Origin of the sequence: Dactylosporangium sp. NPDC050588, from assembly GCF_040654975.1 — a bacterium.
Classification (GTDB): domain Bacteria; phylum Actinomycetota; class Actinomycetes; order Mycobacteriales; family Micromonosporaceae; genus Dactylosporangium; species Dactylosporangium maewongense.
Map to the genome: position 1 here is coordinate 55,688 of NZ_JBFAJA010000018.1, position 88,573 is coordinate 144,260.

The 88,573-nt window shown below is 72.8% G+C and carries 84 protein-coding genes, 1 pseudogene and 1 riboswitch (1 of these 86 only partly in view); of the genes and pseudogenes, 50 read left to right on the forward strand and 35 right to left on the reverse strand.

Annotated elements, in window-relative coordinates; all coding sequences use genetic code 11:
• From AB0I21_RS14730 to AB0I21_RS14750, 5 genes are all read right to left on the reverse strand, one after another.
• A protein-coding gene (locus tag AB0I21_RS14730) for a beta-ketoacyl synthase N-terminal-like domain-containing protein (RefSeq protein WP_344502798.1) crosses the window boundary here: on the reverse strand, positions 1-284 show its 5' portion. 229 nt of this gene lie to the left of the window's left edge; the window shows 284 of its 513 coding nt (coding positions 1-284); its start codon is at positions 282-284; its stop codon lies beyond the left edge, outside the window.
• A gap of 86 nt (positions 285-370) precedes the next feature.
• Positions 371-1,531, reverse strand: a complete 1,161-nt coding sequence (locus AB0I21_RS14735) for a beta-ketoacyl synthase N-terminal-like domain-containing protein (RefSeq protein ID WP_360561337.1) — start codon at positions 1,529-1,531, stop codon at positions 371-373.
• Between the two features lie 8 nt (positions 1,532-1,539).
• The gene (locus tag AB0I21_RS14740) at positions 1,540-1,743 is read right to left on the reverse strand and encodes a phosphopantetheine-binding protein (protein ID WP_360561472.1); all 204 of its coding nucleotides are present in this window, start codon (positions 1,741-1,743) and stop codon (positions 1,540-1,542) included.
• A gap of 38 nt (positions 1,744-1,781) precedes the next feature.
• Positions 1,782-2,060: an acyl carrier protein gene (locus AB0I21_RS14745; protein WP_344502394.1), complete on the reverse strand. Its 279-nt coding sequence runs from the start codon at positions 2,058-2,060 to the stop codon at positions 1,782-1,784.
• Positions 2,057-3,586, reverse strand: coding sequence for a fatty acid--CoA ligase family protein (locus AB0I21_RS14750; protein WP_360561339.1), 1,530 nt, complete (start codon positions 3,584-3,586; stop codon positions 2,057-2,059). Before AB0I21_RS14750 ends, AB0I21_RS14745 begins: the two co-directional genes overlap by 4 nt.
• Positions 3,587-4,289: 703 nt before the next feature.
• Between AB0I21_RS14750 and AB0I21_RS14755 the strand changes: the two genes are divergently transcribed.
• The 5 genes from AB0I21_RS14755 to AB0I21_RS14775 are packed head-to-tail and all read left to right on the forward strand — an operon-like array spanning position 4,290 to position 8,365.
• Positions 4,290-5,198 carry a methyltransferase domain-containing protein gene (locus AB0I21_RS14755; protein WP_360561341.1) on the forward strand — a complete coding sequence of 303 codons (909 nt, stop codon included), beginning with the start codon at positions 4,290-4,292 and terminating at the stop codon, positions 5,196-5,198.
• 5 nt (positions 5,199-5,203) lie between these two features.
• Positions 5,204-5,458: an acyl carrier protein gene (locus AB0I21_RS14760; RefSeq protein ID WP_360561343.1), complete on the forward strand. Its 255-nt coding sequence runs from the start codon at positions 5,204-5,206 to the stop codon at positions 5,456-5,458.
• Positions 5,455-6,651 (forward strand): glycosyltransferase, encoded by a 1,197-nt coding sequence (locus AB0I21_RS14765; RefSeq protein WP_360561345.1) that lies wholly within the window; start codon positions 5,455-5,457, stop codon positions 6,649-6,651. The genes AB0I21_RS14760 and AB0I21_RS14765 overlap by 4 nt, the downstream gene beginning before the upstream one ends.
• Positions 6,635-7,399 carry an ABC transporter permease gene (locus AB0I21_RS14770; protein WP_344502388.1) on the forward strand — a complete coding sequence of 255 codons (765 nt, stop codon included), beginning with the start codon at positions 6,635-6,637 and terminating at the stop codon, positions 7,397-7,399. The genes AB0I21_RS14765 and AB0I21_RS14770 overlap by 17 nt, the downstream gene beginning before the upstream one ends.
• Before the next feature lie 12 nt (positions 7,400-7,411).
• On the forward strand, positions 7,412-8,365 hold the full coding sequence (locus tag AB0I21_RS14775; RefSeq protein WP_360561347.1) for an ATP-binding cassette domain-containing protein: 954 nt from the start codon (positions 7,412-7,414) through the stop codon (positions 8,363-8,365).
• Positions 8,366-8,423: 58 nt separating this feature from the next.
• Here the strand turns inward: AB0I21_RS14775 and AB0I21_RS14780 are convergent, their stop codons facing one another.
• Positions 8,424-9,680 carry a condensation domain-containing protein gene (locus AB0I21_RS14780; protein ID WP_360561348.1) on the reverse strand — a complete coding sequence of 419 codons (1,257 nt, stop codon included), beginning with the start codon at positions 9,678-9,680 and terminating at the stop codon, positions 8,424-8,426.
• 902 nt (positions 9,681-10,582) lie between these two features.
• On the opposite strand from AB0I21_RS14780, the gene AB0I21_RS14785 reads away from it, so the two are divergent.
• The gene (locus AB0I21_RS14785) at positions 10,583-11,977 is read left to right on the forward strand and encodes a condensation domain-containing protein (protein ID WP_360561350.1); all 1,395 of its coding nucleotides are present in this window, start codon (positions 10,583-10,585) and stop codon (positions 11,975-11,977) included.
• 3 nt (positions 11,978-11,980) lie between these two features.
• Positions 11,981-13,306 (forward strand): condensation domain-containing protein, encoded by a 1,326-nt coding sequence (locus AB0I21_RS14790; RefSeq protein ID WP_360561351.1) that lies wholly within the window; start codon positions 11,981-11,983, stop codon positions 13,304-13,306.
• Here AB0I21_RS14790 and AB0I21_RS14795 read toward each other — a convergent pair.
• The 3 genes from AB0I21_RS14795 to AB0I21_RS14805 are packed head-to-tail and all read right to left on the reverse strand — an operon-like array spanning position 13,293 to position 17,362.
• Entirely contained in the window at positions 13,293-14,693 is a 1,401-nt protein-coding gene (locus AB0I21_RS14795) for an FAD-binding oxidoreductase (protein WP_360561352.1), read from the reverse strand. The genes AB0I21_RS14790 and AB0I21_RS14795 overlap by 14 nt on opposite strands.
• Positions 14,694-14,705: 12 nt before the next feature.
• Positions 14,706-15,797 (reverse strand): DNA topoisomerase IB, encoded by a 1,092-nt coding sequence (locus AB0I21_RS14800; protein ID WP_360561354.1) that lies wholly within the window; start codon positions 15,795-15,797, stop codon positions 14,706-14,708.
• Between the two features lie 20 nt (positions 15,798-15,817).
• A complete protein-coding gene (locus tag AB0I21_RS14805) occupies positions 15,818-17,362 on the reverse strand; it encodes a CYTH and CHAD domain-containing protein (RefSeq protein WP_360561356.1) in 1,545 nt (514 codons plus the stop codon).
• A gap of 418 nt (positions 17,363-17,780) precedes the next feature.
• Here AB0I21_RS14805 and AB0I21_RS14810 point away from each other — a divergent pair, with 418 nt between their 5' ends.
• Positions 17,781-19,997, forward strand: a complete 2,217-nt coding sequence (locus tag AB0I21_RS14810) for an alkaline phosphatase family protein (RefSeq protein ID WP_360561358.1) — start codon at positions 17,781-17,783, stop codon at positions 19,995-19,997.
• A 1,217-nt stretch (positions 19,998-21,214) separates the two neighbouring features.
• Here AB0I21_RS14810 and AB0I21_RS14815 read toward each other — a convergent pair.
• Positions 21,215-21,805, reverse strand: coding sequence for a VTT domain-containing protein (locus AB0I21_RS14815; RefSeq protein WP_360561360.1), 591 nt, complete (start codon positions 21,803-21,805; stop codon positions 21,215-21,217).
• Positions 21,802-22,548, reverse strand: coding sequence for an MBL fold metallo-hydrolase (locus AB0I21_RS14820; protein WP_360561361.1), 747 nt, complete (start codon positions 22,546-22,548; stop codon positions 21,802-21,804). The genes AB0I21_RS14815 and AB0I21_RS14820 overlap by 4 nt, the downstream gene beginning before the upstream one ends.
• Before the next feature lie 101 nt (positions 22,549-22,649).
• Between AB0I21_RS14820 and AB0I21_RS14825 the strand changes: the two genes are divergently transcribed.
• Positions 22,650-23,429 carry a methyltransferase domain-containing protein gene (locus AB0I21_RS14825; protein ID WP_360561363.1) on the forward strand — a complete coding sequence of 260 codons (780 nt, stop codon included), beginning with the start codon at positions 22,650-22,652 and terminating at the stop codon, positions 23,427-23,429.
• Here AB0I21_RS14825 and AB0I21_RS14830 read toward each other — a convergent pair.
• Complete coding sequence (locus tag AB0I21_RS14830) at positions 23,408-24,820, reverse strand: condensation domain-containing protein (RefSeq protein WP_360561365.1); 1,413 nt, start codon at positions 24,818-24,820, stop codon at positions 23,408-23,410. The two genes, AB0I21_RS14825 and AB0I21_RS14830, sit on opposite strands and share 22 nt — an antisense overlap.
• 28 nt (positions 24,821-24,848) lie before the next feature.
• The gene (locus AB0I21_RS14835; protein ID WP_360561367.1) at positions 24,849-27,128 is read right to left on the reverse strand and encodes an EAL domain-containing protein; all 2,280 of its coding nucleotides are present in this window, start codon (positions 27,126-27,128) and stop codon (positions 24,849-24,851) included.
• Positions 27,129-27,213: 85 nt separating this feature from the next.
• Here AB0I21_RS14835 and ileS point away from each other — a divergent pair, with 85 nt between their 5' ends.
• From ileS to AB0I21_RS14855, 4 genes are all read left to right on the forward strand, one after another.
• The gene (gene ileS, locus AB0I21_RS14840) at positions 27,214-30,348 is read left to right on the forward strand and encodes an isoleucine--tRNA ligase (protein ID WP_360561369.1); all 3,135 of its coding nucleotides are present in this window, start codon (positions 27,214-27,216) and stop codon (positions 30,346-30,348) included.
• Positions 30,349-30,536: 188 nt separating this feature from the next.
• On the forward strand, positions 30,537-30,773 hold the full coding sequence (locus tag AB0I21_RS14845) for a hypothetical protein (protein ID WP_344502370.1): 237 nt from the start codon (positions 30,537-30,539) through the stop codon (positions 30,771-30,773).
• Between the two features lie 11 nt (positions 30,774-30,784).
• Positions 30,785-31,924, forward strand: a complete 1,140-nt coding sequence (locus AB0I21_RS14850) for an SPFH domain-containing protein (RefSeq protein ID WP_360561371.1) — start codon at positions 30,785-30,787, stop codon at positions 31,922-31,924.
• A gap of 63 nt (positions 31,925-31,987) precedes the next feature.
• On the forward strand, positions 31,988-32,644 hold the full coding sequence (locus AB0I21_RS14855; RefSeq protein WP_360561373.1) for a response regulator transcription factor: 657 nt from the start codon (positions 31,988-31,990) through the stop codon (positions 32,642-32,644).
• Here the strand turns inward: AB0I21_RS14855 and AB0I21_RS14860 are convergent.
• Positions 32,631-32,987 carry a hypothetical protein gene (locus AB0I21_RS14860; RefSeq protein WP_360561374.1) on the reverse strand — a complete coding sequence of 119 codons (357 nt, stop codon included), beginning with the start codon at positions 32,985-32,987 and terminating at the stop codon, positions 32,631-32,633. The two genes, AB0I21_RS14855 and AB0I21_RS14860, sit on opposite strands and share 14 nt — an antisense overlap.
• On the opposite strand from AB0I21_RS14860, the pseudogene AB0I21_RS14865 reads away from it, so the two are divergent.
• Positions 32,878-33,459, forward strand: a pseudogene (locus tag AB0I21_RS14865) (HAMP domain-containing protein); the annotation flags it as partial. The gene AB0I21_RS14860 and the pseudogene AB0I21_RS14865 overlap by 110 nt on opposite strands.
• Here the strand turns inward: AB0I21_RS14865 and AB0I21_RS14870 are convergent.
• Positions 33,346-33,732 (reverse strand): hypothetical protein, encoded by a 387-nt coding sequence (locus AB0I21_RS14870; RefSeq protein WP_360561375.1) that lies wholly within the window; start codon positions 33,730-33,732, stop codon positions 33,346-33,348. The pseudogene AB0I21_RS14865 and the gene AB0I21_RS14870 sit on opposite strands and share 114 nt — an antisense overlap.
• Between AB0I21_RS14870 and AB0I21_RS14875 the strand changes: the two genes are divergently transcribed.
• The 5 genes from AB0I21_RS14875 to AB0I21_RS14895 are packed head-to-tail and all read left to right on the forward strand — an operon-like array spanning position 33,722 to position 36,280.
• Positions 33,722-33,985 carry an ATP-binding protein gene (locus AB0I21_RS14875; RefSeq protein ID WP_360561377.1) on the forward strand — a complete coding sequence of 88 codons (264 nt, stop codon included), beginning with the start codon at positions 33,722-33,724 and terminating at the stop codon, positions 33,983-33,985. The genes AB0I21_RS14870 and AB0I21_RS14875 overlap by 11 nt on opposite strands.
• A gap of 45 nt (positions 33,986-34,030) precedes the next feature.
• On the forward strand, positions 34,031-34,375 hold the full coding sequence (locus AB0I21_RS14880) for a hypothetical protein (RefSeq protein WP_360561379.1): 345 nt from the start codon (positions 34,031-34,033) through the stop codon (positions 34,373-34,375).
• Entirely contained in the window at positions 34,368-35,378 is a 1,011-nt protein-coding gene (locus AB0I21_RS14885) for a hypothetical protein (protein WP_360561381.1), read from the forward strand. Before AB0I21_RS14880 ends, AB0I21_RS14885 begins: the two co-directional genes overlap by 8 nt.
• A gap of 27 nt (positions 35,379-35,405) precedes the next feature.
• Complete coding sequence (locus AB0I21_RS14890) at positions 35,406-35,822, forward strand: MarR family transcriptional regulator (RefSeq protein WP_360561382.1); 417 nt, start codon at positions 35,406-35,408, stop codon at positions 35,820-35,822.
• Positions 35,823-35,830: 8 nt separating this feature from the next.
• On the forward strand, positions 35,831-36,280 hold the full coding sequence (locus AB0I21_RS14895; RefSeq protein ID WP_360561384.1) for a hypothetical protein: 450 nt from the start codon (positions 35,831-35,833) through the stop codon (positions 36,278-36,280).
• Between the two features lie 27 nt (positions 36,281-36,307).
• Here AB0I21_RS14895 and AB0I21_RS14900 read toward each other — a convergent pair whose 3' ends face one another.
• Positions 36,308-37,747, reverse strand: coding sequence for an MFS transporter (locus AB0I21_RS14900; RefSeq protein WP_360561386.1), 1,440 nt, complete (start codon positions 37,745-37,747; stop codon positions 36,308-36,310).
• Positions 37,748-37,832: 85 nt separating this feature from the next.
• Here AB0I21_RS14900 and AB0I21_RS14905 point away from each other — a divergent pair, with 85 nt between their 5' ends.
• Positions 37,833-38,780 (forward strand): Lrp/AsnC family transcriptional regulator, encoded by a 948-nt coding sequence (locus tag AB0I21_RS14905; RefSeq protein ID WP_360561388.1) that lies wholly within the window; start codon positions 37,833-37,835, stop codon positions 38,778-38,780.
• On the opposite strand, the gene AB0I21_RS14910 is transcribed toward AB0I21_RS14905, so the two are convergent.
• From AB0I21_RS14910 to AB0I21_RS14925, 4 genes are all read right to left on the reverse strand, one after another.
• Positions 38,777-41,155 carry an Hsp70 family protein gene (locus tag AB0I21_RS14910; protein ID WP_360561390.1) on the reverse strand — a complete coding sequence of 793 codons (2,379 nt, stop codon included), beginning with the start codon at positions 41,153-41,155 and terminating at the stop codon, positions 38,777-38,779. The genes AB0I21_RS14905 and AB0I21_RS14910 overlap by 4 nt on opposite strands.
• Positions 41,152-42,264, reverse strand: a complete 1,113-nt coding sequence (locus tag AB0I21_RS14915; protein WP_360561392.1) for a glycosyl hydrolase — start codon at positions 42,262-42,264, stop codon at positions 41,152-41,154. The genes AB0I21_RS14910 and AB0I21_RS14915 overlap by 4 nt, the downstream gene beginning before the upstream one ends.
• Complete coding sequence (locus AB0I21_RS14920) at positions 42,261-44,168, reverse strand: glycosyltransferase family 2 protein (protein ID WP_360561394.1); 1,908 nt, start codon at positions 44,166-44,168, stop codon at positions 42,261-42,263. The genes AB0I21_RS14915 and AB0I21_RS14920 overlap by 4 nt, the downstream gene beginning before the upstream one ends.
• 217 nt (positions 44,169-44,385) lie before the next feature.
• Positions 44,386-45,624, reverse strand: coding sequence for an MFS transporter (locus AB0I21_RS14925; RefSeq protein ID WP_360561396.1), 1,239 nt, complete (start codon positions 45,622-45,624; stop codon positions 44,386-44,388).
• Positions 45,625-45,658: 34 nt separating this feature from the next.
• On the opposite strand from AB0I21_RS14925, the gene AB0I21_RS14930 reads away from it, so the two are divergent.
• From AB0I21_RS14930 to AB0I21_RS14950, 5 genes are all read left to right on the forward strand, one after another.
• Positions 45,659-46,426, forward strand: coding sequence for an alpha/beta hydrolase family protein (locus AB0I21_RS14930; protein ID WP_360561397.1), 768 nt, complete (start codon positions 45,659-45,661; stop codon positions 46,424-46,426).
• 175 nt (positions 46,427-46,601) lie between these two features.
• Positions 46,602-47,585 carry an amino acid ABC transporter permease gene (locus tag AB0I21_RS14935; protein ID WP_360561399.1) on the forward strand — a complete coding sequence of 328 codons (984 nt, stop codon included), beginning with the start codon at positions 46,602-46,604 and terminating at the stop codon, positions 47,583-47,585.
• Entirely contained in the window at positions 47,586-48,365 is a 780-nt protein-coding gene (locus AB0I21_RS14940; protein ID WP_360561400.1) for an amino acid ABC transporter ATP-binding protein, read from the forward strand. It abuts the gene before it with no gap.
• Positions 48,366-48,389: 24 nt separating this feature from the next.
• On the forward strand, positions 48,390-49,403 hold the full coding sequence (locus tag AB0I21_RS14945; protein WP_360561401.1) for an ABC transporter substrate-binding protein: 1,014 nt from the start codon (positions 48,390-48,392) through the stop codon (positions 49,401-49,403).
• Between the two features lie 169 nt (positions 49,404-49,572).
• Positions 49,573-50,739, forward strand: a complete 1,167-nt coding sequence (locus tag AB0I21_RS14950) for an RICIN domain-containing protein (protein WP_360561403.1) — start codon at positions 49,573-49,575, stop codon at positions 50,737-50,739.
• A gap of 40 nt (positions 50,740-50,779) precedes the next feature.
• On the opposite strand, the gene AB0I21_RS14955 is transcribed toward AB0I21_RS14950, so the two are convergent.
• The 3 genes from AB0I21_RS14955 to AB0I21_RS14965 are packed head-to-tail and all read right to left on the reverse strand — an operon-like array spanning position 50,780 to position 53,068.
• Complete coding sequence (locus AB0I21_RS14955; RefSeq protein ID WP_360561405.1) at positions 50,780-51,265, reverse strand: hypothetical protein; 486 nt, start codon at positions 51,263-51,265, stop codon at positions 50,780-50,782.
• Positions 51,243-51,887, reverse strand: coding sequence for a sigma-70 family RNA polymerase sigma factor (locus AB0I21_RS14960; protein WP_360561407.1), 645 nt, complete (start codon positions 51,885-51,887; stop codon positions 51,243-51,245). The genes AB0I21_RS14955 and AB0I21_RS14960 overlap by 23 nt, the downstream gene beginning before the upstream one ends.
• Complete coding sequence (locus AB0I21_RS14965) at positions 51,884-53,068, reverse strand: S8/S53 family peptidase (protein WP_360561409.1); 1,185 nt, start codon at positions 53,066-53,068, stop codon at positions 51,884-51,886. The genes AB0I21_RS14960 and AB0I21_RS14965 overlap by 4 nt, the downstream gene beginning before the upstream one ends.
• 77 nt (positions 53,069-53,145) lie before the next feature.
• Between AB0I21_RS14965 and AB0I21_RS14970 the strand changes: the two genes are divergently transcribed.
• The 3 genes from AB0I21_RS14970 (at position 53,146) to AB0I21_RS14980 (ending at position 57,623) form a co-directional block, all read left to right on the forward strand.
• Positions 53,146-55,788 carry a CHAT domain-containing protein gene (locus AB0I21_RS14970; RefSeq protein ID WP_360561410.1) on the forward strand — a complete coding sequence of 881 codons (2,643 nt, stop codon included), beginning with the start codon at positions 53,146-53,148 and terminating at the stop codon, positions 55,786-55,788.
• A 501-nt stretch (positions 55,789-56,289) separates the two neighbouring features.
• The gene (locus AB0I21_RS14975; protein WP_360561412.1) at positions 56,290-56,667 is read left to right on the forward strand and encodes a nuclear transport factor 2 family protein; all 378 of its coding nucleotides are present in this window, start codon (positions 56,290-56,292) and stop codon (positions 56,665-56,667) included.
• A gap of 89 nt (positions 56,668-56,756) precedes the next feature.
• Positions 56,757-57,623, forward strand: a complete 867-nt coding sequence (locus AB0I21_RS14980) for a hypothetical protein (RefSeq protein WP_360561414.1) — start codon at positions 56,757-56,759, stop codon at positions 57,621-57,623.
• A gap of 10 nt (positions 57,624-57,633) precedes the next feature.
• Here the strand turns inward: AB0I21_RS14980 and AB0I21_RS14985 are convergent, their stop codons facing one another.
• The gene (locus AB0I21_RS14985) at positions 57,634-58,512 is read right to left on the reverse strand and encodes a helix-turn-helix domain-containing GNAT family N-acetyltransferase (RefSeq protein WP_360561415.1); all 879 of its coding nucleotides are present in this window, start codon (positions 58,510-58,512) and stop codon (positions 57,634-57,636) included.
• Positions 58,513-58,570: 58 nt separating this feature from the next.
• Between AB0I21_RS14985 and AB0I21_RS14990 the strand changes: the two genes are divergently transcribed.
• The 8 genes from AB0I21_RS14990 (at position 58,571) to AB0I21_RS15025 (ending at position 64,522) form a co-directional block, all read left to right on the forward strand.
• Entirely contained in the window at positions 58,571-59,143 is a 573-nt protein-coding gene (locus AB0I21_RS14990) for a hypothetical protein (RefSeq protein ID WP_360561417.1), read from the forward strand.
• On the forward strand, positions 59,136-59,543 hold the full coding sequence (locus AB0I21_RS14995) for a DUF2809 domain-containing protein (RefSeq protein ID WP_360561418.1): 408 nt from the start codon (positions 59,136-59,138) through the stop codon (positions 59,541-59,543). The genes AB0I21_RS14990 and AB0I21_RS14995 overlap by 8 nt, the downstream gene beginning before the upstream one ends.
• A gap of 66 nt (positions 59,544-59,609) precedes the next feature.
• On the forward strand, positions 59,610-62,420 hold the full coding sequence (locus AB0I21_RS15000) for a glycoside hydrolase family 9 protein (RefSeq protein ID WP_360561419.1): 2,811 nt from the start codon (positions 59,610-59,612) through the stop codon (positions 62,418-62,420).
• A 53-nt stretch (positions 62,421-62,473) separates the two neighbouring features.
• Positions 62,474-62,752, forward strand: coding sequence for a hypothetical protein (locus tag AB0I21_RS15005; RefSeq protein WP_344504059.1), 279 nt, complete (start codon positions 62,474-62,476; stop codon positions 62,750-62,752).
• The gene (locus AB0I21_RS15010) at positions 62,752-63,273 is read left to right on the forward strand and encodes an adenylyl-sulfate kinase (RefSeq protein ID WP_360561420.1); all 522 of its coding nucleotides are present in this window, start codon (positions 62,752-62,754) and stop codon (positions 63,271-63,273) included. Before AB0I21_RS15005 ends, AB0I21_RS15010 begins: the two co-directional genes overlap by 1 nt.
• A 31-nt stretch (positions 63,274-63,304) precedes the next feature.
• Positions 63,305-63,667, forward strand: coding sequence for a VOC family protein (locus tag AB0I21_RS15015; protein WP_360561422.1), 363 nt, complete (start codon positions 63,305-63,307; stop codon positions 63,665-63,667).
• A 185-nt stretch (positions 63,668-63,852) separates the two neighbouring features.
• Positions 63,853-64,167, forward strand: coding sequence for a hypothetical protein (locus AB0I21_RS15020; RefSeq protein WP_360561424.1), 315 nt, complete (start codon positions 63,853-63,855; stop codon positions 64,165-64,167).
• A 52-nt stretch (positions 64,168-64,219) separates the two neighbouring features.
• Complete coding sequence (locus AB0I21_RS15025) at positions 64,220-64,522, forward strand: hypothetical protein (protein ID WP_360561426.1); 303 nt, start codon at positions 64,220-64,222, stop codon at positions 64,520-64,522.
• Positions 64,523-64,582: 60 nt separating this feature from the next.
• Here AB0I21_RS15025 and AB0I21_RS15030 read toward each other — a convergent pair whose 3' ends face one another.
• Positions 64,583-65,209, reverse strand: a complete 627-nt coding sequence (locus tag AB0I21_RS15030; RefSeq protein ID WP_360561428.1) for an NAD(P)H-dependent oxidoreductase — start codon at positions 65,207-65,209, stop codon at positions 64,583-64,585.
• A gap of 94 nt (positions 65,210-65,303) precedes the next feature.
• On the opposite strand from AB0I21_RS15030, the gene AB0I21_RS15035 reads away from it, so the two are divergent.
• Together AB0I21_RS15035 and AB0I21_RS15040 are read left to right on the forward strand one after the other, a co-directional pair.
• Positions 65,304-65,726 carry a helix-turn-helix domain-containing protein gene (locus AB0I21_RS15035; protein WP_344504067.1) on the forward strand — a complete coding sequence of 141 codons (423 nt, stop codon included), beginning with the start codon at positions 65,304-65,306 and terminating at the stop codon, positions 65,724-65,726.
• 13 nt (positions 65,727-65,739) lie between these two features.
• Positions 65,740-66,663, forward strand: a complete 924-nt coding sequence (locus AB0I21_RS15040) for a hypothetical protein (protein ID WP_360561430.1) — start codon at positions 65,740-65,742, stop codon at positions 66,661-66,663.
• 69 nt (positions 66,664-66,732) lie between these two features.
• On the opposite strand, the gene AB0I21_RS15045 is transcribed toward AB0I21_RS15040, so the two are convergent.
• Positions 66,733-68,664, reverse strand: coding sequence for a S8 family serine peptidase (locus tag AB0I21_RS15045; RefSeq protein WP_360561432.1), 1,932 nt, complete (start codon positions 68,662-68,664; stop codon positions 66,733-66,735).
• Between the two features lie 341 nt (positions 68,665-69,005).
• Here AB0I21_RS15045 and AB0I21_RS15050 point away from each other — a divergent pair, with 341 nt between their 5' ends.
• Positions 69,006-69,344, forward strand: coding sequence for a hypothetical protein (locus AB0I21_RS15050; protein ID WP_344504439.1), 339 nt, complete (start codon positions 69,006-69,008; stop codon positions 69,342-69,344).
• Positions 69,341-69,847 (forward strand): roadblock/LC7 domain-containing protein, encoded by a 507-nt coding sequence (locus tag AB0I21_RS15055; RefSeq protein ID WP_360561434.1) that lies wholly within the window; start codon positions 69,341-69,343, stop codon positions 69,845-69,847. Before AB0I21_RS15050 ends, AB0I21_RS15055 begins: the two co-directional genes overlap by 4 nt.
• Before the next feature lie 49 nt (positions 69,848-69,896).
• On the opposite strand, the gene bluB is transcribed toward AB0I21_RS15055, so the two are convergent.
• The 3 genes from bluB to AB0I21_RS15070 all read right to left on the reverse strand — a co-directional run bounded on the left by bluB (position 69,897) and on the right by AB0I21_RS15070 (position 72,410).
• Positions 69,897-70,517, reverse strand: a complete 621-nt coding sequence (gene bluB / locus AB0I21_RS15060) for a 5,6-dimethylbenzimidazole synthase (RefSeq protein WP_360561435.1) — start codon at positions 70,515-70,517, stop codon at positions 69,897-69,899.
• Positions 70,518-70,554: 37 nt separating this feature from the next.
• Positions 70,555-70,759: riboswitch (cobalamin riboswitch) on the reverse strand.
• Positions 70,760-70,846: 87 nt separating this feature from the next.
• Positions 70,847-71,533 carry a metallophosphoesterase gene (locus AB0I21_RS15065; RefSeq protein WP_360561437.1) on the reverse strand — a complete coding sequence of 229 codons (687 nt, stop codon included), beginning with the start codon at positions 71,531-71,533 and terminating at the stop codon, positions 70,847-70,849.
• A 139-nt stretch (positions 71,534-71,672) separates the two neighbouring features.
• A complete protein-coding gene (locus AB0I21_RS15070; RefSeq protein WP_360561439.1) occupies positions 71,673-72,410 on the reverse strand; it encodes an MBL fold metallo-hydrolase in 738 nt (245 codons plus the stop codon).
• Between the two features lie 71 nt (positions 72,411-72,481).
• Between AB0I21_RS15070 and AB0I21_RS15075 the strand changes: the two genes are divergently transcribed.
• Positions 72,482-73,432: a helix-turn-helix domain-containing protein gene (locus tag AB0I21_RS15075; protein ID WP_360561441.1), complete on the forward strand. Its 951-nt coding sequence runs from the start codon at positions 72,482-72,484 to the stop codon at positions 73,430-73,432.
• 66 nt (positions 73,433-73,498) lie between these two features.
• Here the strand turns inward: AB0I21_RS15075 and AB0I21_RS15080 are convergent, their stop codons facing one another.
• Complete coding sequence (locus tag AB0I21_RS15080) at positions 73,499-74,191, reverse strand: HAD family hydrolase (RefSeq protein WP_360561443.1); 693 nt, start codon at positions 74,189-74,191, stop codon at positions 73,499-73,501.
• 39 nt (positions 74,192-74,230) lie between these two features.
• Positions 74,231-74,734, reverse strand: coding sequence for a hypothetical protein (locus AB0I21_RS15085; RefSeq protein WP_360561445.1), 504 nt, complete (start codon positions 74,732-74,734; stop codon positions 74,231-74,233).
• On the opposite strand from AB0I21_RS15085, the gene AB0I21_RS15090 reads away from it, so the two are divergent.
• Genes AB0I21_RS15090 through AB0I21_RS15100 form a run of 3 tightly spaced genes read left to right on the forward strand, consistent with a single transcriptional unit; the run spans position 74,727 to position 76,640 of the window.
• Positions 74,727-74,939 carry a hypothetical protein gene (locus AB0I21_RS15090; protein WP_360561446.1) on the forward strand — a complete coding sequence of 71 codons (213 nt, stop codon included), beginning with the start codon at positions 74,727-74,729 and terminating at the stop codon, positions 74,937-74,939. The genes AB0I21_RS15085 and AB0I21_RS15090 overlap by 8 nt on opposite strands.
• A 41-nt stretch (positions 74,940-74,980) precedes the next feature.
• On the forward strand, positions 74,981-75,667 hold the full coding sequence (locus tag AB0I21_RS15095; protein ID WP_360561448.1) for a dienelactone hydrolase family protein: 687 nt from the start codon (positions 74,981-74,983) through the stop codon (positions 75,665-75,667).
• 10 nt (positions 75,668-75,677) lie between these two features.
• On the forward strand, positions 75,678-76,640 hold the full coding sequence (locus AB0I21_RS15100) for a zinc-binding dehydrogenase (RefSeq protein WP_360561450.1): 963 nt from the start codon (positions 75,678-75,680) through the stop codon (positions 76,638-76,640).
• Between the two features lie 104 nt (positions 76,641-76,744).
• On the opposite strand, the gene AB0I21_RS15105 is transcribed toward AB0I21_RS15100, so the two are convergent.
• Complete coding sequence (locus AB0I21_RS15105; RefSeq protein WP_360561452.1) at positions 76,745-77,557, reverse strand: alpha/beta fold hydrolase; 813 nt, start codon at positions 77,555-77,557, stop codon at positions 76,745-76,747.
• 98 nt (positions 77,558-77,655) lie between these two features.
• Between AB0I21_RS15105 and AB0I21_RS15110 the strand changes: the two genes are divergently transcribed.
• The gene (locus AB0I21_RS15110; RefSeq protein WP_360561454.1) at positions 77,656-78,057 is read left to right on the forward strand and encodes a hypothetical protein; all 402 of its coding nucleotides are present in this window, start codon (positions 77,656-77,658) and stop codon (positions 78,055-78,057) included.
• Between the two features lie 371 nt (positions 78,058-78,428).
• Entirely contained in the window at positions 78,429-78,929 is a 501-nt protein-coding gene (locus AB0I21_RS15115; protein WP_360561456.1) for a hypothetical protein, read from the forward strand.
• A gap of 435 nt (positions 78,930-79,364) precedes the next feature.
• Here the strand turns inward: AB0I21_RS15115 and AB0I21_RS15120 are convergent, their stop codons facing one another.
• Positions 79,365-80,297, reverse strand: coding sequence for an NADP-dependent oxidoreductase (locus tag AB0I21_RS15120; RefSeq protein WP_360561458.1), 933 nt, complete (start codon positions 80,295-80,297; stop codon positions 79,365-79,367).
• Between the two features lie 104 nt (positions 80,298-80,401).
• Between AB0I21_RS15120 and AB0I21_RS15125 the strand changes: the two genes are divergently transcribed.
• On the forward strand, positions 80,402-81,367 hold the full coding sequence (locus tag AB0I21_RS15125) for a helix-turn-helix domain-containing protein (RefSeq protein WP_360561460.1): 966 nt from the start codon (positions 80,402-80,404) through the stop codon (positions 81,365-81,367).
• Here the strand turns inward: AB0I21_RS15125 and AB0I21_RS15130 are convergent.
• The gene (locus AB0I21_RS15130) at positions 81,331-82,680 is read right to left on the reverse strand and encodes a hypothetical protein (RefSeq protein ID WP_360561462.1); all 1,350 of its coding nucleotides are present in this window, start codon (positions 82,678-82,680) and stop codon (positions 81,331-81,333) included. The genes AB0I21_RS15125 and AB0I21_RS15130 overlap by 37 nt on opposite strands.
• Positions 82,681-82,682: 2 nt before the next feature.
• The gene (locus AB0I21_RS15135; protein ID WP_360561463.1) at positions 82,683-84,092 is read right to left on the reverse strand and encodes an ROK family transcriptional regulator; all 1,410 of its coding nucleotides are present in this window, start codon (positions 84,090-84,092) and stop codon (positions 82,683-82,685) included.
• A gap of 294 nt (positions 84,093-84,386) precedes the next feature.
• On the opposite strand from AB0I21_RS15135, the gene mmsA reads away from it, so the two are divergent.
• The 3 genes from mmsA to AB0I21_RS15150 are packed head-to-tail and all read left to right on the forward strand — an operon-like array spanning position 84,387 to position 88,418.
• Positions 84,387-85,955 carry a multiple monosaccharide ABC transporter ATP-binding protein gene (mmsA, locus tag AB0I21_RS15140; protein ID WP_360561465.1) on the forward strand — a complete coding sequence of 523 codons (1,569 nt, stop codon included), beginning with the start codon at positions 84,387-84,389 and terminating at the stop codon, positions 85,953-85,955.
• Complete coding sequence (gene mmsB, locus AB0I21_RS15145) at positions 85,952-87,250, forward strand: multiple monosaccharide ABC transporter permease (protein WP_360561467.1); 1,299 nt, start codon at positions 85,952-85,954, stop codon at positions 87,248-87,250. The genes mmsA and mmsB overlap by 4 nt, the downstream gene beginning before the upstream one ends.
• A gap of 55 nt (positions 87,251-87,305) precedes the next feature.
• A complete protein-coding gene (locus AB0I21_RS15150) occupies positions 87,306-88,418 on the forward strand; it encodes a sugar-binding protein (protein WP_360561469.1) in 1,113 nt (370 codons plus the stop codon).
• The last annotated feature ends 155 nt before the right edge of the window (positions 88,419-88,573 follow it).

Sequence of the window (88,573 nt, forward strand, 5' to 3'; positions counted from 1 at the left end):
GGCACCGACTGGAAGAAGAACAGCGGCCCGATCCGGCCGCCGGCGTCGACCGCGCCCGCGACGTGGGCCGCGCTGGCCGCGTCGCCGGTCGAGGTGACGAGCACGATCGCCGTCACCGCCGGTGGAGCGCTCTCCGCACGGCGCTGCAGGCAGCGGCCGGCGGTGGCGGCGACCAGCGGGTTGAACGACGAGTGGACGAACCCGGCGAGCTTCGGCAGCTCCTCGTCGCCCGGCTCCGGCCAGTCGGCGGCGGCGACGACGTCCAGCCCGGCGCGGGTGGCCAGGGCGGTCAGCGGCGGGATCTCCTCGACGAACAGCTCCGCCGTACCGAGCCCCTGCTCGTGCGCCGCCGGATCCAGGATCAGGTCGCTCATGCCGATCCCACCAGGAGCGCGGTGTTGGCGCCGCCGAACGCGGCGTTCAGCGACAGGGCGTAGGACGGGGTCGCTGCGGTGAACCCGTCGAGGACCAGGTTCAGCGGGCAGTGCTCGTCGGCGGCGAGGAATCCCGCGTTGACCGGCAGCCGGCCGGTGCGCAGCGCGTGCAGGGTGACGATCAGCTCGAGGACCCCGGAGGCCTCGAGGGCCTGGCCGTGCAGCGACTTCGTCGAGGAGACCGGCACGGTCGCGGCGTGCTCGCCGAGCGCGGTGCGCAGCGCCGTGGCCTCCGCGGCGTCGCTCTGCGCGGTGCCCGAGCCGTGCGCGTTGACGTAGCCGAGGTCGCCCGCGCCGATCCCGGCCCGCTGCAGCGCGGCGGTGATCGCACGGGCGAGCCCGTGGCCCTCCGGGTGCGGCTGGCATGGGTGGTACGCGTCGCCGGCCCGTCCCCAGCCGGCGAGGCGGGCGAGCGCCGGCACGCCACGCTCGCGGGCCGCCGTGGCGGACTCCACGACGACCGCGCCGGCACCGTCGCCGAGCAGCAGGCCCCGGCGCCCGTCGCTGAACGGGCGGACCTGTCCGTCAGTGGACAGTGCACGGCCCGCGTCGAAGAGGGAGAACTGATCGGCGTCCACGAGGTACCCACCGGCCACCACGATGCGGTCGAGCTCGCCGCGGGCGATCGCCGCCGCCGCGTCCGCGACCGCCGTGCTCGCCGCGACGCACGCCGAGGTGTACGCCCGGATCCCCGCTCCCAGCGGCAGGTCCCCGGCCAGCCCGGTGCCGCCGGCGAGCGCGGCGGTGAACGCGGTGCTGCTGTGCCGGCGGCGGTCTGCCTCGGCCACCCTGGCGAGGGCCGGATCGCCGTGCAGGGCGAGGAAGAGCGGTGCGCCCGCCCGCTCGGCCGTGCTGAGCTTGGCCTCGTCACAGGCCTCGTCGACGACGCGCACCAGCTCGTCGGCGAGGACGGGGGAGCCGGGCATGGCCGCGGCCACCCCGACCCGCCGTCCCGTCACGTCGAAGCGGTCGACCGGCTGGAACGCCGGCGTGCCGGCGTCCAGGCCGTCGGCCAGGGCGGTCATGCCCCGGCCGAACGCGCTGAGCACGGCCGCACCGGTCAGCACCACCTCACCCGGACCGCGCCGAACGGTCATGGTGGCGGTCATCGTGAACCCGTCTCGACCTTCAGTTCCTGGAGGACCTCGAGCGTCCCGCTCACCGTCGCCATGCGGGCGAGGGCGTCGTCGTCGAGGTCGAGCGGCACGCCGTAGTGCTGTTCGAGCTGGTGGACGAGCCAGGCGAGCTCCAGGGAGTCGATCCCCTCGGCGACGTCAGCGGGCGACCGGTCGCCGTACGTGGCGAGCATCGCCACGACGTCGTCGCGGGTTGGTGCAGCGGCCACGCTCAGCTGCCCGCCGTGGCAGCGGCGGACCGGCGCTCGGCGACGGCGGCGATGAACTCGCCGACGGTCATCCCGGCCAGCTTCTCCGCCTCGTCGTCGTCGAAGCGCACGCCGAAGCGGTCCTCGACGCGGACGGCGAGCTCGGCGAGCGATAGTGACTCGAGGTCGGCGCCGGCCGGGCCGAGCGCGGTGTCGTCGTCGATGTCCTCGACGCTGTAGTTCATCTCGGTCAACGAGTCCAGCAGGAACTGGCGGATCTCCTGGTCGGTCGTCTCGCTCATCGTGCGTGGTTCCCTTCCTTGACAGGTGCCGGCGCGACCGGGTCGGTCGCGCCATCGGTCACGTCTGTTCCCACCCGCTGCGCCGGGATGGCGCCCGCGGTCGCGCCCGGGGCGGTGGTCGCCGCCGGGGCCGAGGCGGCCAGCAGCGCGGCGCGGTCCCGGACGAGCTTGCCGGTGGCGGTCCGGGGCAGCTGCTCCACGACCTTCAGCACGCGCGGGCGCTTGAAGCCGGCGAGGCGCTCGGCGAGCCGGTCCTGGACCTGCGCCGCGGTGGCGCCGTCGCGCAGCATCACGTACGCCTCGATCGCCTTGTCGTGGGTCACGACGGCGCTGGCGACGCCGGGCAGCGCGGCAAGCGTGTGCTCGACCTCGGTCAGGTCGACCTTGAGGCCGCCGACGGAGACCTGCGAGTCGCGCCGGCCGTGGATGCGCAGCCTGCCGGTGGCCTCGTCGACGCTGCCGGCGTCCTTGGTGTGCAGCCAGCCGTCGGCCCAGCGGGCGGGGTCGACGAGGCCGAGGTACGGCGACGCGGGCAGCGACACGAGCAGCTCGCCGGCCTCTTCACGGACGGTGAGACCGGGTGCGGGGGTGAGGGAAGGGCGGTGCTCGCCGAACAGGTCGGTGGCGATGACCCCGACCTCGGTCATGCCGTACATGTTGCCGAGCCGGATGTCGTAGCGGTCGACGAAGCCGGCGTAGACCTCGGCACGGACCAGTTCCCCGCCGGTGGTCATGCCGGTCAGCTGGGGGAGCCTGGGCGGTGTCTGCACCGAGGAGAGCAGCTCGATGTGGAAGGGGACGCCGAGCAGGGTGGTGGGCTCGGGCCCGGCGGCGACGGCGGACAGGATGCCGTCGGCGGTCATCCGCGCCGGCACCACGAGCTGAGCGCCGGCGTGCAGGCCGTAGAGCAGGCCGCCGACCAGACCGAGCACGTGCACCATGGACGCGAGCGAGACGATCCGCTCGCCGGCCTGCGGCACCCCCGCGCCGATCTTCACATAGCGTTCGATCTCCTCGACGAGGTTCGCCGCGGTGCGGGCGATGACCTTCGACGGGCCGGTCGAGCCGGAGCTGAGCTGGATGAGCGCGTGCGTGGTGTCGGCGGGCCGCCCGGGGTAGGTGGCGACCCGCTCCTCGATCTCGACGAAGCCGCGCAGCGGCCCGCCGGTGACGTGCTTGGCGCTGACGACGACCTGCGGTGCCAGCCGCTGCAGGGCGTTGTCCGTCTCGTACGGGGTGAGCCGGTGGTCCAGCAGGGCGGCCCGGGCGCCGAGACGCCAGGCGGCGAGCAGGTTCGTGACGAACGCGAGTGACGGGGCGAGGGACAGCGCGACGGACCCGCCGGCGCCGAGGCCGGCGGCGGCGAGCACGGACTGCTTGGCGGCGACCAGCGCGCGCAGGTCCGCACGGGTGACGGGGGTGTCGAAGACCAGCGCGACCTGGTCGGCGGGGCCGGCCAGCAGCACCTCGTCGACCCACGACGGGTCGAGCGGGGCGGGCTGGGTTTCGAGCACGGCGTCGGTCACCGGCGAACCCCTTTCTCCGCGCGCGGCCGCGCCGCCGACCGGTCGGCCCACGTTGGCCGGCGATCAGCGTGTGCAGCCCCCGATTGAACACACTGGCGAGAGCCGGGAGCGGGCCTGCGGTCACCGGCACGAATCACGCCCGGACACAATGCGCAGGAAATAGTCACCCCGACTAGCCATAGACCTTACGCAATCAAAGCCGTTTTACAAGAGTGCACAACCCGACTGTGCCGCTGTTTGTCCGTTCTGCCACGCCTACGTCCGCTAAGAATCGTTTGCTTCGATACGTTCTCCATTCGGGCAGGTCATGGACGCGTTTTACGGAACTCCCAGGTCAATCTGGGTTCGGGGGACACCCGGCCGGTGCCAAAAAGGGCATTACGCGCAACTGGCAGCGCACCGGATACAACCGGTATCTAACCTGAGAACACTCTCCTCCCGCCCATTGCAGTGCGCTACGGTGCGTAAACGCCACGATTGACCCGCGTCCACGTCTGGTCGGGCCGATATACCGATTCCCCATGTATGGCGGCATGATGAGGCTCCTCCTGCGCGATCTCCGACAGGCCAGGCCACGGCCCGTCCCGGACGATGTAACGTGCATTGACAAGCGTCGGCGCGCCGCCCATACAATGGCCGGGCTCCGTGCGTGCCTATCCAGGAACGCCCCATAGCTGGTGATCCCATTCGGAGATTTGCGACTGTGAAAGCAAATGCCAGTTCCGCATACCCGTCCGCACCGGCCGGGCCCGGGCTGAACGCCGCCGTCGAGCGGTATTACGACACCACCTTGGACCTGTACGAGGACCTGTGGGGCCAGCACGTGCACCACGGCTTCTGGGACATCGGCGAGCGCCCCGGCAACGACGACGACCGGCACGCCGCGACCGACCGCCTGGTGCGGGAGCTGGTCGACTTCGCCGGCATCCCGGCCGGCGCCCGTGTCCTGGACGTCGGCTGCGGCATCGGCGGGCCGGCGATGCACCTGGCCGGGCCCCTGGGCTGCACCGTCGAGGGGGTCACCCTCAGCGCCGCGCAGGCCGCCCGCGCCAACGAGAAGGCCGCGGAGCTGGGCCTCGGCGAGCGTACGAACTTCCGCCAGTGCGACTTCATGGCCAACGACTATCCGGATGCGTCGTTCGACGTGGTCTGGGCCGTCGAGAGCCTCATGCACATCGCGGACCGGGAGGCGTTCTTCGCCGAGGTCCGGCGGGTGCTGAAGCCCGGCGGCATCGTCGCGATCGCCACCTGGTCGGTGCGCGACGGCGAGCTCACCGCCGAGGAGGCGCGGGTCGTCGACCAGATCCTGCGCCACCAGGTCATGCCCAGCTTCTCCTCCCTTGAGGAGCACGAGCGCCTCGCCGCCGCCGCCGGGTTCGCCGACATCGCGATCGTCGACTGGAGCGGTAACGTCGCCAACTCCTGGGAGCCCGGGTTCGCCCAGGTCAAGGAGCTCGACAACGGCCGGTCGATGATGCGTGACCTGGCCCGGGACCGGGGCGTCGACGTGCTCGGCTTCTTCTACGCCGGCCCGCTGATGCTCAAGGGCTTCGAGACCGGCGCGGTGACCTACGGCGCCGTGCGCGCCACGAAGCCGGCGGCAGAGGACTGATCGTCGTGGCCGCGTCCCACCGGGAGATCGTCGAGCTGCTGCGCCAGGTGACCGGCGAGGACGAGGACTGGGCGGCCGGCGTGACCCCGTCCACCCGCGTGGACACGGACCTGTTCATCGACAGCCTGGAGATCGTTGAGCTCGGTGCGCGGATGCGCGACGTGTACGGCGTGGACCTCCCCTCGTACATCGGCGGCCTCGACCTGCAACAGCTCATCGACCTCACCGTCGCGGACCTCGCGGAGCTGACTGCCGCATGAGCCGGTTCCTGTTCCTGAGCCTGCCGCTGACCGGCCACGTGAACCCGATGGTCGCGGTGGCGAAGGTGCTGCTCAGCCGGGGGCACGAGGTGCTGTGGGCGGGGTCGGAGTCGTTTCTGCGGCCCCTCGCCGGGCCCGACGCGGTGATCCACCCGATCCCGCTGCGGGCCCACCGCGGCCAGGCCGAACGCGGCCTCGACGCGACCCGCTCGCGGTGGGAGGGCTACATCCTGCCGCACACCAAGTACACCCGCAAAGGCGTCGAGGCGGCCGTCGAGGCGTTCCGCCCGGACCTGCTGGTCGTCGACCAGCACGCGATCGCCGGGCCGATCGTCGCGCACCGCTTCGGCCTGCCGTGGGCCACCGTCGCGTCCAGCGCGATGGAGCTGACCAGGCCGTTCGCCCGCGGGCTGCCGCAGGTCGAGGCGTGGATCCAGGAGCGGATGCGGGAGGCGTGGACCGTCGCCGGCCACGTCGGCGACCCGCCGTGGGACCTGCGGTTCTCCCCGGACCTGCTGATCAGCTTCCTCGGCGAGGACCTCCTCGACGACCCGTCGCAGCTGCCGCCGAACACCGTCACCGTCGGCCCGTCCCTCGCGGAGCGCGCGCCCGACCCGGACTTCCCGTTCGACTGGCTCGACCCGGACCGCCAGCACGTGCTGGTCACCATGGGCACGCTCAACATGGACCAGGCCGCGCACTTCTACCCGCGCATCCTGGCCGCGATCGAGCCGCTCGGCGAGCGGCTGCAGGCGGTCGTCGTGGCCCCGCAGGGCACCATCACCGGTGAGCCGGGCCATGTGCTGGTGCGCCGGCCCGTGCCGGTGCTGGACCTGCTGCCGCACCTGCACGCGGTGGTCAGTCACGGCGGCGCCAACACCGTCAACGAGTCCCTCGTGCACGGCGTGCCGCTGCTCGTCGCCCCCATCAAGGGCGACCAGGCGCTCATGGCCTCGGCGGTGGCGCGGGCCGGCGCCGGGCTGCGGGTCTCCATCGACCACGCCCGGCCCGAAGCGCTGCGCGCCGCGCTGCTCGACCTGCTCGACGACCCCCGGTACGCGGAGGCGGCGCGGGTGACCGGCAAGCGACTGCTCGCGGGCGGCGGCGCCGAGGCCGCCGCGACGGCTCTGATCCAGCTCCTCCCCTCCGGCACCACGTCTGAAAGCGAGCAAGGCTGTGAAACTCCTGCGTGACACCTGGTTGATCTTCCAGCGGCACATGCTGCTGATGCTCCGTTCGCCGTTGTGGGTCGTCCTCGGCGTGGCCCAGCCGGCGGTCTACCTGATCCTGTTCGCGCCGCTGCTCAAGCCGGCGCTCGCGTCGGTCGGCGCCAACTCGATGAGCGACGCGTACAAGATCTACGTGCCCGGCATGCTGATCGCCCTGGCCCTGGCCGGTGGGCTGTACGTCGGCTTCGGGCTGCTCGGCGACCTCGCCAACGGCGTCATCGAGCGGTCCCGGGTGACCACGGTCAGCCGGGTCGCGCTGCTGCTGGGCCGGTCGCTGCGCGACGTCGTCACCGTCATCGTCCAGTCGATGATCATCACGATCCTGTCGCTGCCGTTCGGCGTGTTCGTCAACATCGGCAGCCTGCTGCTCGGCTACGCGATCCTCGCCCTGTGCGCGCTGTCGTCGGCGTCGATCTCCTACGGCATCGCGATCCGCGTCGCCAACCCCAGCGTGCTCGGCCAGGTCGTCAACAACATCGCCCAGCCGCTGATGCTGCTGTCCGGCACCCTGCTGCCCCTCGCGCTCGCGCCGCTGTGGCTGCGCACGGTCGCCGACTTCAACCCGTTCAACTGGGCCGCCAAGGGGCTGCGGGCGCTGTTCATCGGGCACACCAGCGACCCGGCCATCTGGCAGAGCATCGCCATCACCGCCGGCCTCATGGTGATCGCCGTGATCTGGTCGGCCCGCACATTCTCGCGCTCGGTCCGGTAAGGGAGCACTCTCATGATCAAGATCAAAGGGTTGAAGAAGGTCTACAAGTCCGGCCGGGGCAAGAAGGCGACCAGCGTCGAGGCGGTCAAGGGCATCGACCTGGACGTCGCGCAGGGCGAGATCTTCGGCTTCCTCGGCCCGAACGGTGCCGGCAAGACCACCACGCTGCGGATGCTCGCGACCCTGATCTCCCCCGACGACGGCGAGGCGACGATCGCCGGGGCGAACCTGCGCGCCGAGCCCGAGGCCGTGCGGCGCGTCATCGGCTTCGTGGCCCAGGGCGGCGGCACCACCGACGACGTCAGCGGCCGCGAGGAGATCGTGCTCCAGGCCCGCATGTACGGCATCGGCAAGGCCGAGGCGGAGAAGCGCGCGGAGGCGGCCCTGGCCGCGTTCGAGCTCACCGAGTTCGCCGACCGCAAGTGCAAGACCTACTCCGGTGGCCAGCGCCGCCGCGTCGACATCGCGATGGGCATCATCCACCAGCCGCAGGTGCTGTTCCTGGACGAGCCCACGTCGGGCCTCGACCCGCAGAGCCGCGCGCACATGTGGGACGAGATCCGCCGGCTGCGGGCCGAGGGCATGACGGTCTTCATCACCACGCACTACCTCGACGAGGCCGACGCGCTGTGCGACCGCATCGCGATCATCGACCACGGCGAGATCGTCGCCGAGGGCACCCCCGCGGACCTGAAGCGCGAGATCTCCGGCGACGTCGTGACCGTGGTCGTCGGTGATGAGGCCGAGCGGGCCGGTGAGCTGCTCGGCAAGCAGCCGTTCGCCAACGGTGTCGAGGTCCGCGAGGACAACGAGCTGCGGCTCAACGTCGAGTCCGGCGACTCGGCGATCCCGCAGATCATGCGGACCCTGGAGGGTGCGGGCATCAAGCTCGAGACGATCGAGCTGCACCGGCCGACCCTCGACGACGTCTTCCTCACCAAGACCGGACGGTCGCTGCGCGACTGATCCGCCAGGGCATGAGCAGGGGGCGCGGCCTGTGCAGGCCGCGCCCCCTTCGCCGTTCTCAGAACCGGTCGCCGCCGAGCGTCTGCGCGAAGCAGTCCTGCATGGTGGTCATCACGGTGTTCACCGAGTCGCGGTCGAAGCCGGACCGGTTCACCCGGAACATCAGGTTGAGCGAGGTCAGGCCCCGCACGATGAGGTAGAAGCCGGGTCCGGTGGTGCGGCCGTGGTCGAAGAAGTCGATCTTCGGGGCGACGAGCTGGTCGTCGGACGGGAAGCCGGGCGGGGCGAGCATCGGGTTGTAGTAGAACCCGCGGTCCGCCGGCGGGTCGAGCTTGGCGTGCTCGTCGCGGATCTGCCAGATCGCGTCCGGTGAGCAGACGCCGTTCTTCAGCGCGTTGAACGCCTTCCAGTGCACCTTCGGCAGGATCTCGGTGAAAGGCTCGGCCGCGTCGAGGTCCAGCAGCAGCGGCGCCCACTGGTTGAGGCTGGTCACGACCCTGGCGTGCTGCTCGTCGAAGCGGTTGGCCGACATCGGGAAGAGCAGCACCTCCTGCTCGCCGGTCGCGGCCTGGATGCCGCGGTAGTACGCGGCGAGGATCAGGCTGGCGAGGGTGACCTCGAACTTCGCCATCGCCTCGTGCGCCTGCGGCATCGGGATGCCGGTCTGCAGCACCGCGCCGACGGGGTCGAGCTCGCCGGTCTCGTGCCGCCGGGGCGCCGCGGCGAGGGTGCGCCGCCAGTACCGCTCGGCGTTGCGCAGCCGGCCGCTGCCCTCGCCGGTCTGGTTGAGGGCCAGCTCAAGGGGGCCGGGCGCCGGCGGCAGGTCGGTGCCGCCGAGGATGGTCTCGAAGTCCTCGCGCAGCACGACCGAGGCGACGCCGTCGGCGGCCATGTGGTTGACCACGACCAGCACCTGCCGCGGCGCGTCGCCCTCCAGGAGGATCCACGCCCGCCAGGGCAGCTCGCAGAGCGCGTCGATGGCGCGGCGGATCTCCGCGGCGTCCTTCTCCTCGCGCTCGGCGACGTCGGCGGTGCCCTGCCTGACCTGCGCGAGGACCTCCTCGGCGGTGTGCGCGGCGATCCGCTGCCGGGGGAAGCCCTCGGGGTCGACGACGTAGGTGGTGCGCATCGAGGCGTGGCGCATGGCGACCGCGCCGAGCGCGGCCCAGACCTGCTCCTGCGTCCAGTCGCCCTCGGGCAGGTCCCAGACGAAGGACAGGTTGGCCTCCCACAGCCGGTCGGGTGGGAACCGCTCGATGTCGCGCCAGACGGACAGCTGCCCGACGGTTGCTGGGTACGTCTCGTCGCCGGACACGATGTGCCTCCAGATGGTGCTCGTTGCGGTGGTCGATCGCTTTCGTGGGGGTTTCGTGGGGGGAGCCCGCCCCGGTGGGGCGGCGCGGCGCCCATGCCCGTCGGGTGCCGTCCCGTCCTGACCGGCGCGGGCTCCCTTTCCTCATTCGGTGCTGTGGTGCTTGTTCATCTGATGCGGGGGGCTGGATCAGCCACCGGACACGACGCGGCTGGAGACGACCCGGCTGGAGACAACCCGGCTGGAGACGACGCGGCTGGAGACGACGCGGCTGGAGACAACGCGCATGAAGTTCACCTCCTCATATCGTTTGGCACATCACAGTGCGATATGGAATGGCAGAGCACACCACCTCCGTCGCCTTCACGACGAATCAGCGGAAGGGCCCTGCGGTCATTTTGAACGACCGAAGTCTATGACCGCCAGAAGCATCACCCCGACTGTGGATCGTGTCAACCGTTCACGTTACCGCTTTGGAAATTTTCAATGCGTTTCGTATCTCCCGGGCGCTTCCGCGAAAATCGGACATAACGATCGTTAAAATTCGGACCTTCAGGCATTGATTGGATGAGATCAATATTCGCCTCTTTCGTCAGGTAGAAGACAGCCGATAGGCTTCGAAGCAGTGCTTGCAGGGTGGGCCCGCGGGATCGTGCGGGTCCGAACAGGTCGGGATCCTGACAACGTGCAGATGGTCCCTTTCGAGCACTCTCCAGTGACCTGGCGAGGGAGGTGCGAAATGAAGGCTGCTCAGCTGCGTGGCAACAACGCCCAGCTCCGGAACGCTCGACTCTAATCCTGTTGTGGCGGCCGGTCGGCACGGCGCAGGCGTCGCCGGCCGGCCGCCACGCAGTCAGGGGCCGATGTGGCCTGCGCGTACATCGACGATCGCGAGGCGAGAGATCATGGCGGAGACTGCAACGGCGCAGCGGATTCCCGTGCACTTCGAGGGTGCGGGATCGGGTGTCGAGGAATTGACCTGGGGTCAATGGGCTGCATGGCGATCCATGGAGCTCGGCGGTGGCCGGGTCGACTGGGCCGGCGGCACGATGCCGTTGCTCGACGGCCAGACGATCGATCAGATCGTCATGGAGATCGCGTTCCTCATGAGCCGGCATCAATCCCTGCGCACCCGGTACCGCATCGGCGAGGACGGCCTGCCCCGGCAGGTGCTGGCGGACACCGGCGAGCTGTTCATGGAGATCGTCGACGCGGGGCAGGACGACCCGGCCGACGTCGCCGAGGCCCTCGACGCCGCGTACCGCGACGCGCCGTTCGACAACGCCGAGGACTGGCCGGTGCGCGTCGGGGTCGTGTGCCGCGACGGGACCCCGGCGTGGTTCGTCGCGCTGTACTCCCACATGGCGATCGACGCCTACGGCATCGAGGCCATCATCAACGACCTGCCGAACCTGGACCGGGCCACCGGCGAGCACCTCGTCCCGGTCGCCGGCGTCCAGCCCGCCGACCTGGCCCGCCAGCAGCGGGCGGGCTCGGCCCGTCGGCAGCACACCGCGTCGCTGCGGCACTGGGAGAAGCAGCTGCGCGAGATCGCTGCCCAGCGCTTCCCGGCGGTCGAGGACCCGCCGTCGCCGCGGTACTGGGAGGCCAGCTACTCCTCGCCCGCCGCCTACCTCGCGCTGGGCCGCATCGCCGAGCGGACCAAGGCGCACAGCAGCACGATCCTGCTCGCCGCGTACATCCTCATGCTGGCGCGGGTGTCGGGCGATCCGACCACCGTGGTGCGGATGCTGGTGAGCAACCGCTTCCGGCCCGGCTTCAAGGAGTCCGTCGCCGGCCTGGCGCAGAGCGCCCTGTGCGTCGTGGACACCGCCGATGTAAGTTTCGACGAACTCGTCGCCCGCGTCTGGAAGGCGCAGCTGACCGCCGGCATGCACGCCTACTACGACCCCCGCGACCTGTGGGACATGATCGCCCGGGTGGGGCAGGAGCGCGGCGAGGCCCTCGACCTGCAGTCCTACTTCAACGACCGGCGCCGGACCATGGCCGTCGCCGAGGTCCTGCCGCAGGCGAGCCCGCAAGAGATCAACGAGGCGCTGTCCAGAAGCCGACTGCGGTGGGGCTCGAACAACGACGATCCCGCGGCGACGGTGTTCTTCCTGATCAATCCCGTGCCCGACACGGTCGACATCGGCCTGCGCGTTGACACCCGGCGGGTGGCGCCGGACGATCTGGTGGCGATTCTGCGGGGGATCGAGGAACTGGTGGTCGCCGCCGCGCTCCTGGATGAGCAACAGGACGAGTCTCAGGACGAGTCTCGGGACGAGCCTCAGGAGTAGCCGATGCACGTCGCCACATCGCGGACCGCCGTCGCCTTCCACGGCGCCGGCGCCGGCACCGGGCCACTGACCTGGGGCCAGCAGGAGATCTGGCAGACGATGCGGCGCACGGGCAGGACGTTGAACATCGGCGGCACCGTCGCCCTCGCCCCGGACACCACCGTGGACGGGCTCGCCGCCACCCTGGGCCGCCTCGTCGGCCGTCACCAGGCGCTGCGCACCCTGTTCGACCTCGACGGCGACGAGCCGCGGCAGACCGTCCGCGCATCGGGCACGGTCGACCTGGAGGTCGTCGCGTCGCCGCCCGATGACGCGGAGGCGACGGCCGAGGCGTTGCGCAGCCGGTACGAGTTCACCCCGTTCGACCTCGCGCGCGAGTTCCCCGTCCGGTGGGGCGTGGTGACGACCGGCGGCGTGCCGAGCCACCTCGTCGTGCAGTACTCCCACCTCGCCGTCGACGGGTTCGGCATCGACGCCCTGGTCCGCGACCTGCCTAACCTGGACGAGCCCGTCACCGGGGTGCGCGCGCTGGAGCTCGCGCACCGCCAGGCGCTGCCCGCCGAGCGCCGGCACAGCGCGAAGTCCCTGCGACACTGGGAGGCGTCGCTGCGGGACCTGCCGGCGGAACGCTTCGGCTGGTCCGGCGACCCGCGCACGCCCCGCTTCTGGGAGCTGGTCTGCCACTCACCGGCGCTGCACCTCGCGCTGCAGGTCGTCGCGTGCCGTACCGGCGTCGAAACGGGACACGTCCTGCTCGCCGCCTACGGCGTCGCCCTGGCGGAGGTCACCGGCCGCACGCCGAGCGTCGCGCAGGTGCTCGTCAGCAACCGCTTCCGCCCCGGCTTCGCCGACGCCGTCTGCCACCTCACCCAGCCCGGCATCTGCGTCATCGAGACCGGCGGCGACCTGGACACGGTGGCGCGGCGGGTGTGGCGGTCCGCGACGAGCGCCTACCTGCACGGCTACTTCGACCCCGCCGAGCACCGGGCGATGCTCGACCGGATCGCCACCGCCCGCGGCGAGCCGGTCGATGTCTCGTGCTTCGTCAACGACCGCCGCGGCCCGGCCGGCGCGGTGCCGGAGGTCCCCCCGACGGCCGAGCGGATCCGGGCCGCGCTGCCGCGCACCACGCTGCGCTGGGACCGCCGGCTGCCGACCTACGACGGCACCTTCTACCTACAGGTCGACGCCGAGCCGGACGCGATCGGCCTCGCGATCTGGGCCGACACGCACCGGCTCTCCCCGGCGCAGGTCGAGGCCTGCGCCCGCGGCATCGAGACCGCCGCCGTCGGCGCGGCGCTCAACCCGCCACCCGTCACGGCAGCTTGATCGACTGCGGCGCCGAGAACACGTCCTCGGGGTCGTAGCGCAGCTTCACCTGCTGCAGGCGCGGGTAGTTCGCACCGTAGTAGGCGCCGGCCCAGTCGGTCAGGTCCCGGCTGGCGTAGTTCTGGTACACCTCGCCGGTCAGGTGCGGGGAGAGCCGCTCGAGGAACCCGTCGATCCACGCCACGTTGCGGTCCGTGTCCTCGTCGCGCTGCCACTGCGCGATGACGGAGATGTAGTGCAGCGGCGCCCGGTGCACGAACGCGGTCGCGTCCGGGGTGACCCGGCCGATCTCGCCGCCGCCGAGCAGGTCGAAGCGGACCATCGAGTAGCCCGACGGCATCCGCCGGAAGTTGTCCAGGATCGTCGCGAACGCCGGCTCGTCGAACCCGTCGGCCGTGAAGTAGCCGCCGAGCCACTTCGACTGCAGCCCGTACACGATCTCCTCGCCCATGCCCTGCATGAGGTCGAAGTACGAGGTCTCGCCGATGGAGCTGAACAGCGGCTCGCCGAGCGCCTCGATCGGCCTGAGCGCCTCCGCCGCCTCCGCGGGCGGCCCGACGTACAGGCCGTACATGACGACGACCTGCTCACCGTCCGGGTACGGCTCGGTGGTCAGCAGCAGGCAGAACGCGAGCCGGTCGTCGTTGCGTTCGGCGTACAGGTCGCGGTAGGCGCGGAACACCTCCTCGGCCCGGTCGACCGGCCACGCCACGACACCGCCGACGACCGTCTTCGGCAGCGGGTTCAGCCGGTACGTCAGCGACGTCACCACCCCGAAGCCGGCGCCGCCGGCGCCCCGCAGGGCCCAGAACAGGTCCGGGTGCTCGTCCTCGGTGACCCGCAGGACCGTCCCGGACGCGTCGACGACCTCCGCGGCGACGATGTGGTCGCAGCCCAGCCCGTACGTGCGGCCGAGCGGGCCGTAGCCGCCGCCGAGGCTGTAGCCGGCGTTGCTGACGGTCGGGCACTCACCGCCGGGCCCGGCGAGCCCGTACTCGAGGCCGTCGTCGCCGGTGAACGAGTGCTCGACGTAGGTGACCTTGTCGATGTCGCGCCAGCCCACGCCGGGGCCGACCGTCACCGTGCGCGCCTCCGCGTCGAGGCTGACCGACCGCAGGCCGCCGACGTCGACGACGACACCGCCCTCGACCAGCGACAGCCCCGTGGCGTGGTGCCCGCCGCCGCGGACGGCCAGGGGCAGCCCCTGCTCCCGGGCGAACGCGATCGCGGCGGCGACGTCGCCGGCGTCCGCGCACTGCGCGATCAGCGCCGGTCGGGTCCGCACACGGGTGTTGAACAGGACCCGCGCGGCCTCGTAGCCGTGGTCGTAGGGGGTCACCAGGGTGCCGTGGAAGCTGTCGCGAAGTCGCGCAAGATCGAGCCGCACCCGCAGATCTTGTCATCGACCCGATTCGTCGGCAAGCAGCCGCAGGACGGCCACCTCGCCGAGTGCCTGGTCGCTCGCCGCCCGCTCCGGGATCGTGATGCCGTCGCCGTACAGGTCAACGACCCGCGGGTCCACATAGGACGCCCTGGCGACGGCCGGTGTGTTGCCGAGGAACTCCGACACCTTTCGCATCACCCTCGGCACGGTCCGCCCGGTGACCTTCGGCTCCCGCGCGAGCAGGCGCGCCGCGAGGACCGTGCCGTGCCAGGTCCGGAAGTCCTTCGCCGAGATCTCGGTCCTGCCGATGTCGCGCAGGTAGTCGTTGATGTCGCCGCTGCGCACGCCGACCCATCGCCGCCCGTCGCGGTAGGCCAGCAGCCCGCCGTCGTCCGGCTCGCACTCGCGCTGGCACTCGCGCTGCCACTCGCGCTGGCACTCGCGCTGGCACTCGCGCTGGCACTCGCGCTGCCACTCGCGCTGCCACTCGCGCTGCCACTCGCACTCGCGCTCGCGCTCCATGAGCTTCTTGACGACGGCCCGGATGTCCGCGTCGGTCACGTCGACGGACCGTTCGATGCCGCCCTTCGCCGGGTAGCGGAACCGGACCGCGCCGCGGGGCAGCGTGACGTGCTCGCGCAGCAGCGTCGCGAGCCCGAACGTGCCCGCCTCGCCGGCCGCGTACGCCTCCCCGCCGATCCGGAAGCGGCCGACGTCCAGCAGCCGCACCGCGGCGGCGAGCACCTTTTCCCGGCCGAGCCCCCGCCCGCGCAGGTCCGCGGCGACCCGGTCACGGATCGCCGGCAGCCGCGCGCCGACCTCGAGGACGTGGTCGAACTTCGCCGCGTCGCGCTTGGCGCGCCACACGTCGTGGTAGCGGTACTGGCGGCGGCCGGCCGCGTCGGTGCCGACGGCCTGGAGGTGGCCGCGGGGGTCGTCGCTGACCCAGACGTCCTTCCAGGCCGGCGGGACCGCGAGGGCCTTGATCCTGGCCAGCTCCGCGAGGTCGGTCAGGGTCGTGCCGTCGGCGCGGTGGTAGGTGAAGCCGCGGCCCCGGCCCTTCCTCCGGTAGCCACCCTTGCCGGGTGTGGTGCGCCGCAGCCGCATGCCTCACCCTGTTCCCACTTTCACGAAAGCCAGTCGCGCACCTTCCGGCGGGTGGCGCGGCGGCGGGCGCGGGGGAGCTGGGCGAGGGCGATCCGGCCGTGCTCGGCCTGACGGGCGTGCAGCAGCCCGTACGTGAACGCGTTCTCCCGCTCGCCGAAGGCGTGCATGCCGTACTCGCGGAGCAGGTCGGCGGTCACGTTGGCGTCCTGGTGGGCGCCGAGCACGTCCTGCAGGTCGGTGAGCCGGTCGGCCAGCTTCGCCGCGGGCTTGCCGGCGACGGGGGTGGCGAGCTCGGCGGCGTACCGGGCGCGCTTGTACGCCTTCCGCGCCTCGTGCAGCCGTTCGTCGCGGAGGCGCCCCGGCGGGGGTGCGGTGCCGCCCACGGCCCCGGCGGTGGTCTCGGGCGTGTTCACGGCGGCGGTCAGGCGGCGGTCGGCGCGGCGGACCGCCCGGCGCGCGAGGTGCCGCAGCTCCCGCTTCGCGACCCTGCCGGGGCCGCCGACGGCCGCGGCCAGCGCGTCCAGGTCGTTGAGGAGGGTGATGTACCGCTGGCTGTCCAGCCCGGCGATCAGCCGCCGGCGTGCCTGCGCGGTCCGGGCCGCGAGCAGCTGGGCGATCCGCGCCGCCACCGGCCCGACGACCAGCTCCGGCGGCTCGGCGGCGAGCAGGTCGGTGAGGCGCTGCGCCATGACGTCACTGTCGCGGACCTCGCCGAGCAGCCCGGTCAGCCACTTGATCTCGTCGTGCAGCCGGTCCAGGTCGCCCTCGGAGGCGTCCATCAGCGGCGCGAACGTGCGCAGCGTCGAGCGCAGCCGCCGCGTCGCGACCCGCATCTTGTGCACCGCCTCGGCGTCACCGGCGCGGGCCTCCGGGTCGAGGGCGACGACGGCGTCGCGCTGGGTGCGGACGTAGTCGACGACCGCCCGCCGTCCGGCGCTCTTCACGCGGGACACGGTGGCGGGCGCCGGGTGGTCGGGGCCGAGCGCGCGGGACAGCTTCGACGGCGACGCCGACGGGCGGGCGCCGGCCGCGCGCAGCGCCTCGTCGATGCGGGCGAGGTCCTCCGGTGAACCGTCGACCAGCTCGACCTCCAGCTCCCGCCAGCGCTGCGCGACCCCGGTGCCGACGAGCGACTCGGTGGCGACGGTGTCGTCGGCGACGAGCGCGATCGTGGTGCCGTCCGCGGTCCGCAGGCCCCGCTCGACGCGGTGGGTGCGGATGCGCGCGACGGGGCGCAGCGGCTCGCCCCTCGTCAGCGCCCGGATCTGCGCCGCGACCTCGGCCGGAGGCGTGCGCTGCTTGGCTGTCGCGGGCACCTGCAGCTCGCTGCGCTCCCCGCCGGACGGCCGTTTGAGGTGCCAACCGGCGTCGTTACCACCGGTGCGGCGGCGCAGCGTCACCTTGCTGGAAGTGAGGCGCAGCCCCGCGGTGTCGTAGTAGGTCGCGTCCAGACGTTGGTCATCGGGAGCTGTAACCGTGGCCACATCAGCGATTCCGATCATCGAGGGCATCGCGAAGTCGTCGGGCAGCTCGTACTTCCGTTCCACCTCAAGCTTTTCGGCCATGTTCCAAGCCTATCGACAGAACTCCGTATGGCGAAAACGTAAACAGGAAGCCAAGGAAAGATGGCGCAGACCCTGTCGGTTCACAGGTTTGGCCGCTACGGTGTTGGCAGCGCAAGGTTTTCGGGCCACTCCGGTCCGCGGACGCGCTTCCCACGGAGAGGAGTGCACCCATGGCGAAGAAGTCGAAGAAGGACAAGAAGAAGGACAAGAAGGGCAAGAAGAAGTAACTCGCCCGCTCTGTGTCGCCCTCGCACCGTCACCCGGTGCGGGGGCGACAGTGCGTTGTGGGCGCGGGTGTGTCGTGGTCAGGTATGTGGTGGCGCGGGTCACCCGGCCTTCACCCGCCGGCATGAGCCTATCCGGCCTGAGGTGTTTCGTTGCGAATTCCGCGCAATCGACGGGACGTAACCTAGGTCAGGTGAGCTGGCTGGTGCGCGCCGTGACGTCGTCCGTGATCGGGCAACGGGTCCGTTTCGCCGGGCGGATGCTGCGCGACTGGCGGCTCACCGTCGCGTGGGGCAAGTCGCTGCTGCGCAGCGGCGTGACCTCCGTCGTCGTCCTCGCCGTCACGTTCTGGCTGTTGCCCGGCGTCACCGCGACCGGCGGCCCCTGGGCGCTGGTGGAGCTCGCCGTGCTGCTCGCTCTCATCGGCACCCTCATGCGGCTCGTGCTCTTCGGCGTCGCCGTCGTCGTCGGCGGGCTCGGTGTCCTGCTCGTCGGGGTGCTGCTGCAGACCGCGGTGATGTTCACCGCGCTGCAGGTCGCCGAGGGCGTCTCCGTCGGCAGCGTCATCGACGCGTGGGTCGCCAGCTGGACCGCCGCCGTCCTCACCGCCCTCGTGAACTGGCTCGCCGACGCCGGCAGCGACGACGTGTTCCTCGGCCAGACGCTGCGCCAGATGGTGCGGCGCAACCAGGACCACCGCGCCACCGAGCCCGGGGTGCTGTTCGTGCAGCTCGACGGCCTGTCCGCGCCCCTGCTGTCGTGGGCCGTGAAGGCCGGCAACCTGCCCAACCTCGGCAAGTGGCTGCGCACCGGCACCCACGCCCTCGTCCCCTGGCACACCGGCCTGCCCGCGACGACCCCGGCGAGCCAGGCCGGGATCCTGCACGGCAGCGAATCCGAGGTGCCGGCGTTCCGCTGGTACGAGAAAGCCACCGGACGGCTCGTCGTCACCAACCGCCCCAAGGACGCCGCGGACGTCGAGGCCCGCATCTCGACCGGCCGCGGCCTGCTCGCCGACGGCGGCGCCAGCATCAGCAACGTCTTCTCCGGCGACGCCCCGACCAGCCTGCTCACCTTCAGCAACGCGGGCCTGCCGGGCCGCACCGCCCGCGGCTACCTGGCGTTCGTCGCCAGCCCGTACGGCTTCGCCCGCGCGATCGTCCTGTCCGTCGGCGAGATGCTCAAGGAGATCCAGCAGGCCCGCCGGCAGCGTTTCCGCAACGTCTACCCCCGCGTGCCGCGCACGGGCGCCTACGTGGCGCTCAGGGCCGTCACGAACGTCCTGCTCCGCGACCTCAACGTCTCCCTCATCGCCGAGCAGATGACCCGCGGCGCCCCCGCCATCTTCTGCGACTTCGTCGACTACGACGAGGTCGCCCACCACGCCGGCCCGCTGCGCCCCGAAGCGATGCAGACCCTGGAGGGCCTCGACCGGGTCCTGGGCACCCTGCACCGCCTCGCCCAGGTCGCCGGCCGCCGCTACGAGATCGTCGTCCTCTCCGACCACGGCCAGAGCCAGGGCGCGACCTTCTCCCAGCGGTACGGCCAAACCCTCGAACAGGTCGTCGCCTCCATCGCCGGCCACGTGGCCGCCTCCACCCCGGACCCGAACGACGACGAGCGTGCCCGCGCGCACAACCTGCTGCTCGCCGTCGCCGGCAAGCCCGACCGCACGACCCCTCCGCCACCGCCCGCACCGGTCGTCACCGTCGCCTCCGGCAACCTGGCCATGCTCTACCTCACCGAACACCCCGGCCGCGCCACCGTCGAGGACATCGGCGTGGCCCGCCCCGCCCTCATCCAGGGCCTCGCCGCGCACCCCGGCATCGGCCTCGTCGTCGGCCTGTCAGCGGTCGACGGCCCGGTCGCCTTCGGCCCCGCCGGCCGCCACCGCCTCCGCGACGGCCACGTCGACGGCACCGACCCCCTCCTGCCGTACGGCCCCCACGCCGCCCGCGACCTCCTCACCCACCAGGCCATGACCAACGTCGGCGACCTGGTCCTGATCAGCCGCGTCGACCACGGCACCGACGAGGTCGCCGCCTTCGAGGAGCTCGTCGGCTCCCACGGCGGCATCGGCGGCTGGCAGACGGAGGCCGTCCTCGTCCACCCGGCCGGCTGGTCCACCCCTGCCCCCACCCCGACCGGCCCCGCCGCAGTCCACCGCCAGCTGGTCCAATGGCTCACCGACCTCGGCCTGCGCACAACCCCCGCCCCCGCCCCCGCCCCCGCCCCCTCCACTCCCGCCGCCGCTACCACCGCCCCTGCCGACGAGGCCGCGACCACTGGCCGTGCCGACGAGGCCGCGGACAACAAGGCTGCGACTCACGCCGCCGACGGCGGCGGGCACCCGCTTCCCGAACCCCGCGACACCGGCCGCTCGTTACACGCTGCCGAGATCTCGGACTGATACCTGCTGCTGGGCATGCTCCGGGCCGTTCCTGCATCGTGGGCGTAGGCAGGCCGCATCGGGCGCAGGTCGCCGCACAGCGGGAACAGCTCGCAGCACGTCACCCGCCACGCGCAGGTCGCCCGCCGCAGACGCCCTGCCGACGAGGCTGCCGGCAATGAGGCCGCGGGCAACGATCCGACCGCTGGCGCGACTCCCGACCCCCGCAGACGCGGACCGATCGCAACAGACCGCCAGCCCCCGGGCCGCGTGATGCCACCGGCTCGGGGCGCGGTTGTCGATCAACCACTCGCGATGCTGGCGACGTTCGCCACTTCCCGAGGCCCGCAACCCGAGCCCCGCAACGCGGATCGCTCGTTGACAGGCCGCTGAGATCTTGGACCGATGCCCCCGCTGGGCAGGCTCTCCGGCCTTGCCTGCATCGCGCGCCTGTCGCCGCTGGTCGCTGAGTCAGCAGCCGCAGCCCTTCACAGCCCTGGTCCGGGGGTGCAGGTCGCTCGCCGCGCGCGCAGGTCGCTCGCCGCGCGCGCAGGTCGCTCGCCGCCGTCGCTCCTGGTGAGGGATGCTCTGCCGACGAGGCTCCTGCTGAGGGATGCTCTGCCGACGAGGCTGCGAGCACGAGGCCGCTTCTGCCAACCGAGGCCGCAGGCAACTGCCAAACGAGCCCCCGCGGGCAACGCGGCTCCCGCTCGCGACGCCAGCGGGCGCTTGCCGATTCCCGGGCTCCGCGGACGCGGACCGATCGCAGCTGGCTGCCGAGATCTTGGACTGAAGGCCACTGCTGGGCGGGGCTTCCCGGGCTCGACCAGGCTCCGGCCCGCATGCGCCGCCACGTCGGGCTTGCCTACACCGCGCGCGAGCACGGCCGTGTGGTCTGCCAGCGTGGCGTCGGTCGCCGCCGGTCGCTGCGCCGCGCGCCGGTTGCCGCCGGTCGCTGCGCCGCGCGCCGGTCGCCGCCGCGCGCCGGTCGCCGCCGCGCGCCGGTCGCCGCCGGGCGCTGGGCGGCGCACCGTGCGCTCAGGCCGGAGGCTGCGCCGCGCGAAGGTCATAAGGGCGTCGCTGATTGCGCTCGGGTCGGTCCGCTGAATGGCAGGTCGGGGTGGGCGGGGCTGGTTCGTGGTGGAGGTCGGCGGTGGTGCCGGGCCGCTTGCTGCACCTTACCCCACCGATAGAAATCGATCTTCGGCTTCTTGCTGTCCGTAGTCTACCGCCTTCGCTCAGGCGTCAAGGCGCCTCTGGTGGCGGTCGCGGCGGTGGCGGAGCCAGCTGGCCAGCTGGGTGGCGCCGAGGGCGATGACCAGGGCGGCCACCACGCCCTGCCAGGGTTGCGGGAAGACGCTGCGGCCGAGGAGGCCGATCGCGGCGTACGTGACGGACCACAGGGCGCAGGCGGCCACGTTCGCTGTGGCGAAGCGGCGCCAGGAGAGGCCGACGACGGCGGCGGTGAGCAGGACCGGGATGCGGCCGCCGGGGACCAGGCGGGAGACGAGGAGCGCGCTCACCGGGCGCTCGGTGAGCCGCCGCTTGACGGTCTCGGCGAGGTGCAGCGGCTGGCGCAGGATGCGCAGCCGGCGGGTCAGCGCCTCGCCGCCGGCGCGGCAGATGGCGTAGGTGCCGGCGTCGCCGCAGTAGGCGCCGGCGGCTCCCGCGCAGACGACGAGCAGCAGCGCCAGGGGGCTGCGGTGCGCGGCGACGACGGCGGTCGCGCTGACGGCGGCGCCCGTCGGCAGGATCGGGACCGTCGAGCCGGCGGCGACGACCGCGAAGAGGCCGGCGAGGGCCGCGAGCAGGGCCCCGAAGGTGGTCACGCGGTCACCGTGAGGGACTCGCCGGGGGCCAGGACGTGCACGTCGGTGTTCGGGGCGGCGGTGGCGGTCAGCGCCGCGAACTCGTCGCCGGGGCGGTGGAAGCGGTCGGGGCGGACGCGGCCGCAGCCGACGGGCCAGAGGGTGCCCCAGTGGATCGGGACGGCCTGCGCCGGGTTGATGATGCGCATCGCCTCGGCCGCGGCCGCCGGGTCGAGGTGGCCGGCGCCGAGGGTCCAGCCCCAGCCCCATACCGGCACCAGCGCCAGATCCAGCGGACCGAAGGACTTCATGTCGTCGAACAGCCCGGTGTCGCCGCCGAACCAGGCGGTGCGGGTGCCTTCGAAGACGTAGCCGAGGGCGGCCGCACGGATGCGGGACGAAGGGTTACGGCGGCCGTCGTGCGCGGCCGGCACCGCGCGGACGCGCAGGGAGCCGACCTCGACGGACTCGCCGTCGGCGATCTCAAGGATCTCCCGCCGCAGGCGGGAACGCAGGAAGGCGCCGGCGCCGCGCGGGGCCACGATCTGCGTGGAGCGCGGCAGTATGCGCAGGGACGGCAGGTCGCAGTGGTCGCCGTGCAGGTGGGAGATGACGACCGCGTCCGGCGCCGTGTCGAGGACGGGCCGGGGGCCGCGCCGGCGTTGCAGGTGTGCCAGCCGGTTGCGCAGCACCGGGTCGGTCAGGATCGTGGTGCCGCGGTCGGCCACCGCCACCGTGGCATGCCCCCACCAGGTGATGTTCATGGTGCCAATCTTGCCCGACGGGGTGTCACACTCCGCTGCTTGTAGGCCACAGCACGACATGTTTAGATCAATCAACTTTTCTGTGGAGGGACCACGAGACGATGTCAACCGATGCAGCGGCCTTAGCCTGGGACTGGGAAGACCCGCAGGGGATCGAGGCGGTGGTCGACTCGTTCACCGCCGATCTCGGCAAGTGCGAGAAGCTGGAGCTGCTGCTCAAGACGGACCTCATCACCCGGGAACAGCTGGACCAGCTGGGCATCACCGGCATCGAGTTCGCCGCGTTCAAGACGGACCACCCGCAGGCGCTCGGCACCGACCTGGTGGCGGTCAGCAGCCCGGAGCTCACCTCCGAGCGGGGGAACATCTACCGGGTCGACGGCTCGGCGTACTTCGCGGAGATGGACATCTCCCAGCCGCTGCCCATCGTCGACGACGCCGTGGACTGGGTGTACGCGGAGCACCTCATCGAGCACGTGTCGATGAAGGTCGGCATCGCGTGGCTGAAGGAGGTCAAGCGGGTGCTCAAGCCGGGCGGGTTCGTCCGGATCACCACGCCCGACCTGAAGATCTACGCGCAGAGCTACGTCAACGGCGACGGCTTCTTCGGCAAGCACCGCCGCCGGGTCGACCGGGCGCTGACCGGGGTCGCGCCGAAGATGCCGCCGCGCGGCGCGTTCATGTTCAACCAGCTGTTCTACGTGTACGGGCACCGCTGGATCTACGACCTCGAAGAGCTCCAGTACGTGCTGACCACGGCCGGCTTCGACCCGGAGGGCATCGCGGTGCGTGCCTACCGCGAGGGCGCCCGCCAGGACGTCGCCGACCTCGACCAGGTCCTGCGCAACGACGAGAGCATCTACGTCGAGGCCACCGCCTGACCGAGCGCGCCGGCCTGACCGAGCGCCGCCGCCTGATCCAGTGCCGCCGTCTCATCCGGCGCGGCGGCCTGGTCCAGCGCGGCGGCGACGGCGAAGGCCTCCATCGCCAGCAGAAGCCTGTGCAGGTCCGCCATCGCCAGGTGGTGGGTGTCGACCTCGACGGTGAGCTGCACCGTGTCCACGACGTCGTCGACGTTCACCATCAGCTGCTCGTTGAAGAACGGCAGCGGCCGCTCCGACACCAGCGCGGTGAGCGGCCGCGCCGCCTCCACGTCCGCCGCGGCCGGCACCTCGGCCAGCGGGCCTTGCGCCTCGAGGATGCCGACCCGCCGGTCGTTGTAGAAGACCGCGAGGTCGACGCCGCCGAGCCGGTCGAAGAGGGCCAGCCGGGCGGCGGGGTCGTAGTAGGCGTGTTTCGACGCGTTGAGGAAGGCGCGCCGGGCCAGGTCCACCACCTCGCGCGGGGGCAGGCCGGCGACGTCGAGCACCGCGAGGCCGTTCTGGGCGAGCGGGCTGATGACGTCGGCCAAGCCGGGCCGGAAGCGGTTGCTGACGATGACCTGCGTGGCGAACGGCGCGCGCTGGCCGGTGACCTCGTTGCACGCCACCGCGTAGGCGGCCAGCAGCACGGAGCCGGTGTCGGTGCCGAGCAGCGCGGCGGCCCGCTGCGAGGCCAGCAGCAGCGCGGTCGAACGCCACACGACCTGCCGCCACCGGGGCTCCCCACGGTCCACGGCGGCCGGTAGGCGCCTCGGCGGGAGCTGGCGCAGGGCCGCCTCCCAGTAGCGCATCGCGGTGTCGGTCGTCCGGGACGACGAGCGCTGCGCCGCGACGAGGTCGAGGGGCTGCATCGCCGTGTACGGCGACTCCCGCGAGAACAGTGAACGGATCATCGTCCCGAGCGCGCTGCCGTCGGCGACGAGGTGGCTGATCTGCACGACCACGTGCGTGACGGCGCCGTCCTGGCGCACCACGGCCTCCCGGATCGGCCACTCGTGCGCGTAGTCGAAGTCGCGGGCCTTCCACGCCGCGAACAGCGCGCCGGCGATCTCGGCGGGGTCCTCGTCCGGTCCGGCGTCGTGCACCTCCAGCGCCGTCGTGCCCTCCGCCGCGATCTCCTGCCGGACCAGGTGACAGGCGTCGACCGAGGTGGCGTGCCAGGGCTCGGTGAAGACCAGCCGGGAGCGCAGCGCCGCGTAGCGGCTCATGAGGAACCGCAGCTCGGCGGCGATGTCCTCGAGGGTGCGGCCGTCGGTGACCGGCACGGCCCCGCCCATGCTCATGGAGGCGCCGACCTCGACGATCGCCCGCCACACCTGCTGCTGCCCCCAGGCGAGCCCGCCGGCGCCGGCACCGTCACCCTCGAAGGAGACCTGGATGTAGGAAACCACGACCGCCCCCAATCAAGATTGACGGTGATCATATCGATGGATTGCGGCCCGCAAGGGCTGGAGCGGACATTGCGGCCACCTCGTCCGGCGGGAGTGGCCGCGCGTACAGATAACCCTGACCGAACCGGTAGCCGAGGTGCCGCAGCATCCGCGCCTGCGCCTGCGTCTCGATCCCCTCGGCGACCGCGGCCAGGTCCAGGGCTTGCGCCATGCGGATCACGGCGGTCGCGACGGCCTCCTGCCGGGCGACGGTGGTGATCCCGGCGACGAACGTGCGGTCCAGCTTGAGCGACGTGACCGGGCACGTCAGCAGCAGCCCGAGTGAGGAGGCGGCGGTGCCGAAGTCGTCGAGGGCCAGCTTCACGCGCAGGCCGTGCAGCGCCTCCAGGGTCGCGACCGCCTCGGCGCTGTCCAGCACCGCCGTCTCGGTCACCTCCAGGGTGAGGTGCCGCGCGTCGAGGCCCGCGTCGTCGAGGGCGGCGACGACGTCGGCGACGAACTGCGGGCCGGTCAGCTGCCGGCCGGCGACGTTGACGCTCACCGACTGCGGCGCGGCCGTGCCGAGGTCCCGCAGCCAGGTCGCCTGCTGCCGGCAGGCCTCCCGCAGCACCCAGCGGCCCAGCGGCACGATCAGGCCGGTCTGCTCGGCGGCGGGGATGAACTCCGGCGGTGGCAGGACGCCGCGGGACGGGTGCCGCCACCGTACGAGGGCCTCCGTGGCGGCCGTCCGCCCGTCGTCGAGGCGCACGATCGGCTGGTACAGCAGGAACAACTGGCCCGCGTCGATCGCGTCGCGCAGCTGGGCGCCGAGCTCGGCGTGCGCGACGATCCGGGTCGTCATGCCCGGCACGTACACGAAGTGGCCGCCCTTGCCGCGCTCCTTCGCCGCGTACATGGCGAGGTCCGCGTTGCGCAGCAGCGTCTCGAGCACGTCGCCGGGCGTGGACGTCGCGATGCCGACGGAGGCGTGCACGAGCAGCTCGTGCCCGGTCGTGTGGATCGGGGTGCCGAGCGCGTCGTGGATGCGGCCGGCGACGTCGACGGCGGGCACGGCGTCCACGTCGCGCAGCAGCATCGCGAACTCGTCGCCGCCGAGCCGGGCGACCACGTCGTCGTGGCGGACCGCCCGCCGCAGCCGCTCCGCGACCGTGACGAGGACCTCGTCGCCGACGCCGTGGCCGAGCGTGTCGTTGATGCCCTTGAAGTCGTCGAGGTCGATCAGAAGCACCGCCACCGGCCGCTGGTCGAGCAGCGCCGAGGTGAGCAGTTCGGCGAAACGGGCGCGGTTCACCAGCCCGGTCAGCGCGTCGTGGCTGGCCTGGTACCGCATCCGCTGCTCGTGCCGGCGGACGGAGCTGAGCAGCAGCGCGTTGTCGCGCAGCGCGATCAGCTGCCGCAGCCCGACGGCGGCGCTGACGGCGATCGCGCCGGTCGCCACCGGGCCGACGTCCGTGTGGTCGCCGTAGGCGACGGCGGCCAGCAGCAGCGACGTCGCCGCGACCGCGAAGTACGGCAGCTTGCTGTACGGGGCCGCCCGGGTGGCCGGCGCGGCCCCCGCGGACACCGCGACGGACCCCGCGCACGCCACCAGCAGCGCCTCGACGAGGGTGATCATCGGCTGGAGACCGACCCACCGGGGCGACGCGATCAGCGGCGACACCGCCGACCCGAGCCCGCCCACGAGCACCGCCGCGGCCATGAGCCGCATCGAGCGCGGGCTGACCGGTCCGCTGCCGAGCAGCACGACCTTCATCACCGCGACCAGGGCCACCAGGCAGGTCGTGGACAGCAGGAGCAGGCCCAGCGCGAGCCGCACGTCGGTGTGCCGCTCCAGCATCGGCCGCAGCGCCAGGTGCCACAGGAACGTGGCGGTGCTGATGAGGACCGTCAGCCCGTCCAGCCCCAGCCTGATCCACTCGCCCCGGGTCATGCTGCGGGTGGGTAGCCGCAGCAGCGCGTACAGCGCCAGCCCGACGCCCGCGACGAGCGCCGGCGCCGAGGCCTGGACGGTCCGCAGCGCGTCGGGGTCCTCGGGGTGCAGCCTGGCGTGACCCATGATCGTCGCACCGACGCCGATGAGCGCGATCGAGGCGGTCATGAGCCGCCAGAACCGGCGGCCCGCCGCGGGGAGTCCCGGTGCGCGGGCGGCGGCGCGGGCGATGAGCGCGGCCAGGCCGAGCGCCAGGGGGACCGTCAGCAACGCCGGCACCTTGGGCACCGGCACCCCGGACGCGAACAGCGCCGTCCACAGCATCTCGGCGAGCAGGCAGGCGGCGACCGCCGCGACGAGGCGCCGCGACGATGACACCGGTGACTTCTGCGCGATCATTCCGCTTGCACATCGGCAGCGCCCGCCCGGAGCTGAGCCGACCCGGCCGGTAGGATGCCCTGACATGTACCGGCCCGTGCCCGCGCAGGTGGACCTGCCCGCCCTCGACCATGACGTGCTGCGGTTCTGGCAGCGTGAAGGCATTTTCGCCCGCAGCCTGGAGCAGTCCCGCGGCCGTCCCGAATGGGTGTTCTACGAGGGGCCGCCGACCGCCAACGGGATGCCCGGCGCCCACCACATCGAGGCGCGGGTCTTCAAGGACGTGTTCCCGCGGTACCGGACGATGAAGGGCTACCACGTCGAGCGCAAGGCCGGCTGGGACTGTCACGGTCTGCCGGTCGAGCTGGCGGTGGAGAAGGAGCTCGGCTTCAGCGGCAAGCAGGACATCGAGGACTACGGCATCGCCGCGTTCAACGCGAAGTGCCGCGAGTCGGTGACCCGGCACACCGACGCGTTCGCCGAGCTGACCCACCGTATGGGCTACTGGGTCGACATGGACGACGCGTACCGCACCATGGACCCGCCGTACATCGAGTCGGTCTGGTGGTCGCTCAAGCAGATCTTCGACAAGGGGCTGCTCGTCGAGGACTTCCGGGTCGCGCCGTGGTGCCCGCGCGACCAGACCGCGCTGTCGGACCACGAGCTGGCCCAGGGGTACGAGACCGACGTCGACCCGTCGGTGTTCGTGCGGTTCCCGCTCACCTCCGGCCCCCTCGCGGGCCGGGTGTCGCTGCTGGTGTGGACGACGACGCCGTGGACCCTCGTGTCCAACACCGCGGTCGCGGTCAACCCGGACGTCACGTACGTCGTCGCGACCGACGGCACCGAGCAGCTCCTGCTCGCCGAGCCTCTCGTCGCGACCGTCCTGGGGGAGTCCGACAAGGAGGCCTGGACGCTCACCGGCGAGTCGTTCAGCGGCAAGGACCTCGAACGGTGGACCTACCGGCCGCCGTTCGACCTGGTCGAGGTGCCCGACGCGCACATCGTGATCCTCGCGTCGTACGTGACCACCGACAGCGGCACGGGCCTCGTGCACCAGTCGCCGGCGTTCGGCGCCGACGACCTCGCCTCCTGCCGCGCGTACGGGCTGCCCATGGTCAACCCGGTGCGCCGCGACGGCACGTTCGAGCCGCAGCTGGACCTGGTCGGCGGCATGTTCTTCCGCACCGCGAACGGCCCGCTCGTCGACGACCTCCGCGAGCGGGGGCTGCTGTTCCGGCACGTGCCGTACGAGCACAGCTACCCGCACTGCTGGCGCTGCCACACGGCACTCATCTACTACGCGCAGCCCTCCTGGTACGTGCGGACCACCGCCGTCCGCGACGACCTGCTGCGGGAGAACGAGCGCACCAACTGGCAGCCGGCGAGCGTCAAGCACGGCCGCTACGGCGACTGGCTCGTCAACAACGTCGACTGGGCGCTGTCCCGGCAGCGGTACTGGGGGACGCCGCTGCCCATCTGGCGCTGCCCCGAGAACCACCTGACCTGCGTCGGCTCCCTGGCCTCGCTGAGTGAGCTGGCGGGCCGTGACCTGGCGGACCTCGACCCGCACCGGCCGTTCATCGACGAGGTCACGTTCGCCTGCCACTGCGGCGCGACCGCGACCCGCGTCCCGGACGTCATCGACGCCTGGTACGACTCGGGGGCGATGCCGTTCGCGCAGTTCGGCTACCCGTTCCGCAACGCCGACGTCTTCGAGCGGCGCTTCCCGGCGCAGTTCATCTCCGAGGCGATCGACCAGACCCGCGGCTGGTTCTACACGCTGATGGCCGTCAGCACGCTCGTCTTCGGCCGCTCCTCCTACGAGAACGTCGTCTGCCTCGGCCACATCCTCGCCGAGGACGGCCGGAAGATGTCCAAGCACCTCGGCAACATCCTGGAGCCGATCCCGCTGCTGGACCTGCACGGCGCCGACGCGGTGCGCTGGTTCATGGCCGCGGTCGGCTCGCCGTGGTCCGCGCGGCGGGTGGGGCACACGACGCTGCAGGAGGTCGTGCGCAAGACCCTGCTGACGTACTGGAACACGGTCGCGTTCCAGGCGCTGTACGGGCGCACCGCCGGCTGGACCCCGTCGCCGTCGGACCCGGCGCCCGCCGACCGGCCGGTCATGGACCGCTGGGTGCTGTCCGAGCTGCACACCCTGGTCGGCCGGGTCGACGCCGCGATGGACGCGTTCGACACCCACGAGACCGGCAAGCTCCTCGCCGCGTTCGTCGACGACCTCTCCAACTGGTACGTGCGCCGCAACCGCCGCCGGTTCTGGCGCGGCGACCCCGCGGCGCTCGCCACCCTGCACGAGGTCGTGACGACGGTGACGCTGCTGCTCGCCCCGATCGTCCCGTTCATCACCGAGCGGGTCTGGCAGGACGTCGTCGTGCCCGCGTCCCCCGAGGCGCCGCCGTCGGTGCACCTCGCCGCGTTCCCGCCGGTCGCCGCGGACCTGATCGACCCGGCGCTGTCGGGGCAGATGGCGCTCGCCCGCCGGCTCGTCGAGCTGGGCCGCGCCGCCCGCGCCGACTCCGGCATCCGCGTCCGCCAGCCGCTGTCGCGGGCCCTCGCCTCCGCGGCCGGCTTCGACCAGCTGCCCGCCGAGCTTCTCGCGGAGATCGCGGCGGAGCTCAACGTCGGCTCGATCGTGCCGGTCGACGCGGCCGGCTCGTCGCTCGTCGACGCCACCGCCAAGGCCAACTTCCGGGCCCTCGGCAAACGCTTCGGCAAGGGCGTCCAGGACGTCGCGAAGGCGATCGCCGCCGCGGACGCCCTGGCGTTGCGGGATGCGCTGCGGTCCGCCGGTACAGCCACCGTGGTCGTCGACGGCGCGCCCGTCGAGCTGACCCCGGACGAGGTCTTCATCACCGAGACGCCGCGGGAGGGCTGGACCGTCGCCGCCGACTCCGGCGCGACCCTCGCCCTGGACCTGCGGCTCACCCCGGAGCTGGAGCGGGCCGGCCTGGCCCGCGACGTCGTCCGGCAGGTCCAGGAGGCCCGCAAGTCCAGCGGCCTCGAGGTCGTCGACCGCATCGAGCTGGCCTGGACCACCACCCGCGACGACACCGCCCTCGCCCTCGCCGAGCACCGCGACCTCGTCACCGACGACGTCCTGGCCACGACGTGCGCCGAGGGTGAGCCGTCCTGGCCCGGTGCCGTGCCCTTCACCGACGACTCGCTCGGCCTCACCTTCTGGCTCCGCAAGGCCTGACCGACCCGAAGAGGGGTGGCACCTGCCGTGCGCGGGTGCCACCCGGGGGGTGTTCCGGGCGTTCCGGGGTGTCTCGCAGGACACACCCGCCGGGCCACACGGGGTGGTGCGACAGGAGCAGAATCTGGATCGCACACGTCACGGCACGCGATGGGCGCGAGGCGGTCGACGGGTTGGGAGAGCAGCCGGTGCGTGGTCAGTCGCTGGTCGGCAAGGTCGGCGTGGTGGTCACCGCAGTCCGCGGGGGAGACCGGCCCGGGGAGATCCGGGTCGTGGTCCAGGGCGTGCCGCACCACTACCTGGCCTACGCCGCCGAGTCGCTGCCGGCCGGCGCTCACGTGCTCGTCATCCACTTCCGCGGCGCGCGTCAGGTCGACGTCGAACCGTGGCCGCCGATGCCCGGTGACCACACCACCCCTGGCTGAGAGAGGCCACCATGCTCGGTTACCGTGTGCCCGCCCCCAACGAAGCGCTGCTGATCAGCGGCCGGCGGCAGCGGGGAGTCGATGCCCTGCCGTTCAAGATCGTCACCGGGCACGGCGCGTTCGTCGTCCCGATCTTCTCCAAGGCGTCCCGGCTGACCCTGGCCATGCAGGAGGCCGAGGTCGAGGAGGACTGTTACACCCAGCAGGGCCTCACCCTGCACGTCCAGGCCGTCATCGCCTTCAAGGTCGGCGACGACCACGAGTCGATCGCGGCCGCGGCCCGCCGCTTCCAGGGCGACCAGTCGCAGATGCCCGTCCTGGTCGGCCGGATCTTCAGCGGGCACCTGCGCAGCATCATCGGCAGCATGACCGTCGAGGCGATCATCCGCGAGCAGCAGACCCTCGCCGACGCGATCGTCGACGCCAGCAAGACCGAGATGGCCCGCATCGGGCTGGACATCGACTCGCTGCAGATCAGCAGCATCCACGACAAGGGCGTCGGCTACATCAAGGCCCTGGCCGCCCCGCACCAGGCGCGGGTCAACCAGGAGGCCAACGTCGCCCAGGCCGTCGCCGACCAGGCCAGCGCGATGGCGCAGCAGGAGAGCAAGCGCAACCAGGCCGAGTACGCCCGGCAGACCGCCATCGCCCAGGCCCGCTACCAGGCCGAGATCGACCAGGCCCAGCAGACCGCCGCGCAGGCCGGCCCGCTCGCCGCCGCCCAGGCCCAGCAGCACGTCCTCGTCGAGCAGGCGATCGTCGCGGCGAAGCGCGCCGAGCTGCGCCAGGCCGAGCTCGTCGCCGAGGTCATCCGCCCGGCGGAGGCCGAGGCCGAGCGGATCCGCACCCTGGCCCGGGCCGACGCCGACGCCACGAAGCTGTCCGCGGAGGCCGCCGCCGCGCAGGGCCGCATCGCCCTCGACCAGATGATGATCGAGCAGCTGCCGGACCTGCTCCGGGCCGCCGCGGAGGGTCTGCAGGGCGCCAACCTCACCGTCCTGGACGGCGCCGAGGGTCTCAACAGCGTCGTCGCGTCCCTCGCCGCCCAGGGCACCGCCCTGCTGGAGGCCGTGCGCAAGGGCATGACCGCCGTCCCCGCCACCGAGCCCGCCACCCCGTCGACCGCGCTCGCCCGCCGCGAAGCCGCCTGACCTTCCGCCGCGTACCTCTGCCGAACCAGGAACACCGTGCACCGCGGAACTACGATGCTTGCCGTGGTGCACGTCCTGGTGGTCGACGACGACCCGCCGCTCGCGGACTCGCTGCGGCGGGCGCTCGTCTACAGCGGCTACCGCGTCACCGTCGCCGGCAGCGGGCCGGCGGCGCTCGACGCGGTCGCCCACGAACGGCCCGACCTCGTGGTCCTCGACAGGATGCTGCCGGGGCTCGACGGCGTCGGGGTGTGCCGGCGGCTGCGGGCCACCGACCGGGACCTGCCCGTGCTCATGCTCACCGCCCGCGACACGACCGCCGACCGCGTGGAAGGTCTCGACGCCGGCGCCGACGACTACCTCGTCAAGCCGTTCGAGCCCGACGAGCTCCTCGCGCGGGTCCGCGCGCTGCTGCGCCGGACCAGGCAGGACAGCCTCGAGTTCCACGACCTGTGGCTCGACCCGGGCGCCCACGAGTGCCGGCGCGGCGGCACGCCGCTGGAGCTGACGGCCCTGGAGTTCCGGCTCCTCGAACACTTCCTCACCCACCCGCGGCAGGTGCTCAGCCGGGGGCAGCTGCTCGACGCCGTGTGGGGCATGGGGTTCGCCAGCGCCAGCAACGTCGTCGACGTCTACGTCGGCTACCTGCGGGCCAAGCTCGGCGAGCCGCGCCTGCTGCACACGGTCCGCGGCGTCGGCTACGTGCTCAAGGCGCCGTGATGTCGATCCGCCTGCGCATCACCCTGTTCGGGCTCGGCGTCGCCGGTGCCGTGCTCGGGCTGTTCTGCGCCGCCGTATACCTGCTGCTCGCCGCCGGCGCCGCGACCGGCCAGGACACCGCCCTGGGCAAGCGGGCCGACGAGGTCGCGCGGTCCCTGACCCGCCTGCCGGCCGCCGCCGACGGCCCGGCGCCCGCGGCGGTCGACGTGCGCACCAGCCCGGACGTCTTCGTCATGGTGCTCGACGCGCAGGGGCGGGTGCTCGTCAGCACCGGCGCGCTGGACGGCCGGCTGCCGCCCGTGCCGGCGACGGCGACGCTGACCCCGAGGTCCACCGTGGACATCGGGGTGCCCGTGCGGGTCGCGGTGCGCGAGGCCGCCGGCGGGCACGTCGTCGCCGCGCAGACGACCCGGAAGGTCACCGACGACCGGCGCGGGCTGTTCGTGCTGGTCTGCGTCTACGCGGTGCTGTCGCTCGCCGCGGCGGCCGGCGCCACCTGGCTCGTCTCCGGCCGCGCCCTCAAACCCCTGCGGCAGCTCACCGGCCACGTGGAGGAGATCGGGCGGGAGCAGGACTTCACCCGCCGGCTGCCGCCCGCCCCGGCCCGCGACGACGTCGGCCGGCTCACCGCCGCGTTCAACACGATGATGGAGCGGCTGCAGGGCAGCTACGCCGCGCAGCGCAGGTTCGTCGCCGACGCGTCACACGAGCTGCGCACGCCGCTGACCACGATCCGCAACAACGCGGGGTTCCTGCGGCGGCACCCGGACGCGGCGCCCGAGGACGTGGCCGCGGCGGTGCGGGACATCGCCGGGGAGAGCGCGCGGATGAGCCGCCTCGTCGAGCACCTGCTGACCCTCGCCCGGTCCGACGCGTCGGGTCTCGAGCTGCGGCCGGTCGACCTCGGCGCGCTCGTGTCCGACGTGTGCCGGCAGGCCGAGGCACAGCACCCCGACCGGCACTTCCACCGCGCGATCACCCCCGCGCCGCCGGTGCACGGCTCGCCCGACGCGCTCACCCAGCTGGTGTGGATCCTGCTCGACAAACGCCGTCAAGTACTCGGCCGCCGGCGGCAACGTGTGGGTCACCGTCACCCAGCGCGGCGACCGGGCGCAGCTCAACGTCACCGACGACGGCACCGGCATCCCGCCCGGCGCCGAACGCCAGATCTTCGAACGGTTCCATCGCGGCGACGAGGCCCGCACCGGCCCCGGCGCCGGGCTCGGCCTCGCCATCGCACTGTCCATCGTGGATGCCCACGGCGGCACGATCGTCGCCGCCAACAACGCCACCGGCGGGGCGTCGTTCGTCGCGGACCTGCCGCTCTCATCGTCTTCTTAGCTTCCGCTCATCCGCGGCTCATCGCCGGGGCCGAGCATGGCCGGCATGGCTGTGCTGCGGGGACTGCTCCTGCTGCAGGGCGCGCTGGGGCTGACCGGCACCCTGGGCATGCTGACGCTGATGGGGTTCAACCCGGTGTACGCCGTCGCGCCGGTCGCGCACGCCGCGCTGCTCATGACCCTCGGCGCGCTGCTGGAGCGCCGCCGCTGGGCGCTCGTCGCGACGCTCGTCGCGGAGGTCCTGGCGGTGGCCGGCTGGGAGGGGCAGCTGCTGCTCGGACTCCTGCCGCAGCTGGACTTCACCGTCAACCTCACCGGCCTGCTCACCACCCTCGCCCTGCCGCTGACGGTGCTGGTGCTGTGCGCGCGGCGGGTGACGGCCCGTGCGTGACTTCTGGCTCGGCATCGCCCCCTCGCACCGCGTCGCACTGCTGCTGCTGGTCGCGTCGCCGCTGCTGCTCGTCCAGCTTCCCGCCTGGCGCCGGGCCGGCTCCGAGGTCCGCTGGTGCTCCGGCCTGCTCGCCACCCTCGCCGTCGTCCACATCGGACTGCCGTGGCCGCTCGGCTCGGTGCTGTCCGCCGGGCTCTTCGGGTGGCTCGCCGTGCGCTGTCTCGCCGGCCGCTCGTGGCGGGTCCAGGCGGGGTTCCTCGTGCCGGCGCAGCTGCTCCTGTTCGTCGCGGCGTCGGGTGTACGGGCGGTCGCCCCCGACCAGGTCGCTCTGACGGTGGCGTGCCTGGAGCTCGCGCTGCTCGCCGTCTCCTGCCGGCGCTTCCTGGCGCGGGTGGGCACGGTCGCGCTGGTGCTGGTGTTCGGCACCGCGATGTGGGCCGTGTCCCTCGCCGCCCACGACCACGACGGCCCCGACCGCATCCAGGCCGGCACGGTGCGGCGCCCGGCCGGCCCGCCGCCGAGCGCCGTGGAGCGGGCCGCCGCCCGGGACCTCGCCGCGCGGGTCCGCGCGTCGACCACCCGCTACGCCGACCTGGCCGCCGCCGAGGCTGACGGATACCACGCGACCGGCCCGCGCACCGGGACGCAGGTGCACTTCGAGCACAAGGGCCACCAGCACGACGGCCGGGTCCTCGACCCCGCCGCGCCGGAGCAGCTCGTCTACGCCGTCCGCCCGGACCGCGCGATCCTGCTCGGCGTGGTGTTCCAGGTCCCCGTCGCCGGCGCGGCCGGGCCCTCGATCGGCGGCGCCCGCTGGCACGCGCACGACGTGTGCGTGGGGCTGCTCCCGCCGGGCTTCGGCGTGGTGTCGCCGTTCGGCTCGTGCCCCGGCCTCACCTTCGCCACGACCCTGCCTGAGATGATCCACGTGTGGACCGTGGACCCGCCGGGCGGCCCGTACGCCGACCACCTCGACGACGCCTGGGTCGACGCGTTGCCCTGATACTACGGATCCGTATAATCCGAAACCGTGATACTTGAGCTGCAGCGTGCCACCCACGCGACCCTGCAGGTGCTGTCGGCCCGCCTGGCCGACCTGGACCTGACCCCGTCGGAGCTCAACGCCCTGGGCAACCTCGGTCTCACCGCCTCCGGGGACCGGCCCGCGGCGGGCGCCGGCCGCACCGTCTCGGAACTGGGCGCCGCCACCGGCACCCGCCCCACCACGCTCACCGGTGTCCTGGACCGCCTGGAGCGGCGAGGCCTCATCACCCGCGCCGCGCACCCCGGCGACCGCCGGGCCGTCCTCGTCACCCTCACGGCCGAGGGCGCCGCCACCGCGGCCGTCATCACCCGGGCCATCGCCGACCTGGAGCGCGAGGCCCTGGCGGACCTGCCCGCCGGGACCGTCGAGGCCGCCCTCACCGTCCTGCGGGCCCTGACATGAGCCCTGACATGAGCCCTGCCCAGGAGCCGTCACAGGTGCCGTCACAGGTGCCGCGGACGGACGCCGCAGGGCCGTTCGAGGCGCTGTTCGCCGAGGTCGTCGGGGCCGCCGGCCGGTTCGGGCACCGGGAGCACGTCCACGTCACCTGGCTCGCGATCCGGCGCCACGGCACCGCGGCGGCCGTCGAGCTGATCAGCGACGGAATCCGTCGCACCGCCAGGTATGCCGGCGTGCCGCAGAAGTACCACGCCACCGTCAGCCGCGCCTGGGTCGAGCTGGTCGCCTGCCACGACGAGCCCGGCGAGCACGACTTCGACGCGTTCCTGGCCAGATTCCCCGACCTGCTCGACAAGCGCCTCCTGACCCGCTTCTACCGCTCCGCCACCCTGGCGTCGGAGGCCGCCAGGACCGGCTGGGTCGAGCCCGACCTGCGCCCGATCCCCGCCGGCGCGCACTGACCCCGCCCGGCCACCCGCTTCGCCGGGTCAGTGACCGCCGGACGTGGCCGCGGTCGTGACCCCGGACGTGGTCGGCGTGACCGGCCGGCCGGCCGGCGGCGCGGCGGCGGAGTGGCGGACCAGGAGCAGGACCAGCACGCCCGCGAGCAGGGCCAGGCCGCCCGCGACGAGCAGGGTCTGGTTGAGCGCGTCCGCCACCCCGGCGCGGGGGTCCTGGTGGGCGGCGAGCCGGTGGGTGAACACGGCGCCGAAGACGGCCACGCCGAGGGCGAACCCGAGCTGGCGGAACGTGTTCACCGCGCCGCTGGCCATGCCGCTGCGTTCGGGCGGGGCGGCGGAGAGGGCGGCCGAGGACAGGACCGGCAGCACGGCCGCGACGCCGACGCCCGCCACCACGAGGCCCGGGATGAGCGCCGTCGCGGGGCTCGAGGCGGTGAGGCGCGCCTGCAGCAGGTCGCCGGCGGCGATGAGCAGCAGGCCGATGCCGACCGTCCAGCGCGGCGCGATCCGCTGCAGCAGCCGGCCGCCCAGCGCGGCGACCACGAACGACGCGATGCTCATCGGCAGGGCGCCCAGCAGGCCCGCGTCGACCGGGCCCTTGTGGAGGAACTCCTGCAGCCACACGGTCACGAACGGCAGGTACGCGAACGCCGCCGCCTGCACCAGGACCGCCGCCACCATCAGCGTGCCGAACGAGGCGCTGCGGAACAGCCGCAGGTCCAGCATCGGCTGCTCGGTCGCGCGCTCGATCAGTACAAAGGCCACCAGCGCCGCCGCCGAGATCCCGAACGCGGCCGACGTCGACGGCGCGGTCCACCCCGCCTCGCCGCCGCGGATGAGCGCGAACGTCACCGCCGCGGCGCTGACCGTGAACGCGATGGTGCCGGGCAGGTCGAAGCGGGTGCCGGGGCGGCCCTTCGACTCGGTGACGCCGCGGACGGTGAACCACACGGCGAGCAGGCTGACGGGCAGGTTGACCAGGAAGATCCAGCGCCAGCCGAGGTGCTCGGTGAGCAGGCCGCCGACGATCGGCCCGGCCGCCGCGGCGGCGCCGTTGACCGCGCCCCAGACGCCGAAGGCGACGCCGCGGTCCTTGCCGCTGTACGTGACGCTGAGCAGCGCCACCGTGGTCGCGAACATCGCGGCACCGCCGGCGCCCTGCAGGAACCGCGCGGCGATGAGCAGCCCGGCGCTGTTCGCGACCGCGCACAGCAGCGACGCGGCGGCGAAGACGACCGTGCCCGCCAGGTACACCCGGCGCCGGCCGTGCCGGTCCGCGAGGGCGCCCGCACCGAGGAGCAGGGCCGCGAGGGCGAGCGCGTAGCCGTCGAGGACCCACTGCAGCCCGTCGAGCGAGGCGTGCAGGTCGCCGGCGACGGCCGGCAGCGCCACGGTCACGATCGTGACGTCGACCAGCAGCATGAACGTGCCGATGCACACGGCAAGCAGGGGGGACCATTTTCGCATGCCGACGACTCTGCGGCGGTTTTGGCTCGTGTACGAAGCCACCGTCGCGGATCCGGCGGATTTCGACACCGGCTAGGCTGTGATGGTGGAAATCGACACGCTGGACCGGCAGATCGTGGACGCGTTGCGGGTCGACGGCAGGGCCGGCTTCAGCCGCATCGCCGAGGTGCTCGGCGTCTCCGATCAGACGGTCGCCCGCCGGTTCCGGCGGCTGCGCGCGGAGGCCGGGGTGCGGGTCGTCGGCCTGCCCAACGGGGTCCGGCTCGGCTACGACAAGTGGATGATCCGCGTGCAGAGCACCCCCGGCGGCGCGTCGGCGATCGCGGAGGCCCTCGCCCGCCGGCCCGACACGACGTGGGTGACGATCGCGTCCGGCGGCACCGAGGTGACCTGCATCGTGCAGAACCCCGGCACCGCCGACCGGGAGGCGCTGCTGCTGCAGAAGCTGCCGAGCACCCCGCGGATCGTGTCGGTCCGCGCGCACTGCCTGATCCACGACTTCGCCGGCGGGGCGGTCGACGCCGCCGGACCCACCGCCCTCACCCAGGCGCAGACCGCGGCGGTCCAGCCGCAGCCGCCCGCGGGCGAGGCCGTCCTGCTCGACACCGACCGGCCGCTCGTCGCCGCCCTCGCCCGCGACGGCCGCACCGGCCTGCCCGAGCTCGCCGCCGCCACCGGCTGGTCCGAGTCCACGGTGCGGCGCCGCCTCGACCACCTCCTGCGCACCGGCGCCCTGTTCTTCGACGTGGAGGTCAACCCGGCGCTGTTCGGCTTCAGGGCCCGCATCCTGCTCTGGATGGCCGTGGCACCCGCCCACCTGGAGGCCGCCGGCCGCGCCCTGGCCACCCACCCGGAGGTCGTCTTCGCCGCGGCCACCACCGGCGCCACCAACCTCGTCGCCACCGTCATCTGCCCCGACATGGCCGGCCTGTACGACTACCTCACCCGCCGGATCGGCCCGCTGCCCGGCATCGAGCGCGTCGAGACCGCCCCGGCCCTGCGCCACGTGAAGCAGGTCGGCGCCGTCGTCTAGGTCTCCTGCGCGGTGAAGCGCTCCGCGTCCGTCGAGCCGTGGGAATTCTTGGCGGTGTTGTACCCGCCGACGGCGTAGACGGTGTTGCCGCTGGTGGTGACCGCCATGCCGGCGCGCGGGACGGCGAGCTCCGGCAGCCGCTCCGCGTCGCCGTCCTGCTGGCACCACCACTGGAAGACCTTGGCGCCGTTGTTGCCGCCGAACACGCAGAGCCCGAAGCCTTCGAGGCGCACGGCCGAGGCGCCCTCCCGCGGCTCGGGCAGCTTCGGGTGGTCGTCGGCGAGCTTGCGCTCGACGAGGACGTCGATGTCGTCGGTCGTGCCCCCGGTGCCGTTGCCGCCGATGAACCAGGCGGTGCCGGCGCCGTCGCTGGCCCCGGCCAGCTTCTCCCGCGGCTGGCGCAGCGAGGCGTCCGCCACGGTCCAGTCGTCCCCGGTGGGTTGCTGCACGAAGATCGTGGCCGTGGGCTGCCCGTTGCTGTCCTTGCCGCCGGCGTAGACGATGCCCTTGCCGTCGAAGACCGCGGCACCCGCCTGCCGGGGGACCGGCAGCGCGCCGGCCCCGACCCACTTCCCGGCGGCGGTGTCGAGGCGGTAGATGCTCGAGGTCGCGCCGTCTTTCACCCAGCCGCCGATGATGAACAGCTCGCCCGAGGGCGTCACCACGGCCGCCGTCTGGCTCACCGCCTGCTGCAGCCGCGGCCCCTCCGCCCACGTCTTCGTCGCGGTGTCGAGCACCCAGACCGTGTCGAGCCGGGTGCGCGGTTCGTCCGCGGTGAAGCCACCGATGACGTACAGCTTGCCGCCCAGGACCGCCGCGGCGGCGCCCTCGATGCCGACGGGGGCGCCGTTGACGGCGGTCGGCACCTTCGGCAGGGTCTCCCACGAGCCGAGCGGATCCGGTCTGGTCAGCCACCACGCGGTGCCGCCGGCGGCGAGCAGCAGCACCACGGCGGCCCCGATGAGCGCGAGGCGCCGCCGGCCGGGAGCGGGGACAGGCACCGGCGGCGCGGACACCGGCGCGCCCGAGACGGGAGCGCCGGACATGGGGGAGCCCGAGACCGGCATTCCCGAGACCGGCATTCCCGAGACCGGCATTCCCGAGACCGGCACTCCTGAGACCGGCACGCCCGAGACCGGCACGCCCGACACGGGGGCGTCGGGCGGGGACACCGGCGAGACCGGGGTGCCGTAGACGCCGGTGGTAGCGCCGGTCAGCTGCTGCGCCGGGTGGCCCTGGGTCTGGTAGGTGGTCTGCTGGGGGAGCGTGCGGGCGACGGAGGCGGTGCCGGTGGCCGGGGCGGCGGACAGCTCCGACGGGTGGACGACGGCGCCCTCGGCGACCGGGAGCTCCGGCTGTTCGAGGACGGTCGGCACGACGCCGAGCGAGCGGTGCAGCATCCGGGCGACCAGCGGCACCCGCGACGAGCCGCCGGTGAGCATGATGCCGGCGAGCTGGTTCGGGGCGAGCCGGCACGAGGCGACGACCCGGGCCGTCTCCGCGACGGTCTGGCGCAGCATCGGCTCGACGAGCGCCTCCAGCTCGTCGCGGGTGAGGTGCAGCGCCGCCTCGACGCCGGGCACGGAGACCGGCGCGGCCGCGGTCCGCGACAGCATCTCCTTCGCGCCGCGGACGTCCTCCCAGAAGAGGCGGCGGTCGCGGCGGTCCTGGGCGGTGTGCGGCTGGTGCAGGCGCTGCCACGCCATCGGGTCGGAGCGGCGCAGCAGGCCGCCGACGTGCTCGACCAGGGTCGCGTCGAGGTCGAGGCCGCCGACGTCCTCCAGGCCGCCCGCGCCGATGACGGCGAAGCCTTCGGAGGAGTGGCGGACGACGGCGATGTCGACGGTGCCGCCGCCGAAGTCGTAGACGACCATGGCCGCGCCGAGGGGGAGCGGGTGGTTGAGGGCGCTGATGAAGTAGCGGGCCGCGGCGACCGGCTCCGGCACCAGGCTGACCTGGCGCCAGCCCGCGCGCGCCGCGGCCTCCTGCAGCAGCGAGCGGCGGGTGTGCGCCCACGACGCCGGGTACGTGAGCACGGCCGGCGGCGGGGTGCGGGTGATCTCGGCGACGCCGGCGGCGACGGCCCGCAGCACCGCGGCGAGCATCTCCCGGGTCGGGACCTCCGTGCCGCCGAGCAGGACCGTCGTCTCGTCGATGCGGCGCTTCGGGTTGGGCTCGTAGCGGGCCGGGTCGAGCTGGGCGAGGCGCTGCGCGTCGCGGCCGACCGCGAGCTGCCCGTCGTCCTGGAGGTACACCGCGGACGGCAGGATCGGCGCGCCGTCGAAGAGGACGGGGCGGCGCCGGCCGTCGGGGGAGCGGATCACCGCGACGGTGTTGGAGGTGCCCAGGTCGATGCCGACGACGTGACCCGTCATGAGGTGCCCCCTGAGCGACGAACGACGGACGGCGTCATGTCGGGTGACCAGGACGCGGTGAAGTACGGCTGCGCGATCCCGGCCGCGAACGCCTTCGCCGCCGCCGGGGTCGCCGCGATGCGCCAGTCGGTCTCCTTGACCGCCTCGTACCAGAGGAACCCGATGATCTCCGGGTGCTTCGGCAGCGACCGGAGCAGGTCGGTGATCCACTCCGCCTTGCGCCCGGCGGCGTCGGTGGCGGCGACCTCCGTGACGACGACCGGCCGCTTCGAGATCGCCGTGACCGAGGCGAGCGTCTTGCGGTAGATCTGGTCGAAGGTCTGGTACTGCTCGAGCCCGCCGGTGCCGTAGTAGCCGGACAGGCCGACCCAGTCGACGTAGTCGTCGCCGGGGTACAGCTGCTGCAGCGGCGTCGAGCCGTCGTAGGCGACGTTGGGGCTCCACACCCAGATGACGTTGCCGGCGCCGGCGGCCTCGAAGAGGTCGTGCACGTGCCGCCACGCCGCGACGTAGTCGCCCTTGCGGTTGCCGTTGGCGGACTCGCACCACGGGTACCAGTAGCCGTTCATCTCGTGCGCGAACCGGATCGCCACCCGGTACCCGAGATCCTTCACGCCAAGAGCCCAGGCTCTGATGTAGGAGTCGTAGGCGCCGCCGGTGATGCGGGACAGCCGGTAGTCGGGCTGGTCGCCGCGGGAGGCGTCCTGCTTGGGCTCGGAGCGGAAGTTCCACGGCTCCCACGCGAGCATCGGCAGCATGCCCCGGTTCGCGATCCGGTCGAACGGCTGCCGGTCGAACGTCTTCGCCCCCGCCCAGCCCTGCGCGAACATCATCACCTGCGGCTGCCGGCCGGCGGCGGCGACGAACCCGTCGTACTCGGTGAGGTCGGCCGGGCCGCGCGAGGTGAACACGCCGAAGAACGCCTTCCCCGCCTGCGGGAAGGCGACCGGCCGCCCGGGTGCGGGTGTGAAGGTCGGGCGCGGCTCGCTCCGCTTCGTCTCCCAGCGCACGGCCGGGCCGGACGAGGCGGCGACGGCGGGCGCGACCACGAACGTGTAGCCGCCGACGAGCAGCAGCACGGCGAGCATGACCCGGGGCAGCGTGATCACACCGGCCCCCGGGTGACGGAGAGGCCCGGCACCTGCGGCAGGTCCGACAGCCGGATCGTCGAGGTGGTGGTGAGCGACTCGCGGACCACGGCGGCCTTGCCGCGCACCGTCATGACCAGCGGACCGGTCTGCGTGGTGAGGTCGACCTCCTGCGCGACGAGACGCCGGTTGCGCAGCCGGGTGACCCACGCGATCAGCGGCGGGCAGAGCCCGGCGACGATGCTGAGCCCCGACCAGAACCGCAGCGCGTCGGAGTGGTGGCCGAGCCACCCGCTCACCCCGAGCAGCGCCGCCGACACCCCGGCCCACGCCATGTGCAGCCGGAACGACTTCAGCCCGTCCGCGGACGCGAGCCGCCCCTTCGCGGTCACCGCGTACGCCAGGGGGCGGCGCAGCAGCGCGGCGACGCCGGCCACGACGTACACCGGGACCGCGAACAACGCGAGCAGCATTCCGTGCACGCCCAGCTCGCGACGCTCGTGCTCGGCCAGGTTGAACCGGCGCAGCCACAGCCACAGCAGCGCCCAGCTGCCCATGCTCGCCGACCACAGGACCAGCCACAGCTGCCACTCGACCCGCATCGCGCCGATGCCGAACGCGAGGTACGCGGCGGTCGCGACGGTGCCCGACACCGCGGACAGCGCGACGCTCGGGTAGTACGACTGCACGAGGCCGTAGCAGAGCCGCTGGGTGAGGCTCAGCGGTTTCAGGAAACGCTTGGAGCGCAGCAGGATCTCCCACACGCCGTACGCCCAGCGCTTCTGCTGGTTGAAGTAGTCGGTCCAGGTCGTCGGGCCCTCGCCGACCGCGATCACGTCGGGGGTGTAGACGCCCTTCCAGCGCCGGTCGGTCAGCGGGTTCTTCGCGCCCATCACGACCATCGAGGTGAGATGGTCCTCGATGATGCTGTCCTGGTAGCCGTCGATCAGCGCCCACGCCAGCGGCCGGTAGAGATGGTTGGTGCCGATGAGCAGCGGCGCGCCGAGCCCGTTGCCGCCGCGCTCGATCAGGCCGCTGAAGAGGTACTGCTGCACCGACGCGCCGTGCACGACCCAGCCGCCGTACATGTTGCCGTAGACCTGCGGGGCGACGACGAACGCGACGTCGGGGTCGCGGAAGTAGCCGACGGTGCGCTCCAGGAAGCTCGGCAGCGGCACGTGATCGGGGTCCATCTGCGCGACCACGTCGTAGACGTGCTCATGGGTGAAGCGCCACGCGTTGTGGTTGCCGGCCTTGGTCTTCGCGCGGAACGGCCCGTCGGGCTGGTTGAACTCCGGCTTCCCGCGGCGGCTGAAGTGCTTGACGCCGAGCTTCTTCGCCATCGCCTTCACCCGCGGGTCGTTGCCCTCGTCGAGGATCCAGATGTCGACGTGTCCCGGGTACCGCACCCGCTGCATCGCCTTGAGGGACCGCTCGACGACGTCGATCGGCTCCTTCGCCGGCACGATCGTGGTGAGCATCGCGATGCGCAGCCCGGGCTCCGGCACCATCGGCACCGGGTCGGCGGCCTTCCACGCGAACACCCACACGGCCAGGTTCTGCAGCAGGCGCACCAGCTCCACGAGGAGCACGAAGCAGAACGCGACCCGCGCCACGACCACGGTCCCCGACAGCTCGCCGGTCATCGCGCCCGGGACGTGCCGCGGCAGCGCGAGCCAGCCGATGAAGACGATCGCGGTCAGGAAGTTGAGCGAGATGAGGACGCTGAGCATGAACCGCTGCGCCGGCCGGGCCGTGTTCCTGTACACGACCGGCAGATGGGGGCCGGCGGGGGTGGTGAGCGGACCGGTGAGGGTGTTGCAGGCGGCGTAGGCGCGGTGGGTGTCGGCGTCGCGGAGCCGGCGCGCCAGCGCTCGCTTCTCGGCGGGTGTGGTGCGGACGGTCGCGGCATGCTCGTCCGCCACGCCCCTGCCCCCCTCACCGGTCCCGAAGAAACTGCCCGAACCAGCCCGATCGTAGGGGAGCACAGCCATCCGGCGGTGCTGTCTTTTCGCCGTTTCCGCATTGGTACGCGTGGATTCCAGTGCCGCTGTTTGCGCTGCTGGCGGCGGTGCTCGCGATTCGGAAAGGTGTATTCGCCGGCGGGTTCCCCGGGGTGAATGTAGGAGATCCGACAGCGGGTCACGCGTTCGTATTACCGGACTTTTCGCCCCATGCGGCGGCGTGCTGCTGAGGGTCGCGCTGCTTCGGCACCGGATGCCCGGACGGCGGCGGCCCGGCCGCGGACAGCAGCGGGTCGAGCAGGAGCGCCGCGAGGGCGGTGGCGATGAGGACGGCCGCGGCGAGCGCGACGGCCCGCGGGCCGGCGCCCTCGATGATCAGGCCGCCGACGAACGACCCGGCGGAGATGCCGATGTTGAACGCGGAGCTGCCGCCGGCCGACGCCATGTCGGTGCTGCCGGGGGCGATCTGCAGCGCCCGGTTCTGCACCGCGGCCGCGAACGCCGCGTACGCGCCGCCGGACGTGGCGAGCGCGACGACCACGAGGGTCCGCACGGTGCCGCCGGCGTACAGCACGACCGACGCCGCGCACAGCAGCGACATCGGCACGGCCAGGGCCGGCCACGGGTAGCGGTCGAGGAAGCGGCCGACGGCGAGGGTGCCGGCGACGCCGCCGACGCCGGAGACCAGCAGCAGCGGGCCGAGCGACGACGCGTCGAAGTGCGTCACGTCCAGCAGGAACGGCGTGATGTAGGTCTGCGCGGTCATCGCCCCCGCGACCCCGAGCGACGTGACGAGCAGCAGCAACAGATAGCGCCGCAGGTCGGGGGCCGCGCCGCGGGCCGAGGCGGCGCCGGAGGGCAGCGCGCCGGGCAGCAGCGCCACGACGGCCACGCAGGTCGCCGCGCCGATGACGGCCATCACCCCGAACGCGGCCCGCCAGCCGAGCTGCTGGCCGAGCCACGTGCCCAGCGGCACCCCGAGCACCGGCGCGAGGGACGCCCCGATCGACAGCCGGGCCACGGTGCGCCCCCGCCGCGACGGCGGGAACATGGCGGTCGCCGTCGACGCCACGATCGACCAGAACAGCGCCTGCGTCAGGCCGACGACGAGCCGCGCGCCGAGCAGCATCGCGTACCCCTGCGCGAGCCCGGACACCGCCGTCGCCGCCGCCGACACCCCGAGCGCCGCCCCGAGCAGCAGCCGGCGCGGCAGCCGCCGGGTCAGCACCGCCATCGGCACCGACAGCACCAGCACGACCGCCGCATACCCGGTCAGCAGCAGGCCGGCCTCGGCCCGGGTGCGCCCCAGGTCGTCGGCGATCACCGTGAGCAGCCCTATCGGCATCACCTCGACGGTGACGAACGTGAATGTCGCCACCGACAACGCGGCGAGGGCGGCGTTGGCGCGGCGGTCCACCTGACCACCATAAGTGCTGTTTAGGGTAAGGGGCATGGCCCTTGTGCGGTGTGATTTCTTCTCCGATGTCCTCGGCTTCAGTACATCGATGACGGTCGTGCTGCCGCAGCGCACGTCCGGGCAGGTCGGCATGGGTGGCAGCGGGCGCGACGGCGACGTGCCGACCCTCTACCTGCTGCACGGTCTCAGCGACGACGACACCATCTGGGCCCGGCGGACCTCGATCGAGCGGTACGTGGCGGAGCTCGGCATCGCCGTCGTCATGCCGCAGGTGCAGCGCAGCTTCTACACCGACGAGGTGTGGGGCCGGCCGTACTGGACGTTCGTCGCCGAGGAACTGCCCGCGATCGCCCGGAGCTTCTTCCGGCTGTCCGCCGACCCGGCGGAGAACTTCGTCGCGGGCCTGTCGATGGGCGGCTACGGCGCGTTCAAGCTCGCCCTGCGCCACCCCGACCGGTTCGGCGCCGCGGCCAGCCTCTCCGGGGTCCTGGACCTCGGCGACCGGATGCGGACCATGACCTCCGAGGTGGACCCGCTCATGTGGCGGCGGGTCTTCGGCGACGCCCCGTTCGACGGCGGCGACAACGACCTGTTCGCCCTGCTGGACAAGGTCAGCGACCCGCCGCCGCTGTTCCAGTGGTGCGGCACCGAGGACGCGCTGTACCCCGGCAACGTGCGCTTCCGCGACGCCTGCGCCTCCCGCGGTGTCCCGCTCACGTCGCAGTTCAGCGCCGGCACGCACGAGTGGTCCCACTGGGACGACAAGATCCGCGACGTCCTCGCCTGGCTGCCCCTGTCGTAGCGGCGCTCCGGCGTGCCGCGGACGTGTCCTGCGCCATGTGTAAATACTAGTTTTCCGATAGGGATTGACAACTTATTCGCGTCTCTTTAGGTTGCTGACAAGCCCGATCCGCAACCCGATCCGCCCACGCCCCCTCGTCGTGGGTGGATCCGTCGCACCCTGATGGAGCGCGCGCATGAGCGAGCCCGCAACCCTCGAAGCCGCACCCGCCGGTCCACCGATCGACACGCCGCCCGTCCGGTTCGACCCGCAGGCGGCGCAGCGCAGGGTCACCCCACGGCCGCGCCCCTGGCGCTGGTTCGTCAGCGCCGTCGTGCTGGTGGTGCTCACCCAGGTCGTCGTCGGCGTCTTCACCAACCCCCGCTACGAGTGGCACAAGTTCTGGGCGTACTTCACCCGCGAGTCGATCGTCGACGGCGTCGTGGTCACCCTGAAGGTCGTGGCGCTCAGCGCGCTGGTCGGACTGGTCCTCGGCGTGCTCGTCGCGCTCGGCCGGTTGTCGGCGAACCCACTGGTCAACGGTCTGTCGTGGGCGTACGTATGGTTCTTCCGCGCGCTGCCCCTGCCGCTGCTGCTGATCATCACCTTCAACTTCTCGTACTTCTACCCGCGGCTGGGCGTCGGCGTGCCCTTCGGGCCGGTCTTCGCCGAGGTGCGGACCGCCGGCCTCACGCCGCTCGTGATCGGCGTCATCGCGCTGGGCCTCAACGAGGCGGCGTACGCGGCCGAGGTGATCCGCGGCGGCATCCTGTCGGTCGAGCCCGGGCAGATCGAGGCCGCCAACGCGCTCGGCCTGTCCAAGGCCCGGCAGCTGCGCCGGATCGTGCTGCCCCAGGCGCTGCGCTCGATCGTGCCGGCCTACGGCAACCAGCTCGTCGGCCTGGTGAAGGCCAGCTCGCTGGTCTACTACGTCTCGCTGCTGGACCTGTTCGGCGCGGTGTTCGTGCTGGAGTCGCGGCACCCCGAGTCGCTCGTGCCAATCCTCATCGTCGGAGCCGTCTGGTACCTCGTCATCACCGCCGCCCTGTCGGTCGTGCAGTTCTACGTCGAGCGGTTCTACGCCCGCGGCACCGTCCGGGCGCTGCCGCCGACCCCGCTGCAGCGGCTGCGGCGCTTCACCGTCTCGTCCTACGTCCGCCTGACCCGGAGGGGCTTGTAGATGACCGCGACGCTGGACACGGCCGTGGCGCTGGAGATCCGCAACGTGCACAAGTCGTTCGGCACCCGGGAGGTGCTGCGCGGGATCGACCTGACCGTCCGGCCCGGCGGGGTCGTGGCGGTCCTCGGCCCGTCGGGCTCGGGCAAGTCGACGCTGCTGCGCACCATCAACCACCTCGAGCAGCCCGACCACGGCTACGTCGCGGTGCACGGCGAGCTGATCGGGGTCGAGGCCCGCGGCGCCCGGCTGCACGAGCTGTCCCCGCGCGCCGTGCGGCGGCAACGCACCCGGATCGGCTTCGTGGCGCAGAGCTTCAACCTGTTCCCCAACCTCACCGCGCGGGACAACGTCGCCGAGCCGCTCATCGCGCACAAGCGGCTGGCCCGGCCCGCCGCGTACGAGCGGGCCACGGAGCTGCTGACCAGGGTCGGCCTCGGCGACCGCGGCGACGCGTACCCGCGGCGGCTGTCCGGCGGGCAGCAGCAGCGCGTCGCGATCGCCCGGGCCCTGGCCCTCGAACCGAGCCTGCTGCTCTTCGACGAGCCGACCTCCGCGCTCGACCCCGAGCTGGTCGGCGAGGTGCTCTCGGTCATCCGGCAGCTCGCCGACAGCGGCACCACGCTGGTCATCGTCACCCACGAGATCGGGTTCGCCCGCGAGGTCGCCGGCACCGTGGTGTTCATCGACGACGGCGTGATCGTCGAGCAGGGGCCGCCGGCCCAGGTGCTCACCGCGCCGCAGCAGCCCCGCACCCGCGAGTTCCTCGCCAAAGTCCTCTGAACCCTGACCTTCCGAAGGAGCACCATGTCCACCGTCAGACCATCCCGCCGGTCGTTCGCGGCCGCGGCCCTCGCCCTCGCGCTCACCGCGGGACTCGCCGCCTGCGGCAGCGAGGACGAGGCCAACGCCGACACCGCCGCCGGGAACGGCACGGTGACGATCGGCGCGCAGGCGAAGGACATCGGCAAGGTGACCGAGCTGAAGGTCGAGAAGCAGCAGGCCATCGCCGACCTGGTCCCGGCCGCGATCAAGGCCGACGGCAAGCTGACCATCGGGCTCGGCGCGCTGCCGACCGGCTTCCCGCCGCTCGCCTTCGTCGGCGACGACGACAAGACCCTCACCGGCGCCGAGCCGGACCTCGGCCGCCTCGTCGCCGCCGTCTTCGGCCTCACGCCCGAGATCAACAACGCCACGTGGGACAACCTGTTCGTCGGCATCGACTCCGGCAAGACCGAGGTCGGCTTCTCGAACATCACCGACACCGAGCAGCGCAAGGAGAAGTACGACTTCGCCTCGTACCGGCAGGACAACCTGGGCTTCGCGGTGAAGGACGGCAACGCCTGGAACTTCGACAAGGACTACAAGAAGCTCGCCGGCCTCAAGGTCGCCGTCGGCGCGGGCACCAACCAGGAGAAGATCCTGGTCGCGTGGCAGGAGAAGCTGAAGGCCGAGGGCAAGACCCTCGACATCAAGTACTTCGCCGACACACCCACCACCTTCAAGGCGCTCGTATCCGGCCAGATCGACGCCTACTTCGGCCCGAACCCGGGCATCGCCTACCAGATCAGCCGGACCAGGGGCACCGCCGACGCCGTCCGCAACGCGGGCGTCCACTCCGGCGCCGGGGAGACCCTGCAGGGCCTGATCGCGGCCACCACGAAGAAGGACAACGAGCTGGTCAAGGCCCTCGCCGAAGCGATCAACTACCTGATCGCCAATGGTCAGTACCAGCAGTGGCTCGCCGCCTACAACCTCGACACCGAGGCCGTGCAGACCTCCCAGGTGAACCCGCCCGGCCTGCCGAAATCCAACGCCTGACGGATCGCCGGAGGGCCCTCGCCGCGAGGCGGGGGCCCTCCGCGCGTCCCGGGGCACCGTGAAATTTTCACGGGATCGCCGCGCGTCGCAGGGACAAACTCCCGGGCGGCGCGGCCCCGGCCGCACCCTGCCTTCCGGAATGTCCGCCAACCTTCCGAAAGGCAGTACCATGCCCCGCTTGTTGACATCGCTCGGCGCCCTCGCGCTGCTGCTGACCGCGGCCGTCGCGGTCAGCCCGCAGGCGGCGAGCGCCGACACCCAGATCTGCGCGACCTTCGGCTCGGCGAGCGTCGCCGGCGGGAAGTACATCGTGCAGAACAACGTCTGGGGCGCCAGCACGCCGCAGTGCATCAACGCCACCGACCGCGGCTTCACGATCACCCAGTCCGGGCACAACGTGCCGACCAACGGCGCGCCTGCCTCCTACCCCTCGATCTACGCCGGCTGCCACTACGGCAACTGCACCACCGGCAGCGGCCTGCCGATGCAGGTCTCCAGCGGCGCGTTCCAGAACGTGACGACCAGCGTGTCGATGACGTACGCCGGTGGGCAGTGGGACGCCGCGTACGACGTCTGGTTCGACCCCACCCCGCGGACCAACGGCCAGAACACCGGCGCGGAGCTCATGGTGTGGCTCAACCACGCGGGCGCCCCGCAGCCCGTCGGCTCGCCCGTCGGCACCGTGAACATCGCGGGCGGCACCTGGACCGTGTGGTTCGGCAACATCGGCTGGAACGTCGTGTCGTACGTGCGCACCGCCGGGACCGGCTCGATCAACTTCGCGGTCCGTGACTTCTACAACGACATGATGGCCCGCGGGTACGCGCAGAACAGCTGGTACCTGACCAGCGTGCAGGCCGGGTTCGAGCCGTGGCAGGGCGGCGCCGGGCTCGCCGTCACCGACTTCAACTACAGCACCACCGGCGGCAACACCGGCGGCGGGCAGACGATCGTCGGGCAGGGCTCCGGCCGGTGCGTCGACGTCGACGCGCAGGGCACCGCCGACGGCACCAAGATCCAGCTGTGGGACTGCAACGGCAGCGGCGCGCAGAAGTGGACCCGCAGCGGCAACACGTTCGTCAACCCGCAGTCGGGCAAGTGCCTCGACGTCCGGGGCGCCAGCACCGCCAACGGCGCGCAGGTGTGGCTGTGGACGTGCCTGAACAACTCCGCCCAGCAGTGGGTGGTCAACGGCAACGGCACGTTCGTCAACCCCGCGTCGGGCAAGTGCCTCGACGCGTCCGGCCGCGGCACCGCCAACGGCACCGGCCTGCAGATCTGGGACTGCTACGGCGGCGGAGGCACCCAGTCCAACCAGGTCTGGTCGCTGCGCTGACCAGGTAGCGACCGCGGATGCGGCGGCGCCGCCGCGTTCCTCAGGTGAGGAACGTGGCGGTGCCGACCTGGGTCGTCTCGGGGCCGGCCGGGCCCCACCAGATGCGCAGCGGGCCGACCGGCAGGTCCGGCACCGAGAAGCGGCCGAGCCGGTCGGTCGTGCCGGTCCACTCGCCGCCGGCGTGCCGGACCCGCACCGGCGCCTCGACCGGGTGGCTGACCTGCCCGACGAGCCGCACCCGGCCGCCGTCGACGACGACCTCGACGTCGATGACGGTGCCGCCGCTGTCGAAGCTCAGCAGCCGCGGGTCGTCCGCGTCGCCGTCCGGTCCCGGGCCGGCGCGGACCCCGGCGGGCGCGCCCGCGACGGCACTGTCCAGCAGCAGGGCGGCCAGTGCCGCGTCCGGGTCGCGCCAGGCCAGGCCGGCCGACGCCGCCTGCAGCAGCCGCGCCGGGACGGGGTCGGTGTCGACGTACAGTCGAGCCACCGCCTCGCCCAGATCCTCACCCGCGGGTGGTTGCGTCATGTGTGCCTCCCTTCAGCGTCGGTCCGTGCTGTCCGTGCTTTCCGTGTTGCCTTGGCGTCGCCGCTCCGGGATAGGGCTCGCCCGTGAGCAGGCCGCGTAACGTCTCCAGGCAGCGGGCCCGGGTCGGGCCGATGCTGCCGACCGGCATGTCCAGCGCGGCACCCAGCTCCGCGTAGCTCGGTGCCGGGTGCGCGCCCATCGCCCGCAGCAGCCGCGCGCACCGGTCCGGCATCCGGTCGACCGCCTGCCACAGCAGCCGCTGCTCCTCCGCGCGCAGAGCCTCCTCCTCCGGCAGGTCCGTCGTCGACGGCGCCCGGCCGAGGTGCTCCGCGACGTCGGCCGGGGACTCCCGCCCGCGCCTGCGGATCATGTCGATCGCCTCGTTGCGGGCGGTCGTGGCCAGCCACGACCCGAGACCGTCGCCGTCGCGGATCTGACCGAGCTTCTCGACAAGGCGGAACCAGGTCGCCTGGAACACGTCGCTCGCGTCGGCCTCGTTGAACCGGAAGCCGCGCGCGACCGCCCATACGAGCCCCGAGTAGCGGGCCACGAGTGCGTCCCAGGCCCGCTGATCGCCATCCGCGGCCTCGATCAGGGCGATGGTCGGATCGAATGCCGTCACAGCACAGCAGCGTACCCGCCAACTGATCGTGTCGATTCCGACGTCACCTCCTTGGTCGCCGAAAGCACGCTTCCGGTCGACGCGGCGCGCTCCACGATCAGCGCGACCACGTGCGGGGTGGCGAACGACGTGCCGCTCCAGGTGGCCCAGCCGGTGCCGAAGTCCGGGTGGTGGATGTACGTGCTGACCACGTCGGCGCCCGGCGCGGCCACGGTCACCCACGGCCCGCTGTTGCTCCACTCGCACAGCGCCGTGCCGTCGTGCGCGGCGACCGCGACGACCTGCTGCCGCCACGGCACGTCCGCGCCGGCGAACCCGGCGGGCCAGAACGGCCGGTCGGTGACGCCGTCGTTGCCGGCGGCGGCGACCACGATCCGGTCCCGGCCGAGCAGGAAGCGGTTGAGCGCCCAGCGCAGCAGCACCGGCGGCTGGCCGTCCACCGTGTACGAGCCGAGCGACAGGTTGAGCACGTCGGTGTCGGTGAGCGCGGCGATCCGCAGCGCCAGCTGCAGCTCGGTGCCCACGCCGAACGTGTCGAGCACCTTGACGATGCGGACCTGCGCCCGCCGGGTGCCCTGCAGGATCACCCCGGCGATGAAGTTGGCGTGCCCGACGTCGGAGTCGATGACGTTGTCCCGGTCGACGTCGATCTCGGTCTCGTAGTCGCTCTCGCCGACCCGGTACCGGCTGGCCGGCAGCGGGCTGTCGGCCCACACGCCGGTGTCCATGACCACGACCCGGGCGGCGCCGGCGGCCGCGGGTGCCGCGTCGATCGAGGCGGCCGCCGCCGCGATCGGCCGGCCGAACGGGCCGCCCTGCTCGAACGGCGAGGCGAGCAGCACATGGTTCGGGCCGGCGACGGTGCCGTCGGACGCGCGCTCGCGGGTCCGGCGGGTCGCCTTGATCGCGTCGAGACCGGGGGCCCGCAGCCGGCGCACACCGGGCAGCGGCTCGTCGGTCGCCACGTCGGCGGCGCGGTGCCCGAGGCCCTCCACGACCCGCCGGGCGTCGTCGTAGTGCTCGTCGACGACCAGCAGCTCGCCGCTGACGTACCGCACCGGCTGGCCGCCGGTGGTCTCCGTGCCCAGCCAGCGCAGGCCGGCCAGGTGCGCCGCGCGCCGCTGCCGCCACCGCTCGAGTCGCCGGGTCGGGTCCACGGGGCCGTCTTCGAAGTCAGTCATGTTCAACGTGACGTTCGAGCGAGTCCGCCGATACGTCGGGTACCCGACAGTTCCCGGCGGTGGAAGGATCGTCGGTTGTGAAGCCGCCGCTTTCCGGCCCGACGCCGGTGCCGCCGTCTGCCTTGACCTTGGCGACGCGTGCCGTCGAGGCGGTTGCCGCCGACCCCGACGAGGCCCGCGCCCTGGCCGTGGCGGCCCTCGCCGCGACCCGCCGGGCGAAGGACCCCGACGCGACGTCGGTGGCGCACCGGGCGCTGGGACTGGCCGCCCGCGTCGGTGACGACGCGCACACCGCGGCCCGGCACCTGCGCGCCGCGCTGCGGGTCGCGGAGCGGCACGAGCGGATGACCCTCGCCGCGGAGGCGCGGATGAGCCTCGCGCTGGTGCTCGACGACCTCGGCCGGCCGGCCGCCGCGGTCCGCGAGATCGACGTCGCCCTGCGCAGCCTGCGCGGGCTGCGCCGGGGCCGGGCCGTGATGCAGCGGGCGCTGATCCTGCGCCGGCTCGGCCACGACGAGGAGGCGATGGCCGGCTACCGGTCGGCGCTGCGGGTCTTCCGGCGCGAAGGCGACCGGCTCTGGGAGGCCCGGGCCCTGAACAACCGGGCCATCCTGCACGGCTACCACGGCAGTCACCGCCTCGCCGCCGCCGACCTCGGCGCCGCGGCCGCCATCTACGCCGACCTGGACCTGCCGACGGCGGCCGCCCAGGTGCACCACAACCTCGGGTTCGTCGCCGCGCAGGCCGGCGACGTCCCGCTCGCCCTGGCCCGCTACGAGCAGGCCCGCGCCGTGCTGACCCGCGAGGCCGGGGTGCCCGCCGACGCCCTGCTCGACCTCGCGGAGCTGCTGCGCTCCGCCCGGCTGCTCCCGGAGGCGCAGCAGGCGGCCCAGGACGCCGTCGACACCTGCCGGCGCGGCCGCCTCGACACCGCCGGCGGCGAGGCGGCGCTCCTGCTCGCCCGGGTCGCGCTGGCCCGCGGCAACGCCGGGGAGGCCCGCGACGCGGCCCGCTCCGCGCGGCGCGCCTTCACCGCCCAGCGCCGCCACCTGCCCGCCGCCCGCGCCCGCGCCGTCGAGCTGGGCGCGGTCATCGCCGCCGGCCGGGCGCACCGCGGCACGCTGCGCGCGGTCCAGGAGGTGGCGGCGGAGCTCACCACCGCCGGCTGGCTGCTGCCCGGCTGCGAGTCGTGGCTCGACGCCGCCCAGCTCGCGCTCGCGCTCGGCGAGCCCGCCGGCGCCGCCTCCTGCCTGGAGCGGGCCGCCGTCGTCGCCCGGCGCGGGCCGGCCGTGCTGCGCGCCCGCTGGTGGCACCTGCGGGCGGTCGCGCACCTCGCCGACGGCGACGTCCCCGCCGCCGCGCGCTGCGCCGACGCCGGGCTGCGCGAGTTCGAGGCGCACCGGGCCAGCCTCGGCGCCACCGAGCTGCGCGTCCGCAGCGGCGGCACGGTCGCCGACCTCGCCGCGTTCCGGCTGCGCCTGGCGGTGGAGCACGAGCCCGCGGAGCAGATCCTGCAGTGGTCGCAGCGGTGCCGGGCCGCGGCGCTCTGGCTGCCGCCCGCCCGGCCCAGCGGCGACCCCGTGATCGCCCGCGACCTGGCCCGCCTGCGCAGCGTCCACGCCGACCTGGCCGCCGCCCCGATCGGCGCCGCGCACACCGGCCGCCTGCTGCAACGCCAGCGCGACCTGGAGGAGCAGGTGCGCCGCCGCTCCTGGCAGGCGCACGGCACCGAGGAGGCGACCGCCGCCGGACCGCCCCTCGACGTGCTGGCCGCGGCCCTCGGCGACCTCGCGTTCGTCGACCTGCTCGCCGTCGACGCCTGCCTGCACGCGCTGGTCCTCGTCGGCGGCCGGGTCACGCACCGCCCCCTGGGCCCGGCCCAGCCGGTCCTCGACGAGCTGCACGCCCTGCGCTTCGCCCAGCGCCGCCTCGTCGCCCGCCGCGGCCACCGCGGCGCCGCGACCCTCGCCGCCGACCACGCCGCCGCCGACCTCGACCGCATGCTGCTCGCCCCGCTCGACGACCTCATCGGCGACCGCGACCTGGTCCTCGCCCCGACCGGCCAGCTGCAGGCGCTGTCCTGGTCCCTGCTGCCCCGCTGCCGCGGCCGCGCCGTCCGCGTCACCCCCTCCGCCGCGACCTGGTGGCGGGCCCAGCGCACCCCCCGCCCCGACGGCCCCTCGGTCTTCGTCGGCGCCGCCGACCCGCCGCAGGCGCTGCGCGAGGTCACGGGGATCGCCGCCGGTACACCACGCGCGACGCTGCTCGCCGGCGACCGCGCCCTCGTCAGCGACGTGCTGCACGCCCTGGACGGCGCCTCGCTGGGCCACATCGCCTGCCACGGCCAGTTCCGCACCGACAACGCCCTCTTCTCCGCGCTCCTGCTCGCCGACGGCCCCTTGACGATGTACGACCTCTCGGCCCTCAACCGTCCGCCCGGCACCCTGGTCCTGTCCGGCTGCGACACCGGCCTGTCCGCCGTGCACCCCGGCGAGGAGCTGCTCGGCCTGACCAGCACCCTGCTCCAGCTCGGCACCCGCACCGTGGTCGCGAGCACCGGCCCGGTCGACGACGAGGCCACCCGCACCCTGATGACCGACTTCCACAAGCGCCTGGGCACCGGCTGCACCGAGGCCGCCGCCCTCGCCGCCGCCCAGCTCGCCACCGACGGCGACGCCCGCTACAGCAGCGCCGGCTTCGTCTGCTACGGCGCCGGCTGACCTGCTGCTGCACTTCCGCCCCACCGCTGCCGCGGCGGGTCCCGGCGGGGATGCTCACCCGCGCCCCAATGCGCCGCTGCGCGGCGCACTGCCAGCGCTTGCGCGCGGCAGCTTCGGACGCGTGCGCGCGGCGTCCGGTGGGCGGCCTGCGACGAGTTGTGCTCCCGGCGCCCGGCCACCACGCGCGCAACGCGGATCCGCGCGCCGCGGCATGATCGAAGGACGGTTCTGGCCGTCAGCACGACCGTTCCGTCCTTGGATCACCAGGCGGGGGGTCCGGCGGCGGCGCGCGTGGCGACCGGATCGATCCCTGGCCCCGAGTCGGTCCTGGTCGGGGTCTGCCTGCCGCAGGATTCGTCCGCGCCGCGGCGTGATCGAAGGACGGTTCTGGCCGTCAGCACGACCGTTCCGTCCTTGGATCACCAGGCGGGGGTCCAGCAGCGACGCGCTTGGCTACGATGCTCGGGCGGACAGTGACAGGTGTCGAAGGGAGACCGGCCGGTGGCGGACAGCGGACTGGAGCGGGCGCTCGAGGAGCACCTAGGGGCGCTGGAGCGCAAGGACCTCGCGGCGTACGCGGCGACGCTCGCCGAGGAGGTGGTGCTGATCCTGCCCAACGGCACGCTCGTCGACGGCAAGGCGGCCATGGTCGAGTTCCACCGCGAGATGTTCGCCGACGACACCTGGACGCAGGAGCGCACCGTCCGGAAGGTCACCCTGGCCGGCAGCACCGGATGGGTGCTGATCGAGTACCTGTGGACCACCGTCGACGCCACCGGCGCGGTCGAGTCGCAGACCCGGGCGTACTTCACCCTCACCTACGCGCTCGTCGACGGCAGGTGGCTCGTCGTGGCCGACCAGAACACCCGCCTGCCGTAGCGGGCGGGTGCGGCGGGCCCAGTCGGCGGCGCGGGGTGACGGCGGCGCCGGTGGGACGCCGACATCGGTGGGGACGCTGAGGGAAGGCGATGACGATGACGCCGGTGCGCGGGTCTGTGGTGGAGGCGCGGGTCGGGGAGGCGTGGAGCCGCGCGGCCGGCGTCGTCGTGCGCCGACTCGACGAGCCATGGCTCACCGGTGGCGCGAGCGCGACGTTGCTTGAGGTGAACGGGCGGGAGCGCCTCGACCGGTTGCGGGAGCTGACGTCAGCGGGGGTGTACGTCGACGGGATCGTGCGCTCCCTGCCGAGCCTTGAGATCGTGCTCCGGGACGCCACGGGTGGGCAGCTCGCGACGATCGGCCTGATCGGGTCGGACATCATCGCGTGGAACCGTGACGAGTTCGGCAACGACTTCGAGCTGGAGGCGTCACACGAGCTCTGGCTCTTCCTCGCCGAGCTGGGCGTTCCCGGCTCGCTGGCGAGGTTGACCGGCCCCCTCGTGCACGCGCTCGGGCTGGAGGAGGGCGAGGAGCGGTTCCGGCCGGTGGTGGAGGGATCGCGCATCCCGGCCGTGATGGGGGCTCGCCGCGCGCCGCAACCGTTGTGGAGCTGGCTGTCCGGATTCTCCAGCGAAGACGCGCAAGACCGTCCTCCGACCGAGATCGATCGATATGACGCCGAGCTTCGAGCTGCCATGCCGCAGCCGGGTGATCGGGCGAGAAGCCTGCTGGCGTGGTGGGGGAGCCTGACCTGGCTGTCTGAGGCGTGCGCCGGCGAAGGCGTGCTGGCCAGGGCGTTGCTGAGCTGCATCGACCGGGGGGACGTGCTCCGTGCGATGGGCGCCGACCTGGACGCCGCCGTGGTGATGGGGGCGCTGGCCTGGATCAATGCGGTCAAGGACGAGGACGGGGTGCTGGAGCGCATCGGACCGCACCTGCGCGTCCTTCCCGGGTGACAAGCCGGCCTCAGAGGCGCTTGGAGAACCAGTGGTGGGCGTAGGGCTCGTCGTTGAAGGCGGGCACCTCCTCGTAGCCGCTGCTGCGGTACAGGTGGATCGCCTCGGTGAGGTTGCGGTTGGTGTCGAGGCGGACGGAGCCGCAGCCGGCGGTGGCGGCCCGGTGCTCGAGGTCGCTCAGGATGCGGCGGCCGAGGCCCAGGCCGCGGACGGTGCCGGAGACCCAGACGCGCTTGATCTCGGCGGGGGCGTCGCGGTGGAGCTTCAGGGCGCCGCAGCCGACGGGCTCGCCGGACAGCGTGGCGAGGAGGAAGACGCCCCGCGGCGGGGTCAGGTCCTCGTCGTCGACCGGCCGGCTGACGCCCGTGTCGAAGCCGTCGTCGAAGCGCTGGGACAGCTCGCGGGCGTAGGCGCGCAGGCAGGCGCGGGCGCGTGGGTCGGCCGGCGGGCAGACCGTGAGCTCGACCATCGAGGCCAGGAGCAGCCGCTCGACCTCCGCCATCGCGGTCGCCAGGCGGGACCGCTGGGTGTCGCTCAGCGGCCCGAGGATCGAGTGCGCCAGGTCGTCGGAGGCGCTGTCGAGGATCGCCCACTCGGCCCGCCCGGCATCCGTCAGCGAGGCTTCGCGGACGCGCGCGTCGCCGCTCGTGCCGGCGCCGACGACGACAAGGCCGTCGGCCTCCAGCGCCCGCAGCAGGCGGCTCAGGTAGCCCGCGTCGAGGCCGAGGCGGGCGCGCAGGGCGGCCACCTCGGCGCCGGCGGGGCCGATCTCCCACAGCAGGCGGGCCTGGCCGAGCGGGCGGCCCCGGGACAGGTACTCGTCGTCGAGCGCGCCGACGCGCTGCGTCACGGTCCGGTTGAAGCGGCGGACGGTCTCCAGGAGTTCCACATGTCTGACTATAGTCAGGTAACGCTCCGCAGTGGTATCCGCCAGGCATACTCGACGCGTGAAACGAGGCTGGTTGCTCGCGGTGGTCGCGACAACGCTGATGGGCTGCATCGGGCCGTTCGCCGACACGGTCGACGAGGCGCTCCAGGACACCCCCGGCGACTACGACGAGTGCTGCATCAACGCCGAGCGGCCGCTGCTCGGCAAGCTCGCCGGCACCCCGATCACGGTGGTGACCGCCCCGGACTTCCCCGGGTTCCGGGTCGACGCCGTCGTCACGACGCACCAGTTCGACGCCGCCACCGAGAAGAAGGTGACCTGGGAGAAGGACGGCGACGGGCTGATCGCGCCGGACGACGCCCACGACTACGTGCTCGCCCTCGTCGCCGGCGTGCCGCGGGCCGACAAGTCGTATCCGCAGACGGTGATCACCGTCGGGAAGGGGACCGCCACCTACGAGTCCACGCCGCTCGTCGACCCGTCCGACGGCAGCCGCATCAGCTCGGTGATCCTCGCCGTGCGGGTCCCCGCCGGGCAGCCGGTCCTGCTCACCGCCGAGGACCCGAAGCCGGGCGACCCCGCGGTCGACCTGCGCACCGGCCGCGCCGTGAAGTTCCCCGCCGATGCGTAGCCGCCTGCTCGCCCTCGCCGGCGTCGCGGCGGCCCTGGCGGTCGCGTTCGCGATCCGGGCCGTCGACGACGGCGCGCTGCGCCAGTACTCCGGGACCGCGCTGTACGCCTCCATGATCTACGCCGGGGTCTTCGTCCTGCGGCCCCGGACGACCCCGCTCGTCGCGGGCGCCGTCGCGATCGCCTGGTGCTGGGCGGTGGAGCTGGCGCAGCTGACCGGCGTCCCCGCCGAACTGTCCGCGCGGAGCCTCCTGGCGCGGTACGCGCTCGGCGTGAAGTTCGACCCCGCCGACCTGGCCTGGTACCCGGTCGGCGTCGTGCCGCTGGTGGTCGCGCACCTGCTCTTGCGAAGAAGAAAGTTTCACGCCGTGACCAGGCAGGACACCCTCGCGGGACGGTGATATGCCCGCGCCGGGGCGGTGACGCGGTTCAATCCGCGCACCGCCACCCGGAGAGGAGCACCACCCATGCGCAGGAGGATTCTCGGCGCAGTCGCGGCGCTCGGGGTCGCCGCCGCCACGACGGTCATCGCCGTGGCAGCCTCGACCCCGGCGACAGCCGCCCCCGCGTACAACTACGCGGAGGCACTGCAGAAGTCCATCTGGTTCTACGAGGCCCAGCAGGCCGGGCCGAAGCCCGCGTGGAGCCGGGTCGGGTGGCGCGGCAACGCCGCCACGACCGACGGCGCCGACGTCGGCCTCGACCTGACCGGCGGCTGGTTCGACGCCGGCGACCACGTGAAGTTCGGCTTCCCGATGGCGTTCTCGACCACCATGCTCGCGTGGGGCGCGGTGGAGTACCGCGACGCGTACGTGCAGTCGGGGCAGCTGACCAACCTGGTGAACAACCTGAAGTTCGTCAACGACTACTTCATCAAGGCGCACCCGTCCCCGAACGTCCTCTATGGACAGATCGGCTCCGGCAACCCCGACCACGCCTGGTGGGGACCGGCCGAGGTGATGCCGATGGCACGACCCTCGTACAAGATCGACGCCACCTGCGGCGGCTCGGACCTCGCCGGTGAGACGGCCGCCGCCATGGCCGCCTCGTCGATCGTGATCCGCCCGACCGACGCCGCGTACGCCGACAAGCTCGTCACGCACGCGAAGCAGCTGTACACGTTCGCCGACACCGTGCGCCGCAAGTACAGCGACTGCATCACCGACGCGGCCAGCTACTACAACTCGTGGAGCGGCTTCAACGACGAGCTCGTGTGGGGCGCGATCTGGCTCTACCGCGCCACCAACGACGCGGCCTACCTCGCGAAGGCCGAGGCCGGCTACGACAACCTCAGCAACGAGAACCAGACCACGACGAAGTCCTACCGGTGGACGATCGCGTGGGACGACAAGTCGTACGGCTGCTACGTGCTGCTCGCCAAGCTCACCGGCAAGCAGCGCTACGTCGATGACGCCAACCGCTGGCTGGACTACTGGACCGTCGGCGTCAACGGCCAGAAGGTGCCCACGTCACCCGGTGGCCAGGCGGTGCTGGACAGCTGGGGCTCGCTGCGGTACGCCGCGAACACGTCCTTCGTGGCGCTGCTCTACAGCGACTGGCTCACCGACGCCACCCGCAAGGCCCGCTACCACGACTTCGGCGCCCGGCAGATCAACTACATCCTGGGCGACAACCCCCGCAAGTCCAGCTACATGATCGGCTTCGGGGCGAACCCGCCGAAGAACCCGCACCACCGCACCGCGCACGGGTCCTGGACGGACCAGATCACCAACCCGGAGGTCTCGCGGCACACGCTGTACGGCGCGCTCGTCGGCGGGCCGTCGTCGCCGAACGACGCCTACACCGACAGCCGGTCCGACTACGTGATGAACGAGGTCGCCACCGACTACAACTCCGGGCTCACCTCCGCCCTGGCCCGCATGTACGGCGAGTACGGCGGCACGGCGCTGTCCGGCTTCCCGGCCGCGGAGACCCCGGACGGGCCGGAGATGTACGTCGAGTCCTCCATCAACACCCCGGGGACCACGTTCACCGAGGTCAAGGCGATGGTCTACAACAAGTCGGCGTGGCCGGCGCGGACCCTCGACCAGGGCTCGTTCCGCTACTACTTCACCCTCGACGGCACCACCACCCCGTCGCAGATCTCGCTCAGCAGCGCCTACAACCAGTGCTCCGCGCCCACCGGCCCGACGCTGGTCAGCGGCAGCACGTACTACGTCACCGTCAGCTGCGCCGGGCAGAAGATCGCCCCGGCCGGCCAGTCCGCGTGGCGGCGCGAGGTGCAGTTCCGCATCTCGTCCGCCGGCACCTGGGACCCGACGAACGACTGGTCGTTCCCGGCCGGCGCCACGCAGAGCCCGAACAACCACATCACGCTGTACGACGGGGCCACCAAGGTCTGGGGCGAGGCTCCCGGCACCGGCCCGGCGGACACCACGCCGCCGTCCACGCCCGGCGCGCCGACCTTCACCAACGTGACCTCGACGTCGGTCACCGCCTCGTGGGCGGCGTCCACCGACAACGTGGGCGTCGCGTCCTACCGGGTGTCCTCGGCGGCGGGGGTCGTCGGGACCACGTCCGGCACGTCCCTGGCCATCACCGGGCTGTCGCCGGCGACCGCGTACAGCTTCCTGGTCGTCGCGGTCGACACCTCCGGCAACACGTCGGCGGCCTCGCCGGTCGGCACCGTCACCACCGCGCCCGCGACCGGTGACGTGACCCCGCCGTCGAAGCCCGGCACGCCGGTCGCGTCGGCGGTCACCAGCAGCGGCGCGACCCTCACCTGGGCCGCGTCGACCGACGCCGTCGGTGTCACCGGCTACGACGTCCTGCGCCTCGGCGGCACCGCCGGACCGGTCGTCGTCGCCACCGCCACCGGCACGACCGCCACGGTCACCGGCCTGACGGCGTCGACGGCGTACCAGTTCGCGATCCGGGCGAAGGACGCCGCCGGCAACCTGTCGGTGCTGTCCGACCCGGTCACGGTCACGACCACCGGCACCACCGCCGGCAAGTCCTGCGAGGCCACCTACCGCGTCACGAACCAGTGGGGCGACGGCTTCAACGGCGAGGTGACCGTGCGCAACTCCGGCGGCCAGGCGATCACCGGCTGGACGGTCACGTTCACGTTCCCGGGCAACCAGCGGGTCACCAACGGCTGGTCCGGCGTCTGGACGCAGACCGGCGCCGCCGTCACGGTCCGCAACGCCGACTGGAACGGCGCCCTGGCACCCACCGCGTCGACGGCGGCCGGGTTCAACGCCTCCGTCAGCGGCACCAACACCGCTCCTGCCACGCTCACCTGTACCGCGAGCTGAGTCATCCGGTCGGCCCCGGCGCATCGCGCGCCGGGGCCGTACCATTGGCAGGGATGATCGACCTCGATGTGCCCGCGGCCGCCACGGTGCCACCCCGGCACCGCCGCGGCGTGCTGCCGCGGGTCGCGGTGCTGGCCGCGTGCGTCGTGACGGCCGCGGTGCCGGCCGCCGCGCCCGTGCCGGTGTCGGTGGGGCAGCGGCTGCCGGTCCCGAGCTACTGCACCGGCGACCCGCTGCCGGGCGGCCGCCTCAACATCGTCGAGGACCACGTGTACATCCTCCTCGACGGCCAGACCGGCGTGGTCCTGAGCACCGGCCGCTGCCCCCGCTGATGACCGACGCGAGCGAGGTGCTGTTCCTCGGCGGCAGGTCAGGGGTCGGCAAGAGCAGCGTCGCGGCGAAGCTGCACGCGCAGCTGTCGGCGGCCGGTGTGCGGCACTGCGTCGTCGAAGGGGACAACCTCGACCTCGCGTACCCGCCGCCGTGGGAGCACCAGCTCGCGGAGCGCAACCTCGCCGCCATGTGGGCCAACTACCGCGCCCTCGGCTACCGCCGCCTGATCTACACCAACACCGTCAGCGTCCAGCAGGTCGCCGCGCTCACGGCCGCGATGGGCGACGCCCCACGCGTCACCGCCGTCCTGCTCACCTCCTCCGACGCGACCGCCCGCACCCGGCTGGCCCGCCGCGAGATCGGCACCGCCTACGACCTGCACGTGCAGCGCAGCGACGCCGCCGCCAGGTCCCTTGCCGCGACGGTGCCCCCGTCGGTCCACCGGATCCCCACCGACGACCGGACCGTCGCCGACGTCGCCGCCTCGGTCCTGGCGCTCACCGGCTGGGCCACTCGTTAGGGTCCGCGCCGGAACGGGTAGCAGACGGTGTATGCCCCCTCACATCGCGCAGTGCACCATCGACGTCATCGACCTCGACCTGATGACCGGCTTCTGGTCCGGCGCACTCGGTTACACCACCGGCCCCGCGGAGGAGGGCGGCACGCACCTGTTCGGGCCGCCCGGCGCGCCGTCGGTCTTCCTGCAGCGCGCAGCCACCCCGCACCCTCCGAAGAACCGCGTCCACCTGGACCTCATCCCCGACGGCGACGTGGAGGCGGAGGTGGTCCGGCTCGTCGGCCTCGGCGCCCGCCCCACCGACGCCGGCCAGACCGGCACCGAACCCTTCACCGTCCTCGCCGACCCCGAAGGCAACGAGTTCTGCCTCCTGCACGCCGACCCCCGCTCCCGCTGAGCCCCGCGGCGCGACGGCCGGGCGGAAGTTCCGTCGCGGCGTCGGTTGCCACGGCGACGCTGAACGCGCGGCGGCCTGGGAAGCTCGCGCTCTTCGACGCGCGGGTCTTCACCGTCGCCGACCCGGCGGAGGTCGCCAACTACTTCATCTGGCGGCAGCGCGACGCCGTCCGCAATAGCATCACCATGGCGGCCCAGGCGGTGTTCCCGCACAGCCGGCTCCAGGGCGTGCACTCCGGGCAGGCCCAGGACATGCTTTACACCGAGCACGGCATCAACTGGAACGACTACCCCGACGGCTGCAAGCGCGGCCGCGTGGTCGTCAAGGCGTCCGGCGAGCGCACGGTGACGTTCGTGCACAAGCGCACCGGTGAGCCGGAGACCGTTACCGCGCTGCGCTCGTGGTGGGAGACCAGCCCGGCGCCGCACTTCACCGCGGCCCCAGACGGCTTCCTGGCGAGCACGATCCCCGCGCTGCCGCGGCTCGCCACGCCGGCCTGACGAGGCCGGAAAACCGCGTGCGCGGGGCGGCGGCGCGTGTTGCGATCACAGCATGACGATCGACCACGGGGTGCTTCGGTTCGAGCGGGTGTTCGCGATGGCGGACTCGGTGGTTGTCGCCGGCTACGTGGCCCGGCGGCACCGGGAGTGCGTCTCGGTGGCGGTCCGGGCGTTGCTGCCGGGCCGCCGGCCGCAGCGGGATCCGGGCGGGCCGGCGCGGGAGACGCTGTTCGCCAGGCACGGCGCCGGCCGGGGCGGCCACCTGGGCGGCCGCCGGCAGGCATGGTCGTCGCGCCGCCGGGGCAGCGGCCGGTCGCCCCTCTGCGTGGACGGCGCGGGCGCGCGCGGACGGTGACGGTCGCGCGCCCGTGAAGTGGCGGCCCCGGGACGGTTCCCGGGGCCGCACGCACGCCGGTCAGAAGCGCTTCGCGGCCTCGACCGCCTCGGCGGTGGCCAGGGCGCGGCCCGCCTCGGCGTCGGCGGTGGCGAGGTTGGGGCGGAAGGTGACCGGCGTGATGTCGGTGATGCCCGCCCAGCGCAGCCACCCCTCGAAGAACGGGCGCTGGAAGTCGGCGCCGAAGGCCGGGCCGCGGCCCTCGCCGTAGACGGCGCTGGTGTAGACGACCGCGGCCTTGCGGCCGGTGAGCAGGCCGCTGTACCCCTCGGCGGGGTCGAACCCGAAGACCAGGCCCGGCTGGCTGACCACGTCGATGAACTGCTTGAGGATGTACGGGACCCCGGCGTTCCACATGGGGACCGAGAAGAGCAGCTTGTCGGCGGCGGCGAGGCGGTCGAACGCGGCCCGCGCGGCGGCCCAGGCGGCGGCGCCCTCGCCGGTGGGCTCGACCCCCGCGAACACGTCCATCTTCGCGCCGGCGGCGGCTGGGCCGAACGCCGGCAGCGTGCCGTCCCACAGGTCCCACTCGGCGATCTCGTGGTCGGGGTGCTGCTCGCCGTACACCTGCAGGAAACGCGACGCGAGCGCGAGTGACTCGGAGCGGGTGCCGCGTGGGGACGCCGAGATGTGCAGCAGCTTGGTCATCGGGAACCTCCGAAAGAAAGTGTGTGCGCACGCACCTAACAAGGCGAAGTTAGCCACTTGCGTGCGCACGCACAAGAGTTGGTACGGTGTGACGATGGACAACACGGCCGCCTGGGCGGGCCTGCTGCGGGTGCACGCCGCGCTGGTCCCGGTGCTGGACCAGGAGCTGCAGGCGGCCCACGGCCTGCCGCTGACCTGGTATGACGTGCTGCTGGAGCTCAACTCGGCGAAGGACCGCCAGCTCACGATGGGGGAGCTGGGCGCGAAGGCGGTGGTCAGCCGCAGCCGCAGCAGCCGGGTCGTCGACGAGCTCACCAGGGCCGGCCTCGTCGAGCGGGTCGCCAACCCGGCCGACGGGCGCTCGGCGTTCGCGCGGATCACGGCCGCGGGCCGGGCCAGGCTGCGGGCCGCCGCGCCGACCTACCTCGCCGGCATCGAGGCGCACTTCACCAGCAGGATGACCGCGGCCGAGGCGCGCACGGTCGCGACGGCATTGGAAAAAGTGCTCAAGGGGTAGATACTCACCGGGCATGGAGAAGGGCCCGGGTCGTGACCTCGCGCACGCGCTGCGCACCGGCCCGTTCTCCGCGGCGCTGCACCTCGCCATCGAAGACCGCGGCATCCGCCTCGACGAGATCCAGCAGCAGCTCGCCAGCAAGGGTGTCAGCGTCAGCATCACCACGCTGAGCTACTGGCGGCGGGGGCGCAGCCGCCCCGAGCGGCCCGAGTCGCTCAAGGCCGTCCGGCTGCTCGAGCAGATCCTGGCGCTGCCCGAGGAGTCGCTGATCGTGCAGCTCGGGCCGCGCCGCCCGCGGGGGCGCTGGCTGAGCCAGCCGCCGGGCACCATCGACGTCGACCGGCTGTTCAGCGACGGCACCAGCGTGGCCAAGATGGTCGGCGAGCTCGACCGGTGGATGTACCACGAGCTGACCAGGCTGAGCCTGCACGACCTGTACGTCGTCGGGCCCCAGCGGCAGGAGCTGGGCCTGACCTGCCGGCAGGTGCTGCGGGCCAACATCGACCGGGTCTCCCGCACCGTCGCGGTCTTCCTCACCGACGACCCGGCCGCGAAGGTGACCGTCAGCGCGATCCGCAACTGCCGCATCGGCCGGGTCCGGTCCGACGCCGGCGGGCTCGTCGCGGCGGAGATCATCTTCGACCGGATGCTGGCGCAGGGGGAGACGGTGGTGCTGGAGTACCAGTACCGCAGCGACTCGCTCTCCGCGACCGACAACTACTACCGGGGCTTCTCGACCCCGGTCACCGAGTACGTGCTGCAGGTCCAGTTCGACCACGACGCGGTGCCGGCGCGCTGCCGGCGGTTCGAACGCCGCGCGCTCAACGCGCCGGACCAGGGCGTGTGGGAGACGTGGATCGGCTCGACCCACGGCGCCCACGTCGTCGCGTCCGACGTACCCCCCGGCATCGTCGGCATGCGATGGGAGTGGGAGTGAGCCTCGTTGATCACTCCCACCCCCGGACGGTGACCGGGCGCCCGATGTCGGCGGGCGCCCGGCCGGCTTTCAGGAGGCGCTGATCGACACGTCGTCGAGGACGAAGCTGGTCTGCAGCGACCAGTCCTCGACGCCGTTGAACTTCAGCGTGACCGTCTGCCCCGCGAACGCGCTCGCGTCGATGACCTTCTCCACGTACCCGTTGGTCTTGTCCAGGTTCGTGTACGTGGCCACGGTGGTGCTGCCGAGGGTGACGGTCAGCTTGTCGTAGGCCAGGTTCTCGGTCTCCGCGGTGGTGATGCGGATCCAGAAGCGCAGCTGCACGGTCGTGCAGCCGGACGGGACCGCCACGGGCTGCGAGACGGTGTCGGTCTGCACCCGCCCGCCGCCGTTGAGCCACGCGTTGCGGGTGCCGCTGCGCGCCGGGTACTGCGACCACGTGCCGATCACGTTCGCGGTCGAGGTCCACGGCGACGTGCCGTTCTCGAAGCCACCGTTGCCGACGGGCTGCGAGGGTGTGCAGCCGCCGCCACCGGTGGTGACCGTCCAGGTGAACTGGGTCGACGCGGTCTTGTTCGCCGCGTCCTTCAGGGTCACCGTGACGTTCGAGGTGCCCGCCGTCGTCGCGCTGCCGGTGATCCGACCGGTCGACGCGCCGATGGACAGCCCGGCCGGGAGGCCGGACGCGCTCCAGGTGTACGGCGTGGTGCCGCCGCTGCCCTGGACCTGCACGTCGACCTGCTGGCCGACGACGGAGCTCTTGTCGCCCGGGTTGGTCACGGCCGGGTCGGTCGGCGTGCCGCCGCCGATGAACGCCGTGTACAGCAGCACGTTGGGCGAGCCGCTCCCCGCGCTGGTGATCTTCCCGGTGGTGCCGTTGTTCACGAGCGCGTCGCGGACCTGCGCCGGCGTCGCGTTCGGGTTCGCGCCCAGGTACAGCGCGGCGGCGCCGGCCACGTGCGGCGACGCCATCGAGGTGCCGGTCATCGTCGCGCTGCCGGTGTTGCTGGAGTACGACGCCGACACGATGCTCGTCCCCGGCGCGAACAGGTCCAGGCACGAGCCGTAGTTGCTGGTGCTGTTGCGGGCGTCGGAGCTGTTGCTGTTGCCGACGGTGATCGCCGCGGCGACGCCCTGCGGGCTGTAGTAGCAGGCGTCGTCGCCGTTGTTGCCGGCCGCCTGCACGAACTGCACGCCCGAGCTGATCAGGCTCGACACGGCGCTGTCCATGGCCTGGCTGCTGCACCGGCTGCCGCAGCCGATCGAGTAGTTCGCGACCGCCGGCTTCTGGGCGTTGGTGCGCACCCAGTTGATCCCCGCGATCAGGTCGTCGTTGGTGCCGGAGCCCTGGCAGTTCAGGACGCGGACCGAGACGAGGTTCGCCTTCTTCGCGATGCCGTACGTGGTGCCGACGGCGGTGCCCGCGACGTGCGTGCCGTGGCCGTGGCAGTCGGCGGGGTTGCTGTCCCCGTCGACGATGTCGGTGCCCTGCTTCACCCGGCCGCTGAACTCGGTGTGGCTCGCGTTGAGGCCGGTGTCCAGCACGTACACGGTGACGCCCTGGCCCGGGTTCGCCGCGTAGGTGAACGACTGGTTCAGCGGCAGGCTCCGCTGGTCGATGCGGTCGTCGCCCCAGTTGGGCGGGTTGTTCTGGGTGTCGAGGACGGTGATGCGCTGGACCGCCTCGACCGACGCGACGGCCGGGTCTGCGGCCAGCCGCTGCGCCTGCTGCACGGACATGTTCGCCGAGAAGCCCCGCTGCACGCTGTCGAACACGTGCCGGGTCTGCCCGCCGAACCTGCCGGTGAGCCGCTGGGCCTGGGTGGCGATCGCGGTGGAGCCGTCCTTCAGCGTGACGATGTAGCGACCCGCCACCGCGTCGGGACTGTCCGCGTACAGGATCGCGCCCTGCGCGACGGCCGCCGCCGGCGCGGCCGCCGCGAAGGCGCCGGCCAGCCCCGCCACGAGCGCGACGCCGGCCGCCGTAATTCGGTGGAACACGGTGAGACCTCCTCCGAGGGGATGCCAGCTCCGTGGCCGGGTCCGGTTGACGCCGACCCCGGAGGGCTGGAGCAGAAGGTAGGAGGACGCGACCGGCGAAGGTCACCCCGGTGAACAGACGTCGACGATCTGCGCCGTCAAAACTGTTTATGAGTTGCGCGCGCTCACCGGCAGTGACCGGTGGATCGGTTGAGAAGTCAGCCGGCCATGAGCCGTCCGGCTAAAAGCTGCGTCGAAGAGTGCGGCGAAAGATCGCTTCGTGCGAGGCTGGCCGCGGCACCCGCACCAGCTCAGGAGGCACGGATTTGAGCAACAACCTGGACGTCGCGCTGAAGAGCGCGATGAACATCGAGGGGGCGTTCGCGGTCGCGCTCGTCGACTACACCAGCGGCATGACGCTGGGCACCCTCGGCGGCGGCGCCGACTTCGACATCACGGTGGCCGCGGCCGGCAACACCGACGTCGTGCGGGCGAAGCTGCGCACCATCGAGATGCTCGGTCTCGGCGAGCCGATCGAGGACATCCTCATCACGCTCGACAGCCAGTACCACATCATCCGGCCGCTGCACTCCCGCAACGGTCACGGGTTGTTCCTGTACGTGGCGCTCGCGAAGGCGCGCGCCAACCTCGCGCTGGCCCGCCACCAGCTGCGCGCCATCGAAGAGGGCCTCGAACTGTGACGTCCGGCTTCTTCGGCGGCGCCCCCGACGCCGACGGCCTGCCGCGCAGGGAGAGCCTCGAGCCCGGGGGCGGCGTCGGCCAGCTGCAGCCGCCGCGGCTGGGCGCGCGGCCGGAGCCGCTCGACGCCGCTCTGTCCCCGGTGCGCGCCGCGATGGCGGACCTGCGCCTGCGCGTGCCGGGGGTCCGCGGCAGCGTGCTCGCCGGCGTCGACGGCCTGCTGGTCACCTACGACCTGGGCGCGTACGACGCCGGCGGAGGCACCGAGCCGCACGACGCGGCCGCGCTCGCGGCGACGACGTTCGGCCTGGGCCGGCAGGTGGCGCTGGTGCTGGGGCAGTCACCGTTCCGGGACGCGACCATGCGCAACGACGGCGGCTACTTCACCGTGTACGCCGTGGACGGCAGCACGCTGCTCGCGGTGCTCGGCAGCGACGGGCTCAACGTCGCCCGCCTGCACCTGGAGGCCCGCCCGACCTGCCAGCAGCTCGCCGCGCTGCTCTGAGCCCCGCCCCGGTCCCGCCCGGCACCGTGCCCGCCCCACGCGGCGCCGGCTACCAGCGGTCGTGGTGCACGGCGTCGGCGAGCGGGGCCCGGCGGCGCCAGCCGTGCCGCTCCAGGTCGGGGACGGACTCCAGGTGGGTCACCGGGCCCAGGCACAGCCACGCGACCGGGCGGATGCCGGCCGGGACGCCCAGCAGCTCACGGACGAACGGCTCGCGGTAGAACGACACCCAGCCGACGCCGAGCCCCTCCGCGGTCGCGGCCAGCCACAGGTTCTGGATGGCGAGGCAGACGGAGTAGAGGCCGGCGTCGGCGATCGCGTGCCGGCCGAGGACCGCCGGGCCGCCGCGGCCGGGGTCGTACGTGACGACCACGGACAGGGTCGCCTCCAGCACGCCGTCGATCTTGATGCGGGCGAAGGCCGCGGCCCGGTCGGCGTCCAGCGTCGCGGCGAACGTGTCGCGCTCGGTGCGGACGTGGTCGTGGAAGGCGCCGCGCAGGGCGGGGTCGCGGACGAGGACGAAGTCCCACGGCTGGGACAGGCCGACGCTCGGCGCGGCGTGGGCGGCGCCCAGCACGCGGTCGAGGACGTCGCCGGGGATCGGCGCGCCGGTGAACTGGCCGCGCACGTCGCGGCGGCGGTGCACGACGTCGTACAGGTCGGTGCTCATCAGGGCAGGCTCCCGCTGCTCGTGGCCGCCCGTCAGGGACGGCCGGTGGCCGCGAGGCCGGTCTTCGGACTCTCGGATCAACGCCTGCACCGTCCGCCTTCCCAGCCCTGAGGCCAGTGACCGCGCACCGCTGGTGCGCATGGACGGCAGCTCCCCGATCACCGCGGCGGGCCCGTGCCGGATTCACACCGGCTTCCCGATTCTCCCCGGTCGCCCGGGGCACCTCGCTTCAGTTCGTGCCGTCCGGCAGCATACGCGGCGGCCCGGCCGGGCCGCGGCAATAGCGGCCCGTCGGGGCTCAGTCCGCGGCATTCGCGGCCCGTCGGGGCTCAGGGCACGCAGAGCCGGTAGTGGGTGGTGAGCCGGCCGTCCTCGACGAGGTGGAACGCGAGCGCCGGCGGCGGCTCGGGCCGGTCCTCGGGCTCCCACGGCAGCACCATCGTCGACTCGACGCCCGGCGCGGCGAGCACGGGCACGCCCGCGAACGTGCCGACGGCGGCGCTGTGGACGTGCCCGCACAGGACGGCGAGCACGTCCGGGTGGCGGCGGAGGACGTCGGCGAGCCGCCCGGCGCCGAGCTGGCGGACCTGGTCCGCGGCGGGCTTGCCCACCGGCACCGGCGGATGATGGCAGCACACGAACGCGGGCGTGCCCGCCGCCGCAGCGAGGGTGCCGTCGAGCCACCGGAGGGTGCCGTCGTCGAGCCAGCCCTCGGCGTGCCCGGGCACCGACGAGTCGCACAGCGCGAACAGCACCCCCGCCACGGTCTCGGCGCGGTCGGTCCGGAACGCGGCCGGGTCGTCGTGGTTGCCGGGCACCGCGAGGACGGGCACACCGAGCTTCCGGAGGCGGCCGAACGCCGCGTATTCGGCGTCGAGTCCGTGGTCGGCGACGTCGCCGGTGACGAGCACGGCGTCCACCGGTTCGCGGAGGCTGCCGATGTACGCGATGACGCGGTCGAACCGGTCGGTCGGCTGCGCGCCGAGGTGGAGGTCGCTGAGGTGGGCGATGAGCACCCCTGCCGGTTACCCCGGCCGGCGCGCGGCTACCGCGGCGGGCGCGCGCCATCCGCGACGGTCCCGCGGCGCCTGCGGCGGGTGCGCGTTGCCCGTGGCGGTCCCGTGGCGGGTGCGCATTGCCCGCGGGGGTTCGTGGCTACCGCAGCAGGTGTGCGCTGCCCGCGGTTTCGAAGGCGGCGCGGACGTCGGCGATGCCCTCGGTGAAGTGGGCCCAGCTGTCGACGTGGACCGGCACCACGGTCTTCGCGTCCAGGAGCCTGGCCGCCGCCAGCATCCCCGCCGCGCCGAGGGTGAGGTCGGCGTCGCCGAGCAGGGCGGTGCGGGCCCGGCCGCCGAACAGGATCGCCACGTCGACGGACGGGAAGCGCGCCGCGACCGCGGCGACGACGTCCAGCGACGCGTTGTCGCCGCTGACGTAGACGGTCGGCAGGCCGTCGCCGTGCAGGACGAACCCGGTGACCGGGCCGGTGAGGTGCTCGGTGCCGTCGGGGCCGTGCCGCGCGGGGACGGCGGTGACCCGCACGTGGCCGCCGCCGGGCCGGGGCAGGTCGGTGTGGGACCACGGCTCCAGGCCGGTGACCTGGCCGCCCAGGCGGGCGGCCGCCGCCGGGGTGCTGAGCACCACCGGTACCGATGCCGCGAACGCACGACCGAGGGTGTCGAGGTTGTCGGGGTGCTGGTCGTGCGAGAGCAGCACGACGTCGACGGCGCCGGCGTCGTCGGGGGTGCCGGCGGCGGGCTCGGTCTTGGTCAGCACGCGGCTGCCGAGCGGGTACTGCCCGGGCGGGTCGAACGTGGGGTCGGTGATGAACGTGACGCCACCGACGCCGAACACCACCGTCGGGCCGCCGAACCGCTGGAACTGTATCGTCATGGGCTTCACCTTCCCCGGTCCCGGTGCCCGCCGGCAGTGGCTGGAACGCCATCCTCCGATACGATCGAGCCATGACGCGCTCGGCGACGACGGTCGGGGTGCTCATCGGCGACGGCGCGCCGATGCTGGAGGTCGCCGTGGCGCCCCGGGTGTTCGGCGTCGCGGACGCCTTCGACGTGCGGACCGCGGGGGAGCACCCCGGCCCGCTGACGACGACCGCCGGCATCGCCCTCACCGCCCCGCACGACCTCGACGCCCTCGACACCGCCGGCGTCGTCGTCGTGCCCGGCTGGCGGGTGCCCGGCGGCGCGCCGGTCGCGCCCGGCATCCTCGACCGGCTCCGCCGCGCGCACGACGAGGGCGCCACCGTGGTCGGGCTGTGCCTGGGCGCGTTCGTGCTCGCCGAGGCCGGCCTGCTCGACGGCCGCCGCGCCACGACGCACTGGCGGCACCTGCCCGAGTTCGCGTCCCGCTTCCCCGCGGTCGACGTCGTCGAGGACGTGTTGTATGTCGACGAGGGCCCGGTCGTCACCAGCGCCGGCAGCGCCGCGGGCCTCGACGCCTGCCTGCACCTGCTGCGTCGCGACCACGGCCCGGCGCTCGCCAACGCGGCCGCCCGCGCCCTCGTCGTCGCCCCGCACCGAGCCGGCGGGCAGGCCCAGTTCATCGAGCGCCCGGTCCCGCGGCCGCGCGACGGCGACGCCGTGGGCGACGCGATGCGCTTCGCCCTGGAGCGCCTCGACGACCCGACCCTGGACGTCGACCGCCTCGCCGCCACCGCCCACCTGAGCCGCCGCACGTTCGACCGCCGCTTCCGCGAGGCGACCGGCTCGTCCCCGCTGCGCTGGCTGCTCCAGCAGCGCGTGCTGCGCGCCCAGCACGTCCTGACCACCACCGACCTGGACATCGACGCGGTCGCCCGCGCCTGCGGCTTCACCGACGGCGTCGCCCTGCGCCCCCACTTCCGCCGCCAGGTCGGGATCCCGCCGCACTCGTACCGCGCCGGCTTCCGCACCCCCTGACGCCGCCCGCTCCGCCCGGTTTCATGGCCGCCGCTTCCGGCTCGGCGGTGCGCCGGTTCCGGCGGCTCAGTGGGGGAGCAGGAGGGCGGGCAGGTCGCGCAGTGAGCCGATCCGGTGCGCCTCGCCGGGTGGGGCGGTGCCGGGGCGGTCGAGGTGGACGGCGCGCAGGCCGGCGGCGCGGGCCGGGAGGACGTCCAGGTCGTGGCGGTCGCCGACGCTCACGACGGTCTCCGGGGCGAGGCCCCAGCGGCGGCACGCCTCGGTGAAGACGGCGGGGTCGGGCTTGAACAGGCCGAGGGTCTCGGCGGTGTAGACGGGTCCGGCGAGGTCGCGCAGGCCGATGCGGGCGAGCTTGGCGGTCTGCTGCTCCTCGATGCCGTTGGTGAGGACGGCCGTGCGCAGCCCCGCCCGCCGGATCGCCGCCAGCGCCGGGCGGGCGTCGGGGTAGGCGGCCCACGACTGCTCGTACATCAGCAGAAAGCCGGAGAAGAGGGTGTCGAGCCGCCCGTCGTCCTCGCAGGGGGTGCCGACGGCGGCGAGGAAGTCGCGGAGCCTGCGGCGGCGCTGCTGCTGGAACGTGACCAGCCCGGCCCGCCACGCCTCGAGGTGCCGCTCCTGGACCGTCGCCCACAGGGTCCGGGTGCCGGCGTCCGGCTCGACCCCGATCGTGGGCAGCCAGCGCAGGAGGGCCGCGCTGACGGCGGCCTCGTGGTCGAGCAGGGTGCCGTCGAGGTCGAGCAGGACGCCGCGCAGCTTCACCCCGCGAACTCTACGGGGTGAAGTTCATAACCCTATTTCCTATCGGAAAGGCAGATACACGATCGCCCGGTGGGCCGTCGCGGTCTGCCCGCCGGCCGGCCCGCGGGCCACACCGGCGACCTCGACCTCGGCGGCCTGCTGCTGCTCGGTGGCGCCACCCTCGCCCTCAACCTGGTGCTGTCGTTGTACCTGCAGGACGGCTTGCACCACCCGCCGCTCGCCGCCGCGGCGATCGCGCTGCCGAGCGCGGTCGGCTTCACGCTGACGTCGGTGCTCGCCTCGGGGCTGCGGCGGCGGGGGACCACGGTCGCGCTCGGCGTCGCGGTGGCCGGCATCGCGACCTCCATCGCCGCGGTCGAGCTCCTTCCGGAGAGGCAGGTGGTGTGGGCCCTCGCGGTGGGGCAGTTCGTGACGGGGGCGGCGGGCGGCTACGTCAAACTCGCCGAACCAGGCGCTGACCCTGTCCCACGCGCCGCCGGGCGCCAACGGGCTCAGCGCCGCGCTGCTGCGGCTGTCGCAGCGGCTCGCCGCGAGCGTGAGCATCGCGGCCGTCAGCGGCATCTTCCTGGCGACGGCGGCCGTGCCCGACGGTCACACCGCCGCGATGGCCCGCGGTGCGGCGCTGTGCCTGGGACTCGCCACGCTCGGCCTGCTCTTCGCCGCCCTCGACCGCGACCGGCCCCGGGACGCGCCCGGCCCGCCGCCCGTCGCGGCCGGGCGCTCGCCGCGGGTGCCATCCGGGTCCTGATCGCGGGCATCGGCGGCGCTATTGGTCGCCGTGGATGGGCGGTGCCTAGCGTGGCCGGCGTGTACATCGCCCGGCCGGTGTCGACCGGTCCGCAGCACCGGGTCGTCGTCGGCCATCAGCTCTTCGGGATCGACGCGGCGGTCCGCGCGTTCGCCGACCGGCTCGCCGCCGAGGGCTGCCTGGTCGCCGTGCCCGACCTGTACCACCGCAGCGCACCCGGCGTCGAGCTCCCGCAGGACGACGAGGGGCGGGCCCGCGGCTTCGAGCTGCTGCACCGCCTCGACCGGGACGAGGTCGTCGCCGACGTCGCGGCGGCGGTCGACGTCCTCGGCGGCGACCCGTCCGGCGTCAGCATGGTCGGGCTGAGCGTCGGCGGGCACGCCGCCTATCTCGCCGCTGCGCGGCTCGGGCTGGCGGCGACCGCGGTGCTCTACCCGGGCTGGCTCACCGGCACCCAGATCCCCATGAGCCGCCCCGAGCCGACGGTGACGCTGACCCCCGCCGTCACGGGCCGCCTGCTCCTTCTCGTCGGCGGCGCCGACCACGTCGTGCCGCCCGGGGACGTCGCCACCGTCGCCGCGGCGCTGCGGGACGCGGGCGTGCGGCACGAGGTCGTCGTCTACCCGGACGCGCCGCACGCGTTCCTGCTGCCCGGTCCTCCCACGTACCGCCCGGAGCCCGCCGCCGACGCGTGGCGGCGGATCCTGGAGCTGATCACGGCCTCGTAGGGTTGGACGCATGCGCGCCATCCGCTGCGACCGCTTCGGCGGCCCCGAGGTCCTCTCGCTCGCCGACGTCCCCGACCCGGAGCCCGGCCCCGGCCAGCTGCTCGTCGACGTCGGCGCCGCCGGCGTCAACTACGCCGACACGTATCGCACGCTCGGCACGTACAGCGGCGGCCAGACCCTGCCGTTCATCCCCGGCACCGAGGTCGTGGGGCGCACCACCGGGGGCAGGCGGGTCGCGGCGCTCACCTTCGCCGGCGGCGGCTACGCGGAGCGCGCCGTCGTGTCCACTGTGGACGCCGTGGACGTGCCGGACGCCGTCGCCGACGGCGCCGCGCTCGCGCTGCTGGTGCAGGGCCTCACCGCGTGGCACCTGCTGCACGGCAGCGCCGCCCTGCGCCCAGGCGAGACGGTCGTCGTCAACGCCGCCGCCGGCGGCGTCGGCACCCTCGCGGTGCAGCTGGCCCGGCACCTCGGCGCGGGCCGGATCATCGCCGCCGCGTCCAGCCCCGCGAAGCGCGACCTCGCCGTGTCCCTCGGCGCCGACACGGCCGTCGACAGCGACCCCGGCGGCTACCCGGCCCGCGTCCTGGCCGCCAACGGCGGCGCACCGGTCGACGTCGTGCTGGAGTCGACCGGCGGGCCCGCGTTCGCGGCCGCGCTGGAGGTCCTCGCGCCGCTCGGCCGGCTGGTCACCTACGGCGACTCGTCCCGCCTCGGCCGCCCGCCCGTCGACCCATCGCTGCTCGCCGACCGCAGCGTCGCCGTCGCGGGCTTCTGGCTGCGCCCCGTCCTCACCCGCCCGGACGCGTTCGCCGGGCCCCTCGGGCAGCTGCTGGACCTGACCGCGTCCGGGGTCCTGCGGCCGCAGGTTGGGCCCGCGTATCCGCTGCAGGACGCCCGCCGCGCCCACGAGGACCTGCTCGCCCGCCGTACCACCGGCAAGCTCGTCCTCACCGTCGACCGGCCTCGCTGACGGCTTTGCTGACGGGCTCGCTGACGGCTTTGCTGACGGGCTCGCTGACAGCTTGCTGACGGGCTCGCTGACGGCTTTGCTGACGGCCTTTCGCGCAACGACCGTTACCGGGCCGGCGGGGCGAGGTGGCGGTCGAGGAAGGCGGTGACGGTGCCGGCGAGTTCCAGGCGGTGGTCGGAGAGCGCGTGGTCGGTCGGGAAGAGCGTGTGCTCGAGGAGGATGTGCGGCCGCTGCTCGTACGCGCGAACCAACGGCACATGGTGAAGCTCGTGCGGGGTGACGGGGTCGCGGCCGGTGCCGATCAGCAGGACCGGGCGGCCCTCGAACGCGGGGGCGAGGCCGGCCAGGCGCCAGGCGGGTCCGGCGGCGGTCATCTCGCGCACGAGGGCCTCGCCGCTGGTGCCGCGCAGCGGGAGCAGGTCGCTGCCGAGCGCCTCCACGCACTCGGCCCGCACCACCGAATCCGCGCACAGCCGCGCCGCGGTGCCGACGTCGAACCCGGCGACGGACACGGTCGCGCGGACGGCGGGGTCGGCGGCGGCGGTCATCAGCGCCGCGAACCCGCCGAGGCTGTGGCCGGCGACCGCGACCCGCGACGGATCCAGGCGGTGCGTGGCCGCGAACGCCTCCTCGCGGACGGCGGCCACGACCGCGGCGGAGTCCTCCAGGACGTGCCGCCACGAGTAGTCGCCGCCCATGCCCCACGAGCCGCGGTAGTGGAAGACGAGCGCCGCGTAGCCCGCCCGGCGCAGCGCCTGCGCGAGGTCGAAGTTGCGCTCGTTGCCCGGGAAGCCGTGCAGGAGCACGACGACCGGGTGCGGACCGTCCCCGGCGGGCAGGTGCAGGACGCCGGCGAGGCGCTCGCCGCCGCTGGTGAAGCTGACCGCGGGTGTGCCGGCGTACGGTGGCGTCGTCATCGTCCGGACGCTAGCACCCGGCAACCGTCGCGCAGCGAGTTGTCCAACGGTGTCCAACGACAGGCGATAGACAGATGTCACATCGACACAATGCACGCATGGCGGCGTCGCAACTCGTACACGATGAAGCGTTCTGGAACTATTGGGAGCAGACCCGGCAGAACGGCACGCACCAGCACACCGGACGGTTACGGGCCTGGCGGGAGGACGGCGGGCGGCTGCTGGCGATGCTGACCGTGCAGCCGTACTTCGAGGACTACGGCTGCACGATCCCGCAGCAGGTGCGGGCGAGGTTCCCGTTCTCGGGGCGGCTCGTCGACGTCGTGTCGTATGAGCCGGGCTGGTGGGGCGGCAGCTGCCGGTATCACATCGCGGACCCGGCGCACGTGAGCGTGCAACGATGGATGTCGGTGGACGCGCGCGCGGTCGCCAGGCGTCTGGGGCCCGGGTTCCTGATCGACGACGAGGCGGACACGACGTTCGGCCAGCTCGGGGCGTGAGGTCTTGCCGCTCGGCCCTGGTGGCGTAAATATCGGGTAAAACCGCATATATGCGGTTTGGCGTCCGTAGCGTCGGGTTGATGAGGATGGTTCACAGGCTGGTGGGCGCTCTGGCCGCCCTCGCGGTGACCGGTGCCCCGGCACTCTCCGCGCCCGCCACCGCACTCGTTCCTGTTGCCCCTGCGGCTTCCCCGTCTCCGGCGGCTGTGCCTCCGTCGGGTTCGGCGCCTTCGGCTCCTTCAGCTTCGTCTTCTTCGGCTTCGTCTCCTTCAGCGTCGGCTTCGGCGTCGGCGTCGGCTTCGGCTTCGGCTTCGGCTTCGGAGGATCTTCGGCCGGCGCTGCTGACCGCGGCGGACCTGCCCGACGGGTTCGTGCCGATCGCCGCGGCCACCAACGACAACGGCGCGGTCACGCTCGGCGGCAACTTTCCCGGCTGCCCCTCGCTGGACCCGGTGACCGGCGACGGCACGACGGCCGCCGCCGTCACGTACAGCAAGGGCGCCGTCGGCCCGTACCTGACGCACGCGCTCGTGCACTTCCCGACCGGCGGCGCCGCGACGGCGATGGACCGGCTCGCCGCCGCGGTCACCACGTGCAAGTCGTTCAGCCAGGAGCTCGCCGGGATCACGGTCCGCTTCACGCTCGCGCCCACCGAGGTGCCGACGACACTCGGCCAGAGCGCCTTCGGGGTGCGCATGACCGGCGACACCGACTTCGGCATCGCGGTCACCGCCGACATCGTCGCCGTCCGCCGCGGCGAGTTCGTGCTGTGGCTCAACGACATGACCGTCGGCACCACACCCGCCGGCATGGTCACAACCCTCGCAAAGGCCGCCGCCGACCGCTGCGCCTCCCGCATCAAGGGCTGCTGACGTTCGATTTCGCCAGTGCCACGACCACGTATTACGATGCGTAGCGAGCCCGCTCCGAGCCGAAATCACGATTTGGTGGCCGGTGTTACCGTGTGAGGGTCGGAACACGTCACGGGCATCGGTCTCCTCAACGAGTCGCGGCCGACGAGTTCGCGGCTCAGAAGTGGCTCAGGAACCGCTGCCAGCGAGGACGCCCCAACGGCCGCGGGCGACGTAGCGGGCGCGGGTCAGCCGCCGACGGTGGCTTCGCGGGCCCACGACGGGTTGGCTGGCGATGTGGCTTCGCGGGCCCACGACGGGTTGGCTGGCGATGTGGATTCGCGGGCCGGCGGCGACTTGAACACGGCCCGGTCCAGGAAGGGCGTGTGCAGCCGGCCGGCGGCGAAGCAGACTGTCGGCCGGTCAAGCCACCGTCAGCAGCCAACAGGCGGCGGCTCAGTGGGCGACGGTGAGGACGACCTTGCCGGCTGAGCGGCCGGTCGCGACGAGTTCGTGGGCGCGTGCGACCTCCTCCAGCGGCAGGACGGTGTCGACCACGACCCGTAGCTCGCCCTTGTCGACCAGGTCGGCGAGTGACCGTAGCCCAGCGTGGTCGGGCTGCACGAGCAGGAACCCGGCCCGGCGGCCCTGCTGCCGGGCCTCGTCCGCCAGGTACGCCTCGGCGGGCGAGGCGAGGGACACCAGGATGCCGCCGGGGCGCAGGGTGCTCAGGGAGCGGGGGCCGTACTCGCCGCCGATCGGGTCGATCACGGCGTCCAGGTCGGCGGCGGCGTCCTCGAACTTGACCGCGGTGTAGTCGATCACCTCGTCCGCGCCGAGGTCGCGGAGCAGGTCGTGCTTGGCGGGGCTGGCGGTGCCGATGACGTGCGCGCCGCGGGACTTCGCGATCTGCACCGCGAGGTGGCCGACGCCGCCGGCGGCCGCGTGGATCAGGACCCGCTGGCCCGGCTGGACGTCCGCGGTGTCGACGACCGCCTGCCACGCGGTCAGGCCCGCCAGGCCGAGGCCGGCAGCCTCCACATGGGACAGTCGGGCAGGCTTGCGGGCCAGGTGCCGCGCCGGTGACGTCACGAAGTCCGCGTACGTGCCCGCCGCCTCCGGCAGGCGTGGCATGCCGAACACCTCGTCGCCCGGGCGCAGCCAGGTCACGCCGAGGCCGGTCTCCTCGACGACGCCGGAGACGTCCCAGCCGAGCCGGACCGTGGTGCCGAGCAGGCCGCCGGTCGTGCGGTGCCACAGGTCGGTGGGGTTCACCGCGGTCGCGTGGACGCGGACGAGGACCTCCGAGATCCCCGGCTGGGGACGGTCCACCTCCACGACCCGCAGCACCTCGGGACCGCCGAACCCGTCTTGATCGATCGCGCGCATCTTGTTGCTTCCCATCTGTTCGTACGACGTGTGTGCGTTCAGCGTCGTCGTGACGGGTGCCGCATTCGAGTGGCCACACTGCCAGTATGTGCAAAGATCTGGCCATGGCAGCCACCGTGCACCGGGTCGTCGTCCTTGCCCTGGACGGGGTGTATCCGTTCGAGCTGAGCATTCCGAGCAGGATCTTCGGCACCGCCGGTCCGCTGCTGTACGAGGTGGTGACGTGCAGCCTCGACGGCGCCCCGGTCCGCACGGGCTACGACTTCGACGTCGCCGTCCAGCACGACGCGTCCGCGATCGACACCGCCGACACGCTGGTCGTGCCGCCGTTCGTGTGCGCGCCCGACGGGCCGCGCGACTGGCTGCCCGCTCCACTGGCCGCGGCGCTGCGGCGGCGGCGTCCCGGGGCGAGGATCGTGTCGATCTGCACCGCCTCCTATGTGCTGGCCGCGGCGGGGCTGCTCGACGGCCGCCGGGCCACCACGCACTGGAACGACGCCGAGCACTTCCAGCGCACGTTCCCTCAGATCGACGTCGACGCGTCGGTACTGTTCATCGACGACGGCGACGTGTTGACGGCGGCCGGTGCCGCCTCGGGGATCGACGTGTGCCTGCACCTGATCCGCCGGGACCACGGCAGCGCGGTCGCCAATCGGGTCGCCCGGCTCTGCGTCGTGCCACCGTGGCGGGAGGGCGGGCAGGCGCAGTACATCGACCGGCCGGTCCCGGCTCCGTCCACGGCGTCGACGGCGGCGACCCGGCAGTGGGCCCTCGGCCGCCTCGACCGCCCGATCTCCCTGGCCGAGATGGCGGCGCACGCGAGGATGAGCGTGCGGACGTTCTCCCGCCGGTTCCGCGAGGAGGTCGGCATGACGTCGGGGCAGTGGCTGACCCGCCAGCGGGTGGAGCACGCCAGGCGCCTGCTGGAGACGACCGACCTGCCGGTCGACCGGGTCGCCGCGGAGTCGGGCTTCGGCACCGCCGCCTCCATGCGCCAGCACCTCGCCGGCGCCATCGGCGTCCCGCCAATGGCCTACCGCAACACGTTCCGCGCTTCCGCCCCGGCCTGACCCGACGCACCGGCCGCGCCGGCGGAAGCCGCGACCTCGGAAGCCGCCGCCTTCGACGCGATGGCATGGGCGGTGGCGGTACGGAACTGCTGCGTCTCGACGACCCACCGGATATGGTCCCGGTCGCGTGGTGGCATCCGGGTCAGCAGATCGGCGACGTAGCCGGCGGGGAGAACGGAAACGAGGTCGTCGTTCGGCCATCCGCTGGGCAGGGCCGCGAGCACCAGCGCCGCGGCGTCCGGAGCCAACGCGGTCAGGAAACGGGCGGCGGCGTCAGGCGTGCGCCACTTCAGGTGCTGGGCGGCCCGCAGCGGTGTCATCGCCGCGAGCCGCGCCACGGCGTCCCCGAAATCCATCAGCAGCAGGATTTCCGCCCGTTTCGGGCGGGGGAACCGGTCGGCGGCCGCCGCGGGTGGCATGGCGGCGAGCAGGCGGGCGGCAAGCGGCTCCGGCATCGCGTTGAACATCCAGGCCGCCGACCGCGGATCCATGGCGGCGATCGCACCGGCCAGCGCGGCGACATCCGGCATCGCAAGGTCCGCAGCGAGAGGTCCGGACAGCATGGCATCGGCGATTCGTGCGGCGGGCGCCGGTTCGAGGGCCTCGAACACCGCGGTCAGGTGTGGTGTGTCGAGGCCGGCGAGCTCCGCGGCGGCGACGGCCGGGGGGAGTGCGGCGAGGTCGGCGGCGGGCCGTGGGTGGGTGATCGGCACGCCGTACGCGCGGCGCCAGCGTCGCCACGAGCGGGTCCTCAGGTTCGCGTGGGGATGGTCGAGCAGCCAGAGCAGGTAGCCGGCGCGGAACCGGACGGTCTGGTCGGGCGAGCCGGCCGCGGTCTGCACCCGGTCCCGCAGCGAGGGTCCGTCGAGGAACCGGGCCAGCTGCACAGAATGGCGTCCGGACCGGGGTTGGTGCGATCCGGTGCCGGCGTGGACGGCGTCGAGCACCAGATCCTCCAGCACGGCCCGGGCCCGCTCGGACGCGCCGTGGCGGATGAACGCGCCGTCGGGCCAGCAGCCACGCGGCCAGCGGGGCACCACCCGGCGCCATTCGGCGGGGAACTGCCGCCGCCACTGTACGAACAGCAGCGCGTACGGCTCCAGCGCGCGCAGCTCGCCGGCGGTCAGGTCGGTGGTGTACGCGGCGTACGCGGCGACCGGGTCGGCGAGGGTGCCGGTCGGGTGGGACTCGTAGCGCCGCCAGAGCAGCGCGACGTGGCGCTCCACCGCGGCGGCCCGGACGGCGGGGTCGGCGGAGACGAGGTCGAAGACCCACGCGTACGCGGGCAGGGTGCGCAGGTCGAACCAGCCCATGGTCACTCCGAAAGCAGGGCGGAGACCTGCGGGGAGAAGGTCGCGTGCAGCACCAGCGCCGCACCGCCCACGACGGCGGCGTCGACGCCGAGGGGGGACAGCGCGACGTCGACGACGCGGATCTGGCGGGCCAGGGGACGGGTGGCGAGGGCGCGGACGACGGCGTCGCGGAAGCGGTCCTCGACGTGGCGGATGCCGTGGCCGCCGAGGATGACCAGGTCGACGTCGATGATGTTGACGACGTTGACGACGACGGTGGCGAGGTGCTCGGCGGCGGTGTCGATGACGGAGACGGCCAGGGGGTCGCCCGCGGCGGCGGCGAGGCAGATCGCCGGATGATCGACGGTGGACGGGTCTGCGCGGAACGCGGCGGCGAGCGACGACTCAGGCACCCCGGCAACGGCCGGCTCAGGCGCCCCGGCAACGGCCGGCTCGACCACCGCAGCAGCAACGGGAGCCGCCCTGCCGACCGGCGATGCTCCGCCGACCGAAGCGGCAGCGAGCGAAGCCCCGGCAACCGGCGATGGCCCGGCGACCGAAGCGGCAGTGAGCGGTGGCCCGGCGACCGAAGCGGCAGCGAGCGAAGCCCCGGCAACCGCGGCGGCACCGGCCGGCGAAGCGGCGAGGAGGCGGTGCGCGGCGGCGACGATCGCGGGCGGGTTGACCAGGCTCTCCAGGCAGCCGCGGTTGCCGCAGTAGCAGCCGGGCCCGTCGTCGGCGGCGGTCGTGTGGCCGAACTCGGCGGCGTTCATCGAGCCGCCGCGGAAGACCTGGTGGCCGAGGACGAGGCCGCCGCCGACGCCGGTGCCGAGGTGGAAGTAGGCGAAGTTGGCGACGCCACGGCCCGCGCCGGCCCAGCGTTCGCCGACGGCGGCGGCGGTCGCGTCGTTGTCGAGCGTGACGTCGAGGCCGGTGGCGGTCGCGAGCATCTCCTTGATGGGCACGCGGGTCCAGTTGGCCAGCTGCGGCGGTGAGATGACCATGCCGACGTGCTGGTCGATGGGGCCGGGGGCGGCGAGGCCGAGGCCCAGGACCCGGTCGCGTTCGACGCCGGCCTCCCGCAGGACCTCGTCGACGAGCTCGGCCATCGCGGCGGTCACCACGGCCGGGTCGGCCGGGCGCGGGGTGGGGCGGCGGGCGGTGACCAGGGGTCGGCCGAGGAGGTCGACGACGACCGCGGCGAGCTCGACCGGGTCGAAGTGCAGGCCGACGGCTCGGCCGGCGTCGGCGTTGATGCGCAGGACGGTGCGGGGCTTGCCGCCGCTGGAGCTGCGGGCGCCGTCCTCGTGGACGATGCCCTCGTCGATCAGCCGGCGGACGATGCCGGAGACGGTCTGCGGGGTCAGGCCGGTGTGCTGCGCGATCTCCACACGGCTGACGCCGTCGGCTAACTGAATCTGATCCAGCACCACAGCCCGGTTGTATTGCCCTACTTTAGGGAGGTTGGTCCCTACCTGTCGCACCCGTTACCGCCTTCGCACCCGTTGCTCATCACATCCTCTCCCAGGACGTTGACTTTGTAAAACAATTTGATTTACGCTCGGACACACGCAGCTCACCGCCCAGACACGAGACCGTGCCTCGCGAGGCAGCGTCATTACCGGATTGTTACCAACCAGTCCAGCTGGCGGCTTTGCAAAGTCTGCGATCTGAAATAAGTTGGTTGCCACAACAAATGTGCCAACTGGCGTTCCCCCGGAGGCAACATGACGAGCAGCGCTCCGGTCTTGCTGGAGATGCGGTCGATCACCAAGGAGTTCCCCGGCGTCAAGGCGTTGTCCGACGTCAATCTGGTGGTCCGGTCCGGCGAGATCCACGCCATCTGCGGCGAGAACGGCGCCGGCAAGTCCACTCTGATGAAGGTGCTCAGCGGCGTCTACCCGTATGGGTCCTACGACGGCGACATCTTCTACCAGGGCAACCAGGTCCGCTTCCCGGACATCCGGTCCAGCGAGCACGCCGGCATCGTGATCATCCACCAGGAGCTCGCCCTCGTCCCGGGCATGTCGATCACCGAGAACCTGTTCCTGGGCAACGAACCGAAGAAGTTCGGTGCGATCGACTGGCAGGCCGCCAACAAGAAGGCCTACGAGCTGATGGCCCTGGTCGGCCTCAAGGAAGACCCCGACACCCTCATCAAGGACATCGGCGTCGGCAAGCAGCAGCTCGTGGAGATCGCGAAGGCGTTCGCCAAGGAGGTGCGGCTGCTGATCCTCGACGAGCCGACCGCCGCGCTCAACCAGAACGACTCCCAGCACCTGCTGGACCTGCTCAAGGGGTTCAAGGAGCGGGGCATCACCTCGATCATGATCTCGCACAAGCTCAACGAGATCGAGGCGATCGCCGACACCATCACGATCCTGCGCGACGGCAAGACCATCGAGAGCCTCGACGTCAAGGGCGACGGGGTCAACGAGGACCGGATCGTGCGGGGCATGGTGGGCCGCGACCTCAACAGCCGCTTCCCCGACCACACGCCGAAGATCGGCGAGGTGTTCTTCGAGGTCCGCGACTGGACGGTCCGGCACCCGATCTCCGCCGAGCGCCTCGTGTGCAAGAACTCGGCCTTCAATGTCCGGCGCGGCGAGATCGTCGGCTTCGCCGGCCTGATGGGTGCCGGCCGCACGGAGCTCGCGATGAGCATCTTCGGCCGGTCCTATGGGACCTGGCTGTCGGGGCACATCTTCAAGGACGGCAAGGAGATCGAGCTCAAGTCGGTCTCCGAGGCCATCAAGGCGGGCCTCGCGTATGTCAGCGAGGACCGCAAGGCGGTCGGGCTCAACCTCCTCGACGACATCAAGACGTCGATGGTCGCGGCCAAGCTGTCGAAGATCTCCCGCAACGGCGTGCTCGACCAGGTCAAGGAGCACACCTACGCGGAGGAGTACCGCAAGAGCCTGCGGGTCAAGACGCCGACGGTCGACGAGGGCGTCACCAAGCTCTCCGGCGGCAACCAGCAGAAGGTCGTCCTGGCGAAGTGGATGTTCACCGACCCGGACCTGCTGATCCTCGACGAGCCGACCCGCGGCATCGACGTGGGCGCCAAGTACGAGATCTACGGGATCATCCAGCAGCTCGCCGACCAGGGTAAGGGCGTCATCGTCATCTCGTCCGAGCTGCCCGAGCTGATCGGCCTGTGCGACCGCATCTACACCGTGTTCGAGGGCACCATCACCGGCAACATCGAACGCCGCGACGCCAACCCGGAACTCCTCATGAAGCAGATGACCTCCGCGAAGACCGCGCCGACCATGAAGAAGATGCCGACGTCATGAGCCGATTCAAAGACCTGCAGAAGAACCTCTTCGGAGGCTCGACCTCCAACGCCCGGCAGTTCGGGATGATCTTCGCGCTCCTGGCGACCATCCTGTTCTTCCAGTTCAAGACCGACGGCCTGACGCTCACGTCCGGCAACCTGATCAACGTCGTCCTCCAGGGCTCGTACATCCTGATCCTGGCCATCGGCATGCTGATGGTCATCGTGGCCGGTCACATCGACCTGTCCGTCGGGTCGGTCGCCGCCTTCGTCGGCATCATCGTGGCGAAGGTCATGAAGGAGTGGGACCTGCCCTGGTGGGCGGCGATCCTCTTCGGCCTCGGCGTCGGCGCGATCGTCGGGGCGTGGCACGGCTTCTGGGTCGCTTACATCGGCGTGCCGGCCTTCATCGTCACGCTCGCCGGCATGCTGCTGTTCCGCGGCGGCAACCAGTACATCGGCAACGCCGACTCGGTGCCGGTGCCGGCGGCCTTCAAGGAGATCGGCGCGGGCTATCTGCCCGAGGTCGGGCCCGACACCGGGTACAACAACCTGACATTGCTGCTCGGCCTGGCCGCCTGCCTCGCCGTGGTCTACCGGGAGTACCGGGCCCGGCAGGTGCGCTTCGCGATGAACGCGGACCCGACCCCGATCTGGGTGTCGGCCATCCGCCTGGCGGTCATGCTCGGCGTGATCGTCTTCGCCACGCTGCGCTTCGCCGGCGGCCGGGTGGGCACCAGCTTCCCGATCTCCGGCATCATCCTGGCGGTCCTGATCCTCTGGTACTCCTTCTACACCCGCAACACGGCCGGCGGCCGCTACATCTACGCGGTGGGCGGCAACTCCCGCGCCGCGGAGCTGTCGGGCGTGAAGCTCAAGCGGGTCAACTTCTTCGTCATGTTCAACATGTCGGTCCTCGCCGCCCTGGCCGGCATGATCTTCGTGGCCCGTTCCGGCGCCTCCGGCCCGCAGGACGGCCTCAGCTGGGAGCTGGACGCCATCGCGGCCGTCTTCATCGGCGGCGCGGCGGTCTCCGGCGGCCTCGGCACCATCAGCGGCTCGATCGTCGGCGGTCTGGTCATGGCCTTCCTCACCAACGGCCTCCAGCTGCTCGGCACCGGCGCCGACAAGACCCAGATCATCAAGGGTCTGTTCCTGCTCGCCGCCGTCGCGTTCGACGTCTACAACAAGAGCCAGGGTCGCTTCTCGATCATCGGATCGTTGAGCAAACCCTTCCGCCGGGAGTCAACCGGAGGTCCGTCCGCAACAGCCGGAACCGGACAAGAGGCCGCCAAGACCCCGGTGGCCGGCTGACGCCCTGTCCCGCCCCAACACCCGCACCTCCATCCGAAGAAAGGCAATCCAGAACATGCGCAAGTTCCTCACCAGGAGCCTCGCCGTCAGCGCGGTCGCTCTGCTCGCACTCGGCACCGCCGCCTGTGGCGACTCGGAGCGCGAGGGCAGCAGCAGCCCGAGCGGTGCCGCCGCCAAGGGCTTCGCCGCCGACTCGCTGATCGGTGTCGCGCTGCCGTCGAAGACGTCGGAGAACTGGGTGCTCGCCGGTGACCTGTTCACCAACGGCCTCAAGGACGCCGGCTTCAAGTCCGACGTGCAGTACGCCGGTGCCTCGACCACGGTCGCGGACCAGCAGGCGCAGATCTCCGCCATGATCACCAAGGGCGCGAAGGTCATCGTCATCGGCGCGACCGACGCCGCGCAGCTGTCGACCCAGGTCAAGGCCGCCCACGACGCCGGCATCAAGGTCGTCGCGTACGACCGCCTCATCACCCAGACGCCGGACCTGGACTACTACATCGCGTTCGACAACTTCAAGGTCGGCCAGCTCCAGGGCCAGGCCCTGCTGGACGGCATGAAGGCCAAGAAGGCGACCGGCCCGTGGACCGTCGAGCTGTTCTCCGGCTCGCCGGACGACAACAACGCCGGTGTGTTCTTCAACGGTGCGATGGACGTGCTCAAGCCGCTCATCGACAAGGGTGACGTCATCGTCGGCTCCGGCCAGAAGGACGTCAAGCAGACCGCGATCCAGGGCTGGAAGGCCGAGGGTGCGCAGCAGCGCATGGACTCCCTGCTGACCTCGACCTACACCGCCGGCAAGACCCTCGACGGCGTGCTCTCCCCGAACGACACCCTGGCCCGCGCGATCATCACCTCGGTGAAGGCCGCCAACAAGCCGATCCCGGTCGTCACCGGCCAGGACTCCGAGGTCGAGTCGGTCAAGTCGATCATGGCTGGCGAGCAGTACTCCACGATCAACAAGGACACCCGCAAGCTGGTCGCCGAGACGATCAACATGGTCAAGGCGCTGCAGGCCGGTAACGAGCCGACCATCAACGACACCAAGTCCTACAACAACGGCGTCAAGGTCGTCCCGTCGTACCTGCTCCCGCCGGTGATCGTCACCAAGGCCAACGCCGCCGAGGCGTACGCCAACGACCCGAAGCTGTCCCCGCTCACCAAGTAATTCGAGCGATCCGCTAACACAGCGATCAAGTAGTACGAGGCAACTCACCGTCGTGGGGGGGCGGGGGCCCCGGGCGGGGGGCCCCCGCCCCCCGCGGGGGGGCCGCCGGGCTTGCAGGGGCCGCCGCCCCCCCCCCCCCCCCCCCCCCCCCCCCC

What these genes read in the sequence shown, in the direction of transcription:
- AB0I21_RS14735 (WP_360561337.1), bottom strand. Translation starts at nt 1,531, where the DNA reads ATGACCGTTCGGCGCGGTCCGGGTGAGGTGGTGCTGACCGGTGCGGCC.
- AB0I21_RS14740 (WP_360561472.1), bottom strand. Translation starts at nt 1,743, where the DNA reads ATGCTCGCCACGTACGGCGACCGGTCGCCCGCTGACGTCGCCGAGGGG.
- AB0I21_RS14745 (WP_344502394.1), bottom strand. Translation starts at nt 2,060, where the DNA reads ATGAGCGAGACGACCGACCAGGAGATCCGCCAGTTCCTGCTGGACTCG.
- AB0I21_RS14765 (WP_360561345.1), top strand. Translation starts at nt 5,455, where the DNA reads ATGAGCCGGTTCCTGTTCCTGAGCCTGCCGCTGACCGGCCACGTGAAC.
- AB0I21_RS14775 (WP_360561347.1), top strand. Translation starts at nt 7,412, where the DNA reads ATGATCAAGATCAAAGGGTTGAAGAAGGTCTACAAGTCCGGCCGGGGC.
- AB0I21_RS14785 (WP_360561350.1), top strand. Translation starts at nt 10,583, where the DNA reads ATGGCGGAGACTGCAACGGCGCAGCGGATTCCCGTGCACTTCGAGGGT.
- AB0I21_RS14790 (WP_360561351.1), top strand. Translation starts at nt 11,981, where the DNA reads ATGCACGTCGCCACATCGCGGACCGCCGTCGCCTTCCACGGCGCCGGC.
- AB0I21_RS14800 (WP_360561354.1), bottom strand. Translation starts at nt 15,797, where the DNA reads ATGCGGCTGCGGCGCACCACACCCGGCAAGGGTGGCTACCGGAGGAAG.
- AB0I21_RS14805 (WP_360561356.1), bottom strand. Translation starts at nt 17,362, where the DNA reads ATGGCCGAAAAGCTTGAGGTGGAACGGAAGTACGAGCTGCCCGACGAC.
- AB0I21_RS14820 (WP_360561361.1), bottom strand. Translation starts at nt 22,548, where the DNA reads ATGAACATCACCTGGTGGGGGCATGCCACGGTGGCGGTGGCCGACCGC.
- AB0I21_RS14825 (WP_360561363.1), top strand. Translation starts at nt 22,650, where the DNA reads ATGTCAACCGATGCAGCGGCCTTAGCCTGGGACTGGGAAGACCCGCAG.
- ileS (WP_360561369.1), top strand. Translation starts at nt 27,214, where the DNA reads ATGTACCGGCCCGTGCCCGCGCAGGTGGACCTGCCCGCCCTCGACCAT.
- AB0I21_RS14850 (WP_360561371.1), top strand. Translation starts at nt 30,785, where the DNA reads ATGCTCGGTTACCGTGTGCCCGCCCCCAACGAAGCGCTGCTGATCAGC.
- AB0I21_RS14860 (WP_360561374.1), bottom strand. Translation starts at nt 32,987, where the DNA reads ATGTCCACGGTGGACCTCGGGGTCAGCGTCGCCGTCGCCGGCACGGGC.
- AB0I21_RS14880 (WP_360561379.1), top strand. Translation starts at nt 34,031, where the DNA reads ATGGCTGTGCTGCGGGGACTGCTCCTGCTGCAGGGCGCGCTGGGGCTG.
- AB0I21_RS14895 (WP_360561384.1), top strand. Translation starts at nt 35,831, where the DNA reads ATGAGCCCTGCCCAGGAGCCGTCACAGGTGCCGTCACAGGTGCCGCGG.
- AB0I21_RS14900 (WP_360561386.1), bottom strand. Translation starts at nt 37,747, where the DNA reads ATGCGAAAATGGTCCCCCCTGCTTGCCGTGTGCATCGGCACGTTCATG.
- AB0I21_RS14910 (WP_360561390.1), bottom strand. Translation starts at nt 41,155, where the DNA reads ATGACGGGTCACGTCGTCGGCATCGACCTGGGCACCTCCAACACCGTC.
- AB0I21_RS14930 (WP_360561397.1), top strand. Translation starts at nt 45,659, where the DNA reads ATGGCCCTTGTGCGGTGTGATTTCTTCTCCGATGTCCTCGGCTTCAGT.
- AB0I21_RS14935 (WP_360561399.1), top strand. Translation starts at nt 46,602, where the DNA reads ATGAGCGAGCCCGCAACCCTCGAAGCCGCACCCGCCGGTCCACCGATC.
- AB0I21_RS14940 (WP_360561400.1), top strand. Translation starts at nt 47,586, where the DNA reads ATGACCGCGACGCTGGACACGGCCGTGGCGCTGGAGATCCGCAACGTG.
- AB0I21_RS14945 (WP_360561401.1), top strand. Translation starts at nt 48,390, where the DNA reads ATGTCCACCGTCAGACCATCCCGCCGGTCGTTCGCGGCCGCGGCCCTC.
- AB0I21_RS14950 (WP_360561403.1), top strand. Translation starts at nt 49,573, where the DNA reads ATGCCCCGCTTGTTGACATCGCTCGGCGCCCTCGCGCTGCTGCTGACC.
- AB0I21_RS14955 (WP_360561405.1), bottom strand. Translation starts at nt 51,265, where the DNA reads ATGACGCAACCACCCGCGGGTGAGGATCTGGGCGAGGCGGTGGCTCGA.
- AB0I21_RS14965 (WP_360561409.1), bottom strand. Translation starts at nt 53,068, where the DNA reads ATGACTGACTTCGAAGACGGCCCCGTGGACCCGACCCGGCGACTCGAG.
- AB0I21_RS14980 (WP_360561414.1), top strand. Translation starts at nt 56,757, where the DNA reads ATGACGATGACGCCGGTGCGCGGGTCTGTGGTGGAGGCGCGGGTCGGG.
- AB0I21_RS14995 (WP_360561418.1), top strand. Translation starts at nt 59,136, where the DNA reads ATGCGTAGCCGCCTGCTCGCCCTCGCCGGCGTCGCGGCGGCCCTGGCG.
- AB0I21_RS15000 (WP_360561419.1), top strand. Translation starts at nt 59,610, where the DNA reads ATGCGCAGGAGGATTCTCGGCGCAGTCGCGGCGCTCGGGGTCGCCGCC.
- AB0I21_RS15005 (WP_344504059.1), top strand. Translation starts at nt 62,474, where the DNA reads ATGATCGACCTCGATGTGCCCGCGGCCGCCACGGTGCCACCCCGGCAC.
- AB0I21_RS15010 (WP_360561420.1), top strand. Translation starts at nt 62,752, where the DNA reads ATGACCGACGCGAGCGAGGTGCTGTTCCTCGGCGGCAGGTCAGGGGTC.
- AB0I21_RS15015 (WP_360561422.1), top strand. Translation starts at nt 63,305, where the DNA reads ATGCCCCCTCACATCGCGCAGTGCACCATCGACGTCATCGACCTCGAC.
- AB0I21_RS15020 (WP_360561424.1), top strand. Translation starts at nt 63,853, where the DNA reads ATGGCGGCCCAGGCGGTGTTCCCGCACAGCCGGCTCCAGGGCGTGCAC.
- AB0I21_RS15025 (WP_360561426.1), top strand. Translation starts at nt 64,220, where the DNA reads ATGACGATCGACCACGGGGTGCTTCGGTTCGAGCGGGTGTTCGCGATG.
- AB0I21_RS15030 (WP_360561428.1), bottom strand. Translation starts at nt 65,209, where the DNA reads ATGACCAAGCTGCTGCACATCTCGGCGTCCCCACGCGGCACCCGCTCC.
- AB0I21_RS15035 (WP_344504067.1), top strand. Translation starts at nt 65,304, where the DNA reads ATGGACAACACGGCCGCCTGGGCGGGCCTGCTGCGGGTGCACGCCGCG.
- AB0I21_RS15040 (WP_360561430.1), top strand. Translation starts at nt 65,740, where the DNA reads ATGGAGAAGGGCCCGGGTCGTGACCTCGCGCACGCGCTGCGCACCGGC.
- AB0I21_RS15050 (WP_344504439.1), top strand. Translation starts at nt 69,006, where the DNA reads ATGAACATCGAGGGGGCGTTCGCGGTCGCGCTCGTCGACTACACCAGC.
- bluB (WP_360561435.1), bottom strand. Translation starts at nt 70,517, where the DNA reads ATGAGCACCGACCTGTACGACGTCGTGCACCGCCGCCGCGACGTGCGC.
- AB0I21_RS15070 (WP_360561439.1), bottom strand. Translation starts at nt 72,410, where the DNA reads ATGACGATACAGTTCCAGCGGTTCGGCGGCCCGACGGTGGTGTTCGGC.
- AB0I21_RS15075 (WP_360561441.1), top strand. Translation starts at nt 72,482, where the DNA reads ATGACGCGCTCGGCGACGACGGTCGGGGTGCTCATCGGCGACGGCGCG.
- AB0I21_RS15085 (WP_360561445.1), bottom strand. Translation starts at nt 74,734, where the DNA reads ATGCTCACGCTCGCGGCGAGCCGCTGCGACAGCCGCAGCAGCGCGGCG.
- AB0I21_RS15100 (WP_360561450.1), top strand. Translation starts at nt 75,678, where the DNA reads ATGCGCGCCATCCGCTGCGACCGCTTCGGCGGCCCCGAGGTCCTCTCG.
- AB0I21_RS15105 (WP_360561452.1), bottom strand. Translation starts at nt 77,557, where the DNA reads ATGACGACGCCACCGTACGCCGGCACACCCGCGGTCAGCTTCACCAGC.
- AB0I21_RS15110 (WP_360561454.1), top strand. Translation starts at nt 77,656, where the DNA reads ATGGCGGCGTCGCAACTCGTACACGATGAAGCGTTCTGGAACTATTGG.
- AB0I21_RS15120 (WP_360561458.1), bottom strand. Translation starts at nt 80,297, where the DNA reads ATGCGCGCGATCGATCAAGACGGGTTCGGCGGTCCCGAGGTGCTGCGG.
- AB0I21_RS15125 (WP_360561460.1), top strand. Translation starts at nt 80,402, where the DNA reads ATGGCAGCCACCGTGCACCGGGTCGTCGTCCTTGCCCTGGACGGGGTG.
- AB0I21_RS15130 (WP_360561462.1), bottom strand. Translation starts at nt 82,680, where the DNA reads ATGGGCTGGTTCGACCTGCGCACCCTGCCCGCGTACGCGTGGGTCTTC.
- mmsA (WP_360561465.1), top strand. Translation starts at nt 84,387, where the DNA reads ATGACGAGCAGCGCTCCGGTCTTGCTGGAGATGCGGTCGATCACCAAG.
- mmsB (WP_360561467.1), top strand. Translation starts at nt 85,952, where the DNA reads ATGAGCCGATTCAAAGACCTGCAGAAGAACCTCTTCGGAGGCTCGACC.
- AB0I21_RS15150 (WP_360561469.1), top strand. Translation starts at nt 87,306, where the DNA reads ATGCGCAAGTTCCTCACCAGGAGCCTCGCCGTCAGCGCGGTCGCTCTG.